This window comes from Pyrobaculum organotrophum (assembly GCF_055384425.1).
This window is the reverse complement of the sequence record NZ_AP042430.1, coordinates 111,473-222,324: the sequence shown is the minus strand read 5'-3', so window position 1 is coordinate 222,324 and position 110,852 is coordinate 111,473. Positions and strand designations below refer to the sequence as shown.

Sequence of the window (110,852 nt, the reverse complement as noted above, 5' to 3'; positions counted from 1 at the left end):
AGTCAGAGGCTTTGTGGCTACATATCTCTGGTTTTGTATACGTAGGATTTCATATCTCCTCTCGAATAATAGCCTTTTTCTGTGAATACATCTGGCTTAAAGTATAATGGCTGGTTTATGCCATGTTTCTTTAACTCGCCTTTTATAACACGAGCTATGTCAGTTACTAGTTTTATAGCTAGTGTAGAAGGCACATAGACGATTATTGGAAGTTCGTGTCTTCTTATATAGTCGTTTCTCCTAGTAGTGATTTCGGTTTTATACTCCAACTCCTGTCTTTCAAGTTCGTCAATTATGTCTCTAGAGAGCTTTGGATAAACGCTTACAGGTACATAAACTATCCACTTACCAACTAAGACATCTCTAAGACGAGCGCCGGCAGATCTAGAGTCGAAATCAATCGATAAAAGATTGGCAAGATTATTTATAACTTTGTTAAGTGTTTGGTCATTAAGTCTACTTTTTGAGTTTACAACCGACTCGATCATTATTATAGCGCTCGTAAGCGGGCCGCTAATAATGCGTATGAATTCTCTAAACTCACGTTCGAGAAGCTCGATGTCTGCACCAAGACCCCTCTTAACGACTTTAACTAAGGTATCTGCCAAAGTGTCGATAGATGTCCCGGCGGCATCACTAACCGTCTTAATGATAACGTCTACAGTCTCTCTAAAAGCCCTATCCTGTATTTCTTCCCAACGCCTACCCCTATGGAAAAGTACCGGTCTATTTGTCTCTAGGCGAAAGCCTGCGCTCCACATAGCGTTAAAGAGTTTTTCAACATCGCGTTTTAGTTTCTCGTCTACGCCGGGTAATTCGCCAACTTCAAACCTCCAGTCGTCTATCCTATTTAGCATTTGCCAGATTTTAAACGCCTTATCGACTACACCATCAGCTCGTTCTAGTGATACTCCATTTACCTCGGCCAAATGCTCAAGAGCTTCTCTGTCCTTACCTATTCTCTTCGCATATCCCTGGTGCTTAGCTAAGTGGCACTTTTCGCAGAGCAAGCGCAAGCCGACTAGACGGGCGACGCCTCTAATAAGTTTTCCCTCGGCGTAGATACGGTACCTCCAATCTTCGTCTATATCTCTACCTACGTCGCCACATATAACACATCTACCAGACCTATCTAGGCTATTCCAATAGCGGCTTATCTCTCTAACAACCTTATCACAGTCATTACAAACAGCTAGAAAAGCCTCGGGGGCGGCCCTTGCGATATTGGCGAGATTAAGTCCCCACAGAGGGCCGGGAACAAGCCTAGGGCAAAGCCTAGGCAGATGGGTACAAACATCTGTATAAACGTCGTATTCACTAGAGACCACAGTCTCCACACCTCCCAATTTTAAATATTACATGTGAATAAACTTAAAGACGTCCCCTTGATGACGTGGTAGACGACGTAGTAAGTCATAGGAAACAATGGGCGTACACCAAATACAATGCTCTACAGAGACTGTTGCCACACAGAGACGGAACGCCCTTGCGGCAAGTGGAAAAGAGGTGGGAGGTCGCTCGCATAAAACAACCCGCCTTCCACTCCAGCGGCGATTCTCAAAAACTCTCTCCCATGGAGCAACAAGCCTTGAGTTCGTCGAGCCCGTCTCCTGGGCGCGGCCAGACTCCTGCTTCGGGTTGCCTAGCGCGAGACGCGTCTCGAGCCCGGGGAGACCTGTGTAACAAAGAGATTTAAACCATTTTTACAAAAGACGTTTTAGCTATCGCCATGCCAGACAAGCGTTTTGTAAAGCGTTTTGGTATTTTAATGAGCAATATGGTGGTCGCCGTCTTGTCCTAGCGACTTTAAAAACCCCCTTTCGTTATCTACGATGTTCAAAGTAGATCCGCTTGAGTGTTTAAACACAATTATTGAAATTGTTGACAAAAACGGCGGGACGCTTTCAGACTTCAGTATTGAGAACGAGAAACAAACGATTTGTTTTGATATGCTGAGAAGAAGTTGTAGAACTTGCTTTGTTAAAGACCCCAGAAGGAGTAGCAGACAACATCCAGTGTATATAGTGAATAAAGACTGTTTAGCGACGTGTGTTAAAAACAAGCTTCAGATTCAGAAGCCCGAAGAAACAGTATCTCTACAAGAGCTTATCGACTTGGCGTGGAGACGATTTCTGGAATCACCATTTGCAGAACTTAATGAATTAAACAGCGCGCTTGTCCATGTAACTAACATAATGAAAATTTGGACTACAGAAGTGCAACACAAACCGCATGTCATACTTATAGGCCCGCCTGGCTCAGGCAAATCCTTTATCCTGTCGCTCTTCGACCACGACGCAGCGCCTATATTCTACGGCGCCACCACAACGCCGATGGGGCTCGTGACATATCTCGCCGAGCGCCCAGTGGCGCTTATTAGATTCGACGAACTCGACAAGGCGAAGAAGGAGACTATAGATGCCATGCTTCACATAATGTCAGAAGGCCGCCTAGTTATGTTGAGCAAGCAGAGAGGAAGGATTGAGATTAAAGTTAATGCGCCGCTACTGGCCGCCGCAAATAGAGATTTTGCAATAAAGCGGTCTGAGAGTTGGAAAGCGTTACGAGATCGTTTCCTTCCAGTGGAGTTGGGAGACTTATCAAAAGAAACATTGTTTAAAGTTTTGAGTAGACACATTACTGACAAAGAGCTGGTAGAAAAGATTGTGGAAGCTCGTGTTTCATTGCGGAAGATCATGTACTACATAGAGCTTTGGAAACACATAGACGACCACGAGCTAGTGAAAGAGATAATCCTTGACGACATCAAACTACACTTTTAAAAACCAGAATATTTTGTGTTACGCATTCAAGAATACTTCATAGAAAAGAAACACTTTACACTAGTTGTGAAAAACAAACTGTGGGACAAGCCGGCTAAACTACAATTCTTAGATTGCGTAGATCCGTTAGGCGGAGTCGTTATGACTAAGAGAAGAGTGATTTCCAAAATAGCATATGCAGGTGAATTAACTATGTGTACAACACCACTTGGTTAATTCTTTCACGTTATTGTTGTTAGAGAAATTAGTCAAAAAGTGGGGAAACATCCAGTGTACGGTTGGATAGAGACCGATATTGGATACATCAAGTCATTTCCTCCACTGGGTGAAGAAGAAGTAGTGTTAAATCGCGCAATTCAAATTTCGTATATTCCATAGCCACTGCGAGCTAGTGAAAGAGATAATCCTTGAGGACGTCGAAGGCGGTGTTTCTCAGCCGTAGCTTTTTTAAAAGTTGCCGCTGTATGTATAGCTAACGGGCGTGGCTTGTGTATTTAGATTTTTCTCGGGCGGTATTGTGGCCAGAGGTCTTCGTAATTTATAGGTATGAGACCTCTGGCCTCTAACTCAAGTCTTCTATGGCACATGCCCCACACCTCTATTATGTCGCCACTTATAGACTTGGGCTCTTTGCCAAGGTACTTAGGCCTAAGTTCACACTCAAACTTGCTTTCCCGCTTTTCCACTTCGATTTCGATAGAACTTCTGTATGGATAGGTGTGGAACAGGAGTGTATATGGCAGTTTTTCTGGTGCTATTTTTATAGAAATTCCACTAAAGACGTCGCCGCGTACAAACGCCAAGACCGATGGCTCCTCTATTATATACACCTCCGGTCGTGCTAACGGCGCCTTTAGATACTTCACAAACTTTCTATACTCAGGCATTTGGTAGTGGTAATTTGCAATTTCGTACACAGCCAGATATCTAACAACAAACGCGAGGGGGTCGTGGTAATACACATAGCCGCTTTGCTCTCTAGAGCTGGGGGACTTCAGCCCAGACTCTATGTTTTCTAGCGTTTTTAACACCGCTGGGCTAAATACGTGGTTTTTTAACGTCCAGTATAGCCCCCAGGCGGTGGCCATGCCCTCGTCTCCATAAACTTCTTCACTTGCTAGACAGTGGAACCTCTCATGCGCTCTTAGATATAACAACGCGGTATTGACAACTTCTTGAAATACCCAAGAGAGGTTTTTTGTAATCTCTTCCATGATCCGATTAAATCCCTTAACATCCCATTTCTTAATTCGTTCCAAAATTTGGCTATATCTACTGCGGCACTCTCTGTCTGGCCAGTGCAGACATGTGTTGAGGACTCTGCCAAGTACTTGGCCTGTCAAGGTCTTTGTTCAGCTCTCTATCCTGTCGGCTATGTAGTATATGGCGTTTCCTCTATCGCAGAACGCTAGGTGTTCAATATAGTCTTGTCCGTCGTCGCACTTCCCTTGTACGCCGCCGGTTATAACAAGACCGCCGCCTGGGCCTGGGTCTACGACGGCGACGGGGCATTCATCAGTTGGTTCAAAGCCTTCTCTAGGAAGTTCTTCTTCTTGCGAAGGCGGGAGAGGTTTCTTCGCACACACCTCCCCTTTAGACAGTAGCACTACCTTTTTAGGCGTCGAAACAACTACATGACGTTGTTACAACTTGTTTTTTAAACATGGCGCTATTGAAGACGTCGTCTCTTGAGACGTATCGACGTTTTAAAAGGTCAGTCTGGCTCCATATATAGTATATCGATTAGTCTCTCTGCGATGGGTAACGCCAGTAGCCAGCCTGTGTTTTCGTCGTAAAATACCCAGCCTTTTAGTTCTAGAAACCTCCCTCTAACTTTTGCTATCACTTTCATAGGTCTGACTGGGTCGCTAGGTCTCTCGGGCAGTTTGTAGAGACCGTAGCCGTCAAATACCTCTGCCAACTCTACTATCATAGAGTATTGAGGGCTGTTTTTGAAGATGTCTAGAGGTATTACGTCGATAACATTTTTAGTTTTGGTGAACTCTCTCTTGTGGTCTTTAGTCTTATACGCCAACTTGTAGACGAGCTAAGAGGCCTATCTGAACCGTTAAAGCCCTCGCCAAGTGCCCGTGCAGAGGAGAAAAGTGAAGTTAAGCCGCTAGGCAACCCCGGCCCACATCTGGCACGTCTAAAGAAAAGATTTCATTTCGCCGTTGTAGATGGGTCGTCTAGACGTTTCGGCTCTCCACATTTTAGAGTTTTTATCGCCGGCGTCGCCGTGTACGGCTTAAGCGGCGGCGCGGTGCGCGTCTACCCTGTAAACCCCCCATTTGAATACCCCTTTATCGCCATAAAAGCTCAGCGCGATACTCTAAGAAAGCTAGAGGGCAAGTTTAGAGAAGTTAGAACAAGATCTCTCTCTGGGAAGTACTACGACGAGTTAGATGAAGACGACATTAGCGATGAGGTGAGGATGGCTCTTGAGACAGACGTCTTAAGTTGGGTACGCGGTAGAGAAGTTGTAATTTTAGACGGGCCTATATACATAGGCATCTATGAGAAGAAGGACTTAGCCAACTACAGGCTAAAAGCCGTTGAGGAACTGACGGAGGGCGGCTCTATAGTCGTGGGCGTAGTTAAGCGCGTAGACGTCTCCAAGAGATTGTGTAGAGGGGGCGTTTTGGAATATCTAGGCGTGGGTCTTGAAGAGTCGACTTGTAACGACGCGGCAGTAGTATCACAAATCGGCAAAAGCCTAAAGGCGGCGTTCCGCGACGTATATCTAATAGGCCCCTTTGAGGACAGGCCCAAGGCAAGCGGACGTCTTGACGACTATATATTCCCCGAGAGAGTCTTTTGGTACGTCTACAGTAGGATGGGCCCTGGAGTTTTTAGAATAGAGACGCTGAAAAAAGTCTTTGAGGAGAGGCCTGGCGACGTCGAGAACGTGGCGAATTTCATAGCGTCTTCAATCGACAGCAACGGGCTGCCGTATATGGTCGACGTCGCCGATTCATATGCCAGAAAGATAACTAGTGGCCTCTACATAGCTTTATACGAACTTATGATGCAGAATAACATAAGCCCAATCTACGAATCTCTGATAGAATACCGCACTGCTTTACAAGACTATGGAAGAGGAGTTAGTTAAGTTAGTTAAAGATCTGGAAGAGCTAAAAGCCGGCGTTCCAATAGGCTATGTTTCAGCAAGTGAAATAGTTAAAGTAGGTAGAGAGAAGGATATAGTTGTCGAATTGCCATACGATAACTATGTAAATAGAAAAATAGAGCTTGGACAATACCTCGGCATTTATACATATATACACCGTGTCTTTATACTAGGCCGTGTTGTAGAAATTTCTAGAAGCCACGCGGCTGGCCTCGTGGGGAGGTTGCCAGTGTTCACACAGCCAGACCCCACAGGTGTCCAGACGCCTGCGGTTGTAAGACTTGAGCCTCTTACCGAATGCCCCCGGGAGTGGAGCGGGTGCGAGCCCGACGTCGTTAAATCGCCTATAGACCCCCTAAGCGTCGTGTTTGAGCCAAGCCCCGACTTTATTAAAACTATGTTAGGCATCCCAAGAAGTGGAGCGGTAGTAGGCCTACTACGCGCGGGTTCAAAAGACCTAAATGTACAAATCCGGCTCCCAGAGGCCGCGCTCTATCAACATATGCTTGTCGTAGGCACCACCGGCAGCGGCAAGACAAGTTTTCTCAAAAACCTAGCGCTATCTACACTCAACGAGCTAAACGCCACCGTAATAGCGCTAGATCTACAAGGAGACTACCTCCACCTGGCTCTACCGGGTAGAGAGAAAGGCCTCTACCCACCGGCTGATAAAATCACAGTAGTCATGCCAATAACTAGACACTTGTTACATGATCTTAGAGACGACATATGGCACGTAGCCAATGAGTATTTAAAGGAAGATGGCTATACCTTAGCCGACCTTTACGACGAAGAATTTGCAAAAAATGTAGGATGTGCCCTGGGGCGTATATTTGTCCAACGAAACTACGAGCCAAACGCCGAAGTTGTCGACTGTAAGACAGAAGTCGAAAGCGTAGAGACCCGGTCTGGGGAGAGACAGACCGCCGCAGTGCCCCGCCACTATATAAAGGCTATAGATATGACTGTTGCAGTTGGCGATTGGACTTTTGAACTTAGGCTAATCCCCTGGGCTCTTAGATTTAAAGAAAGCTATAAAGATATACCGAGGATATACCCCGTCTTCACTGAGAAAGTAAGTATGTTTTTTGCAAGGATAGTAGAAATGTTAAACTTTGAAGACTTAGACTCATTAATTTTAGGCGGGGGATTAGAGAAGCCCGAACGGAAAGGAGGGGAAACGCGGTTGCAGGGATTAGAGAAGCTAGAAGAGATAGGAAAGCGGATGCGATTGCATAACAAGCAGGTTGAAAACTTAATCAGGGGTCTTCATTCGCTTTATGAAATTGGTATATTTGACGTAAAGTACGAGGTGGGAGAGCGCGTAGAGCGAAACATTCGTGGGGCGAAGAGCGCCTATTTTGGCGAGCCTGACTACCGCAGTCTGTTTAACGGCCTTGTTGTTGTAGATCTAGGCGCGTTTAGAGAAAACCCACGTGTGGCGTCTATTGTGGTGTATAGGATTTTGTCAAAATTATTTGAAGTAAGAGATGTGGAAATGCGCGCCGGCGTGCATAAACCCACCTTTGTCTTTATAGACGAGGCCCATAACTATTTTCCACAGGGAGGAAGAGAGGATTTTGCTAAAGAGAGTGTTGAAGCGATGATAAATAAAATCACGAGATTAGGCCGTGTTAGAAAAATTGGAGTGATCTTTGCCACACATATGCCGGACGATTTAAACGACCTAATTATACAGCTGACTAATACAAAAGTCGCCTTTAGAAGCGAGCGGAGAGTTTTAGAAAGAGTTGGGCTCGCCGATTACGCCGACCAAGTTCTATATGCGCCCAGCGGCGTTGGGGTAATTCAGAGTTGGATCTTTAGAACACATACGCTCGTATTCCACTCCCTAAAGCCAATGACAAAACACAGAGGCCACGACTAACGCCTCAACTTAGCGAAGAGTTTAAGCCACCTCTCGTGTCTCTTGAGGTCTCTGTACATCTCTTCGACATCTTCCACCGACATCACGTGTAGATGGCCCGCGATTTCGTGGAAGGCGCCAGATAGGTAGGGCTCCACAAGCTTCTCCGCCCTCTCCCTCTTCCTCTCGTCGGCAAAGACCAGAAAGAGGGCGCACCTCCACACGTCGTAGGCGTGTTTAAGCGCGGCGAGAGAACGCTCCACCTCGCCCCCCACCACCACCTCAAACACAGCCACAGGCGGGAGGCGCCTCTCCCTCTCACTCCTCCACCACACCACGTCATGTCTAAACGGGCTGTTCTCCACCTCCCTCTCCCCATAGAAGCCCAGAAGGCCCCCCACCTCCACAAGCATCTCAGACACCGCGTCGTGAACTCTCCCAACGCCACGCCGGCGGCCCCCCACGGAAAGCCGCCCCCCAGCCGCCGCATGTTGGGAAGGTGGCACAGAGGCGGAGAGCCTCTCTTCAATAGCCCTCCCCAACTCCGGCGGCAGAGGGGCTCTGCGGTAGTAAAGCGAATAGAGCCTAAGTTTCTGGGGCCCGTCGATGCCGTATTTAGCCAGCAGAGGCGCGACCTCGCCGATGGGCAGCCTGCCGGCGGCCACCGGCTTGACCTCCACAACCCAGGGGTATTTCACCCTGCCCTCCTCCACCTCGTCGGGCCAAGTGGGGCCCGCCGACTCCCGCCAGCGGCCGGCCACCTCCCACACCGCGGCAAACGACTGGCAGAGTTCTCTACACCCCTCCTTCAGCACGTATACGACGAGCTTGTCCCCAGGCTTTACTAGCTTGGTGTAGTCCCTCGGAGTTCCGTATAGTCTCTTCTCTTCGCAGACTAGGTAGTTTTCCTCGTTTAACATCACTAGCCAGTAGTCCATGGCTCTAAATGCGCACTAGATTGGAGAGGATCTGCCGTAGCTTGTCCTCTGGGATTGTCTGTATGCCGGGGAGGATCTTTACCCCGAGTTGGGCTAGGGCGTGTCTATCTATTAGGCGCCAGCGGCTTGGCTCATGTGGGTTTTCTCTAACCCCCTCCGCAATAGCTTTGACCTTGAGGACGAGGTAGAGCGGCCAGTCTCCCTGGGGCCAGTACCGCTCTTTCAACTCTCCCACCTCAACAAGCTCACCATACAGCGCAACACCCCCCTCGTTAAACTGATTTCTATTGACGTAGAGAAGAACCTCGGCCCCGGGCCTCACCCTCTGATCCACCCTCTTTGCGCCCCAGAGGAAAGAGCTGGCGGGAAATCTCCTTATTAGTTGACTCTTCCTCTCTAGAAAATCAACTAAACTATGTTGAAAATTTTCAAGAGACCCCTTCAATAGAAGCATTGTACTGATTTTCACCACAATATAAATATGCTACGTCTGTATGTCGCCGTATTATTGGGATCATCACCATTAGACGTAGGCACATTGGTCGCTTTATGATAAGACACTAAGAGATGTAAAAAGTTGGAGATTGGTAGTTTGCGTAATAAGTCATATAGCGACTTTGTGCTATCTGGTGAGGTACTAAATAAAGGTATTTTGTAACTCTCTTTGTCCCGTCACGCTCGACGCTTCTCTCTATATGATTCTTCCATTTTCTGTCTCAAGCTGTCTGTTGTACACCATTACGTCTACAAATACTCCGTCCTATGTAGTTAAACAACATGTGGCTCTGCCATAAGGAGTTTCAAATTCTAGGAACGGCAACCTCTCGCCGTAGTCAATATACGAGTTAATAGCTCCACCAATATAATCTGACTCTATTCCTACACAATGGCACACCCACGACGGGAGCACCACTCCTGTTCTGAACAGAGCGGTCTCTCCAAACGACTCTAGTATCGAGTCTATAAACTCTTTGACTAAAGTTTTCTAACTCCCGCTATGCGGTAAGCTCTCTGTCTCGCATTACGGCTTGTGGTCTCTTACCGCCTTGTCTATAAAGACCTTGAGTGCCGATGTTAATGCGTCTAACATCGCGGCAGCTTGTTTATTTCTCGCCGTGCGTCTTGAGAGTTCTATCGCTAGTTCGAGAAACATTGTGAGGGCTATTGCAACGCCTGCATATTGCCCATCCACAACGGCTGTGAAAAGCTTGCCCCATCTATCGATGTCCCTAGCCCTCCTCATCATTAATAAGTAAGCCCCAACGACGGGGCCTAGGTCTTCCCTAACGCTGTACACACTCTCATTGCTAGACACCCTCATAGGCACGATCGCTCCATGTTTTGCGAGTGTTGACACTACGTAGTTGAATATTTTATCGGTGTTTTTACTACATAGCTTAATTACTGTTGTGACATCTCTCTCGTCCCCTATGTTATATAGGAGCTCATTACATTTGCTTCTACTCCTCAAGATTATATAGTAAGTGGACTCCTCAGTTTGTTGAGCCATCATAATAATTTATGTATCAAAATATAAAAGGCTACTCTGCTGAAGAGGAGCACCGGCATGTGCTCGTGCTCACTAGAGGGTTTAAAGCCATGTGTAATATATAAATCTCGTCCACGTATTAGTACCATGTCGTAGCCGTGATCAGAAAGCACAAGAGTCCTCCTAAGAGATGCCTCGTTAATTACCTCCCTAGCTATATCCTCGATTGGAAGTTTTTTCACAAACTCCTCAACGCCCAACTGTCCAAGCTCATGGATTGACTCATCAATTTCACGCTTAACTCGATGAACCGAGGCGCCAAGCTCCCTAGCAATGACGCCAGCTAATCCAGAAAGCGTTAATGGGTAAGTTACGGATTGGCTTGTGACAAACTTAGTGACGCCGACAGGATTCACAAAGACCTCCACCAGTAGCGAGGTGAGCCCTTGGGTTCTAGCATAAGCGGCTACTACGACGTGTTCTATTGGCGACATTCCATCGTAGATGAGCACAGAGTCTGCGTTGCCGATTCTATGCTTGACGGAGTTGAGCACAAGCTTGAGGTTTGCCTCGCCATCTATAGTCACCGGCCTATTGCTCTTCATGAGAGAACTCACCCAACTAATGAATTCCTCAATCAAATCGACTAGATCGCCTTTAGCAATCGCCACTAAGTGAGAAGGCACCAAGTGTTCAATTGATTTAACAGCTGCTAAGCTCTGCGGAGCCGCTCGCTTTAAGGCTGTATATACAAAGGAGAGGAGTACAGCTCTGTAAACGTTAGCTAGGGCGTTTCCCATGAGGAGCTTAGCCACTCGGCTCTGAAGTTCTTCAAATAATTCATAAGCCGTTCTCATCCCCTCACCCTAGCGTCCAGTCTCTTCCATTTAAATTCACTGGGGGCCACTCTGGAGAGTATATTAACCACGTTTTGTCTAAGCTCAACAACTAGGCTAGCAATCGCTCTCAACTCCTCTCTATCAAACTCTCCGTGTGGGAACAACAACTTAGTCAACGCAGATAGGAGTTTCTTAACGGCAATTTCATCTCTAATAGTATAATTGCCCACAAGCTCTACGTGTTGTTCAATGAACTTTTCGAAACTGATATCTCTAAGCTTGTGTAGTATCTCCGATAGATAGTCAACTGCTAAAGCCATACCGCTAGCTAGGTGCTCGTCGCTCCTCTGTATCTTTGGAAGTTCCCAACCCGGGAGCAAGCCGTGAATCCTATCTAGAAGCGCCGCGTCCCTCATGAAGCTGGGCAAGCTATCGATAACGGAGTCCAACAAATCATCGCCAAGCTCGATATTGCCCATGAAGACCAGGGAGCACGTGCTGTGAGCCCTCTTGAGCTGTCCACGCTCGAAGAATCCATCGACCATGTAATCCTTGAGCTTAGCAACGACCTCATCGGGGTTTGTGAATCTAACCCTCGAGATCTCATCGAAGATCACGGCATCCTTCGTCCCGATATCACCAATGATCTTAAGTCTCGCGTCATAAAAGAGCCTAGCGGCACTAACTGTGCCCCCTGCGTAGATCCTCGTGTAGTACGACACATTTCTGTAGAGATAGGTCTTGCCAGTCGCTCTTGGCCCAAGCTCAAGCAGATTTACGTTGCTCTCGACAAGCGGCGCTAACCTAGTGAGGAGGATTAACCTACGCCTCTCATCATACATCGATGGGTTTAAGCCAATGCTCCTAATGAGCAACTCAACCCACTCCCGCGTTGTGAACGCCCTCCTCCCCTCGACGAACTCGCCCACATCGACGTTGTAGACTTGGAACGGCTCGAAATCCGTGAGGATCAGCGGCGTGAAGCACGGCCTCTCGCGGCCAACGAGCCAGGCTTTGAGGAGCTCGGGCCTGTACTCAAGAACCCCTATCCCCCAAAGCCCCGTGAATATCCTATCGAACCTACTCACGATGGACTCGCTGACGAGGGCATCGTAGATCTGTAGGTTCGGTATGCGCAAGATGTAGATATCCCTCTTAAGATCGACAGAGGCCTCGAACTCATCTATCAACGTGACCCTCCCCTCGCGCTTAGCCTTGCTTAACACCCTATCCCTATCCCTGGGGTCTGGGTAGTACTCATTAACCACGCTCGTAAGCTTCTCAACCCAGCCCCTTGGATCGCTGTAGTAGTACTTCGTGATTAAGTACTCAGCTATGAACCTAGGGAGCCTAGACACAACCTCAAGCCTCGCCAACCTCTTATCGACGGCGGCCCATCCGAACACCCTAATGACCTTCTCATCGAGCGTTGCCATCGATGGTCAGCTCGGCAGGAACCTATCGAAGCTGGATCGAGCCGGTGCGAAGTAGCTGCCGAACACCTCCCTAACGTTATCCTCAGCCACCGGGTTCGACAAAGATATCTCAACGCTTACACGCCCCTTCGCATACCCCTCACTAATTAACCTACTTACGAAGTTCACAATTGGCTTAACCCTGCCCAACTCCTCATCGCTAAACCTCCTCAGCTCGAGCCTTACGCTCATGGCTTCGCTCTCAAGCTCAACCCTAAAGAGCCTAACCTCGGAGCCAACCCTGCTAAGCAGCTCCCTAAAAGCCCTAAGCCTAGCGTAGAGGTCTTCAACGTTGAAGCCAGCGGGTAGGCTTAGGTGCACAGTGTCCAAAACGCGCTCAGGCATTGTGGGAAGTCTCGGAGGCGGCGTTGGGAGAGCTCCCTCCTCGAGCCCCTGAGGTGGTGGTGCCTTGGGCTTAGTCTCTATCTTCAAAACCCCACTGATGGATCCACCTGCCTCGCGCCTCACCTCAACCGCCAACCTCGCGACCTTGTCAGCCGCCTCGACGATTTGGTTGTTGAGGCGCTTAACCGCATCTACCGCAATGCCTAAGCTAAGGGGCTTCACTCTATACGTACCTCTCATGATGTTTTCAACCTCATCCTCAAGCTTGACCTCGTTAGAAATAGACCCTCTCTCAAGATCCTTCCTATACCTCTCCAAAACCGCAACCACAATCTCCATCGGATCCGTTCTATAGCCTAAGCTGCGGATGATTTCAACGAAGAATCTATTCACTATAGGCGCATACATAGATATGCTGCGAGCTAGCGCATCGGCATCTGCGTGCTCAGGAGCCTCCCTCGCCACACCCATGGCTAGCTCAGCCACGTCCTTAGCTACGAAGGAGCTCTCGTCAACGCTGTAGTGAATCACCTTTCGATAGAGATTAACCACTGCACTCACAACCTCCCTAGAGAGCTTGACAACCCGCCCCTGAGCGTAGCGCTTAACCTCCTCAACCTCACGCTCCAACTTGCTCCTCAAAACCTCCCTACCCCTGCTCCTGAGTTCCTCGAGATACCTCATAATGTCGCCTCGCTTATGCACAATCCGTTCATGCTCAATCTGCTTATGCACAATCCTCTCAATCTCGCTCAACCTCTCACTCAAAATCCTCTCAAAATTCGGCAAGTACTCACGCAAAAACCTCCTAGACCCCTCGTAAATCACCAACTTACTCAGCAAATCATCAATATTACGCTTGCTCAGGTCTGGAAGTAGAATCAATAAGTGTAGGTGTCTCTCCAACCCACCGCGGTTAAGCACGGCCTGGAGAGAGTTAGCTATTGAGTTGGAAATACCGTCGTAGCTCTTACCCTCTACGTAGATCTCACTAAACAGCGTTGAGTCCCACGGCGGCACAACGACGAGCAAGAGCTTACCCTCATTCTGAGCTTGTCTAAAGGTTTGATCTGAGAGTAAGTTTTCGATATTTTTAACCTTGTCATACTCCATGATTGTGACTACAACATCATCGCCCCTCCCATCTATGGTTAGCTTAATGCTTGAGAAGAGCGTGGGCACCATGCTCTGCCTGATGTAGATAGGTATCTGCTCAGCACCACGCCCACCCTCGGCAATGCCAGCCCTCTCCCTCTCCCCAGCTATGAATAAGTACAGCTTGTGGTATAGAGTGGCGTAGATGGTCGGTAGGTAAAACCTCCTACCACCGACCTCCCTCTCCTCAACCCTACCACTGCTCTCGCGCAGCCTATCCAACGCAGCGCCGAGCTTATCGACTATTCTCGAGAAGTCTCTAGCGTACGTAGCCGCAGCCTCCAACTGAACCTCATCCAGGGTGGAGCCGTACCTCTCCACAACCCTTCGATCACTAGTCTCCAAAAGTTCAAGCACTTTTGCCGTTATGCCCTTTGCCATGATGTACTTAGCCACTAACCCAGCGGCTTCGCGGACATCCGCATCCTCGATCTTACTCACTACGTTTATGACCTCGCCAACGGCTTGATCCCACTGATCTTTGATTAACTCACCCGTGAACTTCGTTAGGGCCGTCTCAACCTCCGTCAAGTGCTTAAGCCCGATCACGTACGTGCCCTCAGCATCGCTGCGCAAAGCCCTCTCAGAGGCTAAACACGCTATGTTCAGAACCGTGCGCACGTACTCAGTCCCTGGCATATCACCGGCGTTTGTAAGCTTCATCAATAGATTAATCAACCCAGGAGAAAATGGGTAGAACTCCCTGATCTTATCCTCAACGCGAGAGAGCGCATCGGCTATCCCGAGCTGAGAAGCGACACCCCTCAACCACTTAATCAACGCATCGCGAGCAGACGGCCAGTCACCACTCACGAACTCTAAAATCCTGTACTTAGCAATCTCAAGCGCGTGCCTAGGCTCGTAGGCGTACTCCACAATCCTAACGCCACCGACAGCCCTACTGTAGCGCTCAGCCAACAAGTCGAACTGCTTAAGCAAGCCATCGATCTTCTTGTAGATAATCTCATTATCAACGTTTAAGTCCCTCAACGACTCCAGATCCCTGCGGTCTTGATTAGCGAATACCCATATAACAACGCTCGCAGCCGCAGTATGAATCAACCTATCGTAGAGATGGGACAGGAAATTAATGATTTCCTCAACCTCAAAAAGCGCTCTGTTAGCCTCATGTATCTGCCCCCTCTTAACCAACTCCACATAGTCCTTAACTCTATTTACAACGCCAAAGCCAACCTCATCAGCCAACAACAACAGCCTAGGAGTGCCGCCTCTCCTTCCGAACTCATCTAAGATGCTCGCTATAATCTCAGCCAAATCCCTACTCGACAGAGCGCCCAACCTCCCACGGTACTTACCCAACACATCTCCAACAGCCATCACGAGCTTTGGGTTCTTCAGCCCACTCACTGAGTGCTTACCGCTTCCATACGCCTCCAACTCTCTGAGGATTTGCTCAAATGGGTGAGCGTCACGCTTTGAAAAGTCGAAGCCAAGAACGAGAGTATCTTCGATTAAGTCCTCGCGAACTCCCAGATCAACGTGACTCAAGCCCTTATAAGCATCGGAGGTTAGGAGGTGCCACAGCAGTATCAAAGCGTGCGTCTTACCAAACCCAAAGCCCCTCTCCAGAGGCACGCCGACAACCCTGCCCGGGGCGCTGAGCCCCTCCACTATCGACTTGACGAAGTCCCTAAGCGACTTTGTGGGGTATGTTATCTCAAGCACGTGCTTCGGATCCGAGAACGGCGACCTCCTAACGTTGCCAAGCCAGTCATCGATGACTGTGTAGAAGCTTGGTGTTAACTCGCCCTTCAACTCCTCACACGACACCTTGAGCTTAACCACCTCACCCAACAGTCTCGGCGAGCTCATCACTTCTCACCCCGTACTAGTCTGAGCAATGCCCTAACAGCGAGCTCCCTAGCCACACCGTCCTCAGAGCTCCCCACGAGGTATTGATCAAGCGACGTCTTGCTTATACCAAGATCCTCATCTCGCGCCGTCTCCAGAAGCACTATGGCAAGCGACGCAGCCTCGGAGATCTCATCTCCACTCCAAACAAGCTTACCACGTATGCTACTAGCCCTAACACTGGGCGCACCGCTCTCGTTAAGCGCTAGGTAAGCTAAGTAAATGGCCCTACCAGGCACCGTCTGCGAAATAGACTGCCACGGCACTTTAGCGCCTGTCGCCGTTAATGCTTTTAATACAGCAACAAAGAGCGCCTTTCCACTCTTTTTACTTTCACCCTCCTCTTCATCATCCTCACCGCCGCCGATTACCGACTCGTAGATAAGCCCCAACTTTTTCAGCCTATCGACGTCGTAGCCCAAGAGCTTTGCGATAGTCTGGGCGAAGTCATAGCTCAAGGGCAACGGTTCGTTCCTACGCACGCCGCTCTCCAAGTCAACCCTAGACAGAAGCCACAGCGTTAGGTAAGACCTAGTCGCCGCATCGCGAAGCATAGCTCTACGCACATAGTCGATAACAACCCTTGCCTCGTCCTCAGCTAGCTTAGCTGGCCCAGACTCGACAAGCACCCTACGAAGAAGCGGCGCTACGAACACCTCAACAACCTTAGTTGCCGCAGCATCGAACAACTGATCGAACTTAGCCCCAAAGACCTCAAATCTAGACGCCACAGCCAAAGCACTGCCAAGTATCAACGTCATCAAATCAGCAGGGCTAGCACCAGCCTCCCTAGCGACCTTCCTAACATCCTCAACAACTTCCTCTACAGCCTTGACAAAGCCCTGGTGAGATAGCAAAGCCCTCCTAATGTCGCCGCCGACCTCTGCAATCCTATATCTAGTATACTTCCTAGCCACTATTACGAGACTAGTCTCCTGAGCCATACCGCGAATCAACCTCTTCAACCTAGTCTTCATCTCAGTCTTAACAGGCCACACCTTAGAGACGACGTATCCAGCGCTGTATAGAGCCTCGCCGACACTCCTCCACGCAATGTCAGTCGGATGTGTAAACCAAAGCACAAGCACACCATCATCCCTCAAAACCCTGTAGGTCTCCCTAACAAACTCACTGAAAAACCTACGAAACCTACCACTTGAGTCCTCCCTATCACGAGTAACAACCTCACGCTCCCTAGGCACTACGGGGCTATCCCAACTCCAACCAGAAAGCCTCAAGCCAGGCTTGAAGAGGAGCTCCAAAACAGGGCGCAAAGCCCTACGAAGAACAACCCAGAAAAACTCACTCCTATCACTGTAAATCACTTGCTCGAAGTACGGAGGATCCACATTTACGACATCTACAGAGCCAACACCTAGAAGCTCAGAAAGCCTAGTAGCATCAGCAAGATAGACAGAGACCCTATCGCCCAAGCCAGCACCACGAAACTCCTCACACAAAAACCTAAGCACAGGCAAAATACCGCCAGCAGTCTTAGTATATTTACCAGACTCAGCAACCTCGATTTCAAGAGCCCATTCAAGGGCTAAGTCAATACGTTTAATTTCACTGTATTCATTTCTAAAATCGATCGAGTCACCCCTCATAGTATGTCCAATCAATACGCGGGATGTATGCCAATGTGTTGCTATTGTGTTGTAGTCAGCAATTTTGTCGATTGCAAAAGCTAGGTAAAGCGCCACGGCTGCGCCGAACTCGCCGTTCTTCGAAGCAAGCTTGTCCGCAGTCTCTGCGACAAACTTCGTCAACTTAGCCAAAGCCAACAACTGCCTTGGGTTGAAGAGCATGTACCAGTGCGTAAGTCCCCTATTCCTAGCAGGGGCGGCCCACGCGTTTTCACGAGGAATCTCATCAACGGGTATGTAGTCCCAAAGATCCAGCACATCCCTACTCAAATCCCTAAACGCCTGAACAAATCTCTTTTTCTCATCCTCATCGCCCCATATAGCCACGAAATCATTGTCAACTTGCTTAACCAGCGGTATATGAAGCTTGAGGAGCTCCTCTTCCATCTCAGGCTTGACCTTACCAAACTCCCCGACAACACTTCTCATCAGTTTTGCATGCTCAGAGAACCACCTATTGAACGGCGTATCACCACCAGCCCTACCCCCTCTGAGCTTAAACACCCTATCGCAGTACGGGCACGTAACGGTGCTACGAGACCTCGCGTAGGGACTTTCGACTTTAGCATCGGTAGTCTCCGCAGTGAACGTCTTCCTATCCTTATCAAACACCAACCTTAGGTATTTCCTCCTGAAGCTCCCCCTATTCGCAATCTGCGGAGCAACCCCTTGAAGAGGAATAAGCCCACCGCAGTATGGGCATTTAATGCCGCGCGCGAAGATGTAGTTCATGGCGTCCTCTCCATAGTATTTGTCCAATTCCTCTCTTGCTCTACTTACAAGCTCTTTAGCTGCCCTCAACGTCTCCTCGAATAAGCCCGCGTCGGCGTATTTGGCGGGAAACTCAACAGTCGCCTTCAATATCAGGTAAGCCACCGGGTTGTACTCAATGGCTATAGTCCTAAAGCCAAGCCGAAGAGACTCAAGAGGTATTGAGCCCCCACCAGCCATTGGATCGACAACGACTATCTCACTGGGCTTGCGGCTAATGCTCTCCTGCACGAGCTTCGCCACCTTATCCCTATTGGGCTTCGCCATGTATATCACCGGCGGTATCCTCCTCCTATTCAGCAGATGGAGCTGAAAGCCCAAGCCCAGAGCCTCCCTGAACTCGCCTAGGTCAATGCCTGTGGTTACTACGGAGGCTAGGGTTAATACGCGAGCAGGGCTTGTAGGCCTTCTAGCGAACCACGTGTGGATATTATGCGGTTGAGGAAGCCCCTTACTAAGCGCCTCAGGCTCAAAACCAAACACCTCTTTAAACTCCTGCTTAAAACGCCCCCTAGCGGTTCTAAACGCAGCCTCAACCTCAGAGCAAACATTAACCTCCCTAAGAGGCAACGCCCTCTCTACCAACCTAGCAACACCACCCAACACACTCTCTACCATATAATCAAAGCTTTCATAAGCAACTTAATAAAAATTATCTTTCAATCCGCAATCACCGTGGCGATTGCAATATGTGTAATTAACCATATCCTACGGTTCTCCGTGTCATTCAACGTTGATGAACTGCTTGCTCAAGTCTTGCGTAGCTTGATCCCTAAACATGTCTAGAAATAAACAAAACGCCTTAAAAGGAGGAGAGAAACGCGGCGATCGGTGGTTGCAGTGAGCAAATGCTTCATAAACTTACTCGTTGCTGTGCTTGTAATTGTACTTGGCATTGTGGTTGATAAGGCTTTACATGTGCTCAATAAGGCGGGCATAGCCGCTTCAGAGCCGTGGGGCTCATTTGCGATATTCCTACTAGCGATCATTGCCATAGCGCTCGTTAGTGCTTGCCTCCGACGAAGAGGTGAAGTCGACGAATCCCCCGATATTTAGTCTCAAGCACAAGCACCGCACATTAAGCACACTCCCAAGTCCCTCAATAATCTTCGCACATGCTTCATTGCTCATCACCGATTGTAAATACTTACTGGCGTAGCTCACTCGATGGGTGCGTAACCGTTGGTGCTTAGCTAAGCTGTTCCATTCTAGACATATACAGCGATCAACCCCTCACCACCTAATTGGGTACTGCTGTATCCCACGTAGCTTGAGTGAGCTAGCCACCTCCTCGTCTTCTCGATGTCTCTGGTCTCAATGAGTATCTTCATGACGAATAAGTAGCGGAGGTCGTGGGGTCTGAAGCCCGTTGCCCTACGCACCAGGTTGTAGGCATGCCTGTAGCTAATCGGGAAGACCCTACCGCCACTGGACTCAATGACTTGCCTATGCAAGTCGGCATACCTCACGTATATGCCGAGCCAACGCGAGTCAATGGGCAGCGTTAGGAACTCACCACGCTTTTCTTCTCAAAGACGGCAACAACCTCGCGGCTGACGCTTCGACTCTTTCTACTCTATTGTAGATTATCGCGAAAGCTTATTAGGGAGCTTTTATTTAAGCTTTGCGCTTAGCTGTTGCGCTTCGGTGGGTTCGTGGGGGGCTTCGTTTGGAAGTAGGCCTGGGGTTTCAATGGGCTCGGCAGCTGTTGCGACGTGGAACTCTGGCGGTAGGGGCTATGGCGGTGTTTTGCGTGGGTGTTTCAGGCTGTTAATTTGGGATGCCCTGGGGCTTTCTTGGGTGGGAAATTGATCGTGAACTCTTGAAGAATGTGCAATTGGGCTTTTTACATAGGTTTACCATTTCCGGGAAATCGTAGGAAGGAAAATGAGGATAAGTATTACACCCCCTATGAATCCTCTCGTTCTCATGAGCTTCGCCGCATATTGAGCAAGACAAACATAGATAGAGGTTCATATCGCCTTAATCTCCTCAGTAGATAGGCGACGGCAACTGTTGTTCAATGACGAGGGAAAAACCACGTAACAAACATCGCTCCGAGCTTCTTCTCTTCCTCTATCATGGAATCCAACAGCTTTTTGAGCTTCTCTACCACGAGATAAGACACGACGAGACTCAACACAAACAGGAGAACTCCCGCGAACCCTGTAGCGAGGGCTGTCTTCCGGAGGTTCACAGACGTATATGCAGAATCTGGGAAAAGCCAGATGTACGCCACCCTCTTTCAACTATTTCGACTCACCTGCCTGACAGCGTCGCTGTCAGGCAGGTGAACCGAGGGAATAGAAAGGAGGAAAAAGAATTTGATTAGCGACGGTAGTAGTAGCGGCCCTGGTGGAAGTGTACTTGGTACCCCCTGTTCATGAGCTCCATGGCCACTTCGTACTGTCTCTCCTTGGGGACGCCTATCTCGTCGAGAGACTTCCACACTATACTGGCGCTCCTTTCAGCCAGTTGGACGTAGTCTATCGTGGCGGTTCTGATGTAGACCTCGTTTTTGTCGGACACCATGACCTCGTAGCCCCTCGCGACGAGCTCCTCGGGCTTGGGGTAGTGCGTTATGGGTATGCCCAGTTGCGACAGGGGCGTCCAGTCGCTCGGCTTGGCGGCCTCTATCCGCCTCCAGACCTCCTCCATCGGCATCTCCGGCGGCGACACCTTGCCGTTTTCAACTCTGTAGCCGAGCTCCTGTAGCTTCTTCGCGACTTCAGGGTCTCTGACGGCGCCGGCGTTAAGCACTTCTCTCTGCACCTCGGCCAGGGTCTTCTGGGGCATGTAGCGGGCGTATAGCTCTCCAGTTGGGAACATCTCCGCCACCTCGTAGTCGCGCCGTTCGTACATCACCCGCGCCAACTCCTGTGACACCGGCTTGAATTGCGACCCGTATTGCATCAAGGCGACCTCCACCGGGTTTTGTACTTTGGCAATCGCCGGCCCGATGCCCTCCTTGAGTAGCTCCCTCGCCCTGTCCTCGGGCACGAAGAGCGTCAAATATCTTAACGCAAACTCCTCTGGCTTCATGTGGGCGATCTCGGCTGCCTTTGCCACGTCGAACTGCCCGACTGACAACGGAATGCGGGCGTTGACGGCGTAGGCGGCGAGCTCCTCCGGACTGCCGTATTGCCTGAGGAGTTGCACGAGTTCAAACCTCGCCACGGCGTCTACGGCCCTCTGGGGGCCGGCCTCTCTCACGACCCGCTCCGCCAGTTGGTGCGGCACGCCGTGTAGGACAAGCCACTGTCTAGCGAATTCCTCCGGCTTGACGCGCGCAATCTCTGCGGCCTTCGCCACGTCAAACTGTAAAACACTCTTCACGCCCTCCCTAAGTGCAATCACGGCGCTCTCCTCCGGCGTTGCGTACTGTCTGAAGAAGCTCGAATTGGTGAGTAGCATGTCGACGGCCTTTTGCGGCCCCTCCAATACAACAACCCTGTCGGCGAGGGTGCGCGGCACGCCGTGCATTGCTAACCAGAGCGAGGCGACCTCTATCTCGGGCATCTTCAACATCAGCGAGATCTTCTTGACGTCAAACGAGAAGGGCGGCGTCGGGTATCCATATCTGATGGCCACGGCGGCGGCCTCCTCTGGAGATGCGGACTTTAGCCTAAAGGCGAAGTGGTAGGCGACCCATGGGCCGTAGGCGGACTCCATCCTCCTGTAGATGTCGCCGATGTGTTTGCCGAGTCTCTCGAAGGCGATGGAGTAGTCGAGCTTTAGGATTCGCTCCGCCAGGCGAAATTTATAGTAGTCTGGCAAAGCGGAGATGAAGACGTAGCGCCCCCACTCCTTCCCAAACGTAGCCACTCTATCCCACTTCGTCAAGGCGGACACGTCGTGCGCCCTCTTCAATGCATACGCCACTCCGACAATCGCCTTTGTCGCAATGTCGTAGAGCGAGGAGGTGAAGGCGAACTTTGTTGCTTGTGCCCCGCCGGCGATTAGATATCTTCCGAGCGCTTGTTGCTTCAACATGCTTCTGTAGACGTCTGCCGTCTGCGAGCGCATTGTGGGCGGCGCGTTTAGAGACCTCAACGCGGTGAAGCGGATGAATTTGAATATTGTACGCAAGGGGGACCAGTGCCATGCGATCTGCGTCATCCACTGGTAGCCGAAGGGCAACAGGCGACGCTCGAAGGCCACCACAGCCGCCACGCCCATCACCCCGCCGAAGTAGAGGAGCGTCCTCACGAAGAGGCCCAAGTACCAGTCTCTGAGCTTCAGTGCGTATACAATGAGGGGGTCGTCCCAAACGTTATACGTGAGCACTGTCCTCATGGTCTCCCAGACTGCCGGCGGGACTGCGACAAAGATCGGCGGCGGCTCGTCGTAGTACTCCACCACCACCTCCGCTACGACACGGTGGAGCGTCGGCACCTCGTAGCAATAGCACCCCTCGTTGACGTTTGAACTACAGTAGCATTCGTACTTCGGCTCTGGATGCATTTCGACATCTATCCGGACTTGTGAGGGCGTCGTCCGGCCGTATGTACAGGACTGGTAGAGGAGGGCGTCTGCGAACTCCTTAGCGCGCACTTCGTACGGCGGCTTCGTCATATTGCAGATGATCTTCCACTGGTCTTCGCTGACGGGCGTCCCCAACCAGGGCTCTGGGGGTTGTGCCGCGTGTGCAGTGGCGTACTCCGCCTGTAGTACCCGCACCGAAATTGACACTATCTGCCCCGCGACTCGTATTCTCTCCGCCCTGTAGCACTCAGACGCGTAGCCGTAGCAGGACAACTCAACGTGCCACTTGGCATATACCGTGCCGCGGCTCGCGTTGGCCACGTTGAACATTCCGTATGAGTCTGGCGCCTTGTCGGCGGCCAAACCCCAGTCATGCGTCCAGACTCCGAGCTTGATACTCACCGTGGCGTTCGGCGCGAAGTCGCCGTAGCCCACCGTTAGGTTGTGGAATTGGCTTGTTGAGACAGTCATGTTGGACGGGTAGAGGACAAACGTCGCGGTGCGCGGTATCTCTATCCAACCCCAGTAGACCCGCTCGATCCTGTATACAGTTCCGTTTGGCGAGACTGGCAACACCCACTTCAATGGCATCGGCAGATAGAACGTGTAGTTGGCGGAGCGCACCTCTGCGATCAGCGGGGCGTCTGACACGGCGTTTACGGCGCCGTGGAGGAGGATCGGCACGTTTTTACAAGGGCCGGGCGGATGCGGCGGCGGTGGGTACCCCGTGATGACGTAGCCGGCGATGAGCGGCGCGGCGAGGAATACGGCGGCGACGGCCACTGCGCGTCTAGAGGGCGAAGTCGCCACTAGGAGGGCCCCGCCGGCTGGGAGGAGTTTGATCATGGCGAGGGCGAACAACAGCGAAGACGCGCCGACTCCCAGTGCGATGAAGTTGAGCACTGTCGCTATGATAGACTGTATGGCGGATATGAACGACTGTAGTGTTTGATAGAGGGCGAAGCCGACAAAGCCCGCGGCTAGCAATATCATAGCGAGAATGGAGGCGGCGACAGTTGCGCCGATTGCGATAGAGGATTGCGCTATAGCGCAGTCGAGGCCCCTCTCCAATTGCTCCATGTACGACTGCGCCACGGCGTCTGCGTTGGGGAGGGCGTAGTGCTCAAGCGCCCACGCGGCGGCGATGGCGGCGGCTGGGCCGCTTACCTGTATCGAAAAGATGTCGGAGCGCATGAAGGCGAGACGCCACAGTATGGCGGCGGCGACGTAAATCGCCGCGGCAAGGTAGAGCAGATCTAACATAGGGAGAAGGGGGTTACGAATGAAAAACTAGTGCCGGCCTAGAACTGCCCCCAACGCCGCTCCCAGAGCCGGCGTGAGGAGGAAGTATAGCCAGAGGTCTGCGTTTAGCCCACGCCACGTGTCCAAGTCGGAGTATTCAGACCTCAACTCTTCGTCGCAATGCGCCACCACCGCTTGGACAGGGTAGTAGTCGTGTTGTGGCGTGTACTTTATCCCGCTGTTCTGCGCCGCCGCGGCGAAGAAGGCCAAGCCGAAGGCCAACCCAGCGACGAGGCCGATGATCATGCCGCCCCACGGTCTCATCCAACCGGCGTAGATCAAGAAGCCGATTGCCAAAAGGGCGGCTCCCCAGTCTTTGAGCGCCTTGTAGACCCCCATGGCGAGGGATAGCGACCACATCATCTGGTCGTAGACGGTGGAGTGTGGCGCCAACTTGGCTTGCGCAAGTTGTGAATAAGCGGATAGGGGGCCGCTCAACTGAATGTTGACTATGCAATTGGCGATTGAGTATATCCGCCTGTACACTTCGTCAAAGAGCGACGACAATACGGGGCCAGGGTCTGGGAGGGCGGTGAACTTGTACGTCACTTGTGTCATAAGGCCGACAACGAGCGCCCACACCGCCACCTCCTTCACGAGTTCTGCCATCGAAACGAAGGGATGGGCCATGAGAAACGTCCGAACCGCAATCCAACCGATGTATGCAATCACAAAGAGCCCTATGGTTATGTCGGAGATCGTGAAGAGCCCCAAGCCCGGGATGTAGACGTACTGCTCCCCGTGGTATGGAACTACATAGTCAGGCGGAACCATGAGAGGAGAGAGAAATAGGGAAAAAAGCTAGGAAAAAACGGGGCTATTGCCCTGGAAATGTGATAACCTCTGTAGCATATTTGCCCCACTTTCCCAAATCCATCGGGGCATTCACCAGTATTCCTTGAACAACGGTGGTAATGATCCAAAAGATCGCCATGACCAAGAAGAATCCATTTTGTAAGATACTGCTGACGTGGGCGTGAAAGAATGTCTTAAGTGCCGCAACAGCTATATAGCCAAGCGTGGCTCCTAAAAGCAACCCTTGCCAAAGCATCTTGATTTGTGGTTTCCACTGGACAAACAGATTGTACACCCAATCGCCGTATCCTTCTCCTCCTTGCGTCTGTGCAAACGCCATCGCCACGATCAGTACCGCCAACACTATTGCAGTTCTCATGGTTTGCGTGTATTTGAGGTCAGAAAAGTGAGCTCCACCGTTGTGCCGTTGGACAACACCAACCTCTGTGGGAAGTACATCGTGCCGTTTACCACACGCGCGGCGGTGTAGTTGAGCGCCGGGCGGAAGGAGTAGAGCATCTCGACGGTGCATTGCATGCCGGCGCACGACAGTTGCTTGTACGTGTAGTCGTATGCAGAGACGACGTCTGGGTAGTCGACGTCAGGTCTGTCGAACTGGATGTAGTACTGGCGGTATACGGCAACGCCCTGTCCCGCGTAGTAGCCGGTCAACCCCAACCTCCACGCAATGTTTGACACAGACGTGGAGACTTCACGCTCGATGTAGCGTATAGACGTGATGTGGAACGTTGGCATAGGCGGCGCGGTAATGTTGACCGCCGTGCCGTTAGTAAACACAATGCGCGCCTTACCATACGGCGTTAAAACGACTACGGTTGCAGAGAGCGGCGGTAGGTAGATGTACGACGGCGAGATCTGGCACGAGATGCAATAGAGTTGCGCCGACAGTGTGGCGTAGCCGGGGTTGTACAGTGTGATGTATGCATACGCCGTCTTGCCAAAGCGCCAGTCGATAGAGCGTATTACGACCCGCGGCGGCTCGTAGGGGAAGTAGTCGCAGAATTTGACAAGCGAGGGCGTGTAGACCTCTACGCACTGATAGCCAAAGTCCATCGGAAGCCGCACAGTTGCATCCTTGTATGTGTACCCGCCGACCATGGCCGTCCCGTTCACTGTCAAAAAGATATACCACTTACACTCCGAGTATGAACATATTAAGGATTTGTTCAACAATCTGACTTGGGCTTGTGGCGTCGTTGTGGTTGTGATAGTTTTGTTTACGGGTGGCGCCGTTGTCGTGGCGGTTGTCGGCGTCGCCGTTGTGGTGGCGGACGACGTTAGGAGTCTGATAACCATGACTATGATGCCCAAGCCTATTATGGCAAGTGTTATCAACATCTTCTTGCTGATCTTGCTTTCGAACACTTCTTCCGACATGAAAGACGGTTGTAGAATCAGAAAAAAGCTAGAGCTTGAGTAGGCGTATGTAGACCGGAGGGCGTCCCTCTTTGATTGCCAGGCCGTACCTCTCGGCAGAGACGTCGACAAGCGTCGTGGCGACGCGCTCCGCCACGCGGGGGTCTATGTGCAACACCGAGGCGACCTCTGGCACCGCCACTTGTTGCACCGCCAACACGAGGTGTAGCCCGGAGTTCTCCAAGATCTCCACGGGGACGTCCCTAAGCGACTGAGTCGCTATGGAGAGGACTATGCCGAACTTCCTCAACTCTCTCCAAATCGACGGGAGGAACGCCACGTTCTTGAGGAGTCTGTGCGCCTCATCTACGACAATGAACCAACGGTAGGGACAGGGCGGCCGCGGGCACTGTGACCGGGCGTGGATAACGTATGCAATTAGCCAGAGCACCATCCTCATGGTCGCCGAGGGCGAGGACTCCCCGCCGACGTGCACAACGGCGTCGGGCACAAGCGCCGTGGGCCTGGCCCGCGATATGTCGATGAGGCGGCCCAAGATTGAGTCGATTGCCCAAGCGTTTTCGATAGAACGCACATGCTTCAAACACTCTGGCAATTGTCCAAGCTCGGCGCGGCCGCCGCATGTGTCGATTGCATTGAGGAGGACGGTGTAGTGTAGGTCGTAGACTTGCACCCCAGCTGCGCGGAGCACGTCGAGCACTAGGTCGGCGTCGTCAGACTCGAGGACGACTTGCGGCCGGTATAGCCTGGCATCGATCGAGTGTTGCACAGCATGGCTCCAGTGGGCGTGCGGGTCTATGGCGACGAGGTGGATGCCCCGCCGTTTCAGTTGCTTCGCGATAGACATCAACACTGTGGTCTTGCCACTCCCAGTCGCGCCTACGACAACGACGTGTGGAGACTGGGTGTCCTCCGGCCGCCAACAGTACCTCCTACCCTTCTCGTCCTCGCCCAAGACAACGGAGTCCTCCCGACATTGAGACGGTTGTGGTAATAGCACATACGGCGAAAACTCGGCGAGGTCGAGGGACAGCGCGTAGACCTCCTTGGGACGGCCTTGCGTCAGTCCTATAGACTCGCCGTCGAACCACCCGGCGACGAGGTAGGCATCCTCACGGATGGGGTTCTCTAAGAGCCTCCTCCGCGACACGTGCAACAACTCCGCCTGTAGCGCCTTCCAAGTGGACATCAAGACGTTGGAAAGCCATGAAGTCTTTGACCCCGCCCTCTCCAACTTCACCAAGTACTGCTCGTCCCTCTCCCACGCCAACACGGCCTCTCTAACGGCCGTAGAACGTACCGCCATCTGCAACGACTGATACTCAACGTCGTGGGTGATGGAGAGGTTCTTTGCAACTCCGCGCCTAGGGACTCCCTTGGGCTCCATGAAGGTGAACAGCGCGGAGAAGGCGGCGATGGCGGCTGTCCAAGGCGCAAGCGGCGCGACGGCGATGGGCGCCAGGGCGAGCGCCCAAGCCAAGCGCTCAAATCGTTTATCGCGCGCCGGCAGATCCACCGCCGTGGGTTGTTGAGAGATGTAGATGCCCAGGCGGCGGAGCATCTCGCGGCTCTCCCCCTCTCTGCCCTCTTCGATCAGCAAATAGAGCCGGCCGCCGCGGTAGACCACGCCGGACACATACCGCATGTAGCGAGTCACAAGGAGGGCGAACTCATTCGGCAACATCCCCCACACGTCCTTAGCCAAGTCTGTGACCTCATACGCCAGAAGTCTCTTGCCCTTGTAGATGACGTATCTGTCCTCCCTATAGAGGGGGACGTAGTTAGGCATCAACTTCGGTATTAGTATGGTAAACGGCAGAGCAATGATGCCTAAAATCCAATGCAATGGCGAAAGAAGCGCCAATGTGGCGGTGGCGGCTTGCCACGGCGCCATCGGAAGTTTCAGTTGCCTTACCTCCCTCCTCTCTTCTGCGACGGGCGGCGCGGCCCGGTGACGGGCCACGACGTCGTAGGCGACTTGGAGCGAGTTTGCCAAGACGGCGGTGTAGAGCGCCGCGTCGAGGAGCTCGTCTGGCACGCCGTCGGCATACTTCAGAAAGGTCTCCACCTCACGCCGGCCGAACTTGGCTATAGCCATCTCGAGGATGGTCTTCGAAGGCATGGAGGAGAAAACGAAAAGGGGGAAAAGACAGAGAAAAAAGGGGGGTTTAGGTCGCGGTCACTCTAAGGTCTTTTGTATATGTATAGCCATTCTGATCCCAAGTCGTGACCCTAAATATATAGTCGCGGCCGGCGCGGAACTTGCATTCAGCGGCGCTCTGTGTCTGCACAGTGCCGGAGTACGTAACGAGTGTTCCGACGGGAAGGTAGTTTTGTGTTGCCGTGGTGGGGTTCCAAGTGCCGGATACGGATATCGTTTCACCTGTGATGGCATCAAATATTTCAATTTTCTCGATGCGTTGTGGAGCTCCCGCAATCGTAAACCTCACGTTGAATGTATTACATACAAGTTGGCTCGAGGGGTCAAGCACTAGGTCTGGTCTCTGCTGTGGCTTTATGTACTGGTTGAAGAATATGAACCCGGCGGCGATTATCAACACGATGCCTATCAACGCCGCAACTACAGTGCCTATGGGGATGTCGCCTTTCAGTTTCTTTGGCATGTTACCATGAATTTTCACAGAAGAAAAGTGAGTGGGTGGCCGCGACCCGTGTGTACTCTCGCTTTTCGCGTCTAGTGTTGTAGAGGACGTGTTGACAATCAACGACTACAAAATCCTTGTCGACATCTTGAAAGAGAGGAGAGGCGTCTACCTCGACGAGTACTTCCCCTTGTGGGAGGATCAACTCGCGGCGGCGCAATGGCTGATGAATCACGGCGCCGAGGTGTGTTACATCGCCATCTCGGGGCGGTATGCCACCTATGAAATCTGTAAGAGATTTACTAAAAGCGGTAAATAGCGAGGGGACTTTAGGCAAAATAATAGCGGGGCTGAAGAGGCGGTTTCCAGACAAGTCCGACCTCTGGTACGCCAGGGCTCTATATAGGATTATATATGGACAAGTTGTAGAGACTGGGGCCGGTTGGATGGTGAGGGGTCTGCCGGAGCTCGGCGACACGCAACCGTGGTACTACGTCTACTTTGACGGCAGGCGCTACGTCTGTAGTTGCTACGCCACGGCGTTTGGTTGGCGGCGGGCTAGGGAGGTCTGTACCCACGTCGCGGCGGTCATGCTCCACCGGCGGGGCGCCGACAGGCGCGCGCCCATAGCGGTGGTCGAGGTCGAATATTGCGACATTACGTTCCGCGGCGTTAGAGTGCTCAAAGAGCGGTGTAGAGAGGCCGGCGCTTGTGGGCCATTGCACCCGAGACTCCACTGTATCTACGTCCTCGAGAGGGAGAGAGAAGATGCCGAGGTCGTGGCCGACGGCGTAAGGCTTGAACTCACGTGGGAGGAGTTGCCCATATACATTGCCGACCTCTTCGAGAGTTGAAACATTCACCTGCCTGACAGCGACGACGTCAGGCAGGTGAGTCGAAAGAGTAGAACGACATAGGAGACGCCCCCTTGGCGACGTCTACCCCCGCGCCTCTGCCTGTATCCACAGTTGGACACATGCCCAAACGTCCCCCTATCTTTCTCCCGAGCTCTCCCTGGGGGACTTAAGGGCCAACTTGTGATCGTCGCCCCTTGCCGGGGTACGCGGTGTGTCAAGCCCCTAAACACGAGCCCAAATTGTGGCGCGATTTTTCAACGGGGTCGCTTTAGTGTATTACAGTGTAATACAGAGTGTCTCCCCTGTTGAAAGAGCTAAACTTTGTCTAATTTTTGATAAAGAATGTACATTCTCTCTCTTACTACTTACTTCTTTTCAGAGGACTAACCTCTGTATTACAATGTAATACACTAAAGCGAGAGAGGGAATTTTCACTTTCTAATATTGAGAGTTGTTTAGTTCAACTCTCTCGGCGAGAGGGGGAAATCTTCTAACTTTTCTCTCCTCTCGTTGGGGCGGCCATGGAGATCGTCATTGACCTCGGCGATGGTGAAAAATTGACTGTGAGGGGAAAGATGGCCAAAGAGCTTATGAAAATCTCACGAGAGACTGGGAAGCCGTTGGAAGAGCTCGTACGCGAGGCGGCCGAGCTTATGATCCTCCTCGTTAAGAACGACTACTTGTCGATAGTGAAGTGTGCAATGAGGGAGGGGAGGAAGCTTGAAGTCGCAACTGTCATTAGAGAGGACGGCACAGTCCGGAGGGAGTTGGTCTTGGGGCCGAGGTTATGAAACGCGTCATGACGTTTAGGATTTCTGACGACTTGCTCCGTAGGCTTAAGAAAGTCGCAGAGGAGGTGGGCGCCAAAATCTCCCAACTGATCATAGAGGCGTTGAAGATCTTCCTCTGGCTTTATGAGACAAAGAACCTCTCCGTGGTGAGGAGGGCGATGGAGCAGAACTCTTCCCTCATCACCTACGCCGACTTTCAAAATCTCGTGGAGAAGACCGTGACGCAAGTCATAGAGCGTATGGCGCAAAAGGGCGTGATCACTGTGGTGGTTAACAACGTCGAGGTGAAGAACGTCCTGTCGGAGCTCCTCAAACCGGCGGATTTAAACGAAACAGACCGCCTCCTAAACCAAGCCGTAGAGCAGTTGAGACAGTTGTTGAAGGTCTCCCGCGAGAAGGCCATGGAGCTCGTGCAGAAGACGTACGGATTCTCGGCTCTACGCAAGTCTCTGGAGGCCGCCGCGGAGAGACAGCCGCCGACCAACGCCATCTTATACAACGCCGTGTTGGCGGCGCTAGAAACGGCACGGCTAGTCGCCGAAAGGAAGGAGCCGTTGGACAAATTGCTCAAGAGCATCCGCCTCTTGGCCAATGCGGTGTGAAGACCTACTGAGACTTAGAAACAAGTACAGGCGGTACGCACTGGTGGAGTTGAGGGGCTCTGTCGAGAGCCTGTCGACAGAGGATCTTGTAGAACTTTTGCAACAGAGGTTTAAGATAATCGCCGTGGCTAAGGTGAAGAATGGAAAGTGCGAAGTGCATGGCGACGCCGCCCAACTGTCGCAACTATTGCAGTCCGAGGCCGTGTCCATAGCCGAGATCTACTGCCCCACGCGCCCTTGCACCACCTACATCCTCTTCTACCTCTAGCTTTTCTCACAAGACGCAACCCCTCTCATGGACTGTAAGGAGTTGGTAAAGGAAGTGTCGGAGTTTTCCCGATCTAAGTACATCATAGATGCCGTGGAGAAGAGGTGCGAGGAGGGCGTGATAGTATCTCTTGAACAGATGGCCTTTATGACGTCTAGAGAACTGGCAGAGTGGCTTGACATCGAGGACAAAGTGGACTCCTTCACCATAGACAGGTTCTTATTGCGAGTGAGGGAGAAGCTCGGCTACGTCCCCCGGGCCGCCTCAGTGGCGCAATCTCGTCTGGCAGAAGTGGTCGTTGCCTATCCGTCCTATGTAAGGGAGTTTGACGAGAAGACCCCCTGGCGGGGCGTCCGCCCCCGTTATATTTTTGAGTGGGCGGGGCCTGCAGGCGTGGGGAAGTCCCTAATGGCTATGCAAGTCGCGGCGTCTCTGCTACTACACACCAGGCGTCCCGTGTTATACGTCGATACGGAGAACGCCTTCTCGCCGACGAAGTTTTGGCAAATTGTGAAGAGGATCTACGAAGAGGGCAACTTCAACAAGAAGTTCCCCCTCTCAGACGTGGAGGATCTCGTTGTGCACGTGGTGGTGGCCGACGTCCACGAGTTGGAGCGCATACTTATGGTCGACGCCTGGCGCGTTGTCGCACAGTACGGCCCCCTCGCCGCCCTCGTCATAGACTCCATAATCGAGCTCTACAGGGCACAATTTATGGGAAGAGAGAAGCTACAAGAGAGACAACAGAGACTGCACTACACCATAGACATCACGCGCCGGTTCGCGTTGAGGATGGACGTGGCCGTTGTCTACACAAACCAAGTCATAGACGTCCCGTCTGGATACTTTGAGATCAAGCGCCCCGCCGGCGGCAACGTGTTGGCACATACAGTAAATGCCCGCTTTCTCATGTTCTTGAAGGGAGATGAAGAGTCCGGCGTAATGAAGCCCCTAGATGTAGTGGGAATGTCGAAGAAAGAGGTGATAAACTACAAGATAACCGACGCAGGCCTGGTCTAATTTTTCTAACTTTTCTGCACACAATTGCCTTCCCCTATGAGCGCAAAGTTAAAAAGCAAAAAGAGGAAAGAAGACGTGGTCTTCGTTGGCCGCGTCCGGGAGCTTGAGTGGTTTAGGGAGGTTATGGGGGAGCAGCACACCTACCCCTTTCTCCTCTACGGCCCTCTCGGCTGTGGTAAGACGACGCTGGCGCAAAAGGTCGTGGAAAGGGCGGAGGAGCTCTTTGGCGGAGACGCGCTGGTTCTCTACGTAAACACTAGGGCTGAGAGGTGGGACGACGCCATCTTTTCAAACGCTGTGGACATACTAGGCGAGGTGGTGAAGGCTCTGGCGACTCAATTCGTCGGCAAGCCGGCAGGAGAGGTCGCGGCCAAGTTCACCACAACTGCAATACTAGAGATATTGAAACGTCTCTCCTTGCGCGGCGTGGATAGGGTGCTCCTCATCGTGGACGAATTTCACCGAGCCTACAGAGACGACCCAGTCGGCTGGGTCAAATACTTCATGGACAGGATGGAACACCCAACGCTTAGGGTAAAAGAGCTGAGAGACAAGATATACAACGTCGTCCTCATTACGTCTGAGTACACCGCTGTCGAGAAGATACTCCCTAAGGGCTACGCCGATCCGTACATGGTCTGGAATCTGGCGCGGGAGGAGTTTAGAGAGCTCTACGAGGCGCTGAGCCCGCCCATAGATTTCGAGACGCTATGGCGGACATGCGGAGGAAACCCAAGGTGCGTAGGCGATTTGAAGAGGGCGGGCTGGGACGTGGAGAGGTACGTAAAGGCCATCGTCAAGAGGGAGAGGGTAGACAAGATGGTGAGAGAGGCCGCCAAGCTCGGAGTTGTTGAATTACTCAAGCGGGCGGTGGAAGACCCAGACGTCCTCGACCAGCCGGGGACCGAGAGGCTGGAGAGACTGCTCTATAAGTACAACAAGGTACTGGAGCTGATGGAGACAATCGCCGGCGGGAAGCCGCCGAGAGACCCCGCGCTCGGCGTCGGCGAACACTACGCCTGGCACTGGCCAGCGCTAAAAGACGCGGCGGCAAAAACCCTATAACCCCTTTTTCCCCCTTTCTACTCTTTCGACTCACCTGCCTGACAGCGACGACGTCAGGCAGGTGAACCGAGGGAGTAGAAAGAGCGTAACTAGCTTTTCTCACGCGGCGGGAGACGGGGCGTGTATACCGTCGTGGTGCCTACTCTCAACGAGGCGGAGAACATGCCGGAGCTCCTCCGCCGCCTCCACGCCGTGGGGGTTAGAGAAGTTGTCGTGGTAGACGACGGCTCGACAGATGGGACTGTGGAGGTGGCGCAGAAGGTCGCGGAGGAGTTGGGTCTGCGTCTTGTGGCGGTGGAGCGCGGGCGGAGGTTGGGCCTGTCCTCCGCGGTGGCGGAGGGGGCCAAGTGGGCGGGCGGCGACGTCGTAGTCGTCATGGACGCGGATCTCCAACACCCGCCTGAGCTAGTGCCTAAGTTGGCGGAGATCGCTGAGAGAGGTTGTCTGGCGGTGGCGTCGCGGTATGTGAAAGGCGGCGGGGTCAGGGGTTGGTCTCTCTACAGACGTATTGTGTCTAAAGGCGCTGTCTTTCTCGCGAGACTTCTACTGCCCGAGGCTAGGGCAGTCCGCGACCCGGTTTCTGGCTTCTTCGCCTACAGTAGAGAGTGTCTAGCTCAGATAAAGCCCACCGGCCTCTACAAGATCTTGCTAGATGTCCTCGTCCAGTGCAAGCCGAGGTGCGTCGTGGAGGTGCCCTACGTCTTTGGCCTAAGGACGCGCGGCCGGTCGAAGCTAGGCACTAGACACATGTTAGACTATCTGAGACAACTACTTAGGTTAAGCAAGTGGCGCCCCCTAAAGTTCGCCGCGGTAGGCGCCAGCGGCGTCTTTGTGGCTTGGGCAGTCCTCTACGCCTTACCACTGCCGCCCCACCTCTCAGTCGCCGCGGCCATAGAGACGTCCCTCACCTCAAACTATCTATTGAACCGCCTCTGGACTTTCGCGGGGAGGAAGACGCCGGCGTTAATAGGTTGGCTGAGGTACCACGTGACCACGGCGGCTGGAAATGCGACAAATTACATAACGACGCTGGCGCTCCACGCGTTGGGCGTCCCGATCTACATCGCATACTTGGTGGGCGTCTTGTTGGGCTTCGTCGTCAACTACGCCCTCTCCGAGTTGTTTGTTTTCTAGCTTTTCCCCTGTAAAATCCCCCTTTTTCCATGAGCGTAAGAGAGTGGTTGTCTCTGGCGCTGATCCTCTCGGCGTTGGTCTACATCTCTATACCGATCCTCAAGGTGGGTTGGTACATCTCGGACGAGCAGTGGTACGTCTCCGCCGCGAGGAACATCCTACACGACGTGTTTAAGACCCCCGCCTTTTCGCCGTACTACACCGCGCCGCCGGAGTGTCTAACCCCCTGGTCGCACGTGGTGAAGACGTACAGCCGTGTAGACGCCGTGACTGTGGAGGGGTATGTGACGTGCTACGTCCGCCGCGGCTACTGGTACCCAGACGAGCCCGGCATCCTCACGTACTACAACTTCGAACACCCGCCCCTGGCGAAGTACGTCATCGCGCTCGCCCTGGCAATACATGATGAGCCGTGGTTCTGGCGCATGCCCTCCCTCGCCTTGGGGGTCGCCACTGTCGCGTTGGTCTACTTGACGGCGCGGCGTCTCTACAGCCCGCTCCCGGCGGCTCTGGCGGCCTGGCTCATGCTCTGGGACACGTCCTTCCGCTTCGCGTCGAGAGTAGCCATGCTTGAGGTCTACGTGGCGTTTTTCACAGCCCTCTCGGCGTATCTCTACCTCACGGGGCGGACAGCCGCCAGCGCAGTTGCCTTGGGCCTGGCAACAAGCGCGAAGTTCACCGGGGCGTTCCCCGCCTTTGCGGTCTTCTGGTTGGAGAGGAGGAGGATGTACGCCGCCGTGTTGTACGCAACTATCGCTTTTATCGTGTTCTACGTGGTGAATCTGCCGATGGTGGCCTGGATGGGGCAAGAGAGGTGGGTCTCGGAGCTACTCTCCGCATTGCGTTGGCACACGACCTCCAGGCCGCCGGGCCCCACGGCGTCCAACCCACTGGACTGGCTCTTAATGCAGAACTGCTTCACGGCCGACATATGCGGGACGCCCGTATACGCAGTCGCCCTGGCTTGGGCGCTCTGGAGACGCTCCGCCCCATCCGCCCTGTACCTATCGGCATACGGCGGCTACTGGCTAGTGTACTTGTTGGGCAACCACACCCTCTACACCTTCTACACGGCGTCGTTCTCCCCACTGGCGCACCTAGTCGCCGCCGAGATGATGTACGCGCTATCGCGGCGATTCTGAGATTCTAACATTTCGCTTCGTAACTAGATACGCCTATGCCCAAACCCCGCGGGATACTGATAGCCACCGAGTCGACAATAGCCACACTGCTTATACTGGCGGCCATGGGCGCCCTAGTCGCCACCACTCTGTGGTGGTCGTACAACCAACAGATTATGGCAGAGAGACAGTTGATATGGTCTATGGAGTGGGCAAAGGCGTACGTCCTCCAGAGCGGCCCCGACGGGCAAATCCTCGTCGAGAACACGGGCAAGGTGCCAATAGTTCTCAAGTCTGTCATAGTAGAGGGCCCCTCGGGACAATACGTCTGTCTAGACGCCAAAAACAACTACTACTTCGACGCCGACAGGCGCTTGAAGCCCAAGGAATACATGGTGCTCAAGTGCAACGTGCCGTCCGACACCAAGAGGATCTACCTCACTATCGCAAACTACAGGTTTGACGACGGCGTCAAACTCACCAACTACGACCCCGCCGGAGACCCCAAGGTGGTGGAGAAGATAATCGTAAACGAGGTCGAGCTATACGAGGTAGACCCGGCGCAACTGACGGCACAGCCGCTCTCCTACTTCGCGCCAAGCGTTACCCAAGTCAACCCGCCGGGCGGCTCCCCACCGAACGCGGCCAGCGGCAATAGTGGATCACTTGGCAACTTGCCGGGAGGGTCGCCTTGGTCGCGGCCGCAAGGCGTTGCGCCTCCAAGTGGCTATAGATACCCTGTTACGCCTACGCCGAACTACCAAGCGCCAAATCAGGCGCAGACCTCGCAAAACAACAACCAGAGGGGTGGTCAAACAACAAACACTCCACAGATTGTCTGTCTAGAGGGGCAAGTTCAAAAGGTCGGTTTGCCGACTGCGCCGGATTACTACCTCGTGACAAGCGACGGCAAGTACTACATTAACCCATTGGCATCACAAATGGTTGACCCATATGCAAACACTGGAAAGACCGTTGCCATAAGTGGCATCGTTCAGTATGGAAACTACATCGTTGATATTAAAAGTGTTGCCAGTAGTTGCAAAGCAATATCCACGCCCACAACAACTACAACTACGCCAACCACTACAACGTCGCCCACAACTACAACAACCACGAGACTGTCGACCACCACTGGCTCTGGCCAATCATGTTTCGAAGGCTACGTGATGGCGTATGTCGTGGACTACTTCACAAAAGGCTATAGCGAGACATACTACTTCCTAATGACTAAAGACGGCAAGACGTACAAGCTCGATCTGTCGTCTGCCCAAATACTCGTGTCCGGGCCGTTCGTAGGCACCGGCCGCCCAGTCGCCGTATACGGCACGCTCGTGGGAGACACGATAAAGGCCACAAGCGTGGCGTCCGGCACATGTAGCGGCTCGCCACCACCCACAACGACTACTACGACGACAATTACAACAACGACTACCACCACCACTAGTCCGCCGAGTGGCTACTACGTAACGGTCAGAGTAAAATCGCCGTCTGACGTGAGGTGGGAGGTGAGGTCTTCTGCAGACTCTGTATCTCTATACGGTAGTTGGTACGGCGCGCTTAGAATCGGCGGGTCCACAGACGTGCTCCACGCCGCCGTGGTAACGTTCTCCGGCAACTACAGAGACTGTGACATCGTGCCGTGGGACGCATCTGTACGCAACGGCGACTACGTAGAGTTCACAGTATTCTGCGACAGAGATACGCCGACAGTGTCAAAAACTACAACTGTAGTACGGGAGGTAACCACGACGAGAACAACGCCGACAGCAACGCCGCCACAGACCACCAAATTGCCGCAACCGATCCCGCCAGAGAGCTTCGGCACGACCACAAGGCCGCCCACAACGCTAACCACTACGTCAACCACCACTACAACAACTACTACCACAACAACCAACTACTGTCCGCTAGGCACGATTGACACTGGAGTCTCCGAGTGCAAGGCGATGGGCGGCACATGCGTCGCCTATGGCCCATTCGGATGTTGTTGTTCAGTGCCAAGCGTTTCAGGCAACACGCCATCGCCGTCTACCACCACGCCACCGACCACACCACCACCACCTCCACCACCACAACAGTACAACACTTACACTATAAGAGTTGCCAACCCAATGGGCATTGGCAACAATCCATATATCGAGAGGACTAGTTGGAGAATTTGTTCCGATGTCGAATGTGTCGAGGGGACTGGGACTGGTACTGTGACGATAAGGGCGTCTGACCCCAGTAAGATAAGAGTTGAAGTCACTTCGTGCCCCGCCGGCTATACATGCTCAATGTCAAACCCGATATATATAACGGGCGAGGGGTACAGATCGTACTTGGCGGCTAGCCCCGGCAACGCCATACCAGGCGGCGGACAATCGATCACATGGGCCGGAGGTAGTGCGCGGAGTAATACACAACCAACAGACAACTATGTCGCGAGCAAGTCGGGCGGCTCCAGTGGCGGCTCTTCGGCGGGTAGCGGGTGGCAAGGTACCGCTGACAAGGTGTATAATGACTATCAGCAAATGCGTCAGGGCACTAGCAACGCGATCTCTGGCGGATTGCCGGGCTACGCATCACACGCCGCCGCTGAATATAGCGGCTCCGGTAGCTCCTCTTCGAGCAACTCCATAAGCGACACTTGGGCAAGCGGGTGGAAGGGCACGGCCGACCGAGTCGCAAGCCAGTCGGGCGGCTCCGGCGGCTCGTCGAGTGACTCTGGAGGTGGCGCGTCTACTCAAATATCTGGCGTGGCTGGCAACTGTACCGACGGCTATTGCCCCATTTAAAATCCCCCGTTTTTTCCTAAATGTTTTTAGTCCCCGTTTTTTCTATAGTACATGAGGATGATCTTGATCCTCATCCTCCTTCTAGTCCTTGCCCTCTACACTGTGTCCAATGGCTCCTTGGAGTCAACGTTAGAATCCGGGTGGCGCGTCTTGAAGGGGCTTGTCCGCGACGTCTTTAACAAAGTCTCCGCGTCTCTACACGGCTACGAGACGCTCCCGCCTATACCGCCGGAGGAGACCTACAACGAGACCCCCAACGAGTGGCAGAGACTCGCCCTGGAGTACCTCAACCGGGTTAGGGAGAGGGAGGGCGTCCCGCCGGTCAGGTGGATCCCCCTCAAGACCCCGCAGTACCGCGTCGAATACATGTTGAAGACCGGCATCTTTAGCCACTACGACGCGGATGGCAGACACCCCATCTACTACTACACGAAGCTAGACGGCGGGAAATACGCCGCGGAGGAAAACGGCGCGATGGTAAAGTGTCCTCCTACAAACAAAACGGTAATATGTTATGTTAACATGACGGACTTCATCGTTGGGTCGATAAGGTGGATGGTCTACAACGATTCGCACGCCGACTGGGGCCACCGTCGCTCTCTTCTCGACCCTTGCAATAACTACGTCTCTGTCGGCATAGTGTATAACGGCTCCGAAGCCCACATGACAATCTACATGGTGTCTAGGTGGGTTCGTTGGATCAAGCCGCCGACTTATGACGGCATGCGTTTCACAGCCGAGGGCTATGTCAACGATACTATTGGGCCTAATTCTTATTTCAATTATTACGTACGAATATTTTACGACGTCCCTAACAAAAGTTATGTAAAACGATTACATTACGAGTTAGGCGAGATAATTGCAGAATTTAATGTTGTACCAAGGGGGAGAAATGGAACTTTTTGGTTTCTTAAAGTAGACATTCCTTTCAAACCCCAGAAACCAGGTCTCTACACCTTTGTCATATATGGGTTTGACAGTAGGCGTATCGTGTGGGAGCCGAAGCCTGGAGTTGGGAGAAGTAACGAGGGGGCGCTGTGTCCCTTGGCTACCTACACTGTGGAGGTTGGTTGAACTCCTAAGGGCGGGGCTTTCAGTTGTGACGCTCTCTTTTCTCTCCGTGGTTTTCTCCCTGTCATGTTAGGCTATTTGCTCGTCGCCGTCGCGGCGGCGTTTGCATCTGCCGTATATCTGCCTATTCCGCCGTTTCCAACGTTCTACTACTTGCAATACGGCTTTGTATTTGCCGGCGTAATTCTGATAGCTAGAGAGTCGGGAGAGCGTATCGCCAAACTGTCGGCCGCCCTCTTCTTTGTGCTCCTCACAGCGTATACTATAATTATCCTAGAGCCGTTGTTTATCGCCGCCCACGTGGTCTTTTTCGTGGGGCTCACCGCCTACTTCGCCTGGCGCGAGAAGTCGATGCTCTTGGCCACCTCCGCCGCGCTGTATGCCGTCGCGGTCGCCACATACACAGCGCCTCTCTACATACCCGCGTCGCTCCTCGCCTGGTACGCCACGCGCCACATAACCTACTAGCTTTTTTCTTCGTAACTCACCTCTCTCAATGTACTGGGCAATAGTGGCGGTACTGTTGCTGATGGCTACGATCGCGGGCGTCACTATGTATGCCACCTCTGCCGTGATGCAACAGGCGCAACAGAACGTGGCGGAGTACGGCGCCAAGGAGATCGCCGCGGTGCAGAAGTGTGGAGATTTGACACTGAAGTACAAAGACGGAAAGCTCTATATCAAAGGTGAGGTGGTAGACGACAAGAAGGGGCATGATAAAGACGGCCATGAGGACGAATACGAGCTTGAAGACGGCGTGAAGTACAAGGTGGGGAGTTGTATAGTAGTTCCGCAAGGGGGACGCCTATACGTTTTGGTGAGTAAGTAACCCCCACTCTTTTTTTCTTCTGTATTCCCAAACTCATGGTCGAGATATACCTCGTATCGCTTCTAGCGGTTATTGCATATCTGGAGGAGACGCGCAAAGCCCGCTTCTGGCGGCGGATACGCCCGTCGAAACGGCCGTCTCGATAGGGGAGTTTCTAGCTTTTTTCCCTCCCGCGTCCATTTTCCCATGTTGTTTGCGTATCTAGAGAACCCCGTCGGCGAAGTAGTTGAATCGGCCGAGGTGTCTTTCCGCGCCCTCAAGACTGTTCTCGCCGTCGTTAAATTCGGCGACTCCTACATGCTCGCAGTCAAAGACGAGGTGCCTAGGGTAGACGTCGACATGGGTTGGCTCACGCGGGTGAGGGCGGCGGTGGAGTCAAAGCTAGTGCAAGAGGGCGAGTCGTTTACGTCAGACCGGGCGTTTGAACTGTGGAGCAAAGCGCTTCGCAAAAAATACGGCAAGAAGCTCGGCGAGGAGGCGGTGGGGGCGGTCGCGAGCGCAATTATGCGCTATCTCTACTTCTACGGCGCTCTGACGCCCCTCCTCACGCATTCCGCGTTTGACGCCCTCGGCATAACCGACGTCTACGTGACGGAGTCCACAGACGTCGTCCTCGTCGACAGCCACCGCTATGGAAAGATGGAGACGACGGTCGAGTTGAGTCCACAAGACAGGAAGACGCTCTCCATGAGGGTCTCGCGGAGGGTGGCGCCGCTCTCCCGTTGGTCGCCCACCGTCTCCCGCGCAGACTACGGTGAGCCGGGGGTCATGCTCACAGTCCGCGTGACGGCCGCAATCCCGCCCGTCGCCCCGCGCGAGACTCTCCACTTCCGCATACTCCCGCCCAGGCCGTGGATAGCGCCGCTCTTCATTGCGTACGGCGGCGCCACTCCCGAGCAACTCGCATTGTTGTGGCACTACTGGGAGCAACGCCGCCCCATCATGATCATCGGCCCTCCCGGGACGGGCAAGACGTCTCTAGCCGCCGCCATTGCGTCCACCACGCCGCCCTTCGACCCCCTCGCGATAGTCCAGTCGGTGCCGGAGGTCTTCCTCCCACAGGCTGCGTACACGTTCACGGAGGTGACGGCGTTTGGAGCGGGGATACAGCCGATAATGATGTCGCAACTATTGGAGCGTGCGTTACGTGTTGGCGTCCAACGGATTATAGTCAACGAGATCTTGGGGCCGGAGGACGCCCAGACGTGGGCCCGCGGCGCGCTGATCGGCCTCGGCATGATCACGACGATACACGCCGCCACTGTAGACGACCTCTACGCACGTCTCGAGGCTATGAACATAGCGCCGTCTCTCCTCGGGCATTTGAAGAAGCAAATGGTGGTGGCCAGGATGGCGATTCGGCGGGAGCCGGGGCGGACAGTGAGATATCTGGAGTCCATCTGGGAGCCACGCGACGGGGCATACGCCGCCGCAGAGCCGCCCCGCGATCCCGACTACTGGGACAAGGTGGAGCTTCTGCGGTACGCGTCAAAACAACCGGTATACCACGACCCCAGGGAGTGGGTATTATTATTGCGGGACTTCTATCTCAACCGGAAGCGGGCCATGGCCACGGTGTTGGCGCACGCGGAGTAGTATGTGGCGCGAGATAGTCTACTCGGCCCTCCTCATCCTCCGCTTCAGGACAGAGCCGGCGGTAAACGCTCTTGCAGAACTCCACAAAGAGTTCGGTGACAAGAAGTTGGCTAGGGTGAAGGTCGCAGTTGAGAGCGGCAACGTGCACAAGCTCAAGATGTCTCCCCTCGTTGCGACCGCCGCACAAGCGCATATGCTTGACCAACTGGGCTACGACCGGCGGGAGGGGACAGTTCTGTTGTTTGCATTGTTGAGGATGGTGCTTGAGATGGCGATGTCGAAGATCAGCAACCAGTTGAACATGGTGGTTTCTCTTGTCGCCACCGTGGCGCTTTTCGGCTCCCTATCCGCCGTGATGCTCGCGATGTTGGGCGGCGACCCCTCCGCCATGATCTACTCCTTTGCGATGTTGCCGGCCATGATCCTCTTCGTGAGGGAGCTCGTGCCGCCCATCACGACCTACCGCGCCCTCCCTTGGGTTGCGATTCCGCCGTTGGGGGCCCTCGCGGGGTACCTCCTCGCCGGCGTCAAAGGCGCCTTCTTGGGCTACGCCGCGGGGGCAGTCCCCGTCTTCGTGGCGTGGTATTTACAATACAGGCCGGCGGTGTGGGAAATAAACTCATTCGAGACCATGCTACAGTTGGTGCGGGAGGGCGGCGGCGGTTGGGGGGCATCGACGCTCGGCCGTCTCACAATGAAGGTGTTTGACATCGTACAGGAGAGCGGGGCGTTTGACCTAGAGCAACACGCCGTCAACGTCATGTCTCTACTCGTGTCGTTCCTCCGCGCCGTCCGCACAGACGCTCTGACTCGCGGCCTCGTGATGTTGGCCCTGTACTTCATGGGCGCCTACGCGACCCTCTACACCGCACACATGATGTCCACATTCGCCCCAGAGACGCCCGAGATACCGCAAGCCCCCGGCGCTCCGGAGATACCGCAACCGAAAATCGCCGTAGACATCGAGACGTTGAAGTTGCTGATGGCGTTCCTCGGCATCATGATCGGCTTCCTCGCAGGCGCCGTCATCGACTCGCCACTCCTCGGCGTTGCGGCGTCCGGCGTCGGCCCCCTAGTGCTCCTCGTGCCGATCTAACCCCCTCTTTTTCCCCTTTCAACTATTTCGACTCACCTGCCTGACAGCGACGACGTCAGGCAGGTGAACCGAGGGAGTAGAAAGAGCGCAACTAGCTTTTCAGACCACGGATAAACAGTTTACATGCCAAAGATCACATTGGGAGAGAAGGAAAAACCCGTTGAGCCGCCACAATTGCCATTCCAAGAGGAGGTTCTCCCGCCGCCACAACCGGAGCCCCGTCCCCAACCACAAGACTGGCTAAGCAATCTGTTGGAGACTCTAAAATCGGCGCCGCCGCCTGTAGTAGAGGCGATGAAGCGCGCAATTGCGTCCGACCAAGCCGTGAAAGACGCGATAAAACAACGCATTAAGGAGACGCACCCAGACATAGCGGCGCTCCTCGAGCTTGTATGTTCAAACGCTTGATCGAGACGATAAGAGTTTTCACCACAAGGGGAAAGTACGAACAGTTCAAGAGACAGCTTGAGAGGATAGACCCCTCTTCTCTCAAGGAGCGCAAGATACAACTTGACATTGAGAGGGAGGTGAAGCGACAGGCAAAGGAGCTCGCCAAGAAGTACGGTCTGCCGCCCGGCGTGGTCTACCGCGCGCTCCTCCGCTTGGGGCCGCAACTGGAGGACTTGTTGACAACCCTACAGCAGAGGGGTCTTTCGAAGAAGGACATAGTCACTGTGTTGGAGGCGGTTGGAGAGGGGGCGTCAGTCGAGCAAATCAAACTCTAGCTTTTTTCCCTGAGTTCTCCTCTTTGTCATGTTGGTAGTAACTTTCACATCTACGAAGGGAGGTGTGGGGAAGTCCACCATCCTCTCTAACGTGGCGTACCTCGTGTCGCAGAGGATGTCCACAATCGTAATTGACCTATCCCACTCAGACAAGACGACTACGCGTATTCTCGCAAGACCGTGTGTAAACACGCGGCCGGGCGCCGTCGAATACCTATATGGCATATCGGGAGACAACTCATTGGAGTTCTGTGGCAAGGGAGAGGGGGCGCACGTCGACCTCATACCGCCGGGCGAGGTTGTGGTTAAGAGAGAGGTGTCGTACTACGAGGTCGCCCGCCGCCTCATCCGCCTTGTGAACTACCTACTCGGCCGCTACTCTATCATCTTCATTGACACGCCCGCGCGGACGCTAGAGGACACGCCCCTCCTCCAGGCGGCGATGGCTGTCACCGACGTCGCCGTCCTCGTGACCGAGCCCACCGCCGCCTCCGTCGCCGCGCTACACGACCACTGGCGCACAATCACGCAACACGTAGAGCCGCCGCCGCTGTTGGCGATAATCCTCAACAAGGCAATAAAGAGTAGCGGCGAGTTGAGGGGATTGGTGAAAGGCGGCTTCTACGCCGAGGTGCCCCTGTCTGCAGACGTAATGGCGTTGGCGCAGACCGAAGGCGCCCCCTACGTCCACTACGTGCGAGACCGCCAGTGGCTCTCCGCAATACAACGTATTGCAGAGCAAATACTGGGGTTGGCCGTTAGGGTAAAACACGCCGAGCGCAGAGTAATCTAGCTTTTTTCTCGGAACACACCCTTTTGGCATGAACCCTGAGACAGTGATAAAGATATTGATAAGCCAAAATAGGGTCTATGAAGTCAGGGGCCCCTCGGGGGCCGGAAAGACGACGTTCCTCCGTGCCGTTGCTTATGTCAGTTATAAGTTGCAAATGCCATTCATTTACGTTGGGATTAAAGAACTTCCGTCTAGCAAAATCTACTTCAGATGGGAGTGGATTAGAGACCGGTTAGAAGAGGTCATTTCTCTTACGACTTCGGGATACCGTCCGGGGCTATCTATGCTTGCTAGCCGTGCCAGAGAGTTCGACAGTTTGGCTGACTATTTGTCATATTTGAACTCGCCGAAAATCGACGTATATCAGCGTGAGGTGGCACAATGGCTTGGTGAAAGAGTTCAACGCATTCCGATCGCGCGTGTCAAACAGTGGCCACAATATACGGCTATAAGGATCAGTGGAATTGATGGCGTTTTGCAATTTGGCGCATTGTTTGTGTCATTACCATTTATCGAACAATTGTTGCGCATAAGGCCGGTTTTGTTAATAGACGACATATCGCCGTTGATGGCGTCGGGGAATCGCGTCGCCTTTGAGGCCATATTGCAGACTATCCGCAGCTTTTCGCATTCAGCTTTTGTTGTCATTCATGACTACCCGCGAACAGAAGAGCTATTGCGGCCCGTCGTGTTGGCCCCCGCCTCAGGGGCGGGGGAGATGATCCACCGGCTCGTGAAGCGCAATAAATACGTCATTCTTGACAATAGCAACAAATACGAGATAAAGTTCGAAGACGTGTTGAAGCTCGCCAAGAGATTTGAAGAGATTCCGTTTGGCGACGTTGAGATAGATGAGGGGGTGCCCCCCACGGGGGCGCAACAAATTTATAAGGCGGTGCTATGTATAACGTGAAGTACTTGAGAAGGGTGAAGGATCCCGAGGTGGTCTTCATCCCTCGGACATCTCTCGAGGACTATTTCAAGAACTGTCTCGTCGTGGAGGGGAACAGGATTGCGGACATTTGCTCCCGAGCGGAGTGGGTCATCGTCGACAGCCCGCCCGGCAAGCCCCTGGGGACAGGCACCCCCGATGTCGCAACAAAAGAGGCGGCCAAGGCCGTAAAACAGGAGATTACAGAGGAGATAGTTAAGAAGATAGTAGACGCGGAATTGGCGTCGCGGCTCAACGAATTCGAGGTGAAGATACGGCAATTGCTAGGCGATTTTGAAACAAAGATACAAGACATGGTCAATCAGAATAAGGAGGACGTCAAAAGGGAAGTGTTTGAAGAGCTAAACAAGGAGCTAGATAAGAGATTTGAGACGTTTGCAATGAGAGTCGCGTTGTCGCTAAGTGAAATTGAAAAAAAGATGAAAGCGCAATTCGAATATTACGATACTGTAATAAGGATGCTGAAAGAAGCCATTGAAACACAGAAGAATGTGATGGCAAAAGAGGAAATTAAAAATATCGTAAAAGAGGAAATCAGAAACGAAGTCAGAAACATAGTAAAAGAGGAAGTTAGAAACGTCGTAAGAGAGGAGTTGGAAAACATCACTGAGAAAATCGCTGAGAAAATGGCCAAGAGAATGGAAGAAAATATCATGAAAAAACTGGAGGAGTTCGAGGAGTGGGTTAAGGATCAACTTCAACGTCATTAGTTTTTTCCTCTCTTTTCTGGCGTAAGTCGGTTTTCTACTTATGAACCGGGTTGTAAAAAAGGAGGGAAACCAAGTGCTCATTTGGGATTGTCTTTCAAAAGAGGGCGACCTTTTGAAGGGGAGAAACGGGATTGTCCTCGTTACGAAAAGCGTTTCAGAGATCCCAGAGGAGTATCTGCATGTTTCCGACATTAGTGAATTGCAATTACAAGTCAACCGCTATTGTAAAGGCACGATAGTCAACGGCGACGTTGAGATCGGCGAGTTCTTGGAGCCGGCTGAGTGGCCATCTGGACACTACGCCGTGACGCCGTCGGGGCCGTGGAGCATCTCCACAATTAATCCGCCCCACCTCTTCGTGGTGGGGCGGACAGGCAGTGGAAAAAGCCACGCCATAAAGAAGATCATACAGAATGAGTTGAACAATTATAACGTAATAATCTTCGACGTCCACGGCGAGTATGATTGTGATAGGAATTGTATAAACTTGAGTCCCCCCAAAATTCCGTTGCTCGATTTGCCATTGGCGAGTTTCCACTTGTTGCTTGGATTGCCATATAACGCCACGACACAAATTCGCTATCTAAGGTATTCTTTGAAGGTGGCGAAAGCGCTAGTAGAGAGACGTAATATGAGCCCACTTTCGGCGTTGATTGCCGTACTGGAGTATTTTGTCGATGGAGAGTGCAAGAAGACGTTGGATGATGTTGAAAGCTTAGATTGTGTTATACAAGAACTTGCATTTGATGTGCTCGGGAAGGGGAGGACGTTTAGGATAAAACGGCTCGCAGAAAACAGGGATAAAGAGAGCATTTATTCACTACTGAATAAGCTAGATCAGTTGGATCCAGAGTGGGTGATTGCAAACAACACATCGCTCAACGGTATAGTCAGGCTTGACTTCAGCGCATTTAGGACGGTGACGATGTTGGATGCATTAGTGGTGGTAATGATACAATACGTCCTAGAGCATCTGCTTCACCAGGACTCAGAAAAGCCGACGTACATCGTAATTGAGGAGTTCCACTCCCTAGTCGATGCGGCGAAGGACGAACGCGGAGATTCAATTCTGAGGAGGACTATAGTGAACATGTTACGCCAGGGTAGGAAGTTCAAGAGGTACCTCATTATCATATCACAGGAATTCGATGCCACCGTTGCCAACAATACGACGTTGATGATCGGCGCTATAGGCAACCCGCGCTACCTCAAGGAGATAGCAAAAGTGGTGCCATCGCTACCAGACGTCGAGTTGTTGACTTCGTTGCCTGTCGGCACGTTCATCATCGGAAACACGTTGGTGAGATTTACACCATGATTGCGGTTGATAGTGGTTTGAGACACTATACGTGTTACAGCTATTTACATGCCAAGCGTTTGCAACTCGGCGTCATAGTCTCGGTTGCGGTCGGCCGCGGGTTGGAGGTCTTACAATTCTATGACATTGTAGATAAGCAGACTTTACATGACTATATGACTATATTCGAGGAGACTCTAGTGTCTCGACATGCAAATGACATATGCGTCTTCGATGGTCTGCCTAAAAAGATCTGTAAGGGCAACATCGGCATTCAGAAGACCGGCGAACCGAGACGGTTGCCGTACTTCCAGTCCCGCCAATACGGCGCCTACATTGTTTATTACGATTTCGACGTTGACGAAACCATTACGGAGAGAGCAATAAAACTCAACGCATTGGCGCATAATTTGGCGTATAAGTACACGCGTGATCTAGCACGTGTATTGCTCCGCCAGTACAAATGTATTGTAGCGACTGGAGTCCACCCGGTCGTTGAGCAATAACCCTCTTTTTCCCCCTCGCTTTTCGCCCTCTTGGGGGCTTTGGGACGTGGAGTCCATTAGGCGTTGTTGGAAGATCGCCCTCTCTAGGTCTTTTATCCCGATTTGGGAGATTGGCGAGTTGGCGTTTTGTGAATACAAACTTGCTCTGTACTGGCGCTACGGCGACAGGCGGTGTTTCATAAGGAACCGCGGCAAGGAACTACACGTCTTAGCAGACGTCGGCGGCGGAGGCGGCGTAAATGAGGAAAACGCAGACGCAATCTTGAGACGCATCTTGGCGGAGTTTGAGCGCGGTGGGGAGACCTCTTTCCCACTCTGCTTCACCTACGGCGGATATGTGTTCTTGGGGCGGCCGGACGTCATTAGGGTATGGCACAAGAGGGTGGTCAGCATAGTCGAGGTGAAGACCAACACGGCGCCGACAGTACACCCAGACGAGAGGGCGCAACTGCTCGCATACGGCTACGCCCTCGAGCGGATGTACATCGCACTCCCGTCGACAGCCCTCTACCTCCTCAAGACAGACGACCCCACATGCTTACGCCGCGGCGGCCTCGCCGCATGCGTCCAAGCGGGCGCCCACCTCTACAGAGTGGAATACGACAGAGCCGCGGCGCTGAAGCTGATTAGGCGCTACGTCGAGTTGAGAGACGGAGGGCAACCGACACCCCGCCGCGGCTCCTGTGGTTCCTGTTGCTACCGTGACGTCTGTCCATACTTTTCGCCTTCTGAAAGAGTCAACACATGGCTTTCTCACAACAACAAAACGTCGTAGAAAAAGTCCGGAAATATCTAGAGACCGTTAGGGTTGCACACATGTACAAAATAGCGAAGGAGCTCGGCATAACCTACGGCGCGGCTCAATATGCCGTCGCTCGGTTAGAGCGGCAAGGGGTAGTAAAGAGTATGAAACTCGGCAATAAGCGTTACGTGTTCTACGGCAACATAGACCTAAGCGCCGTCGCAGTGGGCGATGTCATCAAAGAGTACTTCTCCCGCATTGACCCAAACACGCCGTTGTCACTGGTTAACGATGAAGTCGTGAAGGAGATTGCAGAACGATTGGGGCTATGCTAGACTTCATCCCAAACGCCGCCTTCCGCGCATATCTCTTCGCCGAGTTGCGGCGGTTGGGGATAGAGCCGGAGGAGATACTCACGTGCGACCAATTAGTATCGGCACTCAAGCAGAGACCACACATCGCCCGGCTAGTAGATTCCATCTGTCATAGTCCATTAAGTTGGTCTTAAACCCCCCATTTTTTCGTGAAAGAACTCAAAATCCTCGTAAACGCTCTAAGGCCAAGGTGCGACCTCTGCGGGAGGAGAGTGACGTATGAGACTCTGGGCTACATCAGGATACGCCGCGGTGTGATAGAGTTGACACTGTGTAAAGACTGCCTAAGAGACTACGCAGAATACGTGGTAGAAAAAATCGGGTTGTTATGAATAGTAGATAGGATATAACACTGAGGCACAACTACGGCAGACGTATAAACCGCGGTCATCGGGATAGACGCGGTGAGAGAAACAATAGGGGCATCTAATCTCATTGAGTTCTATCAGCCTTGTACTTATCCTTTCACTTCTTGCGTTCATGTGTACGGTTTCTTTCTGATTGGAAAAGCTAGGAGCGTATTGGGGTCTTTCCTCCGCTAGAAAAGCGTCCGGTGGAGTGAAAATCGACGTAGAGAAAGAGGGGTAGGAAAGAACCAACTTACGGCAAGCTATATGTCGTCTTCGTCCGCGAGACGGCGCATGTGGAGTCAAAGGCTGTGCACGCCACAGGAGGACATCGAGAGACGGACACGTTTTTAAGTTGGCATGTAGATTATATCGTGTGGATTGAGTTGAAACCTAAGGACGAGCGGTATGCCGTCCTCACGTACTACGAGGAGGAGGGAGAGTCCGTGGGGGACGTCGACATCCCACCGCAACTCTTGGTCGAGCTGACGCACCCGCTGAGGTGCTCCGTCTGTGGTCGTCGGCTCCACGACGACATCACATGTTGGGCCGTCCGCACCACGCCAGATCTTTCTCAAGTTTTAGACGCTCGCTGTTGTTTCCACCGTCCCCAGTTCCCCTAGCTTTTTTCCCTTGTCTCCCACATTTTCATGATTCTTGAAACCGCACTGGAGCTCCACAAATGGTACAACGTCATACTCACGAGGGAGAAGAAGCCGTTGGGGCACTGGGGGCACCACATCCGGTGGTCTGAGCGGCGCATCCGCCAACTCGCGGAGGAGGCCGACGGCGTCGCGGTCGTGGCTGGGCGTCTGCCAAACGGCAAGTGGCTCGTCATTGTCGACGTCGACGACCCGCGGCGTCTTGAGGACGTCCCCGTCGACGTCTCGCGCCTCCCGCGGTGGAGGACGGGGCCCCGGTGCCCAATACACCCAGACGCCCACTCTGGAATTCAATGTGACGGCACAATGTGTAGACACGAAAACCACGAGTTCCGTCTCGAAGACGCTCCGCGCGGCATCGCATTCGCATTTATCGTGGACTTCGACCCTGGAGAGGGTACACGCGGCATCGGAGTCGAGATAAAGACCAAGTCGTACCAACTGATACCGCCGTCTATCCATCCATCGGGGACGCGGTACGAGTGGGTCGAGAAGCTACCGCCGCCGGATCAACTGCCTACTTTAACCAGGGAGGAGTACGACAAGCTAGTGCTCTGGGCCCACGGCTACGTCATCCGTTCACTGAAGGTCGCAGACAGAGAGGTCGCTATAACAAACGTCCGCGCCAAGATCTGTAAGCACTACTACCAGATGGCTGATCCAGACGCAATGGTGCGGACTCTGTTGCCATACTACAGGAGGGGCCAGAGGAACAACGTGGTGTTTGTGCTCTCCTCCACGGCGGCGCGCTATTGCGTCTCAGTCTACGACGTGCTCTATGTAGTGGACAAGTTGGCCGCTGTCACAAACGACGAGGAGAGGAGACACAGGCTCTACGTCGCGTTGTGGTGTTATGGATTGGTTGGATCAGGGAATCCCAAGCTACCCTCCCTGTGGCGTGCGCTACATCTCTTGGGCCGCGACTTTGCCCTGGCGTTGATAAACGAATTCCAACGACAAATTGGGTTCAAGCCACTGTTACCACTGTCGCAAGCGCGGCGGTTCGAAGATGGGAACTGGATGCTAATATATGACCCAGAGAAAGACGTCGTCTCCCTTAGGAACGTCTTGAACAACAGGGTCATCGACGTCCTCCTAGAGATACCGCGCGTTGAAGACGGCTACGTTGTCGTGGGAGGGCAGAGATACCCGACAGACGACCTCGCCGAGATTGCGCAGAGGTTACTATCGAATCCATACGTAGTGGCAGAAGATACAAAGTACGTCCTACGGGCGTTGAAACTTTTGTTGACGGCGACAGTAGAGCCGAAAAGCTTATAAATTCACGTTTTTTAGAGAGACGACCCCCGCCCTCAGAAAATCACGAGATAGTAGAAACGTCAAGAAACGCGCGCGTAAGGGCTAACCGAAAAAATTGGGCGGGGGATTAATCACAAGATACCGCTCCTCCAATCTTTCTACTCCCTCGGTTCACCTGCCTGACAGCGTCGCCGTCAGGCAGGTGAGTCGAAAGAGTGGAAAGGGGGAAAAACTAAATTGGGCGTTTTATTACGTGTCTAACCTCCTTATCATTAACGACATGTATAAAGTAGACCCTAACGGTTTTGCCCTTTCTGACGACCTCTACCCCGCTAAACTCATTCCAACAGATGGGGCACAGTCGCAGTCTCTCGCGGCCGCCCTCGCCGAACAGCTTCCCATATGCGGCATAAGACGCCAAATGCACGTCGGAGCACGGCTCCTCCACCAAAACGTCGCCCTCGAGGCGGTAGCAAGCGCAATCTACAATTGCAATGTGGCGGACAAAGTCGACTAATATGTGGTCGCCCTTGACGTCTCTTAAGTGCATGTCTAGAATTTCACGTTCTGTTTTATGTCTTTTGTGGACAGGGAGATAGTGAGGTGGGCGACAACGTTGGGGTTCAGAGTGGAGCATATCAAAAACGCCCCGGAGTTTCACATAGCGCTTATACCAAAGACGCCGGGGCTAGTGGTGGAGGTGGGGCGGCCGGCGGATGGGGTCTACGTCATGGGCGCCGCCATAGCCGTAGACCAGAGACACCGCGAGATGCTCTTGTCAATGAAGCCGGAGGAGAGGAGGAGGTTTTTGCACGACCTCAAGATGTGGTTGTTGGTGGCAGGCGTCGACTTCTCCTTCTCGCCCGTCGACGCGGAAGTGCCCGAGGTAATCTTCGTGTCGCGCGTCATGCCAACAGAGGCGTTGGACTTCCGCCACTTCGTAGACACATACTACCGCGTCAGAAACGCCGGCATGATGGTGATTCTACACTTCGCCGAGCTCCTCCACACAAAACAAGCGACGACGCCGCTATACGCCTAGTATTTCGCCATCTGAAGAGATCGCCATATGAGCCTAGCTAAGCCCTGTCTGATGTGGTTCTCGTGTCCCGGCGACGGTGGAGATACCCTCGTGCTCTGGAAGGGGGAGACGCGTCACGTCAAAAAAGACGACCCAGTAGTTAAGCTGTACGGCGCCCTCGATACAGCGGTGACATATGCCCATAAGGCGGCGAACGTCCTCCAGAGGCCACAAGCGCGGATTATGAGACTTGTCGCATTCTCGCTTATGGAGCTCGGCTTCTACATAGCTACGGGGAAAGCGGAGTATCTAGACACGGCCATTGCTTTGTATAAACGCGCGCTTAAGCTAGTATATGCGGTCGCGCCGGACGAGCCGCTGAGGAGTTGGCTAGTTTGCGCATCTCCAGAATGTAGCGCAGTAGACGAGGCCAGGGTGTGGATTAGGTGGGCCGAGAGGAGAGCCGTAACACTTGGGGAGCAAGCAGTGGCCAAGCTCCTCAATCAGCTCTCCAACCTCGTCTTCGAAGTCATGAGAACACTCCCACACATAAAATACAGACATAGAGATATCTAACACTCACTTTTTTACCCCCTACGTGCGGTAAAACATGAGTCAACAAGTACAAGAACTAGTGCGAAAAGAGCTAGAAGAAGTTCTTAACTGGCTTCGTAGCGAGGGATATACACAGATTAGGGGTATTGACATTGTAAAGGTGGAAGACCTAAAGCTCCTGAAGAGGATGCCGATACTGAAACCAACAATGCCGTTGCCAAATTCTTTACTCGATTTAGCTAGGGCGACACGTGTTTCGCCATTTGTTGTTTTCATAATTCAAGACCCTAAGGAACAGTTTATGGTGCCAGAGCTTGTGTTGGGGCTACCAAATGATACTATTGTACCCGTTATTCAATTAGATGTCGACGTCAATACCTTCTTAAAAACCGCTGTAAAATACCTTGTTGACGTTTTAAAAATCGACCCTAGATATATAGAGGAGCGGTATATTGCAATGATTGAGGAACACTTGGAAAGGGCAAAAAAGGTGGAGAAAGAGGAAATAAAAGAAGAGAAGAAAGAGACGGAGAGGGAAGAGGAGGTAGAAGGAGAGACGGGCAAGGGAGAAGCGGAAAGGGAGGAAGTAGAAGAAGAGTTGAAAGAGGAGGTGGCAACAAAAGAGAGAGAAGAGAAAGTTGAAAAAACGCCAGAGGTTAAGATTGAGGAAAGAGTTGAGACGGCGCCGGAGATAGTCAAAACAACGGTAGAGAAGCCAGAAGTAGAAAAGACAATTGTTGACGACCAGATAATGAGGTTGATCAGCAAGTCTCCTGACATCTACGATGCCGTTGTCGTTATTGCGCAACTACCAGAATCGACGAGAAAAGAGCTTGTGGATAACTTGGCGCGCGGGCTAAGACCGATTTTTGTGCCGGCGAGAGACAACAAATTGCTCTTCGCCGTAAAGGAGATTGCGGAGAAACTGAATTCCAAGCCAAATTGGTATCGTTATTACAATGCAATACTCCAGATATTGCAATTAGACGAGCGGCAACTCGAACGTCTAGAATACGCGCTTCGCGCCTTGTAACTCCCTTTTTCCACAATATCTCCCTTTTTTCTGTGAAGCGCGCCCTCAAGCGTTGCTCTAGAGTCATCGCAGTCCTCACTCCCGTCGAGCTCGCGGCGGAGTACCGCAGACTCTACTTGGACTTGGCATCGCTCACGTACAAGTTGAAGTCGCCGTACCGCTACGTCCGCTCCCTGTCTCAGTTGGCCGACGTGGTCGTCGTGTTGGACTACTCCAACGAGCGGCAGAGGGCGGTCGCCGACAGGCGGTTGCAATGGATCCGCCAGTTGGGCGTCAGATACGTCCTCGCCACCGACAAGCCAGCGGAGATCCTCGCCGCCGAGCTCTCCGCCCGCGACCCCGGCTCCATCGCCGTGACCCGCGACTACGACGCCCTCGCCGTGGCGCCAAGAGTGGCCATGCCAGACGTCGCCGTCTTCAAGATCATAGAGCGGGACGACGGATGTATGCAGACTCTTCTCCTCAGAAGAAAAAGGGGGACATGAAAACGGCAATAATAGCGGCAATAGTGGCGGTAGCGCTAGTGTTTGCCATGCCGTACGGCCAGTTCGTGGGTAAGGGAGGAGAGATATGTACAATGTATATGCCAATCGACGGTGTGAACGGTAAGCAAAACTGGTGTGTATCCAAGACATACGAGGTAAGAAAGCCACTCCCAATACAACCGCCGGCATATCCACAACCACCACCTCGCATCGACCCACCTAGGTGGCCGAGACCAGAGCCGTTAACCAGAGCACTCAGAAGGTAACCCCTCTTTTTTTCTAGCTTTTCTCCCCGTCTCTCTTTCCTCTCATGTACCCCCAATACATCCGCTTCTCTCCAATCGGCGAGTACCTAAGACTTGTAATTCTCAAGAGACTCTCGAGGGGGCCCGCCAAGGTAGAGGAAATAAACGAATTGGCTAAGAGGGTTGTCCAGAATGTTGGTATAAAATACGACTGGAGTGTATGGCCGGAGCTCCTCAAGAGAGAAGTTGTTGTTAAAGACGGCGTAGTTGAAATAACACAATTCGGCAAATGGATTTTCAAACAGACAGGCGAGGAGGTGGCGGAGTATGTAAAGAAGACTCTTGGAGTAGAACCCTAGCTTTTTTCCACTCTCTTCCACAACTTTGTGTATCCTCCCCGACCGGTAATATCTCCACAACTACTGATCGCAATTGACAGAGTTACATACAGTATATACGGCTACTCCCTCGCGCGGCCATTGGCGTACATCTCTGCGCTCGGTCTCGACGCGTCCGACCCGTGCTACGCCGCCCTCGCCACGCCCGTGGAGAGGTGGCCGCTCTTGTTGTGGAGCGAGGATGTGCCGGAGAAGTGCGACCTCACGTATCCAGACCCCTACACCGCCTCGCTACTCTGCCTGTCGCGCGGCATCCCCACGAGACTCCGCCACTACGTCCTCTCAGACGAGACGCCGTTGAAGTGGGTACTGTGGTTTGCAACATACACCGGCGCCGAGTTGAAGGTGGAGAAGGTACAGACGCCGGCGCCCCACTCCGAGACTGTGCAATCAATAGAGCAGTTGGAGAGACTCAGGCAATGCACCAGGGAGCGCGTCTACGAGATATGCTCCTCTGTCAACGACTTGCTGACTATGACGTTCCCCGTGGGGCAAGCCGGGCCGTGCCACCGCATCCTGATGGCGTTGGGCCTCGTGGCCCAGAGCGGCCTCGTCCTCACGCCGACTGATAGACTTTTGTTACTACTGAGGGAATGAGGGCGTACAAGATCAACACAACTAGCGTAGAGGAGGCCGTCTCCGCCCTGCTGTCTCTCCACGAATTCGGCATCAATACGATACAAGGCGTTGTGTACGCCGAGGACGCACCGCCGAAAGTCCTAGTGCCGTGGAAGTCCGTGGTGCCGTCAAAGGCGTTGTGCAAACAGTTGGCGACGACGCACAAGAGGTTCGAGCGGCAGAGAGACGCCAGCGAGTTCTTGGGCGGCCTCGGCTATTCCGTCTATTGGTTCCGGGCTTTGGGCGTCTTGCGGCGTGGGCAAGAGTGGAACGTCGCCGCCAAGTGCGGTGGGCCACCGGCATTTGGGTGGCAGAGGGCCACCGTAGAGACCGTGCGGACTATCTTGGAGAGGCACTTCCGCGCCGCGCTCTGGCGCTACTGGCCGAGCGAGCTACCTACGCGTGGCCACACGTTGATATTCGGCCGAACCGGCGCCGGGAAGACCACACTGGTGAAGAAGATACTCCGCGGCTCCTACGGCTACGTCGTGATAGACCAGACAGGCGAGTACAGAGACTTGGGGGCGCCCGTGGTAAAGGGCGGCATTGACCTACGGAGCTTTACACAAGAGGAGTTGATCAAGATCTACCTCTGGGCCATCGCCGGCTCGCTCGCCGAGGAGGCCTCCATCTCTGCAGTGCAATACTCCATGCTGATGCAACTGCCCTTGTCAGACCTCTCCACAGCCCTCACAATGCTCCGCTCAATGAGGCCGGAGTTGTCGGCGGCAGTTCTAACGCAGAAGTTGGGCATGCTCTGCAAGTCGCTGAGAGAGTCGTACGATACAGTCCAGTGCGAGCCTTGGGATCAGCTGACCCGCCATGTTGACATTACGTCTGTCCCCGTCGTGATAGACGTCTCAGACGCCCCAAACGACTTCGTCAGAGCCCTTACGATATACGGCCTATTGTACAAAATTCTGCAAAGGAGGTGGGACGGCATCCACGTCGTCATCGACGAGTACCACAGAATTGCGCCCAAACGGGAGGGCGTGGAGGACGTAGTCGAGAGATTGATACGGGAAGGCCGCAAGATGGGCATTCACTTCGTCTTGGTGACGCAGTCGCCAAGAGACGTAAAACCGTCGCTACGCAACATCGTCCACAACGTCGTAACGCTACAGCTGTTCGGAGAGGATGCCGAGATCATGGCCAAGATGTTGAACGTCCCGCCCGAGGTAATATCGGCCCTCGGAACCGGCGAGTTCCTCGCCATCACGCCAAACGGCCCCCGCCGCTTCTAGCCCTCACTTTTCCACACTTAAGAAGACTCACATATGAACCTCAGAGAAGACCAGAAGAAGGTATTAGATGAGATTCTGAGTGCCATTCGTAAAGGGGAGACAAAAATTGCGTTGCAAGCCCCCATGGGTTGGGGCAAGTCTGTTGTTGCACTTCGCATTGCTTTGGAACTTGACGTCCCTACCGCCATACTCACTTCGCGTTTAGCTATTGTCGAAAAATTTATTGAAGAAGCAAAGAAATTCTCAATAAGAAGAAACATTATAGCAACTGCAGGCGCACGGGAGTTATGCACCCGCGGCTATAAGGTGCCATATAAGAAGTGTAACAAATGCGCTTTGAAAAGAGACTTTATTCCAAACCAATTTTATAGTCACTTGACTTGGAAGGAATTGAAGACGTTAGTACCAGAGGATGTCTGTCCATATTGGACACAACGCTTCATAGAGCGTAGTTACGATATTATTGTCGCACATTATGGACGTTGGCGTTCGCTACGTCGCTATGTTGCGTTTGTTATCGTTGATGAGGCGCATAATCTGTTTGTACCGCGGATTTCTAGTATTCCGTTATCTCAATTACAAGAGCTCCTTCAGAAATTCGGTGTAGAACGGATAGAGGATCTCAAAGAAGTAGAGATCGGGGAAGAGAATGAAGATGTAGAAGAGATATTGGAAAAGATCAAAGAATCTGAGATAATAATCGAAGATGGCGATGAGATTCTCGTTGTATCAAAATACGACCACGAGATAGACCGCCATGCCTTGTTCATGTCCGCCACGTTGCCATCTCAGTTGAAGTCGCAATCCTATATCGAGATAAGGCCGCAAGTAAAGGCAAAAGCATATATTGTTGAGGACATTGATACAAGTTATTACAACATTAGAGACTCACTTCCGCAAATTAGAGACACTGTTTTAGCCGTTTATCTGACGAAAAAACCGTTTGTCGTATTTGGAACTAGACGCGTTCTCAACTTCGTCCAAATTGGAGACCGTTTTGAGGCTTGGGGTAAATACAACGAAGGTGTAGATTTGCCACAGTACGACATCGCCGTTGTCTTCTGGCCTTCTCTACATATCGAGGTCAGACGATATTTGCGCAGTTATAGTATTGATCCCAATGAGGTTGAGCTAATTCGTGCCATTCAGTTATCGGGACGCATATTGCGCCCCACAGAGAGGATTAAGGAAAAGATTATCATATTTGCAGATAAGCGGTTTACGCAATACGTTGACGTGTTGAATTATCACTTTGACGTCGAGGTTGTTTCCTCCGAACAATTAGTAGATAAGATATAACCCTCTTTTTCCCCCTTTCTACTTTCGTAGTTAAAATCCTAAAGGAGTTGAAACATTCACCTGCCTGACAGCGGCGGTGTCAGGCAGGTGAGTCGAAAGAGTTGAAATAGGGGGCGCTCTAGCTTTTCGTAACTCGTTGTAGTGATGGGCATGAGACAGAAACACCTCTTCAACGGGGCAAAGCTCGGTTGGATGGTTATTCCTCAACACGCACCAGTCGTGTTGACAGAGCCCGTCCACTTGCCCCGGTGGGTCGCCTACATGTTCGGCATCCCACGCGCCATAGACCTAGTCGTCTCCGTAATACAGTACGCGCCACAACAATGTAAGAACGCCGTCGAGATAAAGACGGTCTACGGCCCGTATGCTGTCGCGTTGACTAGGACTTCCGTGGTGGCGGGCCCTGTGAACGGCATACCCGTCGCGCTCCAGATCTGCGCCACGCCGCCCGGCATTCCTGCAGACGCATCAATTCTGCTATACTTGGTAAATCCAGCGTTCTACGACTCGGCGGTGCAAGTGTTCAACACAAGGGCATACGTCGAGTCGCCGGCATACCGCCTGCCAGCTATGCGGATATTGTCAGAAAAATGGCCCGAGTTGAAGAAATACGAAGCCAGAGACAACACCATCAAGGTCGGCCCTGGCTACGACCTTGTGGATGTGTTACGGACGCCGGAGTTGCTCAAGGCGGTGGCGAGGTGGGCACAGGGGTACTTCACTCGGGAGATTGTGCAAATTTTGGTACAAGCGGAACTTGTCAAACAGATCCCGTTGAAGATCGTTGATGAACGTAAAGACGTCGAGGTTAGGATTATTGAGAGACACAGACCATCGGCCCTAGGCGTGAAGGCGCTCCTCGCGCTCGGCCACTTGTGGCCAGCGGAGCTACTACGTTGGGCGGAGGACTGGCAAGACGCCATATTACCGACAATACAGGCGATGTTCTGATGCCGGCCCTCTACGAGTTATTGCGGTTGCCAGAAGCCGACAGTGAGAGGCGGCGGTACGGCAAGGCGTTCGAATCCGCGGTGTATGTGCTTCTGCAGACGTGCGCAGAGGGCAAATGCAATCTGGCTGCGGCCGTGGACTGTTTCAAGCAAGAGTACGGCGAGAATGAGTACGTCTACGACAAGCTCCTCAAGTTGCTCCCTTGGGCATCTAGAGTGGCCAACGTGCAACGGGCGCCCACCGCGGTCATCTCCTTTACGGAGCCCATCTACGTCACTGCTGATTTCATAGTTGACTACAAGGATAAGCGAAAGGAAATTGTCGAACTCAAGAGCCATGTGTTGAGGAAAGACGAGTGGCGTATAGCGACGGAGTGGCGCTTCGCGGCGAGGGTGATGCGGCTCGCATACCGGCGCTCCGGCTACGACTACCCCGTGAGACTGATATACTTTACGCCGAATGATGTAGAGCACGAGGTCGTGGACAAGATAGACGAAAACCTCTTGCGCAAGGTCTTGGCGAGGAGGGTCTTGCTATGACTTGCACAAGGGCTACCATACTGAAATGTATCAAGAAGTTTGTAGAGGGAAACAGGGGGACGGCGACGTTCATAACCACCAAACGCATTAGGAAGCACTGTTGCGACGGAGGGAATATTGAAGACATACTCCAAGCCCTGGCGAGAGAGGGCATCCTAATTCTATTTAGAAACGGCCCCAACAAGATAATCTACATTGTGAACAAGGAAAGGTTGTGAGGAGGGTATACCTAGACATAGAAACATATACGCCGTCTAATGCGCTAGACGTGAGGCGGGTAGTCGCCATCGGCGTGAGAGAGGGCGGTGCTAACAGAATCTTCAACGCATGGGAAGACGAGAGGAGGGCGGTAGTTGAGTCAATGCTCTATGTCGCCGGCGCCACGGTCGTCGGCTACAACATCTTGTCCTACGACATCCCGGTGTTAATCCGCCGCGCACATGAGCTCGGCGTGGCAGATCTGCAGACGTTAATGCGCTTCTGGTACTCTCTCCACATTGTCGACCTGATGCAGATCGTCATGTGGCGGTTTGGAAGGAGGATGCGGCTTGAAGATGCGTTAAAGCAAGCCGGTTGCCAGGCGGAGCGCTTTGGGACGGGGGCAGACGTGAGACAGTGGGTAGAGGAGGGGAGGTACGACCTAGTCGCCAAACATCTGGAGAGCGACCTAGCCGCCACCGAGGCCCTCGACCGATGCTTGACTACGCAATCCAGATAGCCGCCCTCGTCGCCGCCGCATACCAAGACGCCCGCGAAAGGGCGGTTGATGCTTGGCTCATTGCGTTGATGTTCTTGCCGGCGCCCTACTGGATTCACACCTACCTCACTTCGCCCATCTACTGGGTCTCAGTCACGTTGGGCGTTCTGACGGCTACAGTGCTCTCCGCCGCCGGAGCGGGAGAGGGAGATGCGTTGACCGTTCTAGCCATTGCCTTCGCTCCGCACTTTGCGGTCTCCCCAACAACCGCGCTTATTGCACTTTTCCTGATCTGGACAGCCGGCCGGCTCAGGGGCAGGCAGTGGAGAGCGCCGTACATCACTTTCTACGCGTTCTCCTTCCTTTTCGCCCTCGCAATAACTCCAGGGATATGAACAACTACGAGACCGTGAAGAGGAAGGTGGAGGAGATCCTTTCCCTCAAATTCCGCTAACCCCTTTTTCCCCTCGCTTTCCTCCCCCTGCCCCCTCTGCGCATATGCCTGAAGACGGCGATTGGTCTCTCTAGAGACTTCACCGAGGTGAACCCGCTTTCCGCCGGCGGTCCGTGGGCCGCCGCGTGGGGCTAACGTCGTGATGGCCGCCTTTATACTCGTCTCGGGCGGCGCCGCATGCCTCAGCCGCGGACCTAAGCAGTAAAACTTAAAAAAAAGATTTCTGACTGTCATGAGGCTGGGTGTCTGGGCGTTGGCTATGTTGGCGGTGGCCGCGTCTGTCTTCGGCCAGGTGGACTACGCCATAAACTCCATGCTGGCGGCGTTTTCACTATTCGACATGCCGCTGGACTTGCAGTATAGATACGAGCTTTTCCACACGGCATACGCCACGCCGCAGGAAATCACAATTGTAGACAGCCCGTTGATACCCGGCCAAAACGTGACTCAGCTAGTGCAGATAGCGCTGAGCGTTAAACAAGCAGTGGCGCGGGGAGATGTGAAATACATCGTCAACAACACAGGCCTCTACGTCTACCAAAACGGCACCCTCGTCCTAGCCATAACAAACGCCACCGCCGCCGCCGACGGCGTCAGCTTCCAATTCGGCCAGTGGAGGTCTACCCAGGTGGATTCAAACACCTGGCTAAACACCACCACTTTGACAATGGCCGTAGGTGGGCATGTGGTGAACTACACAGTGCTCTACTACGTGAGGTATGTCAACGAGACCCACCGCCTCTATGTAATCACCCTCGCGGAGATGAGAGACGGGGGCTACGGGGTGGTCTTCACCTGGGCTAACTACTGGTTTAAGAACAAGACTGTCTACTTCGGAGACTGGGTTGTGGTGGAGAACGTCACGCTGTCTCAGTACTACGCCCTGCTGTCCACCGCCGTGGACAAACTAGCCAAGAAGTGGCAATCCTCAGACAAGCAGTACAAGCCACAGGCATACCCACAGATATCACAAGCACTAGCAGAGATATCCAGACTAACAGCAGGCACAGACATAGACAAGCCACTGAGAAAGGGATACGCACTAGTGACAGATTTACATCTGAAACTTGCAATTGCAGTGAGCGTTATAGTCGGAGTTGGTGAAGCTTATTTCGTCTATCGACAAACTGGAAACTGGGGTAGAGCCGCCGCATGTGGGTTATGGCACGGCGTGCATACGTTTTTCTCTATAGCTATCCCAAACCCCTATGTTAGCGCTTATTTCGGCTTAAGAGGATGGTTTATACCTCGTGTTATAGGGTTCTGTTAGAAAAAATAGTATATTTTTTGGTGCCTATTATTCTAATTTCAATTTTCGCTCATGGTGTCTTTACTGGTGAGTTTGATATGCTTATGTTTCTGCTTGACACATCCATTTTCCTGGTGCTGTATTTTGCACTTCTAGCATACTGCAACTTTCACGGCGCTATGGTAATGGCTGCAGCTTACTATTTGGGGAGACCTTATGATTTCGATATATTTAATGTATTGTATACGTTTACAGTTTACCTTGTAATGCTTGGCTTGGTCTACTTTTTCAGGCGCGATCTCTGTAGAGCCGCGCGTGAGGTGTAGCGCCGATTTGCCACGAGGCTCAACGGAGGCGGCTCTAACGCGGTCTCTTCACAACAGCTCTCCCGACTCAACTGCCCGACGGCGCCGTCAGGCAGATGTATCGAAGTTGAAATGACGCTTCTGGCTTTTTGTAGTGGCGGGGGAGGTGTGAAGATGTCGCATACGTTGCAGACGCCGCCTGGCGGATGCTGACCGCGGCTTCCCCGTTTACCCAGCGACAGCTTTCCGGCGTCCTACCCGCCCATACGGGGTCTCAACACCTAGCTTTTCTCCCCCACGCTCCATGCGCATATGAACCAAGTATACAGGACGTTGAAAATCAAAATCCCCTGGCGGTTGGTCGAGGAGCGCCCCGACGTCCTAGACCTCGCCATGCGCATGTACCTTGCAGCCGAGGAGTACGCCAAGAGATTATTGAAGGAGCTGACGGGACAGGAGGAGCCAAAGCTGACGACGGAGGAGTTGGACAGACTCCTTACGCCGGACAAGAAGGAGCTGGCGCATAAAATAATCGAAGAGGTGTTTCCCAAGCACGGCCTCAAGAAGTACTTCATAGACAAAGTAAAATACTTCTGGCGTGACACGGCGTTTTGGCGGACAGTTCCCCTCGGCGTCCAACTTAGGGTTGAGGACGAGAGAGACGTGGGCAGAGCCGTTTTCGTCGACCTAAAGAGCGGCGTAGTCAGAGTGCGGAAGTTGCAAAACACGCTAGTCGTCCGTCTCAGAAAACAGATAATCAAGTGGATAAGAGAGAGGATAGAAGAGGGCGCCAGACCGAGACTTGCGTTCCTCGGCGTAGAGAGGCGGAAGGGAAAGGAGCCGACCTACCGTGGTTTATATATCGCCTTGGCGTTTGCCCGCGAAGTTCAGCAAGTGGAGCCCAAAGCAATTATCGCTGTTGACGTTAACCGTCTCGACCACGGCGTCACGGCGGGTCTCCTCGTAGACGGAAAGTTGAGACAGACGTTGAGACTTCCCGACGAGCGCGCGACCAAAAAGTTGAGGAGACTCCACGAGAGGATAGGCGACCTTGAGAGACGGGCCGCAAGGGAGACGGATCCCGCCAGAAGGATGTTCCTTGAGGAGAGAGTCCGTCGCCTCAAGTCCAAGCGGTATAGGAAGATCCGCGACGTCGTAGCGCGGGTCGCAAAGGAAATAATCGAGCTCGCCAGACAGAACAACGCCGCCGTCGTAGTGGACGCGATGGATTATAAGACGTATATTGCGAGGAGACAGAGCGGCGAAAGCGGCGACAAGAAACACCTCTACGACGGGCTTGGCCAGCTGAGGAGACGCCTACAAGCGCTAACGCAATGGTACGGACTGCCGTATGTGGAGGAGCGGCTGTACTCAACCATCTGCCCCCGCTGTGGAGCCAAGATGAAGAGGGAGAAGAGACGCATAATGCGTTGCCCCTCCTGCGGATTCAGCGATACACGCGACAACATACCGTTGTTGTGGGCCAAGAGGAGATACTGGGAGATCCTCCAGAAGATAAAACCCGCTTTTTCCTCCGCCCCGGCATCCATCACACTTTTCAGCTCGTAAATTTTCTTCTCCCATGAGCCACATCCCCGGCCCTGGGGGCACGGCCGGTCAGCCGCGCCCGTACGCCCGGGCACGGCCGTGCCCCTCTCGCCCTGGGGTTGCCGAAAGGCGGCTCCGGGGCGGGCCTAAAATCTGCCCCCGAGAGAGGGCCGGGCGCCGCTAAGGGGGTACAGACCAGGCGGCGTCTGCTAGCATTTAAAAAACTCTAGCTTTTCTTTTCGACTCCCCCTACTCCTCATGAGCCTAGAGAAGGTGTACGTATCGCACGCACCGTGTAGTCTTTTCCGCCTGTGGTCAATCTCAGATGAAAAGAAGAGAAGAGAATTGGTGAGGGCGAATAGCGGACTCTTTAAGACGATCAGGGGCAATATTCCACTACCGTATGATCAGGTCACGCGCCTAAGTCTCGCAGAGTTGATTGCCGCTATTAGAGGCATTGAGGACAAACTCCGCCACGCAATCATAGCTTATGGGGACAGAGGAATTGCAAGAGAGTGGTATGATTGGTTAGAAGGCAAATTGCGGTGTCCCGACGAGCCAGAGTTTATTCCGACTGCTTTACAGGCCGTATTTAGAGACTTCAAGATTTCGGTTGATAAAAGGAGCAAGAGAGTCGAGATCTGGGTCGAGAACCGCATAAAGATCACAATTGAGACGTTCTGACCACCCTTTTTTCCCTTCTCTGTGTCGCAAGTGTGGCGTGAAGTCTTGACCGTCGCCGCGGACGTCCTCCTCCTTGTCACCGTCCACGCGTCTGCGCTCCTTGCAGGCATCGAGATGTCAAGACTCAGTCCAACGTGGGTACTCTACGCCCTCGCCGCCGCCGCCCTCTACTTCGTCCTGTGGAGCGGCAGAGAGGAGACCTTGGCGGCGTCTGTGGTTATTACGTTTGGTCTCGCACTGATACACCCCGTCCCGGCCCTACTGGCGGCGGCGGTGGGGGTAGTCGCCAACGCCCTAGCCCGCTGACATTTCTCTCCAAGCGCAACTCCTGTACATGAGCGAGAGGTGGAGAAGAAGAAGAGAGGAGCTTGACGAAGCGTTTGAGCGTGAAGATGGGCAAGTTGAGGTAAGGGAAAGGGAGGAGAGAGAGGCGGAGCCGGATCCTACCGTCTTCTTTGACGACGTGTTCTACCTCTTGGACTGACCCCCTTTTTCCCCTCGCTTTTCGGATGCGGCGCGTCCTCTGCCGTGCTTGTGTTGGGCGAGTTCGGGGTATTCGAGGAGGCGGCACGTCGCTTTAGAACCTTCGTCATCGCCTTCTCCGGTGGCAAGGACTCCACGGCGGCGGCCATCCTCTTCTACAAGTGGGCTAGGGAGCGCGGTGTCGTGGAGAACAGGGTTGTCCTCCTCCACAACGACACCCTCTCCGAGATACCGGAGGTGGAGTTGTGGGCCGACCACTTCGCCAGGCAGTTCAAGGCCAAGATGCGGGAGCTGGGCACAGACGTCGACGTGGTGTGGGCAACGCCGGCGGCCGCCGACAGTTGGTACTGGAGAGTCTTCGTGAGGGGCTACCCAGCCCCCACCTTCAACTTTAGGTGGTGCGTAAAGCTCCTCAAGATAGAGCCAACCCTCGGCGCCCTCAAGCGCTATGACAACTACGTGCTAGTGGTCGGCTCGCGCGATGAAGAGAGCGGCGCCAGGGCGAGGAGCATGAAGGCCAGATTCGGCGCTTGCGCCGGAGGGGGGTCTTGCCTAGGCGCGTATTTCACGTCAACAAACGACATACCCAAGATAGCCCCCATCAGGTTCTGGACATATGACATGGTCTGGAGCTTTCTGAGGGCGCAGAAGGACTTCAACGTCAAGCCGTTGGAGGAGCTCTACAGAGGCCTCGCCGCCGGCGGCTCCATAGGCGGGAGATACGGGTGTTGGCACTGCACCCTCGTCCGTGTGCAAGCCGCGAACTACTCCCGCCCCGAGTACCTCTACGCCGAGGCCGTCAGAACCATATACCGCGCCCTGTCAGACGCGCCAGAGTTTAGAGAGCGGAAGGCCAGCGGCTACAGCGGGTTGGGCCCCCTCAACGCCCACGCCCGCGCCGTAATCTACCACGCCATCAAAGCCGCCGAAGAGCTCGCAGGCAAGAAGATATTCTACGGGCTGGACAGAGCGGCGGTGTACGGCTACACCCTCCGCCAGATTTTCTACGAAATTGAGCCCGAGAAGGCAGACGCCGTCATAAGACGCGCAGACCCCACAGACAGGAGAATCCCCATAGCCGAGCTCAGACGCCTGGACAAAACCGCCCTAGAGACGTTGGAGAGGAGGTTCAACGACAAAACAGTCTTGCAAGTGCTCGACAGAGTGAAGAGCTATGTGTAACTCGCTTTTCCGCCTCTGTTGATGTCTAGACATGGGCGGGGTGTTCATATGGCGGGATCGTGTAGTCTATTGCCCCGACAACATGGAAGAGTGCGAGTATTCCGAGTGGTGGGACAAAAACATTCTGAAGGACATCGAGTTGATGTATAAGTACGAGCCACATTTACTACCGGGCTATCTGAAGATGTTCTTTGAGGAGTTTATGAAACAGTTAGAACGATATCTGCAATACCGCCGTGAGATGGACAGAGAGTTGAGGATCTACGTTACTCACGTCGTGAAAAGGGATCTGGAGATCGCCGGGATGACGACGTCGTTTCTAAATCTCTTGAAGAGGTTTGGAACAGTAGAATTCATTTAGCTTTTTCCCTAAGCGCCCTCACCCAGACGTTATCTTCCAACCCCTTTCTTTCCTGTCTTTCCTGCACCTCTTGGCGGGAGGCGGGAGACTCCCGCCCCTCGCTCTGCGTGCACCCCCTGGCGTATTTGTATACTGTGTAGCGTGAAACGCCGAGGGCCCACGCGACTGCCCCCGGCGACAGGCCGAGAGAGAGGAGGCGGCAGACGACCTCCCTGAGCCTGTGCATACGTGAACAGTCGGTGCCAAAGAAAAGCGAGAAGGATGCGTCGAGATTTTCCCGACGAGAAAATCTCGCCAATATTTTCCCGACGACGTTGTACCACGATTGGACAACTTCGTAGAGAAAATCCTGACGGGAAAATCTCGTCGAGAAATTTTTGACGCATTTCTACCGACGTTGTACACTGTCGTTGAGAAAATATTGACGAGAAAGTACAGTCGGGAAAATCTTGACGACGTTATACAACGGTTAGACAACTCCGTTGGTAAATTCTTGACGAGAAAATCACATCAATATTTTCTTGATGAAATTGTACAACATTCCACTCTTCCGACTCACCTGCCTGACAGCGACGACATCAGGCAGGTGAATGTTTCTACTCCCTAGGTGTTGTGGGGCGTCTCCCATCTGTTCAACTTCTTTGTCTCACTTGTTCGGCAACGACGGCGCAAGACGGGTGAAGCATGGTTCTCGCTTTTTCGCTCAGAGCGTATATAAAGACATGAACGATGTTGTTCAGTTTATCAGGGACAACATCCTCCCTTTCCCTTGTGCACACGTGGCAGATCTTGTATTCCCTCATATGCTTTTACAATATGTTGTTACACCAAGCGGCATAATAAATGCCTATCTGAAAGAGGGGAATTGCAAATGGGTATTAAATGGCACGACATTGACAGAGATGTGCGGTCAAGTCGCGACGTATGTAATCGAGCCAATCGCCGTTGCGCGGCCATGGTGTGACTCTATTGACATCTTTGATGTCGTAAAGATGTTGAAGAGGATTAAGGCAGAGAAGGAGTTGAAGTCTGTGAGAGCCACGTTTCTGAGAGAGCGCGACGTCGTGGCGGTTGCGCACTTGGGTGATGAGCGGGCGGAAGTGAGGACGCCAGACGTCCACATCATTATCGACACAGTCGCCACTCCGATAAACATCCGCCTGAGGAGACGGATACTCCGCGGCGACGTCTCGACGGCAAGACAACTAGTCGCCCTCCTCCAATAGTCATACCAACTAGTTTTTTTCCTCTCTTCTCCTTCATCTTCATGAACCCAAAAATAAATAAGATTATAGTCAGAAACTTCCGGAGGATCAGGGAGGCGGAGGTCTCCCTCAGCCGCGGCAAACTCCTCCTGATAGGCCCCCACAACGGCGGCAAAAGTAGCTTCATCTACGCATTCCTCACATTGGTGCACCAACTCACTACTCACGAAAACACTATAAAATTCCTCCAAGACTTTATTGACCCCGCGGGCGAAATTAGACACGGCTCGGACTCGGCAGTCATCGAAGTTGAGGCGGACAGGAGATACACTCTCACAATCACGCAACAAGAGGCGAAACTCGATACAGACGGCCGCGACATATCCGACGTCGCTGAGATAAAGATCAGCTACGTCGGCGCTTGCAATGTAAGACATTGGAGATATGAAGACGAATATGACATATGCCACGAGCATCTGGAGGTGGAAGACCCAGAGATAGCTGAACACATCCGGTCTGCGCTACAGCAGTTTTTCTACGGGGCGGACTTCTACTACGACAACGTTAAGCTCCACGGCGCGTGGTACCCCTTCTCCAAGCTCGCCTACGGCTACAAACGCCTGTTGGGAATACTGTTTGCGTCCTACGGGCCGCCAGACGTGCTAGTAGTCGAGGCCTTCGAGGCGGGGATACACTACGACCTCGCAAGAGACCTCATAGACTACTTGGACAGGGTCAACAGCTTCGTCATAGTGGAATCGCACGTAATGCTCAGCGCCATACGCGCAATCGAGCTCAGCTGGGACGTCTACTACGTAGACGAGGGGGAGTTCACGCCCCTCACGTCAAAAGAGGCGCTTAAGAAAGCCGCTGAGAGGGAGGCCTCGGCATACGCCTAACCATCCCATTTTTTCCGTTTCACCGTTACAACTAGCTTTTTTTCTCTCCACTTCTCCACTTTCATGAACCTACAGGAAAAGTTCCTAGATGAAAAGTTTTATGTTAATGGCAATTGTCATTCGTTATTATACGAGTTAGGTAGGATTAGCAAATCAAGTGGAGCACACTTCTACTTGGATGGCGAGTGGGTGGTACATCATGGAATGCCACCGCGTTGGAGAGTTCGCAAGATTGGCCTACACGTCCTTGAGGCAATATGCGATCCGTACAAATTAACCATTAGAGCGATGCAAGGCAAACACAGTCATATTATTGTTGAGCAAGACAACTACCTAGTTGGCATCTACCGCCACATTTGTGCTCCAGGGCTTGGGTGTTACAGTGCCGACGATATTTATGTCGTGTATCTAGTTTCGGTTGGTTACTACTTAGCCCCTACCCTATAACCCCCTTTTTCCCTCACTTTTCTCCTCACCGCATGTCGCCATTATGAACGAAAGGCTAGCTAGGGTGTGGCTAAGGTGGCTTTCGAATTCAGAATATCAGTTGCCCTTTGTTAGCGATCTTAGGGAGACAGGAAAAAGGATGGGAATAGCATTAAGCGATGAAGACTTTAAAGAGGATTTCATAGAAATCAAGGTTTGGGACGATGTACTTCTCGTTCCAAAGTTTGATGAAATAGAAAAAGTGAAGGCAAAAATAGATACATTGATAAGTATTCTTTCCGAAGCGCATACAAAAGAATATAACTTAATTAGAGAGGTGACGTGGAAATTGTTGCCCCAACAAGCGATCGATCAATATGGGAAACTCATCATCGAGGCTCTAAAATACGTGGAAATTATCGAAATTAGGATAGGAGAATATTATGCAGATATCAAATTTGACGGCGGATTCATTTTCTTATCAAAGGAGGCAATAAAGAAGCTCATTTGTAAATAACCCCCTTTTTCCTCGCTTTTCTCTCCGTGGTTTTGTTCTGTTGTGTTTGTGGAAATCGCCCGGAACCCCCTCTACTATGTGTACGACCCCCTGAGGGGGGCCTACGTCTTTGACGATTGTGAGTCGATGGCGGAGTTCATTGCGGCGGCGTGGGGGACTTTGGACTTGCCCATGGCCCCCGTCGTAATCGCCGACGGAGACGCCGTAATTAGGCGGTGGTATCCTGGGGTCAGGGGGATAGCGTACTTGCTCTGGAAACACGTGGCCGGGTGTGAGTCTGTGCACTACCTCGCATACCCTCCACGCAAGAGGCTATGAAGAGGGCTGTCGTAGTCCTGTCGGCGCTGTTGTTGGCGCTGATCGCCTACGTCGCGTCGCAACAAGCCGCCGAGCGCGGCGTCTCAACGCCCCAGACTACGGCCACGCGTAGTCTCACCATTGCGGATCTGCCGATTCCAGACGACGCCATGGCGGTGGGCCGGCCGGATGCGCCAGTTGTCGTAGTCGAGCTCTTCGACCTCCACTGCCCCTTCTGCGCTGTGGCACACCAACGGTTGGGCCCGTTCCTTGAGCAGATGGTCGCAGAGGGGAGACTCCGCCTTGTGCTCGTTGACTTGCTAGTCCACCGGGACGCGGAGGAGCTCCACAGGCGGCTCCACTGCGCATACCACTCGGGCGCCGACGTGCTCCGCCTGCTAGACAGGCTATATGCCAACATGACAGACCAAGCCAACGTCCTGGCGCCCTACGGCGACTGCAACTGGCGCTACAACGCCACCAAGGTGATGAAACTGCTCTATGTAATTGCGCCGTATACAGGCGGGCGCTTCGGCACGCCGCTGTTCATAATCATACGGGAGGGCCGCGTGGCGGACGTCGTATTGGGCGCCGACGTCAACAGAATACTCCGGGCCCTCTCGTGACCGTTTTTCCATACTTTTTAACACGCCAACGTGCCTACTCCATGGGCCTGTACAGAGAATGGGTAGAGACGACGGAAGCGGGAAACGTCAGACGCGCTTTGATCGTCGAGGAGAGAAACGACTACGCATACGCGGCATTGGTCACCTTCTGTGCCGACTCTGCCTTGGGGCGTGTTTACAACCACTCGGGACGCTACATTGAAGTATATAGAGACAGAATTGAATTGAGGAAGAAGAGGATAGGATGTTTTGGAGACGGCTCAGAGCTCGTCAAAGAAATCAATTACGACGATAAGCTGAAGGAGAGAATTCTCAACATCCAGACAAAGGAAGAGTTCGAGGCGCTCTGGAAAGAGCTCACGAAATAACCCCCTTTTTCTCCATTCTCTGTAGCCTCAAAGTCTTTGTAAAGGTGACAATACTTCTCTCTCTAAGGTGCTTCACAAGCTCCAAGGCCTTCTCGAGTGGGGGCTCTGGGAGGTTATTGCCGTAGTTGTCATACCCCACGTACACCATGATAGGGTTGATGTCGACAATCCACTCTACAAAGACGTCGAGGTCAAAGTCGAGGACGGGCTCTACGCTTACGAACTTGTGCGGCCAGGGTAGCTCCCTCATTGCACTGTAGCGCACAGAGGGCGGCGGCGCCTTGCTCACTTTGCGTGCTATGTCGTCTCTATTCGTCTCTATCGTGGCGCCAAGTATGACGTTGTCCGGCATCGCGTCAAGGAACTCGAAGTAGCGCGCGGGGTTCTTCGTGAGGAACAAGAACGTTGTGTCTGGGAACTTGGCTATGTGGTTTAGGACGGCGGCGATCCACTCCCTGGGTACCCAACCGCCGAAGAGGTCGCCCATGTCCGACACGAAGACCAGCCCGCCGCCGAACCTCCTCCTCAACTCGTGGGGGTGGAACGCCGGCTTGAAGCCAACGGCAGCGTATTTCTTTGTGTTTCTAAGGCGGGTCTCCACAAGCCGCCGCGCCCAGCAGTAGACACAGTCGTGGAGACACCCCGTCACGGGATTCCACGTCTCAGTAACCACCGAGAACATTCTGTTCGCCGAGACCCGCGAAGCGCTATCAATAAAAATCTGATTTATAGATTTAATATTTTTTTCTAGTTTCAACATGTAGGAATTGATGATATGAATATATAAAAATTTCTTATACCCTTTAAAAAGCAACTGAACAGTCTCTTCCACAGGTAAAGAACCGCCTTTTTAAATATATGCTACCCTCATGTCCCCCTATCTCTTTCTTGGCCCCTTCCTGGGGGACTTGGGGGCCCGCCCCGGGTACACCGGGGCGAGGGGGCGGGTCACACGGGGGCCGGCCGCTAGTTGTTTATATTACAACAGTTTGGCGCCCCCGTCAACGCCCGAAAAAGCCCTAAGTGCGTTGCCGTCTTGACCAGATTTAGCAATCATGGCGGAGGGGCGCGAATATATCAAGCGCAACGATGTACGCAAAAGGCGAGATGAAAACCGGTAGCAGACGCAAAACCGCGTCGTATTTATGCACCACGAAGTTTGACAGAGCTAACACGACGTCGCTGACCACCACGGCGGCGAGCCCAACCACAAGCAATAGGCCCATACCTCTCCTGCCACATGTACGGAAAAGCTTGACGCGTCCTTTCAACTCTTTTCACACATCTGCCTGACGGCGCCGTCAGGCAGGTGAACCGAGGGAGCGGAAAGAGGTGTGCAGGCTGGCGGGAGGTATGGTCGCCGAGGGGGTTCGGGCAGAGCACGGCGTCGGTAGCCGCATCGCCTGTCCAAGCGGAGAGAGAACCCGTTGTAGGAGCGGGGAAAAGGGGGTTATTTTACTCTTACCTTCCTCACGGCGTCAGCGGTGATGGGGATTGCAAATAGAGGCACGGCATGTGGCGTGAGCGAAGGCGTGTCTACGGCGCCGAGGAGGTGGAGCACGTTGTTGACGGAGGCGAGAGCGCGCGCCGAGGCGGCGATCAACATGGCCGCGACGAGGTGGCGCGAATGGCGTTGTAGATAGTGTCCACTCCTCTCCACGAGGTAGAGCAAGACGGCAGCGTTGCTGGGATGGAGAGCCACGGCGCGCCGTCGAATAGCGGGTTCAACTCGACAAAGCCCACGGCCAACCCAACCGCCGTAGATAAAACGTCGAAAGCAGCCGACGCGGCAAGACATACGTTGCGGTCTTGACCAGGCGCATTCGCCACCTGCCTGACAGCGACAACGTGAGGCAAGTGTTTCGAGGGAGTAGAAAGAGAGTCTCTTCAACTAGTTTTTCTTTCCCATGCCACATACGCACATGGGCCAAGCCTACAGAACGCTGAAGTTGAAAAATACCGTAGCGGTTAGTAGAGAAGCGTCCAGACGTCTTAGACATCGCCACGAGGATGTACCTGGCGACAGAGGAGTACGTCAGAAAGCTGTTGAAAGAGTTGACGGGACAAGAGGAGCCCAGACTCACGGCGGAGGAGTTGGACAGACTCCTACGCCAGACAGGCGTGAGTTGGCACACCGAATAATTGAGGAGGTGTTCTCCAAGTACAGACTTAAGAGATGCATCGCAGTGTGAGCTAAGTTCTTCTGGTGTGATGTGGTGTTCCATAGAATAATTCCGTTAAACGCCCAACTGAGAGTGGAAAACGAAAAAGATGTTGACAGCGCCGAGTTGAAGTTGGCGTTTCTCGACGTCGACGTGGGGAGGGGTAGAGAGCCGGCGTACAGCGGTCTGTACATCGCCTTGGTGTTCGCTAGAGAAGTAGCGCCAGTGGAGCCCAGGGTTATTGTCGTCGTTGACGTTGATCGAATGGATCACTACATAAAGGTTGGTCTCGTGGCCGGCGGCAGAGTCGTGGAGTTGTTGAAGTTCCCCAAGAGGTTGTATTCAACCATCTGTCCAAAGCGCGGGACAAAGATGTCGGAAGAGAGGAGACGCATAATGCGTTGCCCCTCTTGTGGCTTCGGGGCACATAGAGACAACATGCCCATGACATAGCGGAGAAGAGGTATTGGGAACTACTCCAGAAGACAAAACAACCCACTTTCCCCAAGACGAAAACCGGCCATTCGACGCCACGTCCCCCGGGTGACCCGTCTCGGCACACCCGAAGCGGGCCCCCAAGTCCCCGGGGAGGGACCAAGAGAGAGGTAGGGGGACACTCCTAAGTCTCCTCTCCCACGTAGATTTGCCAACAGGCGCATGAAACTGCTTAAGCGACTGTCTAGCGAATTCATATGGGCTGACAGGTCTTGGCGATCGGCTGGCTGGTGTAATCTCTCGCGCCTGTTCACGTGGGCACGCGGCCGCCAAATCCGCGGGCGTGTCCCAAGCTGGGGTTGACAAAACAAGGGGGGCTAAGCCGCTTTTTTATAACTGCCTTCCTGTTGTCATTGCGGTGCTCCTCTACCAGAGGCGTGGGGGCGGGCCTTCCCTGTGATTAAATAATACACGTGGTTGGTTATATAGACGGCGTGGTCTGACGCTCTTTCAAGTAGTCTGAGGATTACCGTCTCCATAACTTTACACCTATCTGCGCCTTTTAGCACCTCCATAAGTGCCTCTTCGTAGCTTTTATCTACTACCTCGTCGTCTAATTTCACTACCTCTTCTAGTTTTGAAATGTCGCGGTTGAGGAACATATCTACCGCTGTGGTGACCATATGTATAACCACGTTGCCCACCTCTTGGACTTTTTTAGACTGACATCCGCCGCCGAGTTTTTCAACTACTATAGCTATGTCGTAGGCGTAGCGCGCTATTCTATATAAGTCGTAGGAAATAAAAAGCGCGCTTTTTAAAAAACGTAAGTCTATAGCCACGGGGTTGTAACGGGCGACTGTCTCCATAATTAGGTCGGAGACTTCGTCATGTATATTATGTAATCTAGAGGCAACCTCTCTAATTTTTTCTGCACTTACACCTCCTGACAACGCCGTAGATAAAGCCTCTACGGCAAGCTTAGCGCCTTCTCTAAGTCTCTTAGAAATCTCCTCTTCTGCCAGATCTAGAAGTCTCCGCATGAGATATATAAGCCAGATATTTTTAAACTCCTAGGTAGGCCTTTTTTATATGTTCATTTTCTACAACTTCTCTGGGGTCTCCTTGGAGTACTATTCTGCCATTTTCAAGCACATATACATAGTCGCTTATCTCTAATGACGCCGCCACGTTTTGCTCAACTAACAATATGGCCATATCTTCCCTCAGCTGTCTTATAGTTTGGAATAAGTCGTTTACGACCTTTGGCGCAAGTCCGGCGCTTGGCTCGTCAATAAGTAGGATCTTCGGTCTAGACATCAACGCGCGGGCGAGGGCCAACATCTGTTGTTCGCCTCCGCTCATTGTGCCCGCCTTTTGACGTCTACGCTCTTTTAGCCTTGGGAAGAGCGTATATACAAACTCCAACGTGTCGTACATCTTCTCTCTAGCCCTCCTCGTGTAGGCCCCCATTAGTAAATTCTCCTCTACTGTCATCTCTATAAACAAGCGCCGCCCCTCAGGCACAAGCGCCAGCCCCATCTCCACCTTTTCATATGGCGGCGCCCTAGTTATATCTCTGCCGTTAAAAACTACACTACCGCCCCAGGGCTTTACAACCCCCATTATTGACAAAAGAGTTGTAGTTTTGCCAGCGCCGTTGGGACCTATGAGAGAGACAATAGACCTCTCGGGCACCTCGAGACTTATGCCAAACAACACTTGTAGCCTCCCGTATCCAGACGCCAGTTGGGAAACTGTCAACGCCATGGCCTCCCCAGATATATCTCAACTACCTTCGGATCGCTTAGGGCTTTTTCAGGCGGCCCTTCGGCTATTATCTTGCCCTGGTGCATTACGACGACTCTATGGGCAAGTTTAGCAACTGCCCGCATCCTGTGTTCCACTAGTGATATAGCCGCTATCCCCCTCTCCTCTGCCAGTCTCTTGACTAAGTGCGTCATGGCGTCTATCTCGCCGGGGTTTAAGCCGGCCATAACTTCGTCGAGAAGTAAAAGCTTTGGGTTGGCGGCAAGCGCCCTAGCTAGTTCTAAAAGCCTCAGCTCGTTAAACGTAAGCCTGCCGGCTAATACATCCCTCTTCTCGTAGAGACCTACATACTTCAAAACCTCTTCAGCCACCTCCCTGGCCTTCGCCTTGTCGTAGCCCCCGTTGAATATGGCGCCTACGACAACGTTGTCAAGAACTGTCAGCTCTGGAAATGGCCTAGGCACTTGAAACGCCCTGGCGATGCCCAGCCTAGCCCTCTTATAGGGGGGCATATTTGTTATGTCTCTACCTTCGAAATATATCCTGCCTCCGTCTGGCTTGTAGACCCCGTTGATTAAATTGAGGAGGGTGGTCTTCCCAGATCCGTTGGGCCCAACCACGGCGAGGAACTCGCCCTTTTCTAAAGACAGCGAAACGCCGTCTACAGCCCGAAGCCCCCCGAACCTCTTTACTACGTTTTCTAACTTTAACAACGTCATGGCAACCACTCTCTCAATCTAGGCGGCATGTATATTCTCAATGTGCCTATAATACCGCGTGGCATAGCCACAACTACTAGAAAGACTAAGAGAGCGGTGACTAAGGCTTGATAGCCTGGTAGATATACGCCTATTATGCTCCTGAGGTAGAAATAGATCAAGCCGCCCACTATAGGCCCTGTAACTGTGCCAGCTCCACCTAAAAACATCACCGCAAGGCCGTCTAGGATATATTCTATGAAGAACACATTCTCTGGAAACACCTGCATATTACCCAGGGGGTAGTACGCGGCGCCTAGCAGACCCGACAGCGATGCGCTTGTGGTAAACGCCAAGAGCTTGTACTTCGTCGGGTTTATGCCCATGGCCTTTGCGGCGTCTTCGTCTTGTCTAATCGCCGCGAGGGCATATCCAGATTTCCCAGCCTGAATGAGGTACATAGCTACGACGGCTAAAAACCCCGTGGCTATTATAAGGAGGGGCGACCCCACGTTGGCCAACGTTAGAGCTAGGTCTCGGCCGAAGGCGCTGAACATCTTCGTGCCCAAGATCAAGCCGGCGCCGCCGCCCCAGATGTTGGCCCCAATTATAAGGTGTTTAACCCCCTCGTTGACGCCTATAGTCGCTATGGCGAAGTAGGCCCCCCTCAGCCTCAACGCAATGGCCCCCACGACGGCCGCCAGTAGAGCTGCCATCGCCACCCCCAGGGCGAGGCCGACTGGCAACGCCAGGAGGCCCAGCTCCGGCCAATAGTAGATCGTGACGCCTAGGCCGTAGGCCCCCATGGCTAGAAAAGCCACGTAGCCGAAGTCTACATATCCCGTCAGCCCCACGAAGACGTTTACCGCCTGCCCCAGCGCCATGAAAAACGCCACTGAGGCGATAGTCTTAGCATACTCTGGGTTTAGAAGCGCCGCAACAGCCAACAGGGCGTATATCCCCAGGGGGAGGTATGGCTTCATAACCTAAAGAGGCCGGTGGGCCTAAAGAGGAGGAGCAACAGCAATACCACAAAGGCTGTGAACAAGGCCATTTGCGAGGGCTCGGCGAAGCCGGCGAGGGAGAAGAGGTAGTAACCCACCGACTCAATGATGCCGAATATCAAGCCGGCCACGTAGGCGCCCATAATCGAGCCCAAGCCCCCCATTACAGCAATTACGAAGCCGATCAAGGTGTAGGGCCCGCCCATGTAGGGATTTATGCCTACTGGGATAAAGAGAGTGAGTAAGACGCCGCCCAATGTCGTGATCCCTATCCCCAAGGCGGCGCTGAAGGCGTATACATTTTCGACCTTTACCCCGACGAGTTGCGCCCCCAAAGGCTCTTGCACCACCGCCCTGACGGCTCTGCCAAAAAAAGTCTTGCGAAATAGAAACTCCAGGGCCACCGCTATGGCCAACGCCAAGATAGCGCCTAGTAATTTGCTGATCTCCACCTCAAGCCCAAACAGCGGTATTGAGCCAAGACGCCACGTGTAGCCGACGAAATCGGGCCCCCAGAGCAACCTCGCCACCTCCGCCACGGCTGTCCCAAGGGCAAACAAGGCGACTAACATATGGAGCTCTCCCGCCTTCTTAAGCGGCTTAATTGCAACGAGATAGACTAGATACCCAAGCGCCATGCCCACCGCCATAGCCAACACCGCAGTGGCGAGGGGAGGCCACTTCCAGAGCGTAAAGGCGAAAAACGCCATGTACGCCCCAATCATAATAAAAGAGCCGTGAGCGACGTTTGCCACTCTCAACACGCCAAAGATAAGACTAAGTCCCAAGGTCGTCAATCCGTATATAGATCCAATTATGACACCGGTTATAAAAAAGGGGATTATATCCATTTATCTACAGAGTTGGCCGGCGGCTTTCTGATCCCACGTCAGAGAGGGGTAGACCAGCTTCCCCTCGGCGACGTCGGCAGGCCAGACGACGACCCTCTGGCCGCCTTGCCACTGGATGACGACCATTGTATGTGCCACGTTTAAATTCGTAGCCGGGTCGAGCTTAAACTCGCCAAAGAAGGTCATAAACCTGGAGTTCCTCAACGCGTTGAGCACCTTGTCTGAATCCACTGAGGCGGCCTTCTGCACCCCGTATAGTATGGCCAAGACCCCCTCGGCGGCCCAAGCGGCGTGGTAGCCCGGCTCCACCTCCTTGCCGCCCATCTCCTTAGCCACCTTCTCGAAATACGTTATGAACTCCTCCTTCGTGGGGCCAAACCAATCCTCGCCTCTCTGCTTGGCGAGCTGCGGGCTGTAGGTGACGCCGGGCTCCCAGTGCGACGGGCCGACGATGCACTCGGCCTTTGTCTCCAGCGCCTTGTAGAAGTCCGGCACCAGAGGCGCCACAGACAAAGCGACGAGTTTGGCGTCGACCTTCTGCTCGGCCAACTGCCTAACCACGAGCTGGCCGTCGGCGAAGTGAGAGGCAACTATTATGACGTCTGGCGCCGCCTGCTTAACCTTCAGAATCTGGGGCGTTAGATCTTGGGGAGAGGCGGGGTATGCCTCGTAGACCACCACCTGGAGGCCTAGCTTCTCCGCATAGGCCTTCGCCCCCTCCGCCACCTGTCTGTTAAACTCGCTGTCTCTGTATAATATAGCCACCTTCTTCGCCGTGGGGTCCCGCTTCACTACCATGTCTAACACCGAGACCATGTATTGACTCGCCGGCGCGGCCACGCCCACGACGTACTTAAAGCCCTGCTGGAAGATACGGTCTGAAGAGGCGCCGACCACTGCCATCAACACGCCGTATTTCTCCGCAATTGGCGCAACGCCAAGGGCTAGGTCGGAGCCGTATGGGCTGAGCAAGAAGTTGACCTTGTCTTGCGTCACGAGAGACTCGGTTATGCTCTGGGCCAGCTCTAGCTTAGACTCGCTATCTCTATACACTAGCCGCACCTTTACCTTCTTGCCGCCGCAGTCAACGCCGCCTCTCTCGTTGATCCAGTTTACGATGGCCAGCGCGCCCCAAAGAGAGTACTGACCCTCGGCGGCGTATCTGCCCGAGATCGGCATCGCGGTGCCTATGACAATTTCGTCGGGACATTTAGCCACAGAGGGGGGCTGGGTAGTTGTTTGAGGTGGCGTAGAGGTGGTAGGCGACGGCGTTGGAGAAGTTACGGGAGAAGACGTAGTTGGAGATTGTTTAGCTGGAGAAGTAGTGGAGGGCGCCGAAGGCTGGGTAGAAATCAAAGCTAAAGCGCCTAAAACAACTACCACTACAGCGACAATAGTAGCCCAGAGAATCTTAGAACCCGCCATGTTGTCTTTAGATAAGAACATTATTTAAACATAATCGTTAATTATATATAATTATAGATTTTTAGCTATAAAAAACTCCAGAAGCATATTTTAGAAATAATATTAAAATCTCTAAATATAATATACTTATCTTATAATGACAAAAACAATGTTATTAATAAAGTCTGCCTGTTACATATTTTTCTGTAAGCTGGTGTCTGGGCTTTGTAAATATATCTCTTGTAGCACCCCACTCCACGATCTGCCCCTTGTACAAGAAGGCAACGTAGTCGCTAATTCTCGCCGCCTGCTGCGGGAAGTGAGTCACCATAACGATGGCCATGTCCTTCTTCAGCTCTAGAAAGAGCGCCTCTATCTTCGCCGTGTTCTCCGGGTCTAGATTCGCGGTTGGCTCGTCGGCGAGGAGGACCTCAGGCTGAAACGCCAGCGCCCGCGCTATGCAGAGCCTCTGTTGCTGGCCGCCCGACAGCTTGCCCGCGGGGGCGCCCAGCCTGTCCCTCACCTCGTCCCACAGCTGGGCTTTCTCAAGGGCCCACCTAACCCTCTCCTGGAGCTCCCTCTTGCTCTTCGCCAGCCGGTTTAGCTTAAGGCCGAGGGCGACGTTTTCAAAGATAGAGAGGTTGGGGATGGGGTTGGGGATCTGGAAGACCATCTGGACTCTCCGCCTGAGCTCCACCACGTCCATCTTGAATATGTCCCTCCCGTCTAGATACACCTCCCCCGACACCTTCGCCTCGGGGTACAGCTCGATCAGCCTGTTGAACACCCTCAGGAGAGTCGACTTGCCGCTCCCCGACGGGCCCATAAGCGCCGTGATGCTCTTGTCCGGAATGGAGAGGTCGACTCCAACAATTACTTGCGTCTGACCGAAAGACACCCTCAGCCCCCTCGTCTCTATCTTCGACATGGTATCACCTCAAGACCCTCGCCAATATAAATATAACGAGAACTATGGTGAGCAACACGGCGGCTGCCCCATAGGCAGACAATATCTGCACCTCGTAGGGGCTTTGGGCGGCGTACCAAATCCAGAGCGACACAGCGCCGGTGGGGCCGGTGAAGGGGCTGTAGTAGGCGTTTCCAAAAGCCGTGAAGAGAAGCGGCGCTGTCTCTCCTGCCGCCTTCGCCGTGCCGATGAGAGCTGCCGTAAGCACAGCCCTGGAGACCACCTTTCTCAACACGATAAACACGGCGTTGAACTCCCGGCCGCCCACTCCATATGCCGCCTCTCGCAGAGGCCGCTCTATTGAGGCGTAGGCGCTCGCGGTGGCGAGAGCCACATAGGGAATCATGACTATGGCTAAAGCAACCGCGCCTGCATATGCATTGAACCCCTCCAGCGGCCCCAAAAACCAGCCCCCGGGCAATTTACTAAGGTATCTATTTAAGTCGTCTACCGCCAGGCTCATAACGGCGTAGACAAAGAGGCCGATGGCCACTGTGGGGAACTCCACCAAGATGTTTACGCCAGCTCTCGCAATTTGGGCTAGGCGCTCCCTCCCCATCTCGCCTATGTATACGCCTAGAGGAAACCCCACGGCAAAGCCGGCGAGAGCCCCAAGCGCCGTCATATATAGCGTGCCCACGAGCATAGGCCCAACCCCGCCCTCTTTGTCGAAGGGTGTCGGCGGGGGGCACAGGAGGAAGGTCCAGAGACCCCCCAGCTTGGCGATGGCGGCGGCGCCCTTAATGTAGACGTCTGCGATAAGCCAGAAGAGGGGGGCCACCGCCAGCGCGGCTAGGGCCACGAAGAGGGCCATCCCCAGTTTGTCCAGAGCCCTCCTCAGCCTCATTGCCACCTCCTGATGAGGTATAGGGCGGCGGCGTTTATCGCTATGCCTAACACCGCCAGCGCGAGCGCCCCGGCGAAGAGCGCCGCCGTCATATACTTATAGGCGGCGGCGTTGGGGAATTGGAGGGCGATTAGCGAAGAGATGGTAATCCCCCCGTCGAAAAGGCTGGCAGGGAGAGAGCCGAGCTTACCCCCCACCACCATGGCCACCGCCACGGTCTCACCCATCGCTCGTCCAAGCGCCAGGAAGACGCCCCCCACCACGTAGTTCCGTATGTGCCTAAGCTTGACGAGAACTGTCTCCAGCCTGGTGGCTCCCAGGGCGTAGACGGCCTCCTCCACGGCCTTAGGCACCGCGGCGTAGCCCTCCCTAATCACAGCCGCGGCGTAGGGCGTCACCATGACGGCCAGGAGGACCCCCGCAGTGAGGAGAGAATACTGCGACGGCATAGCGCCGGGCCCAAAGACAGCGTTTACAGCCGACTGGAGGAGAGGCCCCAGGACGAAGATCCCCCAGAGGCCGTAGAGAACGGTGGGCATAGTCGCCGTGAGATCTACAAGAGAGGCGAAGAGGAGCCTCAGCCTAGGCGGTAGAACCTCGTTAATTGTCACGGCCACCCCAACCGCCATGGGGAAGGCAAGCGAGATGGCTATAGCCGACGTAATGAGAGTTCCCACCAAGGCGGGCAACACGCCGTATTCCTCCCGCGCAGGGTCCCAAACTGTTGAAGTAAACACGGCGAGGCCCTCCCGCTCCAAGATGGGATATGCGTAGACGAGAAACATGGCGATGAGGAGGGCCACGGCGACTAGCGCAAAGACGCCAAACATCCTAAGCCCCCACCTCATCTTGATAAACAGAAGGACAAGAGCCGCCGCTAGATAGGGCAGGACGAGAACCGCGAGGATAAACCCTAGCATAGGCTACAATACCTACAATTTTTATGGTTTTTCCCCCGCGCATCTGACGGTTATCAAACAACGGCTCTCTGACAGATAGCCGACCTATGGCTTCACCACCTCCACAGCTCTAAGACCCACCTCAGCTACCTCTCGGGGGAGGGCGATGTAGCCATCCACAAGCCTCCTCTGACCCTCAGTAAGAACCCACCTAAAGAACTCCCTAAGAATCTTGGCTTTAACACCAGCGTTGCCATACCCCTCTGCTACATAGTCCCGCCAGAGGATTATATATGTAAAAGACACAATGGGATAGCCCCGCGGCGGGTTAGAAAACTCCATAGACACGGGGTTCCAGTCGTCGCCAGGGCCAGGAGGCGCGCCGTATTTTGCCAGATACCTCTCAAGGCCGGCCGACACCGCCTCCGAAACGGACTCGGCCGTGGGGAAGTAGAACCTCCCGTCGTTATCATTCCGCACATACGCCACGCCCCCCACCTCGTCGAACTTCCCCCGGTTCTTCACCCAGTAGGCGTACTCCACATAGCCGATGGAGTAGGCGTTCTGCAAGACGGCTTGGGCAACCCCCTCGTTCCCCTTCGCCCCCACCCCCCTCCCCACCGCGTCCACAGGCCACCTCACCACCAGCCCCCACCCCACCGTGCTGTTCCACGGCGGGTAGGCCCTGGAGAGGAAGAGGGTAAACGCCGCAGTTGTCCCAGACCCGTCGCTCCTGTGAACCGCCACGATGTCTCTACACGGCAGCCTATCCGCAAGCCCCGGGTTAAGCTCCCTAATCCTAACGTCACACCACTGTCTAACAACCCCCATGTAGATCAACGCCAGCACCTCCGCCGTCAGGTTTAGATACCTCCCCGTCTCTACATACGCCACCTCGGGGACGTTGTAGACGACAACGATAGAGCCCACAGCCACGGGGAACTGGAAAACCCGACCCCCCACGGCGGCGTACCTATCCCGCGGCAGAGGCACGTCGGAGGCGGCGAAGTCAAGTCTCCTCTCCAAAAGTTGCGCAACTCCAGCCCCAGACCCCACAGACTGGTAGTTAACCACCGCAGCCCCGCCGCTTAGCCTATAGAACTCCCTAGACCAGGCAAACATCTGTGGAGCTATAAAAGACGAGCCGCCCCCCACTAGAGAACCCCTAACCCCCAGCGCCACCCCGCCGCCACCGCCAGACGCCGCCAGACACTTCGGCGGGAAAAACAAAACCCCCACCGCCAAGAGAGCCGACACCGCCGCCAAGACAGCCAGAGCCACAGCCCTCATAAGCCTACGAAAAACCTAGAAACAAAAATATTGAAGAGAAAAACATATAAACCCAAGCATTGAAAAGAAATGACGGCCCGTAGCTCAGCGGTCGAGAGCGCCCGGCTGTAGACAGCCCCTGGGGGGACAGCCACAGAAAACCCCCCAGGCCTATAACGGGCGGTCCCGGGTTCAAATCCCGGCGGGCCGATAGTTCTATATATCCCCACGCCCCCAGCCCATATGACAAAAACAGCGCTAATTACAGGCGCCTCCTCTGGCATAGGTAGAGCACTCGCCGAGGAGCTCGCCGCGAGGAGATACAACCTCATACTAGTGGCTAGGAGGGCAGACGCCCTAGAGAGCCTCGCCCGCGGCCTCACGGCGAGATACGGGGTACAGGCCGTGTATTATGTAAGAGACCTCTCCCAGCTGGAGGAGATAGACGCCCTGGCGCGCGACGTAAGACAGGGGCTCTACGCCCTAGTGAACAACGCGGGGGCGGGGGTCTACGGCCCCCTCCACGAGCTAGACGACAGAGACATAGTCTCCACAATCGCCCTCAACCTAATAGCCCCAGTGTTACTCACCAAGAAGCTACTCCCCAGGCTAGTCAGGGGAGGGTGTGTGGTAAACGTGTCGAGCTTAGCTGCATACATCCCAATCCCATGGCTCGGCATATACACATCGACAAAAGCAGCCATAGCCAACTTCACAGACGCCCTCAGAATAGAGCTGAAGCCCCACGGGATTAGAGTCATAGGCGTATACCCAGGCTACGTCCAGACAGAATTCCACAAAAGGCTAAAGACCACCCCCAGCGCAACTAAGGTAAACACCCCAAAAGGCCCAGTACTCGACCCCCGCGCCGTCGCCAGAGAGGTGGCAAAGGCCATAGACAATCCCAGGTACAACGGCGACGTCGTCCCCGGCCTAGCCTACAAAATCGTAGCCGCACTTGCAAGACACCTCTACCCCCTCGCCAAGGCCTACGTCGAGAGGCGGCATTTGAAACGCACTACGGATCGCCCACAGCCCCCAAAATCTTCATAGCGAGATCCACAAGCCTCCTATACTCCCTCCTGGCCAAAATCCCGGCGACGCGACCTACGTCCACCTCCAGATAGCCATGCACCACCACGTTCCTAAACCCAACCACAGCTCTATAGAACTTAAGATCTTCCTGCGAAAATACACCCCGCCGCGCCAACACTACGCCAGCCAACACGTAGCTGTTGGTGGGCTCCCCAAGGAGAGCCGCCGCCCTCTGCGCCATGTCGATAAGAGCTTGTGCCTGCATCTGCAGAGCATGTAGAAACTTAAGAAGTTGGGAAAAGTCGCTAAGGTCAAATCCTCTGGAGACCTCCTGGTCTAGATACTCCGCCAACTTGGCGATATACTCAGCAAGCGTCCTCAGCCGCGCCATCTCCCCAACAGAATCTCGTGGATCTGGAGCTTCCTCGCGTCGATTTCCCAGTCCTGGCAGACGTTGAAAAACCTAAACACCAGATCCCAATCCTCCACGTAGAGGGGAACCCCCCGGAGCGCCTCAAGCGCAATGGGACAGGGCGTCTCCTCCCAAATCTCCACAAGGTCGATAAAGTCCTCATTGACGTCGAGCCAAACCGCCAGATCCCCCAGCAACTCCGAATACCTCTCCAGGTCAAGCCTCGGGATGGCTATGTCCAAATCCCCCGCCGGCCCCCCAGACGCCGCCGACCCAAACAAAAAGGCAAACTTGACGTAGCGCCCCCACGGAAACGCCTTAAGCCTATCCAGCGACACCCTATAGCACCTCCCCACCAAGATCTCCACATAAACTAACATTTCCCACTTTATAAACCAACCCGCCGTTAACACACGGCGGAAAACAGCGTCGTTTCAACTCTCCTACGTAAACAAACGTAGAGACAATAGAAATCATACCTGTAAACACGGCCACAGCACAAAAACGCCAACCCACACGCCGTGCCATCTGGCACGAGCTAACACACTCTACAAACACAAAAATACCCCCAGACAAATAAAAAACCACAAAAAACACACCCCACAACAACACAACACACAACCCACAAAAACCCAAAAACCAATAATACACAAAAAACACAAAACAACAACAAGACAAAACAGACACAACACAGACAAAACAAACCATAAAACACAGCAAAAACACTGACACAAAAACAAAAAACTCAAATTACACACCAAGAAAACCCCCTAGCCGTCGTCTAGTATTTTCTTGGCTGCGCTTGGCCAGTATATGGCGAGGGCGGTGGCGGCGTATTCTATGGCCATTGCCGCCTCCCAGGCGCGTATCTTCCAGCGCGGCGAGTCGCGGCAACGGCTCGCCACGTAGTAGGCCTTCCTTAGGGCGTCGACGAGGGCCGCCACTAGCTGCCTAACGGGCAGAGGCCTCGGGACGAGCCGCCTAACCCTCACCGCAACCCCCAGCAGGTCGTCCACAGAGCCGAGGTATACAGTGTCACGCGGGCGCCACCCCAACTTCAGATACAGCCTACGGCCCAACAGCCACAGGTACCCAACGAGAGGCCCAACCCTAATACGGCCAAAGTAGAGATACATGCCCACGATATCCCACAAGCATTAAAACATTCCCATATATGTCAGTAAAGGACACAATAGACATTTGAAAAACACAATTAGGATAACAGGCGAAGAATGGCGCTGGGTCGCGTCTCCTCTAAGGCGTGTGTATGATGGTAAAGGCGAAGAATGGCACACGCCGAAACCCAGACAGGAGAATATATGAATGTAAAGAGGGGTTGGAAAGCGACCCCCGAACCAACAAAAAACCACGAAAAAACTTAAAAACCCAAAAGATCCGAAAATACAAGCCCCAGAAATCAAAAGATAGTAGAAACGGATCCAAACGCCAGTCCACTGCGCCCCAGGGTAGCATGAGTCTCGCCAGAAATCAAAAGATAGTAGAAACGAAAACGGGGAGGACATGTCTTCTGCAATCCGGCGGCTTATCATCCAGAAATCAAAAGATAGTAGAAACTGGCTCGGGGCGCTCGCGCTCCCCATGGCCTTCGCCCCCACCAGAAATCAAAAGATAGTAGAAACGGCGCGGTAGCTCTTGCGCACGCGCTTGTGTGCCTTGTGACTCCCAGAAATCAAAAGATAGTAGAAACGGCAAAACGCTCTACGGCGTGGGGCGCAACGCCGAGCTAGCTATCCCCAGAAATCAAAAGATAGTAGAAACTGGCAGAGTTGGCTGAGGTGGACAGGAAGACGGCGTACGAGCCAGAAATCAAAAGATAGTAGAAACAGCACAGAGCCGAGGTCTGGATCGACGACGTGTTGGAGGAGCCAGAAATCAAAAGATAGTAGAAACCTCGAATATCTTGTACGCCATCACTCTTCTCCGCAACTCCAGAAATCAAAAGATAGTAGAAACATATACTATTAAGCGCCTAATTGGAACTACCGCTATTGCAAATACCAGAAATCAAAAGATAGTAGAAACAAAGTGCCAGACGACGTGTTCTCCTCCTACCGCATGCTCCTGTCCCAGAAATCAAAAGATAGTAGAAACCTCACCTCCTCCGGTATCTCCCACTTAGGGCTTTTCACGATCAGCCAGAAATCAAAAGATAGTAGAAACACTAGCTCTGCCGCCGCCCTCCTCACCGTCTCGAGGCTGTTCAGCCAGAAATCAAAAGATAGTAGAAACTGGTATTTCGGTTCTTAACTCTCTTAGGTCTACTGCCATGTCCCAGAAATCAAAAGATAGTAGAAACCCCATACTTGGTAATGGCGAAACAGTGCGTCTGTCTGCAGTACTCCAGAAATCAAAAGATAGTAGAAACTTCCACTGACGTCTGGGAGGCCTGGGAGGCCTCCCTATCCCAGACCAGAAATCAAAAGATAGTAGAAACTCTGTTTCTAGTCTTTCTATCTTGAATTTCGTTTCCATGGTAGTAGAGAATTTTCCAGAAATCAAAAGATAGTAGAAACCCTATCCTATCGCCTACACACCTAAACGTCGCCAGCCCCCTCACCCAGAAATCAAAAGATAGTAGAAACCTGCATGTCGTTGGCGGCAGAAACCAAGGCCTGTTGAATGGCCCCAGAAATCAAAAGATAGTAGAAACTGGCACAACAGGTGGTGCTACCACCACTTGAAACGCATGGTCCAGAAATCAAAAGATAGTAGAAACCGCCTCTACAATCTCCGGCCTACCCCACTTGAGCCCCAGCGCAGAAATCAAAAGATAGTAGAAACGTGAAAATACGCAACGCTTATACGCAACGCCATACGCAAAGCCCAGAAATCAAAAGATAGTAGAAACGCCACCATGGCGATGGGGGTGCCGTTTTTGCCAAACATGTCGCCAGAAATCAAAAGATAGTAGAAACTGCCAGAAGAATATGCCTGGCTCGGGGTGTACCCACATGGGGTACCCAGAAATCAAAAGATAGTAGAAACTACCTCACTCTGTTCTTGTGCTTCACATGTCCGTTGCTAGCTCCAGAAATCAAAAGTATAGTAGAAACTGCACGTGTTGTCGACAGACAAGAGGGGCGGCGACTTCTGGGCGGCGGTGGAGCCAGAAATCAAAAGATAGTAGAAACCGTTGGATGACGCGCTGGGGCATGTTCGACTACTGGGGCACCACCAGAAATCAAAAGATAGTAGAAACGGTATACCGAATTTCTCCTTTGCCTTTTCCACCATTTTTTGCACCTCCAGAAATCAAAAGATAGTAGAAACGCCCCGGTGCCACAGATCCTCATCACAGCCATCCTCACAGCTGTGGTTCAGAAATCAAAAGATAGTAAAAAACAGAAGGAGGTATAGGAGAGGATGTGAAAAAAGAAGAAAAAACCAGAAATCAAAAAATAGTAAAGACTTTCCATTCTCTTGGTGTTGATGTTTATATTTCCGCTTTTTGTTTCGCCTGTGGATATATATTTGGTGGTTATGTGCGGCGTTGGATGTATTTTAGGAGTGTTTTTCCTGCTTCTGTGAGTTTGTCGTTGTTTAGGAGTCCGTGTTTTGTGAATTCTTTTAGGATTTTTTTGTCGTATCGTCCGAGGTCTTCTAGGGGGCCTTTGGCCAGCTCTTCTAGGATTCTTCTTCTGGCGTTTGCGTTAGAGCGTGTGAGTTCGTTGACGTAGAGTATTGGCATTAGGTCTATCTGGACTATCCTCTCGGCGTGTTCTGCCATAGTGTAGACTGCCTCTATCTTGGTGTTCCACAGCCTGACTGCCAGTAGCGCGGCGGTGTAGAGGCAGAGGGAGAGTGCTCTTACCCCTCCGCCTATGTCGAGGCAGTACTCGCCGCCTCTTTCGCTGAACAGCTCGGCGGCGTCGCCGACGCACTTCCAGAAGTCTTCGGGGTTTAGGGAGGCCTCCTCCAGCGCCGCCCCTACTCTCCTCGCGTAGAGCCGCACCTCCTCCACGGCGTTTTTTGTCCTCTCGTTTTCCCGGTCCACTGTGACCAAGACGATTTTGTTTGGGCCGCATCTATTTGCCGCCGCCATTACGTGGTGGTAGGAGAAGCCTAGCGACGCAACTAGGATCCGCATATATTTTTTGAGTCTTTTAAATATTATTTTTGTCGATGGAATCTTTGATTCGTATATATTCCTGTTTAAGTAGTGGACGTCGATTCTCTATTACGTTAATATATGATTGTAAATGGGATATTGTTATGAGGTCAAGAGATGTGGCTCGGCGATTGTACAGTTTTTGATGTTTAAAAAAGTGTTGAAAAGGTTTTTACATGTCCCAGAAGTGTTTCTCAGATGGCGTACGTTCTAGTGATATAGTTAAGGCTGCCGAGGTGTTGTATAGGAACTTTGTTAGGGAAAACGTGTTTTCGCCTATTGATAAAATGGCGTATGCCACGAGTGCGCAGTCGTTGTTGGTGGCTGTTTACGAAGTTATGAGGGGGGTGAGGAGTCCGGAGGATCGGAAGTTGCTTGACGGAGTTGTGCGGGCTATTGAGCACGATGTTTCAGACCCATCGTGTCTAGAGCGGGCGCTTATTATGGCTAAGAGGTTGGCGACTAGGGCCGTGGCTTATAGGGAGAGGGCTGAGAAGGAGGAGGAGGAAAAGGAGGCGGCTGGGGAGTAGCTATGTTTGTCTCAATTGGGGTTAGGGCTTTGATAAATGTTGAGGCGTTAAATATGGTGGAGAGCGTGGGTAATGTCACGCGGCATAGGACGGTGCCTGTGGTAATGCATATGGATGGGAGGTACATTGTGAGGTGGGTGCCGGCGATAAGTGGGGAGGCCTTGGCCCATAGATACCAGGTTGAGCTTGTCAAATTAGTGAAGTCGAGCGATGGATGTAAAGAGCGGCTTGACTACTGGAGCGAGCAGGGAGAGTTTTTGAAACACTTCGACATAGTAAACTTCTACGGTAATGATAACATAAAGAGGAGGTTGAAGGAGTGGGAACGGAGTTTGGTGGAGATGGTGCAGAAGATGTTGGCGCAAGAGAATAAGTTGAGCTACCAGAATATAGTTGAGTTGGAGCGGATTGTGGTAACTAACAGCGTGGTGGAGGACGTGGCTGGCTTTCTCATAACGCAAGGCCCGGTGAAGCGTACGTCGAACGTTGCGTTTAGCTATGCCGTACCTACTCTCGACGCGCTTGAGAGCGGAGCGGCGCAGCTCGATGTACAGCTCCAGGTGAGGCACGCCCCTCAGGCGGAGGCTCTACGCCCTGGGGGCTACCAGACTCCGGTCCAAGCGCCTTATTATGTACAGATAGCGTCGGCAGTCTACGGCTTGACTGTGAATCTGAATCTAGGCGGCATAGGGGTTCTTTCGACGACTGGTGAGGAGGTGAAGGACGACAAATGTCCTCCGCAGATCAGGCGTAGGTTGGCGATTGAGGCTCTGGAGCCTGTGCTGGACTTGGACTTTGGGGCGAAGAGAAGTAGGTATAATCCGCATGGATATGTGGAGCTGGCCCTCGCCGTGGTGGCAAAGAGGCCTATACAAGTGTCGCCTCCTACTCTGAGATTTGACGAATTTGTTGACGGCACTCTTGAGAGGGCGAAGGAACTGGGGGCTGACAGAGTTATTGCGTGGACCACGAGGGCCGAGGTTGAACAGGCGCTGAGGCGGAGGAGCTTCCCGTCTGATAAACTTGTCATCAAGAGGTCGGCGGCTGCGAGGGACTTTATTAACGAGCTTGTCAGCGCCGTGGGTCTCGCCAAATCTCCATGAGACTTCTGGGTGTTAGGGTGAAACTCCACTGGGGTTTTTCGGTCAGGACGCCGCTTGGCTCCAAGCTTCAAGCCTCTTATCGGCTTCCTCCTCCGCCTACTGTAGTGGGGGCCTTGGCCGCGGCTTGCGCCGAAGGGAAGAGGGAGTTAGACGTAGTGAAGGGGGTTTCCATGAGCGCGGTGTTCGCAGAGGAGTACCGGGTTAGATGGGCGGCGGCTGCCTGGGGCTCCTACAGCGCGCCGACGACTCTCCAGATAAGGTACTTCACAGGTCCGTATCAGTCCTTTCGGACTCTTCAAGAGATTGCCGAGCGTGGGACCGTAAGCGAGCTTTTCGCGCCAGTTGGACTAGGCGCTGTAATAGCGCCCGGGGGCGAGCTCATTCTCGTCGTTGTCTTTGAGAGAGATGACAATGGTAGAGTGAAGAAACTACGTGACTGTTCCCAATATGTGACCCGCGTTGGTAGCAAAGAGTCGCTGGTCACAGTGAAGGAGGTGGGTGTGGGGACTTTAAGCCCAGGCAACAGCGGTCGGACTCAGACGTATATGCCTATAGAGGGACTTGTCAAATACGCTGGGTATTACGACGTAGTGGCCTTCCACATATCGTACGAGGGGGGGAGACCTAGCTGGAGGTGTTCATACGCCCTCCGCCGGCTGAGCGGCTGTACGCTGGTGGAGAAGCAGTTCGTGGCGCCTTGGCACGATATGCATGTCGATGTCGGTTGCAAGAGCGATTGTCTATTCGGCGAGGTCCTCGGCGTTAGGGTAGGGGTGCCGGATCAGGCGTTCTGGTATGTCTAGGAGGAGGGGGGTCCAAGCCGGCTCTTCTCTGTGTTCTAACGATCGGCTGTTCGTCAGGTTGCCGCCCGAGGTGACTCCGGTTGCTCGATATGCCATACTGACCGCATTTACTGTCGTCGCATATAAGAAAAACCTCGGCGTAGACCTTAGGGGAGATGTGGTTGAAATATCAGGCGGCAATGCGTTTGATGCTGTCAAAGAAGGATTGGGACTAAGACAGCCACTAAATACGCCTAATGACTTCTGTAGAGAGTTCTATGAAAATATAAGATTTGAGAATTATGAAATACGTTTGGGGGTTGGTGCACAAGGTTGGAAAGGCATGAGGCCTAAGCAAATTGTTCGCGATATGAGTGTGTACTTTTATTCAAGAGCGCCTTGGCTTTTTAATGAGAGGCGCGAAGGGGCTGGGGCTCAGGTTAGGCCGGTTGGTGGACATCTAAATATCGCTTCGTTTGGCGGCTTTTTTGCCTGGGTTTTGGGCAGAGTAGACGAACGTAGACTCGGCGACTCGAGGTACTTAGTCCTTCTTTCCGGATTAGGCGTTAACACCAAGCTTAATAGGGTGTTTGTCGAAGAGCTCTATTCAATAGATAAGGATAGTAATGGTAGACCGATTATTAGGCTAAATATGCCGCAGATACCCTACAGCAATGAGGTGGCACCTTCGCGTCTGTTGTTGACTTGGCTGATGTTGTACTTGGTGAGGTGGGGTTTGGAGAAGTCGTCTGTGTCGGAGCTGAGGGATATTCCCTCTTTGGCGGTGGTTAACGTGTCTGATTACCCGCTTATTTATTTTATCACTGGCGATGAGGCGGCAAATGCAGGCCGGGCGCTTGCTTCAGTTGCAAGTGAGGTAGGCGTTGGGGGTCGGAGTGACGACGAGCGGGCGAGGAGGCTTGCCGATGTCTTGATGTTTATGATCAGGAGGGCTAGGGCTTGCCCTGGCGTGATGTCTAGAGCTTTGTCTGTAGCTGAGGAGGCCATGGCCGGCAGGATAGACTACGACCTCTATTACGGCGTAACGCGGGATCTCAGAGTCTGTGTATAATGGTTGACTTGTCTGAATTTCTGCCGCGCGGCGGCGGTTTGAACGTGTGGATTTTGCCCACTGGCTATGGGAAGACCACTGCTTTGATGCGGGCCGGGTTGAGGCATGTAAGAGTGGTCCACGTCTTGCCTCTTCAGGCTATTGTTCAGCAGTTGGCTACCCGGCTACAGAGTAGTGGATTTGATGTATGTTATCAAGCGGGCATGTCTATACCTGGTGTTTGTAAATCGCCTTACTTAGCCGCTATGTATAACGTTGTGACTCTAGATAGCTTTATTCTCAATCTTTTTGGTATACCTGTGCATGAGATGTTTCGCGAAACGTGGCATTCGGATGTGGCGTGGCTTCTAGCGCGTTTTGCAGACTTCGTTATATTTGACGAGTATCACCTGATGGTGTCTCCGGACGGCGACGGCGAGCGGGGGGACTACTCCAAAATCCAGACTTCGGTGAAGACCGCCATAGAGATTTTAAGGAAGAGGGGGCTTGTGAGAAGAGGCGTTCTAGTGCTCACGGCTACTCTCACGCCGAGTATGGTCGCCGACTTGCAGCCCGACAGAGTCCTCGTCTATGCGCCCAGTGGACATAGATACGTCGATGAGCTTAGGCGGTTAGTTGGAGAGACGAGGGTAGAGGTGATAGAGCCAAACGATGAGTTTAGAAGAGAGATGGAGGGAAAGCTTAAGGGCGTTAAGGTTATCGATGTCGCCTATGAAGAGATCTGTAGAGTTAGGGTGCCAGACATCTCGGTGGGGGGTGGGGATTACGTCGCGCTTAATTCGTGGAGGAGGTCTCATTTTCTGTGGGAGAGAGATAAACGCCGGAGCTTATTGCTCCATGGGAAAATTGGAGTGGGCTCTCGCCAGGGCTTACTGGAGCTAATTACTTCACGCCCCCTCATAGCGACTCAGGTGGCGGAGGCCGGCATTGACGTAAGCTTTAAGAGACTGGTGACTGAGGCGGCTCCCGCCTTTTCTATTATCCAGAGGACCGGCCGCGTCGCAAGGTTTAGGGACTCCCCTAAGGGTAACGTAGAGGTGATGTCGTATCTAGATGCGGCGAGGGGGGTCTACGACGAAGAGATTACTGAGGTTACTTTTCGGCTGTTGCAGGAGCACGGCGAGGAGATCAACTGGAAGGTTCCAGTGGGGAAATACGACTACTTACAATTACTAACCGACGTAGACGATAAGATAAGGGGTAAGCTTGTGGGCAACAACAGAGATGTAGAAAATCTACTTGGCATATTGGATGAGATAGCTGTGAAGCCGGAGTGGGCCATAGAGGAGCTGGATAAGCGAGGTGGTACTTTGGTCAGAAGCTCAGCCATACTTAAGGCGGTTGCAGGGGGCGACGAAATTCCTCTTGATGTTGAGACGCTGAGGAATCTATCTAGAGCTAAAGGCTATGACCGTGTAGAGCTAGAGGTAAGGGGGGGTAAGACGGTTGAGGTTAGAGTTGACAAACTGGCGAAGAGGCCTCTCACCACGCTCTGGGAAGTGATGAGGAGAGGGGGTACCGTCGTGGGCATTCGGCTGAGAAAGGAGATGTACGACGAATACGAAGTGGGGGTTGACAGCGGGAGGAGGTTTATTTCTTTGAAACCATGTTGATATACGCCAGGGCTAGATGCAGAGACGGGAGGTGGGTGGGGGAGCCTCTCCTAGGTCACTTAGTTAGAGTGGCCAATTTCGCAAAGTCTATCGTCAGATCCCTAGGGCTGGTCTGTAGAGATGTTGACGTGGAGGAGGGACGCGTACCTCGCCGGCTTGTTACACGATGTAGGAAAGGCGTTGTACCAGAGGGAGAGCTGTGTAAAGGAGGGGGAGGAGCTCGGCTTTAATGGACATGAGGTTGTGGGGGCTGTCTTAGCCGCGGTTGTGGGCCGCTATCAAATTGTGAGAGCCATCATGTTGCACCACCAGGGTTTGAGGGGAGTTCCGCTTCCAGACGAAATGATAAACAAGGCCAGAGAAGCTTATAAGAAAAAATAAACATCTACTTTATAAGTTCTTTGACGAACTAAACAAATATATATCTGAGAAAATTAATATTGAACAAGTTGAAAAAATATTGTATAGTGACAATAATAGGATCAGAAAGTTGTTAGAGTGGAAAGGAGAGGTATGTGGAGGCAGGAACTATGAGAGAATTTTGACGGCTGTGTTGATGTTGGCAGACAATTACGCAGTTGTGATGTGGGCTAGGGAGAGTGGGTGGGAGGATAGAAACAGCGTATATCTCACCGACGTGGTGAAGTTTGTTGAGAACCTGCTTTCCTCGCAGCGCTCTGGGCTAGCGTAGGCCCGGTTAAAGCCGGCGGCCCGGCCGCCGCATGAGTCTCGCGAGGCATCGTGGCCTCCTCACGTTCTGTACAGTCTTGCCGGTGAAAAATTTCATTTACAATGTGGCTCGATCTTTTGATCAGAGGGGTGGCTTGAGGAGCTCTACCATAGGCGGGAACGCTGGTTATTATATATGGAAGTACAGAGGATTGGGAAGACCGAGCTTCTGAGGCGTTTTGCGCTGGAAGGGGGCCGTCTATTTCTACTGAACGTCTGTGTGAGAGAGCTTGGCAAGGTTGAGAGATGTCTTAGCCTTAGGGAGGGGCGCCGAGGTGATGTGGCCCGACGTCGTGGAATGCCCCGGCGTCAAGAGGGAGCAGGTGGGGACCGGAGCCGAGGGGGTTCTACGTTTTCGCCGGATCTTTCGTGAGAGTCTCGGCGATGTGGAGCGCTTGGTGGAGATCTAGGCCAGCTCCGGCGTTAGATACCATTTTATTTTCCAGGGCGGCCCGGAGAGGCAGAGGGCGGCTGAGTAGCGGAACTCTACGACGTCGGCCCCTAGGAGGAGGGCGGCGAGGCGGGCTAGGTGGGGGAGGTGGCCCACTATCATTGTGTCTTCGGCTATGGCGTTTATACGCTGCGCCCAGGGGGCCGGGTCGTCGTTGGGGTTTAGGCCCTGTGCCTCCTCCAGCCTGGCGGGCTTGAGGGCCTCTGCGAAGATCTCGGCTGTCTGCCTCGCCCTCTTCTTCCCGCTGTGGTATATCGCGGCGATTTTCACGCCGGCTCTCGCCAGCGCCGCGGCCACTTTCCTCGTCTCGTCGACCCCCTCGGGCGTCAAGCTCCTCTCGGGGTCGACGCCCTCGGGGTAGGCCTTACCGTGTTGGACTAGGCAGAGGAGGGGCATGTCACTCCCCACTCCCTCCTTTTAATTCTTTTTCGGCGTCTCGCCGCCCCCTTCCCGGGGGGCGTCTAGTAGACGCGGCGGCTACCTCGTCGTGTGTTACCGGCGCCGGTGGAGCCGTGGGCTGAGGCCCCGCGTCTTTGTGGCCTTCCGCGGGGCTTTGATTCTACAACTGCGGTGTGGGGTCCGGCGGCGTCTCTCGTGTGCCTGCCTTCTAGGGCTTAAGCAGGATGTGTCTCAGTTGTGGAGTCTTGTGCGCCTCTATGAGGCATATGTGGTCTAGGGGCGTTGTTGTACAGGCTTTTATCTTTGGGGTGAGGCCGTGTTGGGCTAGTATTTTGGCGGCCTGCTTCATGTCGGTGAGGGTTGAGGCTGTGATGTAGAGTGTTCCCCCTGGCTTGAGTATGTGGGTTGCTTGGGCTGTGATTTCTCTTATGGCCTCTAGGTGGCGGCCGGCGCACCAGTTTTTGTCTTTTTCGTCTCTTGGGTCTAGGGGGAGGTAGGGTGGGTTTGCCGTAACTACGTCGTAGGGGGCCGCGGCTAGTAGGGCTTTTCTTGTTGGGCAGATTGCGACTTTGTGCGCCACTCTGTTTATCTCTGCGTTGACTCTTGCCGTGGCGAGGGCTAGGGGGCTTATGTCGTAGGCGCACACGGTCTCTACCTGGGGGCTTTTGGCTAGGGCTATGGCTATGGCGCCTGAGCCTGTGCCTAAGTCGGCTACTCTGCCTCTGGCGTCTATGTGGCTTATGGCGAGGGCTGTTGATACGGCGAAGACGGGGTTGAAGACGCCGCGTGGGATGTAGAGCGCCATGTCTCTAAATCTATACACTGCGGCTGGCGATGCGGCGTGTAAAATACGGAGGGCGGCTCTGGCTATCTCTGCGCGTAGCACATATATCTACTACTTCTTATATTTGTGGCTTGTGGCGAAGCGGAGGTGGTCAATACGCTGAGGGTTAGGCTCGGCTGCTCTGGGGGGTCTCCCATCGACCTGGGGTTTGCGAAGGTGGTGCCCGACTTGGTGTGTGGGGGTGTGCCGGTGGAGGTGGAGTGCCTCTCTACCTTCTACTGTGGGGTGGGGCAGGCCCTGGCGTATCTCTACGGAGTGGGGAGGGCGGCTCTTGTCCTCATCGCAGACGAGCCGCGGCCTGGCCTTAGGGATTTCCTGGGGTGGCTTTCGCAGCTCTTGGATGTATATCTCTACGTGGGGGGTGAGCTTATTCCACTTGGTAAGGCGCGTTGGCTTTTATGAACTCCGTTAGGCTCTCTATATACGCCGTGAACTGGGCCTTTATCGCCTTGTCGCTACTTCTCAGTGGGTGTCCCCTCTCTTGGTACTCCTCGGCGCCTAGGTCGTTTCTGAGCTTGAAGCCGTAGAAGGGCGTTGGGGTCTTTCCGTAGTAGTAGTCGGCTTTGTCGTTGCGTATTACTGTGATGCCTGGGTACCTCTCGGCGAGGGTCTTGTAGAGGGTGTTCCACTCCCGTTCTATGTCGGCTACGTCGGTCGTCCTTATCTGGTTTAGGAGCACGGCGACGTATTTCTCTGGCTCTGGGATGGAGAAGTGGCGTTTGAGCATGGCGAATATCCTGTCTAGGAGTAGGGCTGTCTTCTCCCTCTCGGGCCCTCCGGGCCTCGTGAGAGCTATGTAGAAGGGGGTGAACATCACGACCATGGGGAAGTGGGGGTAGAGCCAGTTGGGGGAGTCTACGATTATGTAGTCGAAGTCCTCTTTTATCGGAGCTATTAACTCGTCGAGTAATATCTCCCACTTGGGTGTTGAAAATATCTCCATTGTTAAATCGTTGAGATTTCCGCCTGGCAGTATGTAAAACACGGCGTCTAGCCCCCTCACTTTATGTTTATGTAGACACTGTCTGACGTCTCTTATGTTGCGCGTCCTCCCGAGTCTATAGTCTAGGAGTTCTTTCATTAACGTTTTGATGTCGCAGTTCTCCTCTACGTTTTTGACTGTCCAGAGAGTTGCTGTGGCTGAAGAGTCTAGGTCTATTAGAAGCACTCTCTTTCCCCGCGCCGCTAGGGCGCCGGCTGTTAATATGGCAAAGGTTGTTTTTCCAACGCCTCCTGAGGCAGAGATAAAACTTAATGTGTGCATAATAATATTTTTAGCCATTATTTAATATTTTTACCTCTAGTCATTCTAAGCCCGCCTTAGTTCTTTTTAGGTGGCGTGGGTTTTCTCAAGAGCCGTGGAGTCTCTACAGAGCGGTTTGGCTTCCGCCTCCGGCGGTCCTCGGCGTCTGGGTGGCGCGTCTGGACGTAGTGCTCATCTCCTCACGTCCTCCTCTGTGGGGGCGCCTGTGGCTTTTTCCAACAGCGATAGGAGCTCTGACGTGGAGTGCGTTGTCGGCTTGGAGTTGGTTACCGACGGAGGGGGCTCCGTGGTAACGATTTGTACCCCCTCTATGTCTTGCATATTGTCTAGGCGTGTTGTGTCTACGGCCTCCAGGCCGTTGTCTACGTAGGTAAAGACTTGTGGCGGGCCCGATGGGATTTGAACCCACGACCTACGGCTTAGAAGGTTCGGCGGACCTGTGGTCCTCCGCCGCTCTATCCAGGCTGAGCTACGGGCCCTCGGTCTTCTGAATTTTTCTGTTTTATAAACTTTACAGAGACTTCAAACGTCCCCCTATCTCTTTCTTGGCCCCTCCCTGGGGGACTTGGGGGCCCGCCCCGGGCACACCGGGGCGAGGGAGCGGGTCATACGGGGGACGTCTGCCAACCGTTTATATCGCAACAGTTTGGCGCCCCCGTCAACCGCCCCGGGGGCCAGGCGCCGTTCATGAAATAAGAAAACTTACGAAGTTAAAAATGTGGTGGTCGCCGAAAAAGCGGGTTGTTTTGTCTTCTGGAGGATTTCCCAATACCTCCTCTCAGCCCATATCATGGGCACGTTGTCGCGGTGCGGTCTGAAGCCGCAGGCGGGGCAACGCATGAAGCGGCCGTTCTCAACCGCCATCTTGACTCCACAGCGGGAACACACTGTGCTGTAGAGTCTCTCCTCTAGATACGGCAATCCATACCATTGTGCGAGCGCCTGTAGGCGCTTCCTTAGTTGTCCCAAACCGTCTAGGAGGTGCTTCCTCACGCCGTTTCCGCCCCTCTCCTTCACCCGGTAGCTCTCGTCTTCCATCGTGTCTACTACGATCGCGACTTGACGTTCTCTGGCCAGTTTTATGATCTCGCGAGCAGCGTTTATAACGACGTCGCGGATTACGCCGTAGCGCTTCGTCTTAAGCTTCCACAGCTGTCTCTGGAGGTCGAGGGCTCTGCGTAGATCCTTATCCTCGTCTACACGCGCGAGAGCTCTACTAAGCCGGCTTATGTGGGCGTGGATCTTCTCAAGCTTCTGTATCCGCTCTTTCTTGGGGAACTTCTGCAACTCTACGACTCTGTCGTCGGCCACGAGGCCGACCTTTATGTAGTGGTCTAGGCGGTTCCGTTAAACGCCCAACTGAGAATCAAAAATGAGAAAGACATAAGCAGAGTCGTCTTTGTCGACCTAAAGAGCGGCGTAGTCAGAGTGCGGAAGTTGGGCATACCGCCGTTTGTCGTAAAATTGAAGAAGGGCGACATCTCTTGGATCAGAAAACGGTTGGAGGAGGGCGCGAGGCTCAAATTGGCGCTTCTCGGCGTTGAGAAGAGAAGTGGTAAGAAGGAGCCGACCTATGGAAGACTCTACGTTGCCCTTGTCTTCGCCAGAGAGGTGACGCCGGTGGAGCCCAAGGCCATTGTCGCCGTTGACGTGAACCGTCTTGACCACGGCATAATGGTGGGCGTTGTAAAAGACGGCAAGATCGTAAGGCGGATGAGACTTCCCGATGAGGGCGTGATAAGGGAGTTGGAGAGACTTCACGAGGAGATAAGCCGTCTCGAGGAACGGGCCGCGAGGGAGGCGGACCCCGTCAGAAAGAGACACCTCGAAGACAGAGCCCACCACCTCAAGTCCAAGCGGTTTAGGAAGACGAGAGATGTAGTGATACGAATCGCCAGCGAGATCATAAAATTGGCAAGGGAGTACCAAGCCGCTGTCGTAGTCGACACAGTGGAGGACGACACGTACCGGGAGCTGAAGGAGAAGAATGGAGACGGAGTGAAGAAACACTTCCTAGACGGTTTGGGACAACTGAGGAGAAGGTTGAATGAGCTCGCGCAGTGGTACGGCCTTCCGTATCTAGAGGAGCGGCTTTATTCGACCATCTGTCCGAAGTGCGGCGCGAAGATGGAGGAGCTGAGTAACAGGCGGGTGCATTGCCCCACCTGCGGCTTCAACGACAACCGAGACAACGTACCGCTGATATGGGCCAAAAAGAGATACTGGGAACTACTCCAAAAGACAAAACAACCCACTTTTTCGGCGACTACCACATTTTTAACCTCGTAACTAATTCCCCTACATGAACCAACCGGCCTTGGGGCACCGGCCGATTGCTACATCTGGCGAGCCCGTACGCCCGGGCACGGCCGGGCCCCCCGCCCCGCCCACCAAGGCGTCCGGCGGGGGGCGTTGCTCCAAAGATCTCGCGCCCCCTGATCTTGAAGAGGGAGGCCTTCACAGCCTTAATTCTGTCGAGTATGGGACAGCGAGGAAGTCCGCAGAGCATCTTCCTCCCTTGGCATTTGGCGCAGAGCGACTGCACGATATCTACTGACTTGATAAAAATAAGCTGTAGTTGCGTTAAAGCCTAGCTCTTTAGGCCAAACGAGATCCTCGTTAGCCAGAGGATGGATCTCAGAACTCCCAACGCGCTGTCTAAATTCAACGTGGAGAGTTGAAGTGAGGATCGGCCCTTCGTCTCTTTGAGCTGTCTGAAGTACCACTCTATGGAGTTGAACACTCTATCTATCATATAGTGCACGATCTTGCTCACGATTTTGTTTTTAGAGTTCTGAAGAAGTACTGGCGCCAACCTCCTAGTGATTTTGAGGTTATGTCTCCAGCTGATGTAGAGCAGATCCCAGAAGCCTTCAGGCAATGCCTCAAGCGTGGGGTGTCTGAGGCCCCTCAAGGCGGAGGTGTACATGGGTATCACTGGGAGGGGGAATATCCACGCGACTAGATCGTGGTCTATTATCTTCTCCACGATTTCCTCGCTCTGCCTCAGATCGTCCTCAGTCTCATCGGGATAGCCTATCGTCATCGTATAGGCAGGATAGATGTAGTTCTCGTTGAGTATGATAGCCGACTCTAGCACTACGTCGTGCCATCTCTCCGGCGGGAAAGGATACGCCTTATTCCTCATATACTTGTTCAGAATCCTCACGCTGCCTGTCTCCAGCCCTATCACCGGCGTGACTCCCTTGTCTGGCCCCAAGCCGCCGAGCTCCGCCACAGCTTTCACCGTCTTTGGAGACTCCACGACCGCAGCGGCGGAGACGTGGCTGAAGAATATATGCTTAACTCTCCTTCCGCCAACTTCGACGGACCTTATGGCCTGATATAGTCTGACTATAGCGTTGTGGTTGACCTTGAGCCTGTCGGGCCCGTACGCCGAGGTGCCGTATAACAACAGGTCGTCAGTTATTAGATCGGCTTGAGTCCAGCCGGCCCTCAAGTTCACCTCTACCTCTTTAACGATAGTTTCAATGGGTATGGAGCGGAACGTCACAGGAGTTACAGAACAGAACTGGCACCCTCTCGGGCACCCGCGCGTTATCTGGACTTCGCCCAACCTGGCAGGGTTCAATATGGCAGGTATATCCTCAGCGGCTGGATACTCGCCCACCGATGGCCTTATCACTGGCGGCACCTCCTCGCCGGCCATTATCTTGGGCAACCATTTGGGGAGAGTGATCTCCACATCGTCTATGAACAATACATCGATCCAGCTCGGCTTGCCGGCCCTCAAAAGTTGCTCAACGCCGGGGCCGCCCGCTATCACCTTGACGTTGTATTTACGTTTGAGCTGTTCTATAGTCTCGCCTAACTCTCTAAAGAAGCGCGCCGTCCACGTCTCCCCTCCGCTCAGAATCGTAGTCAAGAAGGTGCCCACGGGCGAGAGACCATAGGGGTCATGTACGCTTATGCCCACAACCTTTGTCTTCGGGCCCACCGCCTTTCTCAGCCGCTCCGGCGGCACTACAGCGACGTCCGTGTAGCCTGAGGATGCCAGGATGGCCTCGACTTTCCTTAGGGCGTAGGGCGCATAGATGGCTCTGCCGTCTCTATCGGTGGATATCGGAGGGGTGAAAAACTTATCCATAAAGAGGCGGGGCACGAGGCGGGCCGGCATATCGGCAATATAGCCGAGCGAGGTAGAGCCGCCGTAGTCTGTGAAGGAGCCTCTGTCTGCCGTGAGGACGATCTCCCACGGCATCGGTATTATATGTCGAAGCACATTTAAAGACTTTAAGGAGCTTCGGAGGGCTCTATCGACCTAAATTATATATTTGTATATCGAAAATATATCGTTAACAGGAGCTAAAGGATATTTACAACAGAAAGCCCCGCCCTTCAAGCGGGGATGAATTTGAGCATCTATAACTTTCATGGCGGAGTGGTGAAGAGGGCTGAGAAAGGCTTAAATAGCGGTGTGCGCCATAAGATGGGGTTGGTCAACCTAAACGCAAGATGGCCCCGGCGGGGGCGAGCCCCGAGCCCCCCGGGGAAGGCTTGTTGTACAAGGGGGGCACCGTGAGGGGACACGATATACACCGTATATTTTTAAATACTGGACGTTTCTTTATGCTATGGAAGAGAAGACTGAAGAGAAGACGAAAGAAGAGAAGAAGGGTATGAAGGTGATAAAGACGTACGAAACTACGAGAATAATGGTTAAGGTAGGTATTTTCTAAACTAAAATTAAAGTTTTTTAGAAGTTGGATTTTGCAGTCGGGATTTCTACTATATAGTCTATCTCGGCGCCGTCTATGACGATTTTTATATGTCTCTTTCTGGTCTTGAGTTCTCTTTTTGGCTTGAATATGACTGTGTAGCTTCCGTCGGGGTTCTGTTGGTATGACTCGACTGTCCACTCCTCTCCGACGCATTCGCTGTACATACTGGCGAAGTCTTCAAAGTAGTCTATGGTGCCGCAGGTGTAGCACATGTTTCCGTGGAATCTCGCCGTTATGACTCCCTGTTCTGTCTGTAGTATGTCTACTAGAGCCTCTGTTCCAAATACTGTTCTAAACTTCTCTATGGTTTCTTTTAGACAGTCCATAGAGGCAAATCTATTTCTGTTTTTATGTCTTTATTGCTCTGTGACGTACGGCATTAGACATTCGACGAGTTTTCTGCCTTTGTCTGTGATTCTGACGAAAGTCTTTATGTCTAGGCGTTTTCTCTGGACGAGGCCTAGTTTTTCTAGTCTGAGCGCCGCCATGTAGAAGGAGGAGCCTAGGTAGCCGTAGTCGAGGGTGTCTATGAAGTCTGCCCATTTTATCCTCTGGTTTACGAAGTAGAGGACGAAGAGGACGCGGAAGCCGTCGTACCTCACTGTGTGTAGGAATTTGTCTAGTTTTTCAAGTACGGCGCGTTCGTCCATATCTATATCTACGTCTCTTTTTTATAGGCTTTGTATATTTTTACCACTTGTGTGGCTCCGCCTCGCCTGTTGCCGCAACTCTCAGTCTCTCGACGCCGCCTATGGCCTTTATTATCTGGGCTACTGACTTGGGGACGAGCTCCTCCCACTGGGGGTCTCCCCTTATGATAAGCTCTCTCACTCTGGTGGAGCTGTACCTCTCCCTCTGGTACATGGGCTGTTGTCTCACCTCGTACCCCGCCTCTCTGAAGAGGAGTGCGACGTATGGATTTCCAGTGTACACCACTTGGAAGGGGGGCGTGTATGATTTCACCCTCCCCAACCACTCGAGGTTGTTTTCGACGTTTGGTATGGGGATTGTACAGACACGGGATAGGTCTACGCCGGCCTCTCTGAGGGCCTCTCTGAGCATCCATATCCTCTCGCCGGCTGTGAAGGGGTCTTTTGCTATGTAGTTAAACTGGGCCGAGCCCACTGTTATAACTACCTCGTCTACCTCTTTCAATATCTCTCTTATGGCATATATATGGCCCCAGTGCGGCGGCTGGAAGCGGCCGGGGAAGAGGGCTCTCATATTGTATACCGTATGCCTCTACTGCCGATGTTTCTTCTGTATTTAACCCAACGGCTGTAGTACTCCTGTAGCTTCTCTAGGTCTTTTGTAAATAGCTCTCTGATGTCGTCTATGCCGAGGATTATCATGGCTATTCTATCTAGCCCCCAGCCCCAGGCCAGCACTCTGCTCTTCCTCACGCCGAGGGGCTCAGTGACTTCGGGCCTAAATATGCCGGCTCCGCCGAACTCTACCCAGCCCAGCTTGGGGTGCTCTGCGTATACCTCCACCGAGGGGGAGGTGAAGGGGAAGTAGGCCGGCCTGAACTTGACTCTGTCCATGCCCAGGGCTTTGGCTATCTGTTCCAACTGGCCCAGGAGGTGTTTAAAGGTGAGGCCCGGCCCCACCACTATGCCGTCTAGCTGGTGGAACTCCATGCTGTGTTTGGGGTCCAGCTTCTCTGGGCGGAAGACTCTGCCTATTGTAAAGACCTTGTACTCCCCGTCGCCTCTCTCTGCCAGCGCTCTTATCGTAGTGGCGGTGGTCTGTGTCCTTAGGACTAGGTTTAGGGCTTTTTTGGGATCCCATTTGTATTGCCACTTTTCTTCATGTACTTTTTTCACAGCCTCCATGAGTTCGGCGGGCGGTTGCTCCACGGGGCCGTCCCACTCTACGTAGAAAGTGTCGTGTATTTCTCTGGCCGGGTGGTCTTGGGCTTGGAATAACGCGTCGAAGTTCCAAAATTCCACCTCTAGTATGGGCCCCCTTACCTCTTCAAAGCCAAGCCCCACCATGACCTCTCTCACGTAGTTTAGAAACTCGTTGAAAAAGTGGGGGACTGGGGCTGGATACTCTGGGGGCTCTATGGAGAGGTCGAAGGGTTTTAGAATATAGTCGCGCCATCTGCCGCTTGTGATATCTTCACTTGTGAGAGCTGTTTTTACTTCTGCAGGCCGTACGGCGTCTATAGGCACGGCCGCTTTGATAAATATCTGTGTTTTTTCAACCCGTTTTACAAGCTTCCGCCTGAGGAACTCTTGTAGAATTTCACGTGGCGCAGAGTCTAGAGCTGTTAAAAACCTCTGTCTCTCCTCTACTATCGCAAGCGCCTTCTTATATGTCTCTTCGTCTATTTCTAAGACGCGGCCCTTCGGCCTTATGCCTATTTTCGCAAGATTTGCAAGTGCTATCTCTACCTCAGGCTGTGAAAGGTCTATTACACATCTCCCGCCTTCGCAAACTGCGCTTTTCAACAGTCTATACTCCGGAAGCCCCTCTGCAACACGCCGCTGCCCCTCTTCCGTCAGTATAAAACTCTCTACGACTCTCTTATCTACATACAAAACGCCTCGCGCCCTCCCCTCCTCTATATACCTCATCAAACTCTCTGGCGGCGTCCCAAGCTCGCGTGCTATATCGTCTAAAAGTCGCCAGTCTTGCGCCCTTTTTAAAATCTCGTATATTATAGGGAGGACAAACATAGGCAGATTAAAAGCTGTGTATTAATATTTAGAATTGGGAGGGGGGTGTGGCTATCTGCCTTTTATAAAAGGTATCTGAAGCTCTTCTTCTTTCTCCTCCTCTCTAGGCGCCCTTGCTTTAAAAACCTCTTTGTATAACAAGTCGCGGAGGGCGGCTCTTATAGCCTCGCTTCTATTGGGGAATATGCCCCGTCTCACTAACTCGTCGAGTTCTTCCAACATCTTCTTGGGCACGTGTACAGATATGAGCGACATCTTATCTTGGCTCTTGCTCCTCGGCATGGATATTGTAAATACCTGCGTTAATAAAGGTCTTCTCCAGGTATTATGGCCGTCATATCTCGGCCTCGGCCTTTATTGAAGAAAGCGCCTTGACCAATAAGTCGAGCACATAGTATTTAGGCAATGTCGAGAGTTGTTTCGCCAGTTTTCTCAACTTCTCCGCCTCTTGGGGTGTTATAGCCTTGGGTTTACCCTCGCCGTCGTATGATTGCCACCTGCCTTTTTCATATATATAGCCAATGTCGTCCATATATATCTCTGCGTAGAGCCCCTTCTTCCCAGCTTCTGCAAAAATCACCACGTCTTTCATTTCCAACTCCATGTAACTATTCCGTAGGATCATTCTGAGGAATGGCGCTTTTAACCTCACAGCTTATCTAAGCCACGTTTTTAAATAGATAACTATCAAGCTGCCACAAGCTCAGGCGGTTGGCCTACGCCGACTGTGTTGCCCACGCCTATTAATAACACAGAGTCGCCTATCTGCGTCTGTGTAACTATAAAGTCTAGCACACGTTTTGTAGTGTATTGAACCGCGTTGTAAATATCGCTAGTCATTATAGTTAACGCCTCAGACTGGCGCATCTTTATGAGAAATGCGTAGAGGGGCACTCCGTATTTTGTGGCGTAGGTCTCGATGTTAAATTTCTCCACCCCCACTCCGCCCATGGCCACGCCTATGCCCTCAGCTACCTCCCCAGTTTTCTCACCCTCTAGTCTAAGGGCGGCGTCTACAGTTATTATATATTTAGGCGCAGCCTTGAGTTTTTCAAATACATATTCAACCGCCTCGTCTAACCTCCCCACAGTGCTACCCGGCCCCTCGGCCTTAATTATATAAAGCCTCCGCCCCTCGTATTCACACTCGGCGATAACTGTGTCTTTTACCACATGGTGATATCTACGTGGTTGACACCGGCTAAGTACGTTATATGCCACTAGGGGGCCTGCGCTATCGCCGATGGGCATACCCTTAATAAAAGAGTTGACTGCCTCGTTTACTGTATCTGTAAGTTCTTTAAGTAGTGGAAGTAACATCGTTAGTTGGATAACTAAGTAGAAGGCCTTGTACTTCTTGGCGGTTTTATAATAATGGTCTACTACTTTGTATATGAAGTTCATATATCTAAGGGCCTCTACTGCTGTGGCCATGTTTTTGACTGTGACGCCGTCTTCTACCAACCGGCGTATCTCCTGTTCGTAAGTCTCTACATATGTAGACAAAATGTGTTTATACTTTGGAACAATTCCGCTGGGGTCTAGCGACGTAGGTTCAATAACTGCAAAATCTACCATCTTTCTAAGAGTTTTCTCAAGGTCTTGTCTCTGAACCTCTCTTTTTTTGGATTTTTCAAGAGCTGCGAGCACGTTTGCAGACGCTGTGTTGAGGAGTTGGCCTAGGTATGATAAAAAGCCACTTACTTGACTTAGATATCTCCACATCTGGAGGTCTTGCAACATGAAAATTAACGCAAACCATATCAACATAGATAGTATATACCACATTGGGTCGTATCCCGTGGCTTGGATATACATCACAGTACAGTCCTTTTAGACTTAAAAAAGTTCGCCCCGGCTCGGCTACCGTGGGCAATGCGCTTGCAGAGTCAGCGATCGAGGACTTGCTCACTAATCGCAAATACATCCCCTCATCACGTCGGTATTATGCCTGTGGAGTTAAAAGCTAAACTTCTACTACATCGCGTTCTATTTTCTCTCTTGTAGCCCGAGGCTCTTTTCTCCTTAGGGCAAACGCCGTGGCTACTCCCACTGTCGTAGCAGCGGCGGCTATTTTTAGAAAGCTCTCTTGCGTAAGTGTCGGCACTTTTATCTCAGGCTGTATCTGGGCTAGATATCTAACGCCGTTTATCTCTACTGCCGCTCTCTCCTCTACGGGTATTATCTCCGCCACGCCGTTGTGTCCATAGAACTTGAGACTCCCGACGTATATTGTAAATGTGGTCAAGGGGGAGCCGAGCGCATCTACTACTTTTATCTTGTGAAATAGCGAAGAGACGTTTATCACTATTATAGGAGACGCCTTTTTTATAAACTCTGCTACAAAAGTGCCGTTGTAATATAGCCTAACTGTGACGTTTGAGCCTGTTTTTACCACGTCTGGCTCTACTGTGGCGTTAAAGCCGGGCGCTATGACTCTCGGCTTTACTAGATCGGTGAAGGCTTCTACAACGCCGTTTTTAACCTCGGCGGGGTATCGGTATATTGTACTATTTGTCTTTACGTAGACAAAATACGACACCCCCTCTATAACACATAGCCCAACTGACGCTCCGTCGTCTGTTGTTACTAGGTAGACGGGCAGGTTTTGTCCATCTATTGTTCTTGCTACTACTTCGCGAAGTCTCCACGTAGTTATATTATCGGGCAGGTAATAGAAAGAGAGGGCGTATTCCTCTCCAGTCTCAAGTTTTACATAGACTCTAAGCGGTCTCTCCAACGGATTTACTACCGTGGCTACTCCTCTGCATTCGCCCAACACAGGTATTTTTATCTGTTCAACTACGAGGCGGGGTCTGCCGACTACTGTAGTTTGGTTAGGCGCGAAGTAAAGCTGAAAATCTGGGGCCCAGGGCTTTACGCCCTCTATCTTAACGCCTCTCGTTGGTATTTCCACATAGTAATCTGGCTTGTCGTCGGAAAGACTGATGTATGTAATATTGGCTATTCCGTAGGCTAGTATCTGTGCCGTGTCGTAGACGATGTACTTCTCGATGTATACTCCAAATGCTGATGTCGAGCCTACTTTGTATACATACCTCCCCTCAACGAGGGGGGGCGTGAAAGATTTTATTTTTATAACTGCCGTGCCATTTATCACATAGGGCACGCCTTGGTATAAATAGGCGGAGTCCTCCCCTTTTATAGATATGGGGACGAGGGGGGCTAGGCTCCTCCATCTGTCTACTTTAATTGTCACAAAGTCGCCGCAGATCCTCCCCCTTAAGTACTTCGGCGTTGGGTAGTGGTCTAGAGTCGGTTGTGTAAGAACGCCGTTGTTAGATATGACGTATACAGACGCTATCCCCCAGGGCGTGAGGGGGTCTAGATATGCCGAGAAGTTGGCACAGCCGCCAAGCGACGTAGTGTAGATAAATGGGATAGATGTAATTGGCACAGCTATCGCCGTCATATTTATCAAGATGAATAAAAAACCCAACATGTAACTACGCCGCCCTGTGGATATATAGGCAATGTACAAAACTAATACGTCTCTAGCACAACTCTTAAATATAGACGTAGTGTCTGCCGTGTGAAGTGGTCTCTTTATGCAATTCTCTATTTAATCGGCGTGCTTACGTTAGGCCTCCTATTGATGGGGGCTGAGAAAACCGTAGCCGCCGCGCTAGATATTGTTTTTTTAATCATAGCCATTGTGTTTTTTAGACTTGCTCTAAAAGACGTCTCTGCGGCATTAGACATAGCTTCTGAAGAGAGGGAGAGGGCAGAGTATAGGATGTTGCAGATACTTTTGATCATAGCATTTATTATGTCGGCTGGAGTTTTGGCCTATGGTTTTCTAAAGGCGTTGTTCCCCTTTGTGCCCTAGGACTTGCCCTGTCCCCCCAGCCGGCTTTTACACTCCTCTAGCTGTGCCTTTAGTTGTGTAAGCATAGCCTCTCTCAATAGGAGACTTCTGTAGAATGCTAGTGTTTCGCGTTCCTGCTCTAGGAGGCGGCGCTCCCACTCGTTTAGCCTCTGTTCCTCTTCGATTAACTTCTTGGCAAATCTGCCTAAGTTGTCTAAAAGCTCTATTTCTTTTGCTCTCACAGCCTCTTCCAGCTTTTTTAACTCTTCCTCTTTTTTAGCCACGGCGTTTTCAAGCATCTTGTATTTGGCAGCTAGCTCCTCAAGCTCTTGTCTCTTCTTTTCTAACGCCGCCTGTACCTCGGCGAGTTCTCTCTCCTTCTGGGAGAGCTCTGCGAGTTTTTTCTCTACCTCTCCAGCTTGTGCAATAAGAGCTTTAGTCCTTTCCTCTTGCTCTGCCAACTGTCTCTGTCTTACTGCCAGCTCTTGCTCTGTTTTTTTAAGTTCAAACTCCTTACGGAGGAGCTCCTCTCTTAACTTGCGTAACTCCTCCTCCTTCTGCGCCAGTTCTTGACCTCTTGCAGATAACAACGCGAGCATTTTTTTAGTTTCTTCAAGAGCCGCCTTTGTGGGATCTGCAAGCTCTACTATCTTCTTTATATTTTCTAACATTAGCGCGAGTTCGCCCTCTCTTTTCTTAAGCGCTTCTTCTCTTGTTTTGAGTTCTGCCTCTTTGTAAGCAAGTTGTCTAATCTTTGTCTCATACTCTTGCATCTTGGCGCCGAAGTCTCTCATCAACTCTAACATAGCCGAAGCGACAGATCTTATCTGCTCGCTTAAGTTCTTTATCGCATTTAATTGCTCTGCGAGACTCTCTACTTTTCCAGCTACGGCATCTAGCCTCTCGGCCACAGATATGAATTGGTTTGTGGCGTCTGTTACAGCTTTTGCCGACGCAGAGAGACGTTCGGCAACTGTAGAGAGCTCTGATAGCCTATTGGCAGAGACGTCGAGTTGGCTAATCACTCTATTGAGTTGAGACGTCCCCTCGGCCAAGTCTTTTGAAATTCTGCTTAGAAGCGACGCCAAGCCTTCTACAGATTTTTTTAGATCTAGAGAGTTGGTTTTGACTTCGGCAATTACCGCGTTTCGCATCTCGTCTATACGAGAAGATAGAGTAGAGACGTCTGTGGATATTTTAGACAATATCTCGTCTATTTTTCTACTGGCGTCTTCACGCCTAAACACAATAGTAAGTTGACAAGAGTATATATTTGTTTACTTTAAAACTTTGTTAAGAGTCTCTTGTAGAGCTATTAACTTCTCTAACACAGCCATACAAGTTTCGTCTCTTTTCAACCTATCTTCAGCTACTGCAGCTCTTATCAAGCTTGCGTTTTCTATCATAGCAGCGGCGGCGGCGTTTAACTTCTCTACAGCTTCTCTAAGGGCGGATATCACGACGTCTATATCTGTGACACGGGGCTGCGGCTCAGCTGGCTTTTTGGAGAGCTCCGCTATCTCTCTCCGTAGGTTTACGACGTCTTGTCTCAACTGCCTTAACTCTGCGAGGACTTCAACTATATAATCCGGCACGCCGAGTTCGTCAGCCATGCCGTCTCCCTTGTGTAGAAATTTATAAGTAACGCATATTGGCGGCCTATGGGCTTTATCTCACCAAAGGCAAAGATCTATGCTAAATATGTCTCGCCTGATGCATACATATATGGCCCCAGTATAGTTGGGAGG

At 52.8% G+C, this 110,852-nt stretch carries 126 protein-coding genes, 2 tRNA genes, 3 pseudogenes and 1 CRISPR repeat array (1 of these 132 cut by a window edge); of the genes and pseudogenes, 75 read left to right on the top strand and 56 right to left on the bottom strand.

Annotated elements, in window-relative coordinates; all coding sequences use genetic code 11:
* Positions 1-17: 17 nt before the first annotated feature.
* Positions 18-1,337 (bottom strand): hypothetical protein, encoded by a 1,320-nt coding sequence (locus ACZ49R_RS01370; protein WP_464733421.1) that lies wholly within the window; start codon positions 1,335-1,337, stop codon positions 18-20.
* Between the two features lie 495 nt (positions 1,338-1,832).
* On the opposite strand from ACZ49R_RS01370, the gene ACZ49R_RS01365 reads away from it, so the two are divergent.
* Entirely contained in the window at positions 1,833-2,783 is a 951-nt protein-coding gene (locus ACZ49R_RS01365) for a P-loop NTPase family protein (RefSeq protein ID WP_464733420.1), read from the top strand.
* A gap of 15 nt (positions 2,784-2,798) precedes the next feature.
* Positions 2,799-2,999: a hypothetical protein gene (locus ACZ49R_RS01360; RefSeq protein WP_464733419.1), complete on the top strand. Its 201-nt coding sequence runs from the start codon at positions 2,799-2,801 to the stop codon at positions 2,997-2,999.
* Positions 3,000-3,277: 278 nt separating this feature from the next.
* On the opposite strand, the gene ACZ49R_RS01355 is transcribed toward ACZ49R_RS01360, so the two are convergent.
* The 3 genes from ACZ49R_RS01355 to ACZ49R_RS01345 all read right to left on the bottom strand — a co-directional run bounded on the left by ACZ49R_RS01355 (position 3,278) and on the right by ACZ49R_RS01345 (position 4,716).
* Positions 3,278-3,997, bottom strand: a complete 720-nt coding sequence (locus ACZ49R_RS01355; RefSeq protein ID WP_464733418.1) for a hypothetical protein — start codon at positions 3,995-3,997, stop codon at positions 3,278-3,280.
* A 138-nt stretch (positions 3,998-4,135) separates the two neighbouring features.
* A complete protein-coding gene (locus ACZ49R_RS01350) occupies positions 4,136-4,390 on the bottom strand; it encodes a hypothetical protein (RefSeq protein ID WP_464733417.1) in 255 nt (84 codons plus the stop codon).
* A gap of 107 nt (positions 4,391-4,497) precedes the next feature.
* Positions 4,498-4,716, bottom strand: coding sequence for a hypothetical protein (locus ACZ49R_RS01345; RefSeq protein WP_464733416.1), 219 nt, complete (start codon positions 4,714-4,716; stop codon positions 4,498-4,500).
* 78 nt (positions 4,717-4,794) lie between these two features.
* Here ACZ49R_RS01345 and ACZ49R_RS01340 point away from each other — a divergent pair, with 78 nt between their 5' ends.
* Positions 4,795-5,895, top strand: a complete 1,101-nt coding sequence (locus tag ACZ49R_RS01340; protein ID WP_464733415.1) for a DNA double-strand break repair nuclease NurA — start codon at positions 4,795-4,797, stop codon at positions 5,893-5,895.
* Entirely contained in the window at positions 5,876-7,801 is a 1,926-nt protein-coding gene (locus ACZ49R_RS01335; RefSeq protein ID WP_464733414.1) for an ATP-binding protein, read from the top strand. The genes ACZ49R_RS01340 and ACZ49R_RS01335 overlap by 20 nt, the downstream gene beginning before the upstream one ends.
* On the opposite strand, the gene ACZ49R_RS01330 is transcribed toward ACZ49R_RS01335, so the two are convergent.
* The 7 genes from ACZ49R_RS01330 to ACZ49R_RS01300 all read right to left on the bottom strand — a co-directional run bounded on the left by ACZ49R_RS01330 (position 7,798) and on the right by ACZ49R_RS01300 (position 18,928).
* Positions 7,798-8,718, bottom strand: a complete 921-nt coding sequence (locus ACZ49R_RS01330; protein ID WP_464733413.1) for an EVE domain-containing protein — start codon at positions 8,716-8,718, stop codon at positions 7,798-7,800. The two genes, ACZ49R_RS01335 and ACZ49R_RS01330, sit on opposite strands and share 4 nt — an antisense overlap.
* 4 nt (positions 8,719-8,722) lie before the next feature.
* Positions 8,723-9,172, bottom strand: coding sequence for a hypothetical protein (locus tag ACZ49R_RS01325; protein ID WP_464733412.1), 450 nt, complete (start codon positions 9,170-9,172; stop codon positions 8,723-8,725).
* A gap of 567 nt (positions 9,173-9,739) precedes the next feature.
* Positions 9,740-10,231: a hypothetical protein gene (locus ACZ49R_RS01320; RefSeq protein ID WP_464733411.1), complete on the bottom strand. Its 492-nt coding sequence runs from the start codon at positions 10,229-10,231 to the stop codon at positions 9,740-9,742.
* Complete coding sequence (locus ACZ49R_RS01315; protein ID WP_464733410.1) at positions 10,228-11,064, bottom strand: hypothetical protein; 837 nt, start codon at positions 11,062-11,064, stop codon at positions 10,228-10,230. The genes ACZ49R_RS01320 and ACZ49R_RS01315 overlap by 4 nt, the downstream gene beginning before the upstream one ends.
* Complete coding sequence (gene brxL / locus ACZ49R_RS01310) at positions 11,061-12,482, bottom strand: BREX system Lon protease-like protein BrxL (RefSeq protein ID WP_464733409.1); 1,422 nt, start codon at positions 12,480-12,482, stop codon at positions 11,061-11,063. The genes ACZ49R_RS01315 and brxL overlap by 4 nt, the downstream gene beginning before the upstream one ends.
* A 6-nt stretch (positions 12,483-12,488) precedes the next feature.
* Positions 12,489-15,854: a hypothetical protein gene (locus ACZ49R_RS01305; protein WP_464733408.1), complete on the bottom strand. Its 3,366-nt coding sequence runs from the start codon at positions 15,852-15,854 to the stop codon at positions 12,489-12,491.
* On the bottom strand, positions 15,854-18,928 hold the full coding sequence (locus ACZ49R_RS01300; protein WP_464733407.1) for a hypothetical protein: 3,075 nt from the start codon (positions 18,926-18,928) through the stop codon (positions 15,854-15,856). The genes ACZ49R_RS01305 and ACZ49R_RS01300 overlap by 1 nt, the downstream gene beginning before the upstream one ends.
* Before the next feature lie 213 nt (positions 18,929-19,141).
* Here ACZ49R_RS01300 and ACZ49R_RS01295 point away from each other — a divergent pair, with 213 nt between their 5' ends.
* Entirely contained in the window at positions 19,142-19,366 is a 225-nt protein-coding gene (locus tag ACZ49R_RS01295; RefSeq protein WP_464733406.1) for a hypothetical protein, read from the top strand.
* A 152-nt stretch (positions 19,367-19,518) separates the two neighbouring features.
* Here the strand turns inward: ACZ49R_RS01295 and ACZ49R_RS01290 are convergent, their stop codons facing one another.
* From ACZ49R_RS01290 to ACZ49R_RS01255, 8 genes are all read right to left on the bottom strand, one after another.
* Positions 19,519-19,692, bottom strand: coding sequence for a hypothetical protein (locus ACZ49R_RS01290; RefSeq protein ID WP_464733405.1), 174 nt, complete (start codon positions 19,690-19,692; stop codon positions 19,519-19,521).
* 638 nt (positions 19,693-20,330) lie between these two features.
* Positions 20,331-20,549 (bottom strand): hypothetical protein, encoded by a 219-nt coding sequence (locus tag ACZ49R_RS01285; RefSeq protein ID WP_464733404.1) that lies wholly within the window; start codon positions 20,547-20,549, stop codon positions 20,331-20,333.
* Positions 20,550-20,638: 89 nt separating this feature from the next.
* Entirely contained in the window at positions 20,639-24,058 is a 3,420-nt protein-coding gene (locus ACZ49R_RS01280; protein ID WP_464733403.1) for a hypothetical protein, read from the bottom strand.
* A gap of 27 nt (positions 24,059-24,085) precedes the next feature.
* Positions 24,086-24,871, bottom strand: coding sequence for a hypothetical protein (locus tag ACZ49R_RS01275; protein ID WP_464733402.1), 786 nt, complete (start codon positions 24,869-24,871; stop codon positions 24,086-24,088).
* Positions 24,872-24,914: 43 nt separating this feature from the next.
* Positions 24,915-25,271, bottom strand: coding sequence for a hypothetical protein (locus ACZ49R_RS01270; RefSeq protein WP_464733401.1), 357 nt, complete (start codon positions 25,269-25,271; stop codon positions 24,915-24,917).
* Entirely contained in the window at positions 25,268-26,290 is a 1,023-nt protein-coding gene (locus ACZ49R_RS01265) for a hypothetical protein (protein ID WP_464733400.1), read from the bottom strand. The genes ACZ49R_RS01270 and ACZ49R_RS01265 overlap by 4 nt, the downstream gene beginning before the upstream one ends.
* Positions 26,291-26,318: 28 nt before the next feature.
* Positions 26,319-28,412, bottom strand: coding sequence for an ATP-binding protein (locus ACZ49R_RS01260; RefSeq protein ID WP_464733399.1), 2,094 nt, complete (start codon positions 28,410-28,412; stop codon positions 26,319-26,321).
* A gap of 46 nt (positions 28,413-28,458) precedes the next feature.
* Positions 28,459-28,914 (bottom strand): hypothetical protein, encoded by a 456-nt coding sequence (locus ACZ49R_RS01255; protein ID WP_464733398.1) that lies wholly within the window; start codon positions 28,912-28,914, stop codon positions 28,459-28,461.
* 88 nt (positions 28,915-29,002) lie between these two features.
* Here ACZ49R_RS01255 and ACZ49R_RS01250 point away from each other — a divergent pair, with 88 nt between their 5' ends.
* From ACZ49R_RS01250 to ACZ49R_RS01115, 28 genes are all read left to right on the top strand, one after another.
* Positions 29,003-29,212 carry a hypothetical protein gene (locus ACZ49R_RS01250; RefSeq protein ID WP_464733397.1) on the top strand — a complete coding sequence of 70 codons (210 nt, stop codon included), beginning with the start codon at positions 29,003-29,005 and terminating at the stop codon, positions 29,210-29,212.
* Positions 29,175-29,747 (top strand): hypothetical protein, encoded by a 573-nt coding sequence (locus ACZ49R_RS01245; RefSeq protein WP_464733396.1) that lies wholly within the window; start codon positions 29,175-29,177, stop codon positions 29,745-29,747. The genes ACZ49R_RS01250 and ACZ49R_RS01245 overlap by 38 nt, the downstream gene beginning before the upstream one ends.
* 524 nt (positions 29,748-30,271) lie before the next feature.
* The gene (locus ACZ49R_RS01240) at positions 30,272-30,541 is read left to right on the top strand and encodes a hypothetical protein (RefSeq protein WP_464733395.1); all 270 of its coding nucleotides are present in this window, start codon (positions 30,272-30,274) and stop codon (positions 30,539-30,541) included.
* 8 nt (positions 30,542-30,549) lie between these two features.
* Positions 30,550-31,143 carry a hypothetical protein gene (locus ACZ49R_RS01235; RefSeq protein WP_464733394.1) on the top strand — a complete coding sequence of 198 codons (594 nt, stop codon included), beginning with the start codon at positions 30,550-30,552 and terminating at the stop codon, positions 31,141-31,143.
* Positions 31,133-31,411 carry a hypothetical protein gene (locus tag ACZ49R_RS01230; RefSeq protein ID WP_464733393.1) on the top strand — a complete coding sequence of 93 codons (279 nt, stop codon included), beginning with the start codon at positions 31,133-31,135 and terminating at the stop codon, positions 31,409-31,411. The genes ACZ49R_RS01235 and ACZ49R_RS01230 overlap by 11 nt, the downstream gene beginning before the upstream one ends.
* A 27-nt stretch (positions 31,412-31,438) precedes the next feature.
* Complete coding sequence (locus tag ACZ49R_RS01225; protein WP_464733392.1) at positions 31,439-32,431, top strand: DNA repair protein RadA; 993 nt, start codon at positions 31,439-31,441, stop codon at positions 32,429-32,431.
* Between the two features lie 36 nt (positions 32,432-32,467).
* Positions 32,468-33,496: an ATP-binding protein gene (locus ACZ49R_RS01220; RefSeq protein ID WP_464733391.1), complete on the top strand. Its 1,029-nt coding sequence runs from the start codon at positions 32,468-32,470 to the stop codon at positions 33,494-33,496.
* A gap of 120 nt (positions 33,497-33,616) precedes the next feature.
* Complete coding sequence (locus ACZ49R_RS01215; RefSeq protein WP_464733390.1) at positions 33,617-34,630, top strand: glycosyltransferase; 1,014 nt, start codon at positions 33,617-33,619, stop codon at positions 34,628-34,630.
* Between the two features lie 29 nt (positions 34,631-34,659).
* A complete protein-coding gene (locus ACZ49R_RS01210) occupies positions 34,660-35,772 on the top strand; it encodes a glycosyltransferase family 39 protein (protein ID WP_464733389.1) in 1,113 nt (370 codons plus the stop codon).
* A gap of 35 nt (positions 35,773-35,807) precedes the next feature.
* Positions 35,808-38,531 (top strand): hypothetical protein, encoded by a 2,724-nt coding sequence (locus ACZ49R_RS01205; protein ID WP_464733388.1) that lies wholly within the window; start codon positions 35,808-35,810, stop codon positions 38,529-38,531.
* 51 nt (positions 38,532-38,582) lie between these two features.
* Positions 38,583-39,605 carry a CAP domain-containing protein gene (locus ACZ49R_RS01200; protein ID WP_464733387.1) on the top strand — a complete coding sequence of 341 codons (1,023 nt, stop codon included), beginning with the start codon at positions 38,583-38,585 and terminating at the stop codon, positions 39,603-39,605.
* Between the two features lie 63 nt (positions 39,606-39,668).
* Entirely contained in the window at positions 39,669-40,070 is a 402-nt protein-coding gene (locus ACZ49R_RS01195) for a hypothetical protein (protein WP_464733386.1), read from the top strand.
* A 28-nt stretch (positions 40,071-40,098) separates the two neighbouring features.
* Positions 40,099-40,431 (top strand): hypothetical protein, encoded by a 333-nt coding sequence (locus ACZ49R_RS01190; protein ID WP_464733385.1) that lies wholly within the window; start codon positions 40,099-40,101, stop codon positions 40,429-40,431.
* A 186-nt stretch (positions 40,432-40,617) separates the two neighbouring features.
* Positions 40,618-42,027 (top strand): ATPase, T2SS/T4P/T4SS family, encoded by a 1,410-nt coding sequence (locus ACZ49R_RS01185; RefSeq protein ID WP_464733384.1) that lies wholly within the window; start codon positions 40,618-40,620, stop codon positions 42,025-42,027.
* Between the two features lies 1 nt (position 42,028).
* Complete coding sequence (locus ACZ49R_RS01180; protein WP_464733383.1) at positions 42,029-43,123, top strand: hypothetical protein; 1,095 nt, start codon at positions 42,029-42,031, stop codon at positions 43,121-43,123.
* A 123-nt stretch (positions 43,124-43,246) separates the two neighbouring features.
* Positions 43,247-43,531, top strand: coding sequence for a hypothetical protein (locus ACZ49R_RS01175; RefSeq protein WP_464733382.1), 285 nt, complete (start codon positions 43,247-43,249; stop codon positions 43,529-43,531).
* Positions 43,516-43,848 (top strand): hypothetical protein, encoded by a 333-nt coding sequence (locus ACZ49R_RS01170; protein WP_464733381.1) that lies wholly within the window; start codon positions 43,516-43,518, stop codon positions 43,846-43,848. The genes ACZ49R_RS01175 and ACZ49R_RS01170 overlap by 16 nt, the downstream gene beginning before the upstream one ends.
* Before the next feature lie 28 nt (positions 43,849-43,876).
* Positions 43,877-44,641, top strand: coding sequence for an AAA family ATPase (locus ACZ49R_RS01165; RefSeq protein ID WP_464733380.1), 765 nt, complete (start codon positions 43,877-43,879; stop codon positions 44,639-44,641).
* Positions 44,642-44,669: 28 nt separating this feature from the next.
* Positions 44,670-45,554, top strand: coding sequence for an ATP-binding protein (locus tag ACZ49R_RS01160; protein ID WP_464733379.1), 885 nt, complete (start codon positions 44,670-44,672; stop codon positions 45,552-45,554).
* Positions 45,551-46,303 carry a hypothetical protein gene (locus ACZ49R_RS01155; RefSeq protein ID WP_464733378.1) on the top strand — a complete coding sequence of 251 codons (753 nt, stop codon included), beginning with the start codon at positions 45,551-45,553 and terminating at the stop codon, positions 46,301-46,303. Before ACZ49R_RS01160 ends, ACZ49R_RS01155 begins: the two co-directional genes overlap by 4 nt.
* 40 nt (positions 46,304-46,343) lie before the next feature.
* Positions 46,344-47,621, top strand: a complete 1,278-nt coding sequence (locus tag ACZ49R_RS01150) for an ATP-binding protein (protein ID WP_464733377.1) — start codon at positions 46,344-46,346, stop codon at positions 47,619-47,621.
* Positions 47,618-48,106, top strand: a complete 489-nt coding sequence (locus ACZ49R_RS01145; protein ID WP_464733376.1) for a hypothetical protein — start codon at positions 47,618-47,620, stop codon at positions 48,104-48,106. Before ACZ49R_RS01150 ends, ACZ49R_RS01145 begins: the two co-directional genes overlap by 4 nt.
* Before the next feature lie 46 nt (positions 48,107-48,152).
* On the top strand, positions 48,153-48,881 hold the full coding sequence (locus tag ACZ49R_RS01140; RefSeq protein WP_464733375.1) for a CRISPR-associated protein Cas4: 729 nt from the start codon (positions 48,153-48,155) through the stop codon (positions 48,879-48,881).
* Entirely contained in the window at positions 48,851-49,183 is a 333-nt protein-coding gene (locus ACZ49R_RS01135; protein WP_464733374.1) for a hypothetical protein, read from the top strand. Before ACZ49R_RS01140 ends, ACZ49R_RS01135 begins: the two co-directional genes overlap by 31 nt.
* Positions 49,177-49,356 carry a hypothetical protein gene (locus ACZ49R_RS01130; protein ID WP_464733373.1) on the top strand — a complete coding sequence of 60 codons (180 nt, stop codon included), beginning with the start codon at positions 49,177-49,179 and terminating at the stop codon, positions 49,354-49,356. The genes ACZ49R_RS01135 and ACZ49R_RS01130 overlap by 7 nt, the downstream gene beginning before the upstream one ends.
* Positions 49,357-49,371: 15 nt before the next feature.
* Positions 49,372-49,554, top strand: a complete 183-nt coding sequence (locus ACZ49R_RS01125) for a hypothetical protein (RefSeq protein WP_464733372.1) — start codon at positions 49,372-49,374, stop codon at positions 49,552-49,554.
* A 389-nt stretch (positions 49,555-49,943) separates the two neighbouring features.
* Entirely contained in the window at positions 49,944-50,192 is a 249-nt protein-coding gene (locus ACZ49R_RS01120) for a hypothetical protein (protein WP_464733371.1), read from the top strand.
* 27 nt (positions 50,193-50,219) lie between these two features.
* Entirely contained in the window at positions 50,220-51,512 is a 1,293-nt protein-coding gene (locus tag ACZ49R_RS01115) for a bifunctional DNA primase/polymerase (RefSeq protein ID WP_464733370.1), read from the top strand.
* A 211-nt stretch (positions 51,513-51,723) separates the two neighbouring features.
* Here ACZ49R_RS01115 and ACZ49R_RS01110 read toward each other — a convergent pair whose 3' ends face one another.
* Positions 51,724-52,041, bottom strand: a complete 318-nt coding sequence (locus tag ACZ49R_RS01110) for a hypothetical protein (RefSeq protein ID WP_464733369.1) — start codon at positions 52,039-52,041, stop codon at positions 51,724-51,726.
* A 24-nt stretch (positions 52,042-52,065) separates the two neighbouring features.
* Here ACZ49R_RS01110 and ACZ49R_RS01105 point away from each other — a divergent pair, with 24 nt between their 5' ends.
* The 21 genes from ACZ49R_RS01105 to ACZ49R_RS01005 all read left to right on the top strand — a co-directional run bounded on the left by ACZ49R_RS01105 (position 52,066) and on the right by ACZ49R_RS01005 (position 66,842).
* Positions 52,066-52,533: a DUF2299 domain-containing protein gene (locus tag ACZ49R_RS01105; RefSeq protein WP_464733368.1), complete on the top strand. Its 468-nt coding sequence runs from the start codon at positions 52,066-52,068 to the stop codon at positions 52,531-52,533.
* Between the two features lie 27 nt (positions 52,534-52,560).
* Positions 52,561-53,088, top strand: a complete 528-nt coding sequence (locus ACZ49R_RS01100) for an ATP:cob(I)alamin adenosyltransferase (protein WP_464733367.1) — start codon at positions 52,561-52,563, stop codon at positions 53,086-53,088.
* Positions 53,089-53,122: 34 nt separating this feature from the next.
* A complete protein-coding gene (locus ACZ49R_RS01095; RefSeq protein ID WP_464733366.1) occupies positions 53,123-54,100 on the top strand; it encodes a hypothetical protein in 978 nt (325 codons plus the stop codon).
* A 116-nt stretch (positions 54,101-54,216) separates the two neighbouring features.
* Positions 54,217-54,585: a hypothetical protein gene (locus ACZ49R_RS01090; protein WP_464733365.1), complete on the top strand. Its 369-nt coding sequence runs from the start codon at positions 54,217-54,219 to the stop codon at positions 54,583-54,585.
* Positions 54,582-54,851: a hypothetical protein gene (locus ACZ49R_RS01085; RefSeq protein WP_464733364.1), complete on the top strand. Its 270-nt coding sequence runs from the start codon at positions 54,582-54,584 to the stop codon at positions 54,849-54,851. Before ACZ49R_RS01090 ends, ACZ49R_RS01085 begins: the two co-directional genes overlap by 4 nt.
* A 44-nt stretch (positions 54,852-54,895) precedes the next feature.
* Complete coding sequence (locus ACZ49R_RS01080) at positions 54,896-55,189, top strand: hypothetical protein (protein ID WP_464733363.1); 294 nt, start codon at positions 54,896-54,898, stop codon at positions 55,187-55,189.
* A gap of 27 nt (positions 55,190-55,216) precedes the next feature.
* Positions 55,217-55,825 carry a hypothetical protein gene (locus ACZ49R_RS01075; protein ID WP_464733362.1) on the top strand — a complete coding sequence of 203 codons (609 nt, stop codon included), beginning with the start codon at positions 55,217-55,219 and terminating at the stop codon, positions 55,823-55,825.
* 353 nt (positions 55,826-56,178) lie between these two features.
* Entirely contained in the window at positions 56,179-57,090 is a 912-nt protein-coding gene (locus tag ACZ49R_RS01070) for an ATP-binding protein (protein ID WP_464733361.1), read from the top strand.
* Positions 57,091-57,123: 33 nt separating this feature from the next.
* Complete coding sequence (locus ACZ49R_RS01065) at positions 57,124-58,389, top strand: DEAD/DEAH box helicase family protein (RefSeq protein WP_464733360.1); 1,266 nt, start codon at positions 57,124-57,126, stop codon at positions 58,387-58,389.
* Between the two features lie 144 nt (positions 58,390-58,533).
* Complete coding sequence (locus tag ACZ49R_RS01060) at positions 58,534-59,340, top strand: hypothetical protein (RefSeq protein WP_464733359.1); 807 nt, start codon at positions 58,534-58,536, stop codon at positions 59,338-59,340.
* Positions 59,340-59,879 carry a hypothetical protein gene (locus ACZ49R_RS01055; RefSeq protein ID WP_464733358.1) on the top strand — a complete coding sequence of 180 codons (540 nt, stop codon included), beginning with the start codon at positions 59,340-59,342 and terminating at the stop codon, positions 59,877-59,879. Before ACZ49R_RS01060 ends, ACZ49R_RS01055 begins: the two co-directional genes overlap by 1 nt.
* Positions 59,876-60,097, top strand: coding sequence for a hypothetical protein (locus tag ACZ49R_RS01050; RefSeq protein WP_464733357.1), 222 nt, complete (start codon positions 59,876-59,878; stop codon positions 60,095-60,097). Before ACZ49R_RS01055 ends, ACZ49R_RS01050 begins: the two co-directional genes overlap by 4 nt.
* A complete protein-coding gene (locus ACZ49R_RS01045) occupies positions 60,094-60,597 on the top strand; it encodes a ribonuclease H-like domain-containing protein (protein WP_464733356.1) in 504 nt (167 codons plus the stop codon). Before ACZ49R_RS01050 ends, ACZ49R_RS01045 begins: the two co-directional genes overlap by 4 nt.
* Positions 60,573-60,971 (top strand): hypothetical protein, encoded by a 399-nt coding sequence (locus tag ACZ49R_RS01040; RefSeq protein ID WP_464733355.1) that lies wholly within the window; start codon positions 60,573-60,575, stop codon positions 60,969-60,971. The genes ACZ49R_RS01045 and ACZ49R_RS01040 overlap by 25 nt, the downstream gene beginning before the upstream one ends.
* Positions 60,972-61,262: 291 nt before the next feature.
* Entirely contained in the window at positions 61,263-62,300 is a 1,038-nt protein-coding gene (locus ACZ49R_RS01035) for a hypothetical protein (RefSeq protein WP_464733354.1), read from the top strand.
* A 596-nt stretch (positions 62,301-62,896) separates the two neighbouring features.
* A complete protein-coding gene (locus ACZ49R_RS01030) occupies positions 62,897-64,153 on the top strand; it encodes a zinc ribbon domain-containing protein (RefSeq protein WP_464733353.1) in 1,257 nt (418 codons plus the stop codon).
* A gap of 252 nt (positions 64,154-64,405) precedes the next feature.
* Complete coding sequence (locus ACZ49R_RS01025; protein WP_464733352.1) at positions 64,406-64,816, top strand: hypothetical protein; 411 nt, start codon at positions 64,406-64,408, stop codon at positions 64,814-64,816.
* Positions 64,817-64,846: 30 nt separating this feature from the next.
* The gene (locus ACZ49R_RS01020; protein ID WP_464733351.1) at positions 64,847-65,122 is read left to right on the top strand and encodes a hypothetical protein; all 276 of its coding nucleotides are present in this window, start codon (positions 64,847-64,849) and stop codon (positions 65,120-65,122) included.
* Positions 65,123-65,150: 28 nt separating this feature from the next.
* Positions 65,151-65,300 carry a hypothetical protein gene (locus tag ACZ49R_RS01015; RefSeq protein WP_464733350.1) on the top strand — a complete coding sequence of 50 codons (150 nt, stop codon included), beginning with the start codon at positions 65,151-65,153 and terminating at the stop codon, positions 65,298-65,300.
* Between the two features lie 44 nt (positions 65,301-65,344).
* Positions 65,345-66,481, top strand: coding sequence for a phosphoadenosine phosphosulfate reductase family protein (locus tag ACZ49R_RS01010; RefSeq protein WP_464733349.1), 1,137 nt, complete (start codon positions 65,345-65,347; stop codon positions 66,479-66,481).
* A gap of 82 nt (positions 66,482-66,563) precedes the next feature.
* The gene (locus tag ACZ49R_RS01005) at positions 66,564-66,842 is read left to right on the top strand and encodes a hypothetical protein (RefSeq protein WP_464733348.1); all 279 of its coding nucleotides are present in this window, start codon (positions 66,564-66,566) and stop codon (positions 66,840-66,842) included.
* Here the strand turns inward: ACZ49R_RS01005 and ACZ49R_RS01000 are convergent.
* Positions 66,835-67,068: a hypothetical protein gene (locus tag ACZ49R_RS01000; protein ID WP_464733347.1), complete on the bottom strand. Its 234-nt coding sequence runs from the start codon at positions 67,066-67,068 to the stop codon at positions 66,835-66,837. The two genes, ACZ49R_RS01005 and ACZ49R_RS01000, sit on opposite strands and share 8 nt — an antisense overlap.
* Before the next feature lie 496 nt (positions 67,069-67,564).
* Here ACZ49R_RS01000 and ACZ49R_RS00995 point away from each other — a divergent pair, with 496 nt between their 5' ends.
* The 6 genes from ACZ49R_RS00995 to ACZ49R_RS00970 all read left to right on the top strand — a co-directional run bounded on the left by ACZ49R_RS00995 (position 67,565) and on the right by ACZ49R_RS00970 (position 71,180).
* Complete coding sequence (locus ACZ49R_RS00995; protein ID WP_464733346.1) at positions 67,565-68,068, top strand: hypothetical protein; 504 nt, start codon at positions 67,565-67,567, stop codon at positions 68,066-68,068.
* A 41-nt stretch (positions 68,069-68,109) separates the two neighbouring features.
* Positions 68,110-68,946 (top strand): AAA family ATPase, encoded by an 837-nt coding sequence (locus tag ACZ49R_RS00990; protein ID WP_464733345.1) that lies wholly within the window; start codon positions 68,110-68,112, stop codon positions 68,944-68,946.
* A gap of 490 nt (positions 68,947-69,436) precedes the next feature.
* Entirely contained in the window at positions 69,437-69,889 is a 453-nt protein-coding gene (locus ACZ49R_RS00985; RefSeq protein WP_464733344.1) for a hypothetical protein, read from the top strand.
* A gap of 42 nt (positions 69,890-69,931) precedes the next feature.
* Positions 69,932-70,207: a hypothetical protein gene (locus ACZ49R_RS00980; RefSeq protein WP_464733343.1), complete on the top strand. Its 276-nt coding sequence runs from the start codon at positions 69,932-69,934 to the stop codon at positions 70,205-70,207.
* A 29-nt stretch (positions 70,208-70,236) separates the two neighbouring features.
* A complete protein-coding gene (locus tag ACZ49R_RS00975; protein WP_464733342.1) occupies positions 70,237-70,812 on the top strand; it encodes a DsbA family protein in 576 nt (191 codons plus the stop codon).
* A gap of 41 nt (positions 70,813-70,853) precedes the next feature.
* Positions 70,854-71,180, top strand: a complete 327-nt coding sequence (locus ACZ49R_RS00970) for a hypothetical protein (RefSeq protein ID WP_464733341.1) — start codon at positions 70,854-70,856, stop codon at positions 71,178-71,180.
* Here the strand turns inward: ACZ49R_RS00970 and ACZ49R_RS00965 are convergent.
* The 3 genes from ACZ49R_RS00965 to ACZ49R_RS00955 form a co-directional block, all read right to left on the bottom strand.
* Positions 71,170-71,940, bottom strand: a complete 771-nt coding sequence (locus tag ACZ49R_RS00965; protein WP_464733340.1) for a DUF5131 family protein — start codon at positions 71,938-71,940, stop codon at positions 71,170-71,172. The two genes, ACZ49R_RS00970 and ACZ49R_RS00965, sit on opposite strands and share 11 nt — an antisense overlap.
* Positions 71,941-72,226: 286 nt before the next feature.
* Complete coding sequence (locus tag ACZ49R_RS00960; protein ID WP_464733339.1) at positions 72,227-72,406, bottom strand: hypothetical protein; 180 nt, start codon at positions 72,404-72,406, stop codon at positions 72,227-72,229.
* A gap of 224 nt (positions 72,407-72,630) precedes the next feature.
* Entirely contained in the window at positions 72,631-72,882 is a 252-nt protein-coding gene (locus tag ACZ49R_RS00955; RefSeq protein WP_464733338.1) for a hypothetical protein, read from the bottom strand.
* A gap of 220 nt (positions 72,883-73,102) precedes the next feature.
* Here ACZ49R_RS00955 and ACZ49R_RS00950 point away from each other — a divergent pair.
* Positions 73,103-73,860: pseudogene (locus ACZ49R_RS00950) on the top strand (transposase family protein); the annotation flags it as partial.
* 327 nt (positions 73,861-74,187) lie between these two features.
* On the opposite strand, the gene ACZ49R_RS00945 reads toward ACZ49R_RS00950, so the two are convergent.
* From ACZ49R_RS00945 to pstS, 10 genes are all read right to left on the bottom strand, one after another.
* Entirely contained in the window at positions 74,188-74,820 is a 633-nt protein-coding gene (locus ACZ49R_RS00945) for a phosphate signaling complex PhoU family protein (RefSeq protein WP_464733337.1), read from the bottom strand.
* A gap of 22 nt (positions 74,821-74,842) precedes the next feature.
* Complete coding sequence (locus tag ACZ49R_RS00940; protein WP_464733336.1) at positions 74,843-75,547, bottom strand: ABC transporter ATP-binding protein; 705 nt, start codon at positions 75,545-75,547, stop codon at positions 74,843-74,845.
* Complete coding sequence (locus ACZ49R_RS00935) at positions 75,538-76,266, bottom strand: ABC transporter ATP-binding protein (protein ID WP_464733335.1); 729 nt, start codon at positions 76,264-76,266, stop codon at positions 75,538-75,540. Before ACZ49R_RS00935 ends, ACZ49R_RS00940 begins: the two co-directional genes overlap by 10 nt.
* A complete protein-coding gene (locus ACZ49R_RS00930) occupies positions 76,263-77,228 on the bottom strand; it encodes a branched-chain amino acid ABC transporter permease (protein ID WP_464733334.1) in 966 nt (321 codons plus the stop codon). The genes ACZ49R_RS00935 and ACZ49R_RS00930 overlap by 4 nt, the downstream gene beginning before the upstream one ends.
* Positions 77,225-78,100, bottom strand: coding sequence for a branched-chain amino acid ABC transporter permease (locus ACZ49R_RS00925; RefSeq protein ID WP_464733333.1), 876 nt, complete (start codon positions 78,098-78,100; stop codon positions 77,225-77,227). Before ACZ49R_RS00925 ends, ACZ49R_RS00930 begins: the two co-directional genes overlap by 4 nt.
* Complete coding sequence (locus ACZ49R_RS00920) at positions 78,101-79,525, bottom strand: amino acid ABC transporter substrate-binding protein (protein WP_464734074.1); 1,425 nt, start codon at positions 79,523-79,525, stop codon at positions 78,101-78,103. It lies immediately after the preceding gene.
* A gap of 154 nt (positions 79,526-79,679) precedes the next feature.
* The gene (locus ACZ49R_RS00915; protein ID WP_011763255.1) at positions 79,680-80,432 is read right to left on the bottom strand and encodes an ATP-binding cassette domain-containing protein; all 753 of its coding nucleotides are present in this window, start codon (positions 80,430-80,432) and stop codon (positions 79,680-79,682) included.
* Positions 80,433-80,436: 4 nt separating this feature from the next.
* Entirely contained in the window at positions 80,437-81,318 is an 882-nt protein-coding gene (locus ACZ49R_RS00910; protein WP_464733332.1) for a PstA family ABC transporter permease, read from the bottom strand.
* Positions 81,315-82,238, bottom strand: a complete 924-nt coding sequence (gene pstC / locus ACZ49R_RS00905) for a phosphate ABC transporter permease subunit PstC (RefSeq protein ID WP_464733331.1) — start codon at positions 82,236-82,238, stop codon at positions 81,315-81,317. The genes ACZ49R_RS00910 and pstC overlap by 4 nt, the downstream gene beginning before the upstream one ends.
* 84 nt (positions 82,239-82,322) lie before the next feature.
* Positions 82,323-83,507, bottom strand: coding sequence for a phosphate ABC transporter substrate-binding protein PstS (gene pstS, locus ACZ49R_RS00900; protein ID WP_464733330.1), 1,185 nt, complete (start codon positions 83,505-83,507; stop codon positions 82,323-82,325).
* 73 nt (positions 83,508-83,580) lie between these two features.
* On the opposite strand from pstS, the gene ACZ49R_RS00895 reads away from it, so the two are divergent.
* A tRNA-Tyr gene (locus ACZ49R_RS00895) sits at positions 83,581-83,697 on the top strand.
* Positions 83,698-83,729: 32 nt separating this feature from the next.
* On the top strand, positions 83,730-84,539 hold the full coding sequence (locus ACZ49R_RS00890; RefSeq protein ID WP_464733329.1) for an SDR family NAD(P)-dependent oxidoreductase: 810 nt from the start codon (positions 83,730-83,732) through the stop codon (positions 84,537-84,539).
* Here the strand turns inward: ACZ49R_RS00890 and ACZ49R_RS00885 are convergent.
* From ACZ49R_RS00885 to ACZ49R_RS00870, 4 genes are all read right to left on the bottom strand, one after another.
* Entirely contained in the window at positions 84,505-84,912 is a 408-nt protein-coding gene (locus ACZ49R_RS00885) for a DUF86 domain-containing protein (protein WP_464733328.1), read from the bottom strand. The genes ACZ49R_RS00890 and ACZ49R_RS00885 overlap by 35 nt on opposite strands.
* Positions 84,900-85,301 (bottom strand): nucleotidyltransferase domain-containing protein, encoded by a 402-nt coding sequence (locus ACZ49R_RS00880; protein ID WP_464733327.1) that lies wholly within the window; start codon positions 85,299-85,301, stop codon positions 84,900-84,902. The genes ACZ49R_RS00885 and ACZ49R_RS00880 overlap by 13 nt, the downstream gene beginning before the upstream one ends.
* Positions 85,302-85,703: 402 nt before the next feature.
* A complete protein-coding gene (locus ACZ49R_RS00875; RefSeq protein WP_464733326.1) occupies positions 85,704-86,069 on the bottom strand; it encodes a hypothetical protein in 366 nt (121 codons plus the stop codon).
* Positions 86,070-86,343: 274 nt separating this feature from the next.
* Positions 86,344-87,939: direct repeats of the CRISPR family, unit length 25 nt; unit sequence CCAGAAATCAAAAGATAGTAGAAAC.
* Between the two features lie 493 nt (positions 87,940-88,432).
* Positions 88,433-89,041 carry a hypothetical protein gene (locus tag ACZ49R_RS00870; RefSeq protein WP_464733325.1) on the bottom strand — a complete coding sequence of 203 codons (609 nt, stop codon included), beginning with the start codon at positions 89,039-89,041 and terminating at the stop codon, positions 88,433-88,435.
* A gap of 197 nt (positions 89,042-89,238) precedes the next feature.
* Here ACZ49R_RS00870 and ACZ49R_RS00865 point away from each other — a divergent pair, with 197 nt between their 5' ends.
* The 8 genes from ACZ49R_RS00865 to ACZ49R_RS00830 all read left to right on the top strand — a co-directional run bounded on the left by ACZ49R_RS00865 (position 89,239) and on the right by ACZ49R_RS00830 (position 95,301).
* Positions 89,239-89,592, top strand: coding sequence for a hypothetical protein (locus tag ACZ49R_RS00865; RefSeq protein WP_464733324.1), 354 nt, complete (start codon positions 89,239-89,241; stop codon positions 89,590-89,592).
* Between the two features lie 2 nt (positions 89,593-89,594).
* The gene (locus ACZ49R_RS00860; RefSeq protein WP_464733323.1) at positions 89,595-90,695 is read left to right on the top strand and encodes a DevR family CRISPR-associated autoregulator; all 1,101 of its coding nucleotides are present in this window, start codon (positions 89,595-89,597) and stop codon (positions 90,693-90,695) included.
* A complete protein-coding gene (gene cas5a / locus ACZ49R_RS00855) occupies positions 90,692-91,498 on the top strand; it encodes a type I-A CRISPR-associated protein Cas5a (protein WP_464733322.1) in 807 nt (268 codons plus the stop codon). Before ACZ49R_RS00860 ends, cas5a begins: the two co-directional genes overlap by 4 nt.
* Complete coding sequence (locus tag ACZ49R_RS00850) at positions 91,491-92,549, top strand: hypothetical protein (protein WP_464733321.1); 1,059 nt, start codon at positions 91,491-91,493, stop codon at positions 92,547-92,549. The genes cas5a and ACZ49R_RS00850 overlap by 8 nt, the downstream gene beginning before the upstream one ends.
* A complete protein-coding gene (locus ACZ49R_RS00845) occupies positions 92,549-94,162 on the top strand; it encodes a DEAD/DEAH box helicase (protein WP_464733320.1) in 1,614 nt (537 codons plus the stop codon). Before ACZ49R_RS00850 ends, ACZ49R_RS00845 begins: the two co-directional genes overlap by 1 nt.
* Before the next feature lie 120 nt (positions 94,163-94,282).
* Positions 94,283-94,543: an HD domain-containing protein gene (locus ACZ49R_RS00840; protein ID WP_464733319.1), complete on the top strand. Its 261-nt coding sequence runs from the start codon at positions 94,283-94,285 to the stop codon at positions 94,541-94,543.
* Positions 94,544-94,622: 79 nt separating this feature from the next.
* Positions 94,623-94,853 carry a hypothetical protein gene (locus ACZ49R_RS00835; protein ID WP_464733318.1) on the top strand — a complete coding sequence of 77 codons (231 nt, stop codon included), beginning with the start codon at positions 94,623-94,625 and terminating at the stop codon, positions 94,851-94,853.
* A 268-nt stretch (positions 94,854-95,121) separates the two neighbouring features.
* A complete protein-coding gene (locus tag ACZ49R_RS00830) occupies positions 95,122-95,301 on the top strand; it encodes a hypothetical protein (protein ID WP_464733317.1) in 180 nt (59 codons plus the stop codon).
* On the opposite strand, the gene sixA is transcribed toward ACZ49R_RS00830, so the two are convergent.
* Both sixA and ACZ49R_RS00820 read right to left on the bottom strand, forming a co-directional pair.
* Positions 95,298-95,738 carry a phosphohistidine phosphatase SixA gene (sixA, locus tag ACZ49R_RS00825; RefSeq protein ID WP_464733316.1) on the bottom strand — a complete coding sequence of 147 codons (441 nt, stop codon included), beginning with the start codon at positions 95,736-95,738 and terminating at the stop codon, positions 95,298-95,300. The genes ACZ49R_RS00830 and sixA overlap by 4 nt on opposite strands.
* 211 nt (positions 95,739-95,949) lie before the next feature.
* A complete protein-coding gene (locus ACZ49R_RS00820; RefSeq protein ID WP_464733315.1) occupies positions 95,950-96,627 on the bottom strand; it encodes a methyltransferase in 678 nt (225 codons plus the stop codon).
* Positions 96,628-96,651: 24 nt separating this feature from the next.
* On the opposite strand from ACZ49R_RS00820, the gene ACZ49R_RS00815 reads away from it, so the two are divergent.
* Positions 96,652-96,987 (top strand): hypothetical protein, encoded by a 336-nt coding sequence (locus ACZ49R_RS00815; RefSeq protein ID WP_464733314.1) that lies wholly within the window; start codon positions 96,652-96,654, stop codon positions 96,985-96,987.
* Here ACZ49R_RS00815 and ACZ49R_RS00810 read toward each other — a convergent pair.
* From ACZ49R_RS00810 to ACZ49R_RS00795, 4 genes and pseudogenes are all read right to left on the bottom strand, one after another.
* Entirely contained in the window at positions 96,953-97,849 is an 897-nt protein-coding gene (locus tag ACZ49R_RS00810; protein ID WP_464733313.1) for a ParA family protein, read from the bottom strand. The two genes, ACZ49R_RS00815 and ACZ49R_RS00810, sit on opposite strands and share 35 nt — an antisense overlap.
* A 171-nt stretch (positions 97,850-98,020) precedes the next feature.
* On the bottom strand, positions 98,021-98,170 hold the full coding sequence (locus tag ACZ49R_RS00805) for a hypothetical protein (protein ID WP_464733312.1): 150 nt from the start codon (positions 98,168-98,170) through the stop codon (positions 98,021-98,023).
* A gap of 60 nt (positions 98,171-98,230) precedes the next feature.
* Positions 98,231-98,328, bottom strand: a tRNA-Arg gene (locus tag ACZ49R_RS00800).
* Positions 98,329-98,551: 223 nt separating this feature from the next.
* Positions 98,552-99,193, bottom strand: a pseudogene (locus ACZ49R_RS00795) (zinc ribbon domain-containing protein); the annotation flags it as partial.
* Here ACZ49R_RS00795 and ACZ49R_RS00790 point away from each other — a divergent pair.
* Positions 99,188-100,138 (top strand): annotated as a pseudogene (locus tag ACZ49R_RS00790) (zinc ribbon domain-containing protein); the annotation flags it as partial. The pseudogenes ACZ49R_RS00795 and ACZ49R_RS00790 overlap by 6 nt on opposite strands.
* On the opposite strand, the gene ACZ49R_RS00785 reads toward ACZ49R_RS00790, so the two are convergent.
* The 10 genes from ACZ49R_RS00785 to ACZ49R_RS00740 all read right to left on the bottom strand — a co-directional run bounded on the left by ACZ49R_RS00785 (position 100,116) and on the right by ACZ49R_RS00740 (position 108,738).
* On the bottom strand, positions 100,116-100,358 hold the full coding sequence (locus tag ACZ49R_RS00785; RefSeq protein ID WP_464734144.1) for a hypothetical protein: 243 nt from the start codon (positions 100,356-100,358) through the stop codon (positions 100,116-100,118). The pseudogene ACZ49R_RS00790 and the gene ACZ49R_RS00785 overlap by 23 nt on opposite strands.
* An 81-nt stretch (positions 100,359-100,439) precedes the next feature.
* Positions 100,440-102,071 (bottom strand): B12-binding domain-containing radical SAM protein, encoded by a 1,632-nt coding sequence (locus ACZ49R_RS00780; protein ID WP_464734143.1) that lies wholly within the window; start codon positions 102,069-102,071, stop codon positions 100,440-100,442.
* 495 nt (positions 102,072-102,566) lie between these two features.
* Positions 102,567-102,917 (bottom strand): hypothetical protein, encoded by a 351-nt coding sequence (locus ACZ49R_RS00775; protein WP_464733311.1) that lies wholly within the window; start codon positions 102,915-102,917, stop codon positions 102,567-102,569.
* A 30-nt stretch (positions 102,918-102,947) separates the two neighbouring features.
* A complete protein-coding gene (locus ACZ49R_RS00770; protein WP_011763289.1) occupies positions 102,948-103,241 on the bottom strand; it encodes a hypothetical protein in 294 nt (97 codons plus the stop codon).
* 40 nt (positions 103,242-103,281) lie between these two features.
* Positions 103,282-103,815 carry a nicotinamide-nucleotide adenylyltransferase gene (locus ACZ49R_RS00765; RefSeq protein ID WP_464733310.1) on the bottom strand — a complete coding sequence of 178 codons (534 nt, stop codon included), beginning with the start codon at positions 103,813-103,815 and terminating at the stop codon, positions 103,282-103,284.
* On the bottom strand, positions 103,812-105,275 hold the full coding sequence (pheS, locus tag ACZ49R_RS00760) for a phenylalanine--tRNA ligase subunit alpha (RefSeq protein ID WP_464733309.1): 1,464 nt from the start codon (positions 105,273-105,275) through the stop codon (positions 103,812-103,814). Before pheS ends, ACZ49R_RS00765 begins: the two co-directional genes overlap by 4 nt.
* A 51-nt stretch (positions 105,276-105,326) precedes the next feature.
* Positions 105,327-105,557: a ribbon-helix-helix domain-containing protein gene (locus ACZ49R_RS00755; RefSeq protein ID WP_011763292.1), complete on the bottom strand. Its 231-nt coding sequence runs from the start codon at positions 105,555-105,557 to the stop codon at positions 105,327-105,329.
* Positions 105,558-105,609: 52 nt separating this feature from the next.
* Positions 105,610-105,927, bottom strand: a complete 318-nt coding sequence (locus tag ACZ49R_RS00750; protein WP_464733308.1) for a hypothetical protein — start codon at positions 105,925-105,927, stop codon at positions 105,610-105,612.
* 35 nt (positions 105,928-105,962) lie between these two features.
* Positions 105,963-107,093 (bottom strand): DUF1512 domain-containing protein, encoded by a 1,131-nt coding sequence (locus ACZ49R_RS00745; protein ID WP_011763294.1) that lies wholly within the window; start codon positions 107,091-107,093, stop codon positions 105,963-105,965.
* 148 nt (positions 107,094-107,241) lie between these two features.
* On the bottom strand, positions 107,242-108,738 hold the full coding sequence (locus ACZ49R_RS00740; RefSeq protein WP_464733307.1) for a hypothetical protein: 1,497 nt from the start codon (positions 108,736-108,738) through the stop codon (positions 107,242-107,244).
* A gap of 90 nt (positions 108,739-108,828) precedes the next feature.
* Here ACZ49R_RS00740 and ACZ49R_RS00735 point away from each other — a divergent pair, with 90 nt between their 5' ends.
* A complete protein-coding gene (locus tag ACZ49R_RS00735; protein WP_464733306.1) occupies positions 108,829-109,125 on the top strand; it encodes a hypothetical protein in 297 nt (98 codons plus the stop codon).
* On the opposite strand, the gene ACZ49R_RS00730 is transcribed toward ACZ49R_RS00735, so the two are convergent.
* Positions 109,122-110,351 carry a coiled-coil domain-containing protein gene (locus tag ACZ49R_RS00730; RefSeq protein ID WP_464733305.1) on the bottom strand — a complete coding sequence of 410 codons (1,230 nt, stop codon included), beginning with the start codon at positions 110,349-110,351 and terminating at the stop codon, positions 109,122-109,124. The genes ACZ49R_RS00735 and ACZ49R_RS00730 overlap by 4 nt on opposite strands.
* A gap of 30 nt (positions 110,352-110,381) precedes the next feature.
* A complete protein-coding gene (locus ACZ49R_RS00725; protein WP_464733304.1) occupies positions 110,382-110,717 on the bottom strand; it encodes a hypothetical protein in 336 nt (111 codons plus the stop codon).
* Between the two features lie 48 nt (positions 110,718-110,765).
* Here ACZ49R_RS00725 and ACZ49R_RS00720 point away from each other — a divergent pair, with 48 nt between their 5' ends.
* Positions 110,766-110,852 carry the start of an acyltransferase gene (locus ACZ49R_RS00720; RefSeq protein ID WP_464733303.1) on the top strand. The gene runs 597 nt beyond the window's last position, so the window shows 87 of its 684 coding nt (coding positions 1-87); its start codon is at positions 110,766-110,768; the stop codon falls past the right edge of the window.

Bases quoted from the DNA above. Each gene is read 5' to 3' on its own strand.
- ACZ49R_RS01365 (WP_464733420.1), top strand. From the start codon at position 1,833: ATGTTCAAAGTAGATCCGCTTGAGTGTTTAAACACAATTATTGAAATT.
- ACZ49R_RS01355 (WP_464733418.1), bottom strand. From the start codon at position 3,997: ATGGAAGAGATTACAAAAAACCTCTCTTGGGTATTTCAAGAAGTTGTC.
- ACZ49R_RS01345 (WP_464733416.1), bottom strand. From the start codon at position 4,716: ATGATAGTAGAGTTGGCAGAGGTATTTGACGGCTACGGTCTCTACAAA.
- ACZ49R_RS01335 (WP_464733414.1), top strand. From the start codon at position 5,876: ATGGAAGAGGAGTTAGTTAAGTTAGTTAAAGATCTGGAAGAGCTAAAA.
- ACZ49R_RS01330 (WP_464733413.1), bottom strand. From the start codon at position 8,718: ATGGACTACTGGCTAGTGATGTTAAACGAGGAAAACTACCTAGTCTGC.
- ACZ49R_RS01325 (WP_464733412.1), bottom strand. From the start codon at position 9,172: ATGCTTCTATTGAAGGGGTCTCTTGAAAATTTTCAACATAGTTTAGTT.
- ACZ49R_RS01320 (WP_464733411.1), bottom strand. From the start codon at position 10,231: ATGATGGCTCAACAAACTGAGGAGTCCACTTACTATATAATCTTGAGG.
- ACZ49R_RS01315 (WP_464733410.1), bottom strand. From the start codon at position 11,064: ATGAGAACGGCTTATGAATTATTTGAAGAACTTCAGAGCCGAGTGGCT.
- brxL (WP_464733409.1), bottom strand. From the start codon at position 12,482: ATGGCAACGCTCGATGAGAAGGTCATTAGGGTGTTCGGATGGGCCGCC.
- ACZ49R_RS01305 (WP_464733408.1), bottom strand. From the start codon at position 15,854: ATGAGCTCGCCGAGACTGTTGGGTGAGGTGGTTAAGCTCAAGGTGTCG.
- ACZ49R_RS01300 (WP_464733407.1), bottom strand. From the start codon at position 18,928: ATGGTAGAGAGTGTGTTGGGTGGTGTTGCTAGGTTGGTAGAGAGGGCG.
- ACZ49R_RS01280 (WP_464733403.1), bottom strand. From the start codon at position 24,058: ATGTTAGATCTGCTCTACCTTGCCGCGGCGATTTACGTCGCCGCCGCC.
- ACZ49R_RS01275 (WP_464733402.1), bottom strand. From the start codon at position 24,871: ATGGTTCCGCCTGACTATGTAGTTCCATACCACGGGGAGCAGTACGTC.
- ACZ49R_RS01270 (WP_464733401.1), bottom strand. From the start codon at position 25,271: ATGAGAACTGCAATAGTGTTGGCGGTACTGATCGTGGCGATGGCGTTT.
- ACZ49R_RS01265 (WP_464733400.1), bottom strand. From the start codon at position 26,290: ATGTCGGAAGAAGTGTTCGAAAGCAAGATCAGCAAGAAGATGTTGATA.
- ACZ49R_RS01260 (WP_464733399.1), bottom strand. From the start codon at position 28,412: ATGCCTTCGAAGACCATCCTCGAGATGGCTATAGCCAAGTTCGGCCGG.
- ACZ49R_RS01255 (WP_464733398.1), bottom strand. From the start codon at position 28,914: ATGCCAAAGAAACTGAAAGGCGACATCCCCATAGGCACTGTAGTTGCG.
- ACZ49R_RS01245 (WP_464733396.1), top strand. From the start codon at position 29,175: ATGAAATCTGTAAGAGATTTACTAAAAGCGGTAAATAGCGAGGGGACT.
- ACZ49R_RS01240 (WP_464733395.1), top strand. From the start codon at position 30,272: ATGGAGATCGTCATTGACCTCGGCGATGGTGAAAAATTGACTGTGAGG.
- ACZ49R_RS01235 (WP_464733394.1), top strand. From the start codon at position 30,550: ATGACGTTTAGGATTTCTGACGACTTGCTCCGTAGGCTTAAGAAAGTC.
- ACZ49R_RS01230 (WP_464733393.1), top strand. From the start codon at position 31,133: ATGCGGTGTGAAGACCTACTGAGACTTAGAAACAAGTACAGGCGGTAC.
- ACZ49R_RS01225 (WP_464733392.1), top strand. From the start codon at position 31,439: ATGGACTGTAAGGAGTTGGTAAAGGAAGTGTCGGAGTTTTCCCGATCT.
- ACZ49R_RS01220 (WP_464733391.1), top strand. From the start codon at position 32,468: ATGAGCGCAAAGTTAAAAAGCAAAAAGAGGAAAGAAGACGTGGTCTTC.
- ACZ49R_RS01210 (WP_464733389.1), top strand. From the start codon at position 34,660: ATGAGCGTAAGAGAGTGGTTGTCTCTGGCGCTGATCCTCTCGGCGTTG.
- ACZ49R_RS01205 (WP_464733388.1), top strand. From the start codon at position 35,808: ATGCCCAAACCCCGCGGGATACTGATAGCCACCGAGTCGACAATAGCC.
- ACZ49R_RS01200 (WP_464733387.1), top strand. From the start codon at position 38,583: ATGAGGATGATCTTGATCCTCATCCTCCTTCTAGTCCTTGCCCTCTAC.
- ACZ49R_RS01195 (WP_464733386.1), top strand. From the start codon at position 39,669: ATGTTAGGCTATTTGCTCGTCGCCGTCGCGGCGGCGTTTGCATCTGCC.
- ACZ49R_RS01190 (WP_464733385.1), top strand. From the start codon at position 40,099: ATGTACTGGGCAATAGTGGCGGTACTGTTGCTGATGGCTACGATCGCG.
- ACZ49R_RS01185 (WP_464733384.1), top strand. From the start codon at position 40,618: ATGTTGTTTGCGTATCTAGAGAACCCCGTCGGCGAAGTAGTTGAATCG.
- ACZ49R_RS01180 (WP_464733383.1), top strand. From the start codon at position 42,029: ATGTGGCGCGAGATAGTCTACTCGGCCCTCCTCATCCTCCGCTTCAGG.
- ACZ49R_RS01175 (WP_464733382.1), top strand. From the start codon at position 43,247: ATGCCAAAGATCACATTGGGAGAGAAGGAAAAACCCGTTGAGCCGCCA.
- ACZ49R_RS01170 (WP_464733381.1), top strand. From the start codon at position 43,516: ATGTTCAAACGCTTGATCGAGACGATAAGAGTTTTCACCACAAGGGGA.
- ACZ49R_RS01165 (WP_464733380.1), top strand. From the start codon at position 43,877: ATGTTGGTAGTAACTTTCACATCTACGAAGGGAGGTGTGGGGAAGTCC.
- ACZ49R_RS01160 (WP_464733379.1), top strand. From the start codon at position 44,670: ATGAACCCTGAGACAGTGATAAAGATATTGATAAGCCAAAATAGGGTC.
- ACZ49R_RS01150 (WP_464733377.1), top strand. From the start codon at position 46,344: ATGAACCGGGTTGTAAAAAAGGAGGGAAACCAAGTGCTCATTTGGGAT.
- ACZ49R_RS01145 (WP_464733376.1), top strand. From the start codon at position 47,618: ATGATTGCGGTTGATAGTGGTTTGAGACACTATACGTGTTACAGCTAT.
- ACZ49R_RS01135 (WP_464733374.1), top strand. From the start codon at position 48,851: ATGGCTTTCTCACAACAACAAAACGTCGTAGAAAAAGTCCGGAAATAT.
- ACZ49R_RS01130 (WP_464733373.1), top strand. From the start codon at position 49,177: ATGCTAGACTTCATCCCAAACGCCGCCTTCCGCGCATATCTCTTCGCC.
- ACZ49R_RS01115 (WP_464733370.1), top strand. From the start codon at position 50,220: ATGATTCTTGAAACCGCACTGGAGCTCCACAAATGGTACAACGTCATA.
- ACZ49R_RS01110 (WP_464733369.1), bottom strand. From the start codon at position 52,041: ATGCACTTAAGAGACGTCAAGGGCGACCACATATTAGTCGACTTTGTC.
- ACZ49R_RS01105 (WP_464733368.1), top strand. From the start codon at position 52,066: ATGTCTTTTGTGGACAGGGAGATAGTGAGGTGGGCGACAACGTTGGGG.
- ACZ49R_RS01100 (WP_464733367.1), top strand. From the start codon at position 52,561: ATGAGCCTAGCTAAGCCCTGTCTGATGTGGTTCTCGTGTCCCGGCGAC.
- ACZ49R_RS01095 (WP_464733366.1), top strand. From the start codon at position 53,123: ATGAGTCAACAAGTACAAGAACTAGTGCGAAAAGAGCTAGAAGAAGTT.
- ACZ49R_RS01085 (WP_464733364.1), top strand. From the start codon at position 54,582: ATGAAAACGGCAATAATAGCGGCAATAGTGGCGGTAGCGCTAGTGTTT.
- ACZ49R_RS01080 (WP_464733363.1), top strand. From the start codon at position 54,896: ATGTACCCCCAATACATCCGCTTCTCTCCAATCGGCGAGTACCTAAGA.
- ACZ49R_RS01065 (WP_464733360.1), top strand. From the start codon at position 57,124: ATGAACCTCAGAGAAGACCAGAAGAAGGTATTAGATGAGATTCTGAGT.
- ACZ49R_RS01060 (WP_464733359.1), top strand. From the start codon at position 58,534: ATGGGCATGAGACAGAAACACCTCTTCAACGGGGCAAAGCTCGGTTGG.
- ACZ49R_RS01055 (WP_464733358.1), top strand. From the start codon at position 59,340: ATGCCGGCCCTCTACGAGTTATTGCGGTTGCCAGAAGCCGACAGTGAG.
- ACZ49R_RS01050 (WP_464733357.1), top strand. From the start codon at position 59,876: ATGACTTGCACAAGGGCTACCATACTGAAATGTATCAAGAAGTTTGTA.
- ACZ49R_RS01040 (WP_464733355.1), top strand. From the start codon at position 60,573: ATGCTTGACTACGCAATCCAGATAGCCGCCCTCGTCGCCGCCGCATAC.
- ACZ49R_RS01035 (WP_464733354.1), top strand. From the start codon at position 61,263: ATGAGGCTGGGTGTCTGGGCGTTGGCTATGTTGGCGGTGGCCGCGTCT.
- ACZ49R_RS01030 (WP_464733353.1), top strand. From the start codon at position 62,897: ATGAACCAAGTATACAGGACGTTGAAAATCAAAATCCCCTGGCGGTTG.
- ACZ49R_RS01015 (WP_464733350.1), top strand. From the start codon at position 65,151: ATGAGCGAGAGGTGGAGAAGAAGAAGAGAGGAGCTTGACGAAGCGTTT.
- ACZ49R_RS01005 (WP_464733348.1), top strand. From the start codon at position 66,564: ATGGAAGAGTGCGAGTATTCCGAGTGGTGGGACAAAAACATTCTGAAG.
- ACZ49R_RS01000 (WP_464733347.1), bottom strand. From the start codon at position 67,068: ATGCACAGGCTCAGGGAGGTCGTCTGCCGCCTCCTCTCTCTCGGCCTG.
- ACZ49R_RS00995 (WP_464733346.1), top strand. From the start codon at position 67,565: ATGAACGATGTTGTTCAGTTTATCAGGGACAACATCCTCCCTTTCCCT.
- ACZ49R_RS00990 (WP_464733345.1), top strand. From the start codon at position 68,110: ATGAACCCAAAAATAAATAAGATTATAGTCAGAAACTTCCGGAGGATC.
- ACZ49R_RS00985 (WP_464733344.1), top strand. From the start codon at position 69,437: ATGAACGAAAGGCTAGCTAGGGTGTGGCTAAGGTGGCTTTCGAATTCA.
- ACZ49R_RS00970 (WP_464733341.1), top strand. From the start codon at position 70,854: ATGGGCCTGTACAGAGAATGGGTAGAGACGACGGAAGCGGGAAACGTC.
- ACZ49R_RS00965 (WP_464733340.1), bottom strand. From the start codon at position 71,940: ATGTTGAAACTAGAAAAAAATATTAAATCTATAAATCAGATTTTTATT.
- ACZ49R_RS00960 (WP_464733339.1), bottom strand. From the start codon at position 72,406: ATGGGCCTATTGCTTGTGGTTGGGCTCGCCGCCGTGGTGGTCAGCGAC.
- ACZ49R_RS00945 (WP_464733337.1), bottom strand. From the start codon at position 74,820: ATGCGGAGACTTCTAGATCTGGCAGAAGAGGAGATTTCTAAGAGACTT.
- ACZ49R_RS00940 (WP_464733336.1), bottom strand. From the start codon at position 75,547: ATGGCGTTGACAGTTTCCCAACTGGCGTCTGGATACGGGAGGCTACAA.
- ACZ49R_RS00935 (WP_464733335.1), bottom strand. From the start codon at position 76,266: ATGACGTTGTTAAAGTTAGAAAACGTAGTAAAGAGGTTCGGGGGGCTT.
- ACZ49R_RS00930 (WP_464733334.1), bottom strand. From the start codon at position 77,228: ATGAAGCCATACCTCCCCCTGGGGATATACGCCCTGTTGGCTGTTGCG.
- ACZ49R_RS00925 (WP_464733333.1), bottom strand. From the start codon at position 78,100: ATGGATATAATCCCCTTTTTTATAACCGGTGTCATAATTGGATCTATA.
- ACZ49R_RS00920 (WP_464734074.1), bottom strand. From the start codon at position 79,525: ATGGCGGGTTCTAAGATTCTCTGGGCTACTATTGTCGCTGTAGTGGTA.
- ACZ49R_RS00915 (WP_011763255.1), bottom strand. From the start codon at position 80,432: ATGTCGAAGATAGAGACGAGGGGGCTGAGGGTGTCTTTCGGTCAGACG.
- ACZ49R_RS00910 (WP_464733332.1), bottom strand. From the start codon at position 81,318: ATGAGGCTGAGGAGGGCTCTGGACAAACTGGGGATGGCCCTCTTCGTG.
- pstC (WP_464733331.1), bottom strand. From the start codon at position 82,238: ATGCTAGGGTTTATCCTCGCGGTTCTCGTCCTGCCCTATCTAGCGGCG.
- pstS (WP_464733330.1), bottom strand. From the start codon at position 83,507: ATGAGGGCTGTGGCTCTGGCTGTCTTGGCGGCGGTGTCGGCTCTCTTG.
- ACZ49R_RS00890 (WP_464733329.1), top strand. From the start codon at position 83,730: ATGACAAAAACAGCGCTAATTACAGGCGCCTCCTCTGGCATAGGTAGA.
- ACZ49R_RS00885 (WP_464733328.1), bottom strand. From the start codon at position 84,912: ATGGCGCGGCTGAGGACGCTTGCTGAGTATATCGCCAAGTTGGCGGAG.
- ACZ49R_RS00875 (WP_464733326.1), bottom strand. From the start codon at position 86,069: ATGTATCTCTACTTTGGCCGTATTAGGGTTGGGCCTCTCGTTGGGTAC.
- ACZ49R_RS00870 (WP_464733325.1), bottom strand. From the start codon at position 89,041: ATGCGGATCCTAGTTGCGTCGCTAGGCTTCTCCTACCACCACGTAATG.
- ACZ49R_RS00865 (WP_464733324.1), top strand. From the start codon at position 89,239: ATGTCCCAGAAGTGTTTCTCAGATGGCGTACGTTCTAGTGATATAGTT.
- ACZ49R_RS00860 (WP_464733323.1), top strand. From the start codon at position 89,595: ATGTTTGTCTCAATTGGGGTTAGGGCTTTGATAAATGTTGAGGCGTTA.
- cas5a (WP_464733322.1), top strand. From the start codon at position 90,692: ATGAGACTTCTGGGTGTTAGGGTGAAACTCCACTGGGGTTTTTCGGTC.
- ACZ49R_RS00850 (WP_464733321.1), top strand. From the start codon at position 91,491: ATGTCTAGGAGGAGGGGGGTCCAAGCCGGCTCTTCTCTGTGTTCTAAC.
- ACZ49R_RS00845 (WP_464733320.1), top strand. From the start codon at position 92,549: ATGGTTGACTTGTCTGAATTTCTGCCGCGCGGCGGCGGTTTGAACGTG.
- ACZ49R_RS00840 (WP_464733319.1), top strand. From the start codon at position 94,283: ATGTTGACGTGGAGGAGGGACGCGTACCTCGCCGGCTTGTTACACGAT.
- sixA (WP_464733316.1), bottom strand. From the start codon at position 95,738: ATGCCCCTCCTCTGCCTAGTCCAACACGGTAAGGCCTACCCCGAGGGC.
- ACZ49R_RS00810 (WP_464733313.1), bottom strand. From the start codon at position 97,849: ATGCACACATTAAGTTTTATCTCTGCCTCAGGAGGCGTTGGAAAAACA.
- ACZ49R_RS00805 (WP_464733312.1), bottom strand. From the start codon at position 98,170: ATGCAAGACATAGAGGGGGTACAAATCGTTACCACGGAGCCCCCTCCG.
- ACZ49R_RS00785 (WP_464734144.1), bottom strand. From the start codon at position 100,358: ATGCTCTGCGGACTTCCTCGCTGTCCCATACTCGACAGAATTAAGGCT.
- ACZ49R_RS00780 (WP_464734143.1), bottom strand. From the start codon at position 102,071: ATGCCGTGGGAGATCGTCCTCACGGCAGACAGAGGCTCCTTCACAGAC.
- ACZ49R_RS00775 (WP_464733311.1), bottom strand. From the start codon at position 102,917: ATGGACTGTCTAAAAGAAACCATAGAGAAGTTTAGAACAGTATTTGGA.
- ACZ49R_RS00770 (WP_011763289.1), bottom strand. From the start codon at position 103,241: ATGGACGAACGCGCCGTACTTGAAAAACTAGACAAATTCCTACACACA.
- ACZ49R_RS00765 (WP_464733310.1), bottom strand. From the start codon at position 103,815: ATGAGAGCCCTCTTCCCCGGCCGCTTCCAGCCGCCGCACTGGGGCCAT.
- pheS (WP_464733309.1), bottom strand. From the start codon at position 105,275: ATGTTTGTCCTCCCTATAATATACGAGATTTTAAAAAGGGCGCAAGAC.
- ACZ49R_RS00755 (WP_011763292.1), bottom strand. From the start codon at position 105,557: ATGCCGAGGAGCAAGAGCCAAGATAAGATGTCGCTCATATCTGTACAC.
- ACZ49R_RS00745 (WP_011763294.1), bottom strand. From the start codon at position 107,093: ATGTATATCCAAGCCACGGGATACGACCCAATGTGGTATATACTATCT.
- ACZ49R_RS00740 (WP_464733307.1), bottom strand. From the start codon at position 108,738: ATGTTGGGTTTTTTATTCATCTTGATAAATATGACGGCGATAGCTGTG.
- ACZ49R_RS00725 (WP_464733304.1), bottom strand. From the start codon at position 110,717: ATGGCTGACGAACTCGGCGTGCCGGATTATATAGTTGAAGTCCTCGCA.